Here is a 110,749-nt window from a genome sequence, read left to right as displayed (position 1 = left end):
CGTGACGCGGCGCGTTTGGGCGGTGGGCAAAAGCGAATTGATGCCCAACACGGTCGCGGCAAGTTGACTGCGCGCGAGCGGATCGAACTGTTGCTGGACGAAGGCAGTTTCGAAGAGTTTGACATGTTTGTCAGCCACCGCTGCACCGATTTCGGCATGGAAAAACAACAGCCTGCAGGGGATGGTGTGGTAACCGGATGGGGCACGATCAATGGACGGATGGTCTATGTGTTCAGCCAGGATTTCACGGTCTTTGGCGGCTCGCTTTCGGAAACGCATGCTCAAAAGATCTGCAAGGTCATGGATATGGCGGTTCAGAACGGAGCGCCCATCATTGGCATCAACGACTCGGGTGGTGCGCGTATTCAGGAAGGTGTGGCGTCACTTGCGGGCTATGCCGAGGTGTTTCAGCGCAACATCACGGCCTCGGGCGTGGTGCCGCAGATCAGTGTGATCATGGGTCCCTGTGCGGGTGGCGCGGTGTACAGCCCGGCGATGACGGACTTTATCTTCATGGTCAAGGACTCGTCCTATATGTTCGTGACCGGTCCCGACGTGGTCAAGACCGTCACAAACGAAGTAGTCACGGCCGAAGAACTTGGCGGTGCGTCGACCCACACCAAAAAATCATCCGTTGCGGATGGCGCGTTCGAAAACGATGTCGAAGCACTGGCCGAGGTGCGCCGCCTTGTCGACTTCCTGCCGCTGAATAACCGCGAGAAACCTCCGGTCCGTCCGTTCTTTGATGATCCGGATCGCGTGGAGAAATCCCTGGATACGCTGGTGCCGGACAATCCGAACACGCCGTATGACATGAAGGAACTGATCACGAAGATCGCAGACGAAGGCGATTTCTACGAGATCCAGGAAGACTTTGCCAAGAACATCATCACCGGTTTCATCCGGCTTGAAGGGCAGACAGTTGGCGTTGTGGCGAACCAGCCGATGGTTCTGGCAGGGTGTTTGGACATCGATAGTTCGCGCAAAGCGGCGCGGTTCGTTCGCTTCTGTGACTGTTTCGAGATCCCGATCCTGACGCTGGTTGACGTGCCGGGCTTCCTGCCGGGAACGCAGCAGGAATATAGCGGTGTGATCAAGCATGGTGCCAAGTTGCTGTATGCCTATGGCGAAGCGACCGTGCCCAAGGTCACTGTTATCACGCGCAAGGCCTATGGCGGTGCTTATGTTGTTATGGCATCCAAGCATCTGCGCGGCGATTTCAACTATGCCTGGCCCACGGCCGAGATCGCGGTGATGGGTGCGAAAGGCGCGACCGAGATCATCCACCGTGCCGATCTGAAAGATGCCGAGAAAACTGCGCAACACGTGGCCGATTATGAAGATCGTTTTGCGAATCCATTTGTGGCGGCTGAACGTGGCTTTGTGGATGAGGTGATCATGCCCCATTCGACCCGCCGCCGTGTTTCACGTGCTTTTGCCAGCTTGCGGGGCAAGCAGCTGAAGAACCCCTGGAAAAAACACGACAATATCCCGTTGTAAGGTACTCAGGGCGGAGAACCCGCCCTGCGCCTTGGACCACGCTGAACATAAGGATGGTTTAGAATCTGCCGCCAAATAAGGCAGGTTTGACAAAATCTGCTAAATAGTTGAATGATCCTCCCCAGCAATCATAGAACTGCGCAGGCCACAAGCACTGCGCGCGCGACCCCGGAAGGAGGAGCTTGCCGTTGGCGGGTCCGGGGCCGCGCCAAAGTTTTGCTGGCCAGCCTGTTTGCGACCCCGGCTTTCCCACAATCGGACATTCCGCTGCCTGTTCCATCTGGCCAGCCCGTGCATCTGAACAATGTTCTATTAGACAATAATCCGGGTGAGCTTTGGGTTCGGTTTCGGTTCATTGCTCCAAAGATCGGGGCAACCGTGGGTCGGATCGGCTATGACGTCGCCACAAAGGATATGGCGCATTTGTGCCAGACTTTGGCGATTGCCTATGTCGCTCAGCACGAATTGGAACCGGCACTTGTGATTATATCGCTGGCGGACCGGCCTATCGAATTCGGCGACAGCGCGCCGGATGCCACACAGTTCTTTGAAGCCTACCGGTTGGAGCCGTCAGGGTGTATCTGGGAGGGGCTTTGACCATGATCATCGAACTTCATGCGCTCAAAGTGTCTCAGATCAATGATGCGGCTTTGGAGGTGCGCACTATGACCTCATCCCGAAACGGATGTGAAATTCCCGGTATCAAACACGACATCATGCCAGAGGTGTCGACATGCTGAAACATCGCGGATTTCCCGGACGTCTGGCTGGCACCGATTTTCAATTCACCATTCGCCGCGCCAACCCTAAGGGCGTAACCCCGATCACCCGTCGCGAACGGTTTCGGGATCGCAAACCCGCCGACCGCAGGGCCGATGCGGGGTTTATGGAAGCGCTATGGCAGGCTTTTGGCGATCAGCCGTTTGAGCGCGGTAACCTTGATGCTGGCCGGCTGAGTTGGCTGTTCGGGCGCGAAGTCATCCCAGCTGAAGATCCGTTCGATCCGGAAAGCTATGATGCGTTGCTGGTAATTGATCTGGACGCCGCGCGCGCGTCGTTTCCCGATTTGTTCGGCGCGGGTTGATCATGTTGAACTTCATGCCGCCTTTAGCAAGAGAGACCCCGCCCAGTGTCGGGCAGGGTCCGATAGACGCATCAGAAGTTCAACTGGGCGGCAAGCTGAATCCGATTGCCGTCGAAGTTCTGACCGGAATTCACGTCGTTCCGCTCGCCATAGATGTATTCGGCGCTCAGCGTCAGATTGTCGGTCGCCTTGTAGAAGGCGTTGACATGGATGGTCTCCAACTCGGTGAACGCCAGCGTTCCGGTCGACGTGGCCAGATCATAATCCTCGCGTCCGTAGGCGATGCCGACGTTCCACTTGTCACTCAGGTCCTGGCGGAATTCGACCGTGTAGCCATCGACATCGTTGGCTTCACCCTCGACAATCGCATCGCCCAGGCCAATCAGGTATGGGCCAAGGGCCTGACCGTGGACATAGTTGACCTGAAACAGGCCACCCGCCCAGGGCCGGATCGAGCCAGACAGAGTAACGCCCCACTGATCGACCTCGGTCGCACCGTCGCTTGTTTGGGCGTTGCCATAGAGCGCCGAAGCACGCGCAATATATGTACCGTTGTTATACTCGGCCGCAGCGGTAAGAACCGGGTCGTCCGAGTTCGACCCACTGACATTTTCTTCGATCGAGGTGCTGAACACGGTATTCGAACCCAGATTGGCCGTGTAGCGGACCTGCGGGACCCGGGCGAATGCGATACCGACCGGACCATTGAATTCAACCGAGGTCGGATAAGTGTCCAACGGCTGGAAATTGGTCCAGTACTGACCGATCAGCCATCTGTCACCAATGGTGATATTGGCATGACGCAACCGCAGCTCTGCCGTGTCGTTCGAGGCGAACAGATCCAGCTCCAACTGTCCGCCGATCTCACCGATGCCGCTTGGGGTGCTTGTGCGCAATCCGATCCGCGATTGGCGGATCGTCGCGCCAAAGGTTCCATCAGTTGCTGCCGATGGCTCGCCGATGACGTTCACAAAAGCGGTATCCCCCTGATCAAATTCGAAATCGTAGAAGAAATCGGCTTTGACGTAGCCGTAGACGTCGAGGGTGGTATTCCCGATTCTGAAATCACCATTCGCAGGGCCCGCGCGGCCGGCCTCAAGCGCTTCGACTCTGGCGCGCAGCGCATCCAGTTCGGCCTGTGTCTGGGCGTCCTCAGCCACAGCATTCGTACCGGTCAAACAGAGTGCAGAGGCCGCAAGCAGGGTCGCCTTTTTACCTATCGTAGTCATGTGGGTGTTTCCTTGTGTGCGAGTAAGCACTTGCACCGTTCCACGCGCTTTGTGGCTTCGGAAATCACGAGATCGGGACAGAAAAGCCTAGATTTCTCAAGGGAATGTGCGTTTTCGGACGCGTCGGGTCACGATCGAGTGAGACGTTCTGCCAAGCGTATGAATGTGAACATGTTTCCATCCAGACCGATTTCTTCAATATGTGATGCTGCGCCTGCGAAACGGCTGGCACGGAAGCTGAAATGTAACAAAACTGTGACGCCGGGCCTCGGGCGCAGGCCTGAATCGCCGCAAAAGGCGATCGGCGCAATTTTGCGCGGAAACTTGCCGCATGGGCAGATTCCAGCCGGAATCTTCTCGGGAAACAATACTTTGTTTGCCGCTTGGATTGTGGCGTGCAACCTGAGCGGGCCGTGCGGCTCTACTTTGCCTGCGCCGCACATGCACCTACTATTCCGTACCCCTTCCTTCCGCGGGCAGGCTTGTGTTCCCCACAATGTCCTGTCCGCGTTTTTCTTTGAGCATCCTGCAGCTATCAAGCGGCATAAATCTGCGCAAAATGTGGATTTGCTGTGTTTGATATTGAATAACAGAGCGCAAACCCCGCATCTGACCTCAAAGATATCAAATCGAGCAAGAGGGCAGACTAAATGCAAATCTCACGTATTATTCTGGTTGCAGCAACTTGCGCGGGCCTGTCGGCCTGCGGTGACACGACCGGCGAACAGGCTTTGCTGGGTGGCGGCGCCGGCGCGGTCGGGGCTGCGGTCCTCAGCGCGGACCCGCTGTTTGGGGCAGCCGTTGGTGCCGCGGGTAACGTCCTTTACTGCAAAACCCAGAACAACTGTAACTAACGCAAATTCCTTGGGGCGTGTGTCGCCCCATCCGTCATCGCGTATCACGCCGTTGCGGGGATCTCTCCCTGCGGCGGCGTTTTGCGTTTCCAGAACACCAAACCAAAGGACATCGCATGTTCAATAAGATCCTGATCGCCAACCGAGGCGAAATTGCCTGCCGGGTCATCAAGACCGCCCGCAAGATGGGTATCGGCACCGTTGCCATTTATTCGGACGCGGACAGGAATGCGCTGCATGTCTCGATGGCGGATGAGGCGGTGCATATCGGTCCGCCGCCAGCGAACCAGTCCTACATCGTGATCGACAAGGTCATGGACGCCATCCGTCAAAGCGGCGCACAAGCGGTTCATCCCGGCTATGGCTTCCTGTCTGAAAACGCGAAGTTTGCCGAGGCGCTTGAAGCCGAGGGCGTCGCCTTTGTCGGCCCGCCGAAAGGCGCGATTGAGGCGATGGGGGACAAGATCACCTCGAAAAAGATCGCGCAGGAGGCGGGCGTTTCGACTGTGCCCGGCTACATGGGCCTGATCGAAGACGCGGAAGAGGCGGTCAAGATTTCGAACGAGATCGGCTATCCGGTAATGATCAAAGCCAGCGCCGGGGGCGGCGGCAAGGGTATGCGGATCGCGTGGAATGACGAGGAGGCGCGCGAAGGCTTCCAATCATCCAAGAATGAGGCTGCGAACTCGTTTGGTGATGACCGGATTTTCATCGAGAAATTCGTGACCCAGCCGCGCCACATCGAAATTCAGGTTCTGTGCGATAGCCACGGCAACGGCATTTATCTGGGCGAGCGTGAATGTTCGATCCAGCGCCGGAACCAGAAAGTGGTGGAGGAAGCGCCGTCGCCCTTCCTGGATGAAGCGACCCGTAAGGCAATGGGCGAACAGGCCGTCGCCTTGGCCAAGGCCGTAGGGTATTCCAGTGCGGGTACGGTAGAGTTTATCGTTGACGGTCAGAAGAACTTCTACTTCCTCGAAATGAACACCCGCCTGCAAGTGGAACACCCGGTGACCGAGTTGATCACCGGCGTCGATCTGGTTGAACAGATGATCCGCGTGGCCAATGGTGAGCCCCTGTCGATTACGCAGGACGACGTGACGCTGACCGGATGGGCCATTGAAAACCGTCTGTATGCGGAAGACCCATATCGCAACTTCCTGCCCTCAATCGGGCGTCTGACCCGCTATCGCCCGCCGCAGGAAATTGCCGCCGGCCCGATGCTGGTCAACGGTAAATGGCAGGGCGATGCGCCGGAAGGTGAGGCCGCTGTGCGCAACGACACCGGCGTCTATGAAGGCGGCGAGATCAGTATGTATTACGATCCGATGATCGCCAAGCTGTGTACCTGGGCCCCGACCCGCGAGGCGGCGATTGAGGCGATGCGCGTTGCGCTGGACAGTTTCGAGGTTGAGGGCATTGGGCACAATCTGCCATTCCTGTCGGCAGTGATGGATCACCCCAAATTCGTCAGCGGTGAAATGACGACCGCCTTCATCGCCGAAGAATATCCGGATGGATTCGAAGGTGTCAGCTTGCCCGAAGGTGATCTGCGCCGGATTGCAGCCTCTTGCGCTGCGATGCACCGCGTCGCTGAGATCAGGCGCACGCGCGTGTCGGGCCGGATGGACAATCACGAACGCAAGGTTGGTAAGCGCTGGGTTGTGGCTGTGGAGGGGCATGAGCTTCCGGTTCAGGTCAATGCCGACAAAGAAGGCGCGACGGTGAAATTCGAGGATGGATCAAGTCTCCGCGTTTCCTCGGATTGGACACCGGGTGATCAACTGGCCGTACTGGATGTTGATGGCAGTCCGCTTGTTCTGAAGGTGGGCAAGGTTTCAGGTGGGTTCAGGGTGCGCAACCGTGGCGCGGACCTGAGAGTTCTGGTGCGTCGTCCGCGTCAGGCCGAGCTGGCCAAGCTGATGCCCGAGAAACTGCCTCCCGACACCTCTAAAATGCTGCTCTGCCCGATGCCGGGGCTGGTCGTGAAAGTCGATGTGGAAGTCGGGCAGGAGGTTCAAGAAGGTCAGGCATTGTGCACGATTGAGGCGATGAAGATGGAAAACATCCTGCGCGCCGAGAAGAAAGGCACCGTTTCCAAGATCAACGCGGGTGCCGGTGACAGTTTGGCTGTGGATGATGTGATCATGGAATTCGAGTGATGTTCAGCGAGCATCGCGAAATAGACTTTTGCGTGCTCGCTTTTCTGACCTCTGCAATGCTTGGCGGTGTGGTTTTGGCCTATCTGAGACATGAAATCGGAGATTTGACCCTGATCCTGATCGGGTCTGCTCTGGTGCTCGGGTTTTATAGCTGGGCCATTCCGCCGCTTCTGCGCCGCAGTTTCCTTCGGATTCTTGTGGTTTTGCCCCCGTTTCTCCTGCTGGGTGTGATTGGGGGAATAGTCGTCTGGGAATACGTACCGGACGCCGCAAGGGACAAGGTTTACCCGGCTTTGGTGACGGGTTCGGTTATCGTTCTGGGGTGGTTCGTCACATTTCTATTCTCATCCTATGCCGAAGCGCAGAAATTCCATCTTCAGCGTAGGGATACGCTGATTGCTTTGCGAAATGAGATTTTTGCGTTGGTGGATAAACTTGACAACCAGCCCATCGCGGCACATGCGGAAAAGGTCCAGAAACGCATTCTGAGTGGTGACGGCACGGATGCGAACGGTAATCCGATCGAGTATTTTCCGTTTTCAACCATGGAAAGCGAACCCATCGTGTTCGAGGCGATTTCGTCGTCTATCCCAGCGCTTGGCGAAGATACTGTTGCAAGTGTTGTCCGCTTTTACGCCGAATACACCGATTTGCGTCGCATGGTAGAGGATTCCCGGAATGAACAGACGCAGAAACTGTCTCGTGAACGCCGGGTAGCGTTTCATCAACAACTGACGAACCGCAGAACAAGCACGCTACGCTGGGGGCTGAGCGCGTTGGTTGCAATAAATATTGAGATGGGGCACGAAAATCCCGAGGGAATCAATCGCTCTGGCGAGAATGAGGATGTAAACCCTTGACCCTATTGTGTAAAATAGGGGCTAGCAGCCGATCAGATATCGCCGCTGATCGGCTTTTCCGGAGATTTTTCTGGTTGGTCACTGCTATAAAGCATGATCTTTTCCTCACCTTCTATGCCATCAACATAATATCTATTGGTGAATATTTCAATTACGGTTTCGCCGCATCACGTCGCTCGCGGATTTCGCGTTCACGTAGCGGGGTTTTGTCGATGGATCGGCCAATCTCGCGAACGCTCCACGGGCTGGGTTTACGCAGTTTCACCACGCCGTCCTTATCAACGAATACCATCTGGAACCCGCGCGGGCGTAGCTTTGACCGGATCGGAGATCGCGCCGACGGATCAGTATCTGTCAGCACAATTACATCCCGATCCCGCATCGCGTCCTCACCATCCAGCAACATGTCGATCTGTTGCTGGAACCGGGGGTCGGCGGGTGTGTCCGCGAAGACGATGACGGGCCGGTTGACCCACAGAAATTCGCTGAGATCGCTGTCGCCGACCGGGCGAACGAACTCCTCATCGGCGGGTGCCGATCCGTCGGCCGCCAAAGCCGCCAGCGGGAATAGCGCCGAAAAAACAAAGGCAAGCGTTCGTGTCATGGGGCCTCCTGCTGGAATGAATATAGCCCCTGTCCGCGTGAATGCGACCGGTGATTTGTACAAGGGGTTCAAATTCTTTTGTTTTACAGCTCGCAAATCGACCCCTTCAGAGGCAACAGCGCGCAGGCCAAGGCCGGGCGCGTCCCGAATCGAGAAAAGGATATTGCCATGACCGATAAGAAAGACTGGCAGGCGCTGGCCGAAAAAGAACTGCGTGGTCGCCCGCTGGATGACCTGACCAAAGAGACGCTGGAAGGCATCGACGTCAAACCGCTCTATACGCAAGAAGACACCGCCAACCTGCCGCATATGGGCTCGCTACCCGGTTTTGGCCCGTTCACGCGCGGCGTGAAGGCGACCATGTATGCGGGGCGGCCGTGGACGATCCGCCAGTATGCCGGGTTTTCCACGGCTGAGGAATCGAACGCTTTCTATCGCCGCAATCTGGCCGCCGGTCAGCAGGGGGTTTCTGTGGCTTTCGATCTGGCGACGCACCGGGGTTATGACAGTGACCATCCGCGTGTCGTGGGCGATGTGGGCAAGGCTGGTGTCGCCATCGACTCGGTCGAGGATATGAAGATCCTGTTTGACGGCATTCCGCTCGACAAGGTCTCGGTCTCGATGACGATGAACGGGGCGGTGATCCCGATCCTGGCCAGCTTTATTGTTGCTGGCGAAGAGCAGGGGCATGACAAATCCGTCTTGTCCGGCACCATTCAGAATGACATTCTGAAGGAATTCATGGTGCGGAACACCTATATCTACCCGCCTGAGCCGTCGATGAAGATCATCTCGGACATCATCGAATATACCTCAAACGAGATGCCCAAGTTCAACTCTATCTCGATCTCGGGCTATCACATGCAAGAGGCGGGGGCGAACCTGGTACAGGAACTGGCCTATACGCTGGCGGATGGGCGTGAATATGTCCGGGCCGCGACCGAGGCCGGAATGGATGTGGATAAGTTCGCGGGGCGTTTGTCCTTCTTCTTTGCCATCGGCATGAACTTCTTCATGGAGATCGCCAAGTTGCGTGCGGCCCGTACATTGTGGCACCGGGTGATGACCGATTTCGGCGCGAAGTCTGAGCGCTCCAAGATGCTGCGGACCCATTGCCAGACTTCGGGCGTGTCGCTGCAGGAACAGGACCCCTATAACAACGTGATCCGCACCGCCTATGAGGCGATGAGCGCGGTTCTGGGCGGCACCCAGTCCCTGCATACCAATGCCTTGGATGAGGCGATTGCCCTGCCCACCGATTTCTCGGCCCGCATTGCCCGGAACACCCAGCTGGTGCTGCAGGAGGAAACTGGTGTGACCGATGTGGTCGATCCGCTGGCCGGCTCCTACTATGTTGAAAGCCTGACCAACGAGCTGGTCGAAAAGGCCTGGGCTCTGATGGAAGAGGTCGAAGAGATGGGCGGCATGACCAAGGCCGTCGCCAGCGGCATGCCCAAGCTGCGGATCGAGGAAAGCGCAGCGCGCCGTCAGGCCATGATCGACCGGGGTGAAGAAGTCATCGTCGGTGTCAACAAATACCGCAAGGAACAGGAAGACCCGATCGACATTCTGGACGTCGACAACGTGGCGGTGCGCGAAGCACAGGTCGCCCGTCTGGAACGCATCCGCGCCACTCGAGACGAGGCCGCCTGCCAAGCGGCGCTGGGCGCCCTGACCAACACCGCCAAAGAAGGCGGCAACCTGCTGGCCGCCGCCGTCGAGGCCGCCCGCGCCCGCGCATCCGTAGGAGAGATCAGCATGGCAATGGAAAAGGAATTCGGCCGTCACCGCGCCGAGGTTAAGACATTGGCCGGGGTCTATGGCGCAGCCTATGAAGGCGACGAAGGCTTTGCTGCGATCCAGAAATCCATCGAGGAATTCGCCGAGGCCGAAGGCCGTCGCCCTCGGTTGCTGGTGGTCAAGATGGGGCAGGATGGTCACGACCGGGGGGCCAAGGTCATCGCGACGGCTTTTGCCGATATAGGGTTTGACGTGGATGTCGGTCCATTGTTCCAGACACCGGCCGAAGCCGCGCAAGATGCGGTGGACAATGATGTTCATGTGGTTGGTATCTCGTCCCAGGCGGCAGGGCATAAAACGCTTGCACCGCAACTGGTTGAAGAACTGAAGAAAGCCGGGGCCGAGGACATCATCGTGATTTGCGGCGGGGTGATTCCGCAACAGGACTATCAGTTCCTCTATGATCACGGCGTCAAGGCGATCTTTGGGCCCGGAACAAATATACCTGAGGCTGCGCAGGATATCCTGCGACTGATCAAAGAAGCGCGCAGCTAGTTTCAAGCACAGGATTTTCGACGAAAAATCTTGTGCACGGTAACGCTTGGGTGAAACATGCGACCAGATCTATGGATCTGGTCGTTTTCTTAGGGAGGTGCGGATGTTACTCGATCACTTGGCGGTTGCGGGCGAAACGCTGGAGGCGGCATCGGCCCATATCGAACAGGCGTTGGGTATCTCGCTTCAACCCGGTGGAAAGCACGAAAAATTTGGCACTTATAATCGTCTTCTGGGCCTAAGGGATGGTCTGTATCTGGAAGCGATTGCTATTGATCCTGACGCAGCTGTACCTCAGCGGACCCGTTGGTTTGATTTGGATCGGTTTTCAGGAGAACCGCGTCTGACCAATTGGATCTGTAGCGTTCCAGATATCGAAGCCGCACTTGCAACGTTTCCTGATGGCACTGGCACCCCAATTGATCTGACCCGGGGGGCTTTGACTTGGCGGATGGCGGTGCCGCCCAACGGACGCTTGCCCTTCGACAATCTGTTTCCCGCGTTGATCCAATGGCAGGGCGATTTGCACCCTGCGCAGATGTTGCAAGACAGCGGGTGCAGTTTGCGGCGGCTGATCGTGTATCACCCGGAGGCATTGGAACTGGCCCAGCATTTGGGAGAACTTGATCTGGTTGTGTTCGACACCGGTCCGGCCTCGATGCGGGCAGAGTTCGAAACGCCAAATGGGGTGCGCGTGTTGGAATGACGATTCGGCAAGCCCGCCCGGATGATGCTATTCAGATCGCAGCGATCACGAACGCCATTATCCGCGATACGTTGGTGACGTTCACCACGGAAGAACGCAGCACCGAAGCGATTGCCAAAGATATTCGCGCGCGTGGCTCGACTTATCTGGTTGCGGAAGATCAGGGTCAGGTGCTGGGTTTTGCAACATACGTGATGTTTCGCAACGGACCGGGATACGCCAACACGCGGGAACACTCGATCCAGTTGGCGGAAGGGGCGCGTGGCAAGGGGGTCGGTCGGGCCTTAATGACCGAACTGGAGGCTGTGGCACGCGCAGACGGGGTTCATGTTCTTGTGGCTGGCATATCTTCTGCCAACCCTTCAGCCATTGCGTTTCATGAGGCGATCGGGTTCCAAAGGGTCGGCCTTATGCCGGAAGTCGGGTTCAAATGGGGCCAATGGCTCGATCTTGTGCTGATGCAGAAAATTCTTCGTGCAGAGTGACCTGTTCCACCTGACAGTCTCGAATTGGGACGCTAGGGTACGCCCATGTCGATCTGGACCCGCATATCCGATGCGCTAAGCGCCCTTGCCCAAGGCGAAAGCCTGACGGCAGTTTTTGAGAAGCTGCGTTCGCCACCCGAACGTTCGGTGGCCTTCACCATTGCCGTAATCGCGTTGGGGGCCAAAATGGCCAAGGCTGACGGACAGGTGACGCGCGATGAAGTCACGGCCTTTCGGGATGTGTTCCAGATCGCGCGTGCGGATGAAGAAGGCGCGGCGCGGGTCTTCAACATGGCGCGGACGGATGTTGCAGGCTATCAGGACTATGCGCGCAAGATCGCGCGCATGTTTTCCGAAGACAGCACCACGCTTTGTGACCTGATGGAGGGTTTGTTCCACATCGCCATGGCCGATGGGTTCTATCACCCCAACGAGAATGAATTCCTTGAGGACGTCAGTCGCATCTTCGGACAGACAGATGCGCAATTCCTGGCCTTGCGCGCGCGCTTCGTGCCGGATGCGCCCAATGATCCTTATGTGGTTCTGGGCGTTTCGCGCAACATGCCGGTGTCTGAGATTCGCAAAGTGTGGCGTCAACTGGTGCGCGATACCCATCCCGACGCAATGATGGCACGCGGTGTCCCGGAAGAGGCAATCCGCCTTGCCGAAAAGAAGATGATCGACATCAACCAAGCCTGGGATGACATCAACGGCGCGCGGGCCTGAGTGGATGCGTTTGGCGACCTACAACATCGAATGGTTCGCCAACTTGTTTGATAAAAACGATGCGCTGATCATGGATGACAGCTGGTCGGGCCGTCATGAGGTGACAAAGGCCCAGCAGGTTGAGGCGATTGCCAAGGTTCTGACCGCGCTGGATGCGGACGCCATCCTGATCGTCGAAGCGCCCAATACCGGTAAGCGCCAGAACACAGTGCGGGCATTGCAAGGCTTTGCCGAGGCATTTGATCTGCGAACGCAGCGCGCGGTTATGGGTTTTGCCAACGACACGCATCAGGAACTCGCCCTGCTCTATGATCCCGAAGTGTTAACGGCCCAACATGCGCCGCGCGACGATGCGAATGCGCCGCGGTTCGATCGTTCCTTTCAGATCGATTTGGATGTGGATGCGACTGAAGATGTGGTGCGCTTCTCGAAACCCCCGCTGGAGTTGCTGGTTCAGTCAAACTCCGGTTTTGAGTTCCGCATGATCGGCGCTCATCTCAAATCCAAAGCCCCGCATGGTGCAGAATCCCGCGATGAGGCGATCCGGATTTCAATCGCCAACCGGCGCAAGCAACTTGCGCAGGCAATCTGGCTGTCACGGCGGGTGGCCGACCATGTCGAGGCACAAGAACCTGTTGTGCTTCTGGGCGATCTCAATGATGGTCCGGGTTTGGATGAGTTCGAGCATCTGTTCGGGCATTCATCGGTTGAAATCTTGCTGCAGGCCGGATTGTTTGACCCCCATGCCGTTACGGCGCATGGACCCCGACCGGGGTCTGTCCCTTCCACGGCCCGGTTCGCCCGCCCAAAAGAGGGCAAGTTTCTTGAGGCTTTGCTGGACTATGTCATGATCAGCGAAGACCTGCGTGATCGCCAACCCGCCTGGCGCATCTGGCACCCGTTTCGAGATGCGACCTGCTGGACATCTGTTGAACTACGCGAGGCGCTGCTGACAGCCTCGGATCACTTCCCGGTCACGCTGGATATCGAGTTGTGATCTTCCCTGAGACCCTTTGAGGGCCTATATTCCCAATATGAAACGCCTTCTGATCATCGCGGCCTTGTCTGCCAACCTCAGCACTCCTGCCTTTGCGCAGGAAGATGACAGCAAATCCCTGATGGAGCAGGGGGCCGAACTGTTCTTTGAAGGACTGCGTCGAGAGATGGAGCCCGCGCTGGATGAGCTTTTGGGTATGGCAGACGCGCTTGGCCCGGCAATGCAATCTTTCCTTCAGGAAATGGGCCCTGCATTGGCCGAACTTGCAGCCGAGATTAAGGATTGGAGTGCTTATGAAGCACCCGAAATCCTTCCAAATGGCGATATCATCATTCGCAAAAAACCTGTGCCTGATGATGAGGCCGCCCCCAAGCCTGAAGATCAGGCACCAGACAAAGGCACCGATATCTGATCGGCGGCCTAACCTTTGATGATCACGCGCACTTCGGATTTCAGGGCGTTTGACAGCGAGTTTAGGCGCGCCTCGGCCACCTCGTTGAACAAGGGCTCAGCCGCTTTGGGCAGGAACAGTTCAAGCTGGCGCTTCTTAGGATAGAATCTAAGTCTGCCGATGTTGGCTTCGTTGTGCATCCAAAGCATCGCACCGAACCGCATTGCCTTGCCCAGGATCTCGGCCTGTTTCTGCCCAGTCTCATCCAGCAACTCGTACAATGGTGCAAATCGATTGCCCTCACGTTTGTTGCGATAGCGGTGTTGCAGTGCCAGCCCGATAAAGACGCGTTCGGAGTGCTTCAGGCCACCCAGATTAGCGCGGGTGACGTAGTCGAAACAGGCCTCGGCCCGATAATCGGGATGCGCGCGCCAACTCACGTCATGCAGCAGGCAGGCGGCCTTGACTAACCTAACCCGCGCGGGCGGCGCTGATTTGAACAATGGCATCACAAAACTGTAAAGGTTCCGCCCAAAACCAGGCAGGCGGGCATCTTTGGATTCGGAAAACCGGCTGGCCTCGATCAAAGGGTCTCGATCCCGGATCTCTTGCGACATTTGCTCGTACAACAAACCTTCGCGGATGCCGTAGCTTGAGATCGCGATGTCCTTGGGTTTGAAGGTGCGAATCAATCGCCCCAGAACATCCATCGCATAGGGGATCAACGCCATTCGAGAGTTGGACACACCTGCTTGGCTGCGCAGTTTGTCGTGATCATTGGCTTCGATGAACTTGATCGTGTCACGCACCTGCGTGGTGGTCATGCGGTACTCATGCAGAACATTCAGAGGGTAGCCACGGCGCAACATATCGATCCGAGCGAATGCGCGCCAGCTGCCGCCGACAAGAAACAAACGGTCCCGCTGCTGACCAAGCTGAGCGCGCAACTCCTCCATCGTGTCCTTGATATGCGCTTTTCGCGCGCGCCGCCCACCTTTGATGTCACGCAGTTTCAGCGGCCCAAGGGCTGAGGTCACCCGTCGCCCAACCTGACCATCCCCGATTTCGGCCAGTTCCATTGACGATCCGCCGATATCGCAGATCAGGCCATAAGCACCGGGCCAGCCCAGTAGTACGCCCTGTGCGGACAGGCGCGCCTCTTCCTGACCGTCGATCACAGCGACATGCAGCCCGGTTTGGGCCTGAACCTCGGCACAGAAATCCGGCCCGTCTTTGGCTTCGCGCACGGCGGCGGTTGCAACCACATGCAGGCCCGGCAGGTCCAAGTCTTGCGCCAGTTGCTGGAACCGCCTCAACGCGGCCAGAGCCCTTTCGCGCCCGCGCGGGTTCAGCTTTCCGGTTTCAGACAACCCGGCGCCAAGCTCGCACATGACTTTTTCATTGTAGAAATAGGCCGGCGATCGTGCCGCGCCGTCAAAAATCACCATCCGGACCGAATTCGAGCCCACATCGACAACGCCCACCCGCGACAGCGCCCGCGCGCCAGGGTCATCGAACAGAGGTTTGCCGAATGGGCCCCAGTCCGGGATGTCGGTTTCGACGGTCTGATCCATGTGTCTTCCAGATATTCCGGGGTTAGAATGCGAAATCACCGATAGTGGGTCAATCACTTGCATTCATCTGATCCGTTTTTTCGTTTATAATCCGCACGGCCAAGGCCCGCGTGATCTCGCGTTTTTCAGCAAGGGCCATTTGATCCAATTGTTGGACAACGTCTGCGGCTGTCTCAAAGCGGCGATCCATATGTTTCACCAGATAGGCAATAACTTCGGGGCCGGGGTTAAGCTGACGGTCAAGGAACAGCTTGGCCAGAACAGCCCCCAGCAACGCGTCATCGGGTGGATCAAGGGCAACGTGATGTGCGCCCTCAACCCGGCTTTGCAGGTCGGCGAGTGGTAGCTGCCAAAGCTTGGGCGCAAGCCGTCCGGTCATCAGCAGGGCATGCCCTTCGGCCAGAACCAGATTGTGCAGATGAAACAGCACCTTTTGCTGTTCGATATCATCGGCGATAGCTGGAACATCCTCGACCGCGATGGGCGTGCGGGCCAGTTCCGGCACTGCGTCATAATCCAGCTCGTTTGCCTGAATGATGCGTCCGCCAGTTTCGGCTGCCCAGACATGCGCAAGATGGGTTTTGCCAGACCCAGCTGGGCCGCTCAGCACCAGTTTGTTTCCGGGCCATGAGGTCGCAGATATCATGGCCACGGCCAGTGCATTGGCCGGAGAGACAAAGAAATCATCACGCTCCAGCGCGGTTTTGGCCGGCAGATCAAAGCTCAGTTGTCGGGCCATTTAGTCGTCTTCCCGACCCTGTTGCCCTTCGAGGCCGGTATACAGCCTGCTGTCGAGGTAGAGCGATGTGCCAAACCGGGCCACTACACCCAGGGCGGCGGCGACCGGAACGGCAATCAACATCCCGACAAAGCCAAAGAGCGCGCCAAAGACAGACAGCGCCAACAGCAGCCAGACCGGGTGCAACCCAACCGAACTGCCAACTAGTTTCGGGGTCAAAAAGTTGCCTTCGGTTACCTGACCCAGGGCAAAGATGCCCGCGATCAGGCCGATATGCGCCCAGTCGCCCCAGAACTGGAACAGGGCCAGCCCGATGGCCAGTGTGCCACCGATCAGTGCGCCTAGATAAGGAATAAAGGTCACCAGCCCGGCGATGAAGCCCACGACCAGACCAAATTGCAGACCCGCAATCATTAAGGCGACCGCGTAATAGGTACCTAGGATCAGGCAGACCGTACCCATACCGCGTACGAACGAGGCCAGTACAGCGTCAATCTCACCCGCCAGGCGCTTGATCGTCGGGGCATGGTCGCGGGGCAGCAGCTCTCCGATCCGGGCGATCATACGGTCCCAGTCCAGCAGCAGGTAAACGGCAACCACCGGGACAATGACCAACAGGACCACGATGTTGATCGCCGATCCAAGAGAGGACAGTAACGTTTCCAGCACATCACCCGTCTTGGACTTCAGGGTCTCCCCGAATGAGACCAGCATCTGATGAGTACTGGATTCCTGGTCGAGCAGGGACGGGAACTGTTTCTCAACAAAGCCGCGCAGCTCTTTGAAGAGGCTTGGCAGAATATCGATCAAATCAAGCAGCTGCGCAATAAGAGCAGGAACAACCATCAAGATCGCCAGGATGAACCCAAGCACACCTACGACTGTGATAATGCCTGTGGCTGCCACCCGCGAAAGGCCCAGCTTCTCTAGCCGGTCGGCGATTGGATCAAGGAAATAGGCAATCGCGCCGCCTATCACAAAAGGCAGAAGAACATCGCCCAATGCCCAAAGAACCAATACGAAAACCGCTGCGGCGACGCCCCAGTATCTGAGTTGATCCTTAACCGGCAAAGCCATGATTGTCCTCGTGTTCTGGCCAACGAGGACGTTCTTGGCCTAAGGGGCTGATCGATGCAAGGACTTCATGGGTCAGAGCTAGCTGAGGAGCTGGTCAGAAGACCCGAACTCCTTGTCTATCAAGCTCTTTATGAACCGGTGACAAGTCCAGCGCATCCAGCTCTCGATTGCTTTTGAGCGCATGTGCGGCGGCTATTCCGGCCCCTTGGCCCATAACGGCGCAGCATGCCATATTGCGGGTGGCTGCGTGAGCGACCCTGTCGGCCCCATGAGATCGACCGGCGACCAGCAGGCCCTTGAACCCTTTGGGCAGCATTGAGCGATAGGGGATTTGCATGTACCGCCCCGTCGTGGGCAGGATCAGAATACCGTAGCCGTCGATGAATTCGGGGTAGATACCGATGGAATCTTCGAATCTGCCTTGGTGGCGCGCATCATCTTCGGTCATGTTGTAGACCGCGTCGATCTTGCGGGTGTCCCGAATGCCAATGGTCATCCCAAAGTTTCGCAACCTTGCATTTTCACAACCCGGCATGAAGCGGCGTAGCGCTTCGATGGCCAGCATCGACTGACGGCGGCCCTCGATCTCGCCCCGCGTCAGGCTGTCTGGGTCGGTGCCGTCGACCTCGGCCAGATGGATCAGGTTCATATAGGTTAGCTCACCCGTGTCATGCATTGCGCCCCAGGTGCCCGCAATGGTATTCAGGTGCGGCGGGATCAGCCCCTGATCGATGGCCTGCTGAAAGGGTTTGTGCACGAAGGGCGAGAACATGTCGTCCTCTTTCCCGCTGGTCTCGATATTCCATTCGCCACCGCCGCCCCAATCCTTGTAGGTCTGCGGATCGGCCTTCACGCCTTCCATAAAGGCGCGTTTATCGACGCCCGCCAGATGGAACATGACCGAGGCGGCCATCATATCCTCGCGCGGGGTCTTGTGCGTCGGCGCACCCGCGCGATGAGCAACATCCGCGTCGCCCGTGGCATCAATCACCACGTTGGCCAGGATCGCTTCGCGTCCGGCTTTCGATTCAGTGATAATCCCGGTGATCCGGTCGCCATCCATGATCGGAGCGACGAATTGACGGTGCAGCATCGGATGCACGCCCGCTTCTTCGACCAACTTGTCGGCCACCAGCTTGAACCCTTCGCTGTCCAGCTCATAGCTGAGGGACTGGCTTTCAGGCACTGCCGCGCCCATCTCTTTGGCGCGGGTTTCGAATTCCATACCGATACCGCCGGCTTCGACCGTTTGTTCGTGTCGATACCAGGCAAACCCTTCGACTCCCACGGCGGTGATGTTGCCACCCATACAGCCGAACCGGTCAACCAGCGACACCTCGGCCCCTGCGCGTGCTGCCGCCAGCGCCGCAGCCAGCCCGGCAGGGCCGGAGCCCACGACCAACACATCGGTTTGGTGAACCACTGGAATCTGACGGGCGGGTTCCTGAATCGTCTGCATCGGCGCCTCTTGGTGTTTACGATTCCGTTACATTTGGAAAAACTTAATTGGCCGGTCAATCAGAAAACAAACTGAGGCTAAGCTTTAATTTCACCAATGTACGATTGCCCCCGGCGGGGCTTTGGCATAATCACCTTTTTGTTGAAATATCACCCAAAAGGTTACGTCATGCGCCTCAGCCGTTACTTTCTGCCCGTTCTCAAGGAAAACCCTGCTGAGGCTCAGATCGTCAGTCACCGGCTGATGCTGCGCGCCGGAATGATCAAACAGGCTGCCGCCGGGATTTATTCGTGGTTGCCGTTGGGCTTCAAAGTGTTGCGCAAGCTGGAAAATATTGTGCATGAGGAGCAGGCGCGGGCAGGGCATATCGCCATTCAGATGCCCATCCTGCAATCGGCGGACCTGTGGCGCGAATCCGGGCGGTATGACGATTACGGTCAGGAAATGCTGCGCATGCAGGACCGCCATGGCCGCGATATGCTCTATACCCCGACGGCTGAAGAGTTGGTGACAGACATCTTCCGCGGCCATGTCAGCAGCTACAAGGACCTGCCGCTGACTTTGTATCAAATCCAGTGGAAGTTCCGCGACGAAATTCGCCCACGCTTTGGCGTGATGCGAGGGCGCGAGTTCTATATGAAGGATGGTTACAATTTCGACCTGACCAAAGAAGACGCGCTGCACGCTTACAACCGGCATCTGGTTAGCTATCTGCGCACATACGAACGCATGGGTTTGCAGGCCATCCCAATGCGCGCCGATTCCGGCCCCATTGGTGGCGACGATACACATGAGTTTCTGGTCCTGGCTGACACAGGCGAATCCGAGGTCTTTTATGACAGCGCCGTCACTGACCTGACCTTTGGCGACCGAGACATTGATTATGATGACCGTGCGCAATGTCAGGCGATTTTGGAAGAGTTCACCTCGAAATATGCGCGCACTGATGAAACGCATGATGAGGCGCTGTTCAATCAGATCCCTGAAGAGCGCCGCCGCGTGGCACGCGGGATCGAAGTGGGTCAGATCTTCTACTTCGGGACCAAGTATTCGGAAGCCATGGGCGCGACCGTTCAAGGCCCGGATGGCAAGCCGGTTCCGGTTCATATGGGCAGCCACGGTATCGGTGTCAGCCGTCTGATTGGTGCAATCATCGAAGCCAGCCATGATGACAAGGGCATTATCTGGCCCGAGGGCGTGACCCCGTTCCATTGCGGTATCGTAAACCTGAAGCAGGGTGACGACGAAGCGGATGCGGCCTGTGACAAGCTCTATGGTGCTCTGACCGCTTTGGGGCTTGAGCCGCTCTATGATGACCGTAACGAGCGGGCAGGTGGCAAGTTCGCCACTATGGACCTGATAGGCTTGCCATGGCGCATCACGGTCGGACCGCGTGGTCTGAAAAACGGCGTGGTTGAATTGACCTGCCGTCGCACAGGTGAAAGCGAAGAACTAGGCCCCGAAGCAGCCGTGACCAAGGTCGCGGAAATCTATCAGGGTATCGCCTGACCAAGGCGATACACGCAGGCCAAGGTCAGCGCGGCGTTCCTACTGCGCCGATACTGGGCGGGCGACCAACAGCTCTCCGTCGGCCTGATTGCCACGTGCGACGACGATCGGGCGACCCAGCCGGTTGACCAGTTCCTTCAGCTCAAAGCCCAGGAACCGTATCCCGCAAACGCGCTGACCGGTTGCGCGGTCAGTGATGCAAAGGCGACCCTTGAGGAAGGCGAGGCGATAGCCCTTATCCCTCAACCGATCTGCCAAACTGTTCCAACTGACAGCTTTTGCAAAAATGGGACGGATCGCAGCCCGCAGTAATGCGGCTGTTTCACAATCCAGTTCTGTTGCTGTTGCACGAACCAAAATACGGTCCGCCCCTTCTGGTGTATTTTGAATATTCATTGAGCGACCCCCGCTCTGAAATGTGTTCCCCCAAATCAGGGTGACAAAGTTTCTAAAAATAAGCAAAAAGCGAAATAATATTGCTTAGTATATGTGGCATTTTGAGTTCAGTCACTCACGCAATGCCCATATTGACTTCATAGCTGAAACAATATGGCGATGTCTGTGAACGGCGTCACAACCGACAGGGTAGTTGTTGAATCCAACAACACTTTTTATCTGAGCGCCCAAGGCAGATGCCGGTGTTGATTCGCTCATTTGAGGCGATCACTTTGGATGCGGTCGGTGAAGCGTTCACAAGGCGCTTGACCATTGTGGCAAATGCCGAGAGGGTCGCCGCCAAACAACAAGACCGGAGCAGGCATGGCCAAGACACCCCCGCCTTTTGCCCCTTTTGAATGGAAGATCGCCTGGCGATACCTGCGGGCCCGCCGGGCCGAGGGGGGTGTCAGCGTTATGACTTGGATCTCGCTGATCGGGATCACTCTGGCCGTGTTCGCCTTGATCGCGACACTCGCGGTGCGATCTGGGTTCCGGGCCGAATTCGTCGGCACGATCCTTGGGGCGAATGCACACGTCACTGTATATTCCTCGGGCGAGATTGATGCGCAGGGGCGCGTGACGCGCACGATGGAGGATTACGAAGAACGCGCGGCGCGGATCGCGCAGGTTCCGGGTGTGGAACGGGCGGCACCTTTGGTCAAAGGTCAGGTTCTGATCACAAATCGCGACCGCAGCAGCGGGGTTGAGGTGTTTGGCATCCGGCCCGACGACCTGATGGACCTGCCGGGCATCGCACAGGCCGAACAATCGGCAGGGGATTTGTCTCTGTTTCAGACGGGTGAGGATGTGATCGCCATCGGCTCGGGCGTGGCGCGTACCATTGGGGCCACCGTGGGGGATACGGTTAAGCTGACCTCGCCCAACGGTGTCAGAACCGCCTTTGGAACCTCGCCACGCGTGAATGCCTATCGCGTGGTTTATGTGTTTTCCGCGGGGCGCTATGACATCGACCGCACGCGCGTTTACATGCCGTTTTCGCAAGCCCAGAGCTTTTTCAACCGCGAGGGCGTGGCTGATGAGATCGAGGTGATGGTTACGCAACCCGAAACGATGAACCCGGTCCTGATCCCAATCCTCGAAGCCTCAGGTGAGCGTAGCCAGATCTGGACATGGCAGGATGCATCGGGTGGGTTTCTGCGTGCGCTCGAGGTTGAGGACAACGTAATGTTCATCATCCTGTCGATCCTCGTACTGATTGCCGCGATGAACATTGTCTCGGGCCTTATCATGTTGGTGAAGAACAAGGGGCGCGACATTGGTATTCTGCGCACAATTGGCCTGAGCGAAGGATCGGTCCTACGGGTGTTTTTCATCTGCGGTGCGTTCACAGGCATCATCGGAACCGTGATGGGCGTGATCTTGGGCTGCCTGTTCGCCATCTATATTGATCCCATCTTTTCCTTCGTGAACTATGTGATGGGCGGTGGAGTCTGGGATCCGTCCATTCGTGGCATCTATGCCCTACCAGCCGAGTTGCATCTAAGCGATGTACTCAAGGCCGTGGCCCTTTCACTGGGTTTGTCTTTTGTTGTCACATACTTCCCCGCCCGCCGCGCGGCGCGGCTGAACCCGGTTGAGGCGCTGCGTTATGAGTGATGTGACATTGCGATTGAAGGGCCTGACCAAGACCTATCTGAAAGGTACTCCGGGCGAAGTGCAGGTGTTGCGCGGCGTTGATCTATCTCTGACTGCGGGTGAGGCGGTGGCGATGGTTGCGCCCTCCGGTGCAGGCAAATCCACCTTGCTGCACATCGCGGGCCTTCTGGATATGCCGGATGAGGGGCAGGTTGAAATTGGCAGGCAGGATGTCAGTGGAAAGGGCGACCGAACCAGAACCGCCTTGCGTCGGCAGGACATCGGATTTGTCTACCAATTCCACCATTTGCTGCCGGAATTTACCGCCTTGGAAAACATTACCCTGCCGCAACTGGCCAATGGGATCGCTGAGAAAGCAGCGAAAGACCGAGCGATGTCATTACTGGACCGTGTCGGCGTGGCCGCCCGAGCCAGCCATCGCCCGGCGGCTTTGTCGGGTGGCGAACAACAGCGTGTGGCGTTTTGCCGGGCGCTGGCGAACTTACCCAAAGTATTGCTGGCTGATGAGCCAACCGGGAACCTTGATCCGGAAACATCTGATCAGGTGTTTGATGCGTTGATGACGCTTGTCCGGGATGAGGGCCTCTCGGCTCTGATTGCAACCCACAACATGGACCTTGCGGCGCGGATGGATCGGATGGTGCGGCTGGAAGGCGGTATTCTCAAGCCAGTTGAGTGATCGCAACGCCCAGAGCCATCACCGCGATCCCGCCCGCACGTATCCACGTCAGCGGCGTAACCTGGGCCCCAAACAACCCAAAATGGTCAATCGCTGCGGTGCTGACCAATTGACCCAGAAGCACGAAGAACACTGCATTTCCAACACCGAAATGCGGGGCGACATGTGTGATCGTCAAGACGTAGAACGCGATCAGAACGCCCGCGAGCAGCAGGTGTTTGGGGGCCTGTGCAACCTTTGTGATTGCCTCGAACCCCGGAAACACAACCATCACAAGGGCCGATGATCCAAAGGCGATGGCGAACAGGATCACTGCGGCAGTCGTGGGTGAATCGATTAGTTTGCCTAAGGCTGCATTAAGCGCTGCGAGGATAGGAACTCCGATTCCAGCGGCCAGCATGATGGCTGCATATTGCGTCATGAACCTTACCCTCTTGCTTCGTTGATCTGGATCATTGCGCCAAGCGGCGCATCGGACAAGCCTGTAAATGCCATTGCGGATAGGAGGATTCGATGAAGTGGTCAAAGCTGGGAACTGTATCTGCCGCGCTTGTCATGTCGGTGCAATGCGCGGCGGCACAAGATGTGCAAACGGGTGCTGAGCTGTATCAGCACTATTGTGCGACCTGCCACGGAATTGACGCCATGGGGCAAGGCCCAATGGCGGGCGTTCTTATTATTCAGCCGACCGATTTGACGGAACTGACAAAAGACGGGCGTTTCCCAACAGCGCGGGTTGTTGCCCGGATCGATGGGCGTGACCCTTTGGTGAGCCATGGAAGCCCGATGCCGGTGTACGGCCCATATTTTGAAGGGCAAGACACATCCATGAAAACGGAAGAGGGGCAGCCTATTCTGACCAGTCAGCCTATTGTTGATCTGGTGGCCTATCTCAAAACCCTGCAAGGCAACTGAAATCTAGCTGCAAATTCCTTCGATCTTGGCATCGCTCCACGGGATCGCGATGTCACGCTCTCGGCCTTCCTGGGGCAGGGGGGACAGGTCGAAATGCGCACCCAGCATCTTGTGTAGGCGCTTGGTGCGCTGTGCCTGTGGGTCCAACGACCGGCAACAGACATATTCCTCGACAATCGCGCCCTGCTGTTCATAGCCGTAAGATAGAAAGTCAGGCGAGGTATCCAGATCAAACAAATACGGGTCCTCGCGCCCGCCATGCTCTGCCGCCGCACGCAGCGGGTGATAGCCGGTGGTCTTGCGGTTCTGCCACTGCCAGACATGGGTCAGTTCATGCGCCAGCAGCATGGCCGCGATCAGATTCATCTGCTCGGGATAGTCTGACATGTAGTCTTCGAGGTACCAGTCACGCGCGAAATAAACCTTGTCGAATAAAGCAATTGCCGCAGGTTTCCCCGTTACCGGTCCGGGTTCGATCGGTGGAAGGATACGTTCGCGACAAGCCAAACGTGGGCGTGCTTCTCGGACATATGTGATTGGCAAAACGGGCGCACCTTCAACCAAGCGCACGCGATCCAGATTGAGTGTGTCGCCTTGTATCTCGTCAGCAAAATCGCGCTCTTGCTGTGTCAGCGGGCGTCCGCAGGTCGCAAGAGCCAGAAACACTAAAATCAATACACGCACACTCATGGGCAAAGCCTAGCCTGCCGCTTCGGTTGCGCAAGCCGTTTTCAAAGGCTCATCGCAAGAACGCGGCTGATTTCTGTTAGGGACCGGCCCGATTGATCCATCCAGGTGTTAAAGGCCTGTTGCACGGCGGCCATGGCTTTCTTGGATGTGGGGGCTTTTTCCACCACACTTTCGGCGATCAACCGTGCTGTCACGTCCTGTGACAGGATAAAGCTGTCGCGGCCTGCAAACCGCATTGCATATTGGGCGGACGCGCCGCCCAACCGGGATCCGCGTTGGCCCAACATGGCCAGAAGGCCGATATAGTCGGTCGAGGGCCATCCACCCAGAACCTCACCTGCGCCGCCCTGGTCGCGCAGTTCGAGCAAGAATGCCGCGTTGTCCCGGACAGTGGCGATCTTGGTTCCGTTGCGCACGATCCGAGTGTCCTGCAGCAGCGCGTCGAATTTCTCATCGTCCATAAAGGCGCAGCGACCCACATCGAACCCGTCAAAAGCGGTTTCGAATCCGTCCCATTTCGCCTCGATGACCTTCCAGTTGAACCCGGCCTGAAAGATGCATTTGGTCAGGATCGAGAGCCAGCGATCCTCGGGCATTGCCGCAAGTTCTTGCGGCGTTTTGGGCTTGCTGAGTTTGGCATTCAACGCCGCAGCCCCGCCATGGCGACCTGCCGATATCTCAAATATCTCATCAAATGAACGCATTGCTTTACCCTCCGCAGCGCCTGCTCGTGCCTTGATGCCAGATCGCTCGCTCAGTTGCCAAGCGCGATAGATGCGTGGCTTCTACTTTGGAAGGAGTGGTCGGAGCCCACAGAGCGTGCTATTTGAAGCGTTCTACCAGATTTGCGAGGGTCCCACTATGTTTCTGGCCTATGTAACCACCACAGATCGCGGCGCAACCGACCGGTTGCTCAGCGCGGTCGCGGAACACTTGTTGTCCTCGCGTGCGAAACTGGCAGGCGTTGTGCAAACCAACACCGAATGTACCGATAGCAGCCGGTGCGATATGGATGTCCGCGTTCTTCCCGCAGGCGACACGATCCGCATCTCGCAGTCTTTGGGTACGCAATCGCGCGGCTGCCGGCTGGACCCGGCGGCGCTTGAGCAGGCGGTTGGCTATGTCACTGCGTCGTTGGCGGACGCACCGCAGCTGTTGATTATCAACAAGTTCGGCAAACATGAGGCCGATGGCCGTGGCTTCCGCCCGGTGATTGCCGAAGCTCTGGCACAGGACATTCCTGTTCTGGTCGGCGTAAACGGATTGAATCGCGAAAAGTTTCTGGAATTCACAGGCGGTGAAGCCAAGCAACTCGCGCCCGATTTGACGGCTATTTCGGCATGGTTTGACCGCGTTGTGGCCGCGAGGGCGGATGCGGCTTAGCGGCAGCACATGCTAATCCTGTTGGTTGGGCAGCAAAACACGTTGTCTTCATGGTCTTGTCGCCGTAATGGTGGCTCCGGGCCCCGACCGGGCCTGACGCATCTTGCCCGCGTGGTGGAATGGTAGACACAAGAGACTTAAAATCTCTGGGCCGGAAGGCCGTGCCGGTTCGAGTCCGGCCGCGGGTACCAAGATACGTTTTGCAATCCGGAAAGCCGGTTGCAGATGGCTACACCTTCCAAAGTTCGCATGTTAGCTTTGCCCTGAAAAGTCAGGCAAAGGGGTGAATATGTCAGTCACTGTGAAAGAGATGATGGAGGCAGCCAATGCCGTCGTGCCGCGTGTGGATGCGGCGCAGGCCCAAGCATTGATCGAGCAGGGAGCGCTGCTGCTGGATATTCGCGGCGCGGAAGAGGTACAGAAAACAGGCCGCGCAGCCGGGGCACATCATATTCCACGCGGTATGCTGGAATTCCGCGCCGATGAAGCGCTGCAATCCCTTGATCCGCAGATGCGCAAGGACCGCGCAATTGTGATCTACTGTGCGTCCGGTGGTCGTGCAGCATTGGCAGGAAAACTGCTGCTCGATATGGGGTATGAACAGGTGTTCAATCTGGGTGGGCTGAGCGATTGGGTCAATGGCGGCGGAGAGGTCGTGGACGGCTGACAACCTGATCCAGATCAACGCCAAAGTTTGCGCGTTGATCTAACTTGGCATGACGTTCAACCAAATGGATCACATGTCATGTTTCGTCTTGCTGCGCTGCTTTATTCCATGATTGCCACCGCTCTCGCAGGGTCTGCGGTGATTGCTGTTTTGTCGTTGGGCATGGTCTCCGTCATGGCGATTCTGTCAGCCGCGGCTGCGGGTGCGCTTGTCGCGCTTCCGGCGGCTTTGCTGGTCGCCCGACGCTTGTACCAGAAGGCAGGTTAATCAGGCGTTCAGGAATGTTCTGACCGCAGCCTCGAATTCTCGTGGTTTTTCAGCGTGCAGCCAGTGGCCTGCACCTGGGATTTTCGCAAAGCGAGCACCGGGAAACAGGCCGCGAATGTGGTCGCGGTGTTCAGGCAAGACATAGTCGGATGCAGCGCCAGACAGAAATAGGGCGGACCCGTCCCAGGCGCCGTCCAATTCGGGAAAGCCCATGATGTTTGTCATCTGATCGGCCAACACGTCCAAATTCAGCAACCAGCGTTTTCCCGAAACATCCAATGACTGCGTGAAAAAGCTCTGCAACGCGCGCTCAACACCCAACTCCGCCAGTTGCTGTTCGGCATCCGACCTACGGTGGACTTGCGACATGTCAACGGTGCGCATGGCTTCGATGAACTGAATCTGGCTGTGCCCATATGCGACCGGTGCGATATCGGCCACCACGAGTTTGCGCACCAGATCCCCATGTTGCAGGGCCAGGGCCATGGCGGCCTTACCCCCCATAGAATGCCCCAGAACATCCACGGGTCCGCCGATCTGTTCGATGACCTGCGCGATATCGCCGGCCAAAGCCGGATAGTCATGGTGTGGATCCCAAAAACTATGCGCATGGTTTCGCATATCCACCGCGACCACTTGCCGTTCGTCCGACAACCGGCGTGCGATCACGCCCCAATTCCGGGCTGACCCATAAAGGCCATGAGCAATAACAAGGGGCGGCAGGGCGGTCGGATCGCCATGTACAATCGTGTTCAGCATATCCGCGTGATACAGGCGACCATTTGAAACAACCAGCCCCATTGTGGCGCGCCGCCGCAGGGGCTAGTGTCGCGCGTCAGGAGAACGCGATGTCACAAGACGCCAAAATTCAGGATCGAGTTGCTGAAACCGTTGCGTTGCTGCGGGCCAAGCTGGGCGTGCGTGACAAAACGCTTCAGGCGTCGATTCGCCGGGCCAAACGTCGCCTCCCACGGCGGGTGTTCAAACAGGCAATGGTTCTGGCGCGTGCCGAACAAATGGCCGCCCATCCAAAGCTGAGATTGGTTCTGGATACGCCCGCGCTGACCAAAGCCGCTGATGAGGTTCAGACCCATCTTAACGCCATCAATCTGGCCGACCGGCGATGGGGCTGGTTTCTGGGTATGCTGGGCGGACTGGCCTTCAATATGCTGGCTTTTGGGGCACTGGTTCTGGCGTTCCTGATATGGCGCGGCTTGATCTGATCCACTCTTCTGTCTTATGCGCTGTGAACGAGGTTCAAACCCCGAGGGCGGCATGACCACAAAATCTCAGCTCAGGCGCGAACAATTGCGCGAGAAACTGATCGAAGCGGCCGAGTTTCGCATTGACCGGGATGGGCTCAAGGACCTCAGGGCGCGAGACTTGTCCAAAGATGCAGGCTGCGCGTTAGGTGCCATCTACAATGTGTTCGAGGATTTGAACGCCATCATCATGGCCGTCAACGGGCGCACATTTAGACGGTTGGGGCAGGCGGTCGGATCGTCATTTGACGGCAGCGAACCGCCCGTGCAGCGCCTTGTTGTCATGAGCGTCGCGTATCTGAACTTTGCCGATCAGAACACGAACCTATGGCGTGCGTTGTTCGATCTACAAATGGCGGATGATGGCCCGGTTCCCGACTGGTATCGGGATGCGCTTCGCGGGCTTTTTGCCTATATCGCCGAACCTGTTGGCCAGCTTTTTCCTGATCTGGATAGGGTTGAGGCCGATCTGATGACACGCGCCCTATTTTCATCGGTGCATGGCATTGTGACCCTGGGGTTGGAAAATCGCATCTCGGGCGTACCGCCTGATCAGATCGAACGGATGATCACGCAGGTTCTTTCTCGAATTGGAAACAAATAGTTTCCTGAACGTCGTTCATAAAAATACTTGAACGATGTTCACGAAATTGCTATATCCGATTTGTGAACGATGTTCATATATCGGAGGAACACATGTTCAGTACGTTGAAGACATTGATTAATGGGGCAAACGCCCGGGCCGAAGACCGCCTGCGCGACACCTATTCAATCGAATTGATCGACCAGAAAATCCGCGAGGCCGAGCAGAACCTGAAAGCCGCCAAGCTTACTCTGGCCAGTATGATTCAGAAGCAGCGCAATGAGACGCGGCAGATCGACGGGCTAAGGACGCGGATTGACGATCTTATGAACCGGGCGCGTCAGGCATTGGCAGATGACCGCGTGGATCTGGCGGAAAGTGCCGCCCAAGCGGTGGCTGATCTGGAAAATGAGCTAACAGTGCGGTCGAAAACCGTGGACCGGTTGGAAGCCCGCATTCTTCAGCTGCGCCATTCCGTACAGGCAGCCAGCCGTCGGATTTTGGATTTGAAACAAGGCGCAATATCCGCCCGGGCAGTAAAGCGAGAGCAGGGGCTGCAGAGGCGATTGAACCGGCATCTGGGTGGGGATAGCCCGATTGACGAAGCCGAAACCCTTATCGCACGCGTGATGCAGCAAGAAGATCCGTTTGAGCAATCCGAAATTCTAAGGGATATCGATGCGAGCCTGGATCACAGCACCATATCTGCGCGGATGGAAGAGGCCGGCTATGGTCCGAAAACCCGTGCCACCGCCGACGATGTGCTGAACCGGCTTCGCACGCAGCAAGACAGCTAAACCCAATCTCAACTGAACAAGAATTTCTCACGGAGACTTACAATGAATACACGTAACGAAAACGGTTTGATCCTGATGCTGAACGGTGCAGGCGTTGTGGTGGCTTATGCTTTGCTTGCGATCTCGCTGTATCTGTCCACCGATGTGCCACTGGCCACAAAAGGGTATTGGGGCATGGGGATCGTTCTTCTGACGCTTAGCCTGATTAATGTGGTCAAATACCGCTTTGATGCTCGCACGGCCGAGGATCGGATTAATCGCATCGAGGAGGCGCGGAATGACAAGCTGCTGGAAGATGCGCTCAAGGATACCGACTCGGATATCTGACGCTAACCGCGCCTGGCCCACTACTTTCAGCGCATACGATGCGCAAAAAAGGGGCAGGAAAGCCCCGTGTCCGACAAAAAGCGGCGCCCGGATCATCGGGCGCCGTTTTCTGAGATCGGAACCTGACTACAGATTTGGATAGATCGGGAATTTGGCGCAGAGGTCTGCGACCTCGGCTTTGACTTTGGCCTCGACAGCTGCGTTGCCGTCTTCCCCATTGGCGGCCAAACCATCGACAACCTCGATGATCCAGTCGGCGATCTGGCGGAATTCGACCTCGCCGAAGCCGCGCGTGGTGCCGGCGGGGGACCCCAGACGGATACCGCTGGTGATGGTCGGCTTCTCAGGATCAAACGGCACGCCGTTCTTGTTGCAGGTGATATGCGCGCGGCCCAGGGCCTTTTCGGTCGCGTTGCCTTTGACGCCTTTCGGGCGCAGGTCGACCAGCACCACATGGGTGTCGGTGCCGTGTGTCACCGTGTCGAGGCCACCCTTGATCAGCTGATCCGACAAAGCCTGCGCGTTGGTGATGACCTGTTGGATGTAGCTTTTGAACTCGGGGCGCAGAGCTTCTCCGAACGCAACAGCCTTGCCCGCGATCACATGCATCAGCGGGCCGCCCTGAATGCCGGGGAAGATCGCCGAATTCACTTTCTTAGCGATGACTTCATCATTGGTCAGGATCATACCCCCACGCGGCCCACGCAGGGTCTTGTGGGTTGTCGTGGTCGCCACATGGGCGTGCGGGAACGGGCTGGGATGTTCGCCTGCGGCCACCAGACCGGCGAAATGCGCCATGTCCACGTGCAGGTAAGCCCCGACCATGTCGGCGATCTCGCGCATGCGGGCAAAGTCGATCTGACGCGGGATGGCCGAACCGCCTGCGATGATCAGCTTGGGGTTATGCTCCTTGGCCAGCGCCTCGACCTGATCATAGTCCAGCATATTGTCCTGCTGGCGCACGCCGTATTGCACGGCGTTGAACCACTTGCCCGATTGGTTCGGACGCGCACCGTGGGTCAGGTGACCACCTGCGTCCAGCGACATACCCAGAATGGTGTCGCCGGGTTGGATCAGGGCCTGAAACACGCCCTGGTTGGCCTGAGAGCCCGAGTTCGGCTGGACGTTAGCAAAACTGCAACCAAACAGCTCTTTCGCGCGGTCGATGGCCAGGTTCTCGGCGATATCGACAAACTGGCAGCCGCCATAGTAGCGACGGCCCGGATAGCCTTCGGCGTATTTGTTGGTCATTACCGAGCCCTGCGCTTCCATCACGGCGGCAGACACGATGTTCTCGGATGCGATCAGCTCGATCTCGTCGCGCTGACGGCTCAACTCGGATGTGATCGAGCCGTACAGTTCGGGGTCACGGTCGGACAAGGACTGGGTGAAAAAACCCGTATCACGAATGTTGGCGTTCATTTGCGCTCCATAGAACTGGGGTGAATAGTTGCGGATTTCCTATAGGAAACCATTCTAATGCAAAAGCTATAAAGCGACGATTTGGCCCGCTGTGGCGTCAAGTCTGGCCTATTGAGGAAAGGTATGTTTGTTTCGGAACCAAATGTGCAGCACTGGAAACCGGACGTTATGAAAAAGAGAATCGCTTTTCTTGCCAGCGATGCCCAGATGGCGCAGGACGCCCGTGACCGCCTGATCAAGACTTATGGAAACGCCGCACCGCGCGATGCAGATGTCGTCGTCGCTCTGGGCGGGGATGGCTTTATGCTACGGACGGTGAAGAACCTGCAACATCTCGATACACCCGTTTACGGGATGAATCGCGGCACCATCGGCTTCTTGATGAATACCTATCACGAAGACGATCTGCTGGCCCGTCTTGCCGACGCGCAGGAAGAGGTCATCAATCCGTTGGCCATGCGCGCGATGGACCAATCGGGAAAGCTGCATCAGGCGCTGGCGATCAACGAGGTTTCATTGCTGCGGGCAGGGCCTCAGGCCGCGCGATTGAAGATCAGCGTCGATGGGCGTGAACGCATGGCAGAGCTTATGTGCGACGGGGCGCTTTTATCCACGCCTGCCGGATCAACGGCCTACAACTACTCGGCCCATGGGCCGATCCTGCCGATCGGGGCGGACGTTCTGGCTCTGACGCCCATCGCCGCCTTTCGCCCCCGCCGCTGGCGCGGGGCGCTGTTGCCCAAGATTGCGAAGGTGCGCTTTGACGTGCTGGATGCAGATAAACGCCCTGTGATGGCAGATGCGGATTCCGTCTCGTTTCCTGATATCGATTGGGTCGAGATCAGTTCCGAGCCCGCCATCAGACATCGTATTCTGTTTGATCCCGGCCATGGTCTTGAAGAGCGCCTGATCTCGGAGCAATTCACATAAATCGCGAATTTTTGAGATTTTTTTGACTTTGTGTGAAGCAGTTCACACGGGATTTCTTAACGGTTGGCTAATCTAAACGGGCTCGGAGATCACGCTATGGTGGGAGTGAGTGGCCACCAAACGGCGTTTTCGAATGATTGCGCAAATTTCGCGCTGGCGAGGGTGGGTGGTGCTACGCTCGTCATCAGATATCCGGGCACATTTAAGCAGCTGGGCCCCGGGCAAAATACCCCGGGGTCTATTTCTTTTCAAAGGCTTAAGTGCCGCCTGCCATCTTGTCCCAAAGTGGCAAACACATCTGCCCAACCCGCGCCTCAATCGCTGCGGCGGCATCTACGGCCAGGTCTTCGCGCCAACGACGTGCTGCGATTTGCACGTTGACGGGTTGTGGACCATTGGGCAGATCGGCGAGACGGGCAGGGACGCAGGCGGCGGGCAGGCCCAAAAAGTTCATCGCATAGGAATACACGGCGCAGCCTAGAACCTCATGCACACCTTCGGCCCCTTCGGTGTCACGATCAGGCTTGAAAAATGGTTGCGGCAGGAAGGGTGACAGGACCAAAGGATATTCCTGCAAGAACAGGGACCATTCGCGCGCATAGTGACTGCGTTTGGCCAACATCTTCAGCAACTCGGTTTCGACGATGGGCGGGAATTCCTGAAAATAGACATTAAAGATGTCCCGGATGGTCTGCGATCCGGCTGCCTCAACGTCGGATTTCATCAGAGTCAGCACCTCTCCCATCAGGGCGCGATACCCGATGCGCCCGCATTCAAACACATCGGGCGGATCGATCTCAACCACCTGGTAGCCTGCATCTAGCAAAGCATCTTTGGCCGTATCCAGCGCCTTTTCGACCTCTGCGTGCAGGGCATAGCCAAAGGTGTTTTTGGTAAACGCCACTTTGATTGGACCTTCCAAGGCTTCGCCGCGCCAGGGCATCGGCACGTGGAAGGGGTCCCGTGGGTCCGCGGCAATCAGACTTGGCATCGATAGATGCAGATCCGCCGCAGACCGGCTGAGCAGCCCCTGCACCGACATAGATTGCGCCAGCAATCCGCGCTCGGCCGTTTGGCTGGGGTTCCAAGCCGGCACACGGCCCAGGCCGGGTTTGACTGTGACAGCCCCGTTTGCAGCGGCCGGAAACCGCAGGCTGCCGCCGATATCGTTGCCATGGGCCAGCGCCCCGATGCCTGCCATCACCGCAGCGCCCGCACCACCCGAGGACCCCCCGGCTGAGATATGGCGACCCCAAGGGTTATGCGTGCGTCCGTAAAGCGGGTTGTCGGTGTCGGCGCGAAAAGAGAATTCAGGCGTGTTCGTGCGACCGATCACAATGGCCCCGGCCTTTTGTAGGTTCGACACAACCGGCGCATCATCTGGCGCGATCACGTCTTTCAAGGCAACGACGCCGTTTGTTGTGGCATGGCCCTTTTGATCGACATTCACTTTGATCGTGACCGGGACGCCGAACAGCGGGCCGGTATCTTCGCCCTTTGCGCGGACCCGATCCAGATCTCGGGCACGGCTAAGCGCTTCGACGCTCAGGTCCTCGACCACCGCATTGAGGCTTGGATTGACCGCGCGCATCCGATCAATCGCGGCTTGAGTTGCGGACTCGGCACTCAAGTCGCCGCTGCGGGTCAGCTGTGTCAACTCGGTGGCGCTAAGACGCCAGATATCGGTATGTGTCATGAACCCTCACTGTCTGATCGTGACAGTAAGGGGCCTGTATCCGGTTGCAAGGGGGGCGGTGCAGGCCGCCCCGATCCTATTGAGCGTAACCGATGGTTTGTAGCGCCGTCTTGATCTCGCCCAGAATCGCCGGGTCGTCGATGGTTGCAGGCATCTTGTAGTCCTGCCCATCGGCAATCGACACCATCGTGCCGCGCAAGATCTTGCCCGAGCGTGTCTTGGGCAAACGATCCACCACAACCGCCAACTTGAAGGCCGCGACTGGCCCAATCTTGTCGCGGACCATCTTAACGACCTCCTGAACCACATCGCCGTGATCACGCGTTGCACCAGCATTTAAGCACAGGAAACCCACCGGCATCTGGCCTTTCAACTGATCCGAAACACCGATCACCGCGCATTCAGCAACATCGGGGTGAGCGGCCAGAACTTCCTCCATGCCGCCCGTCGACAGGCGATGACCGGCCACGTTGATCACATCATCGGTGCGCGCCATGATGTAAAGGTACCCATCCTCGTCGATCATGCCCGCGTCGCCGGTTTCATAGTATCCGGGGAAATGCTCAAGATAGGATTTCTTGAATCGCGCTTCGGCATTCCACAATGTCGGCAGCGTACCGGGGGGCAGGGGGAGCTTGACCGCAATCGCCCCCAATTCGCCCGGTTTCATCGGATGGCCGCCTTCATCAAGGATTTGCACATCATAACCGGGCATCGGCTTGGCCGGAGAGCCTAGCTTAATTGGAAGTTCCTCAATTCCCAGCGGGTTGCCGGCGATGGTCCAGCCGGTTTCCGTCTGCCACCAGTGATCGATCACTGGAACCTTAAGCGCGTCTTGCGCCCAAATGATTGTATCGGGATCGGCCCGCTCACCCGCCAGATAGAGCGCCCGCAGACAGGATAGATCGTATGTCGAAAGCAGCTCGCCCTTCGGGTCTTCGCGTTTGACGGCGCGGATCGCAGTCGGCGCGGTAAAGAAGCTGCGCACATTATGTTCCGAAATCACGCGCCAGAAGGTGCCCGCATCTGGTGTGCCCACAGGTTTGCCCTCGAACACAATGGTGGTGTTCCCGTGGATCAGCGGGGCGTAGCAGATATAGGAATGCCCAACGACCCAGCCCACATCAGAAGCCGCCCAGAACACATCGCCCGGATCGACATTATAGATGTTCTTCATCGACCAGTTGAGCGCCACCAGATGCCCGGCGGTTGGGCGCACAACGCCTTTCGGCGCGCCAGTGGTGCCCGAAGTGTAAAGGATATAGGCCGGATCATTGCCCGCCACGGGAACACATTCGGCGGGTTCAACGCCGTACTGGAAGCCATGCCAGTTGAAATCGCGCCCTTCGATCAGCTGTGCAACCTCTTGTTCACGCTGAAAAATCACACAGAATTCGGGCTTGTGTTCGGACAGTTCGATGGCCCCGTCCAACAACGGTTTGTAGTGTACAACACGGCCCGGTTCCAACCCGCAAGAGGCGGCAATAATCGCCTTGGGTTTCGCGTCATCGATCCGAACCGCCAGTTCGTTGCTGGCAAACCCACCAAAAACAACCGAGTGAACAGCACCTAGGCGCGCGCAGGCCAGCATCGCCTCAAGCGCTTCTGGGATCATGGGCATGTAGATGATGACCCGGTCGCCCTTCTCGACGCCTTTGGCGCGCAGAGCTCCGGCCAGTGTGGCAACACGGTTGCGCAGTTCGACATACGAGATCTCGCGCTTGGTATGCGTGATCGGGCTGTCATAGATAATCGCGGCCTGTTCGCCGCGCCCGTTTTCGACATGGCGGTCAACAGCGTTCCAGCAAGTGTTGACCTGCGCATCGCTGAACCATTCGTAAAGAGGGGCGTCGTCGTCAAACAAAGCCTTTGTCGGAGGTTGAACCCAGTCGATCCCTTTTGCAGCGTCCATCCAGAACGCCTCGGGGTTGTTTTTCCAGCTGTCGTAAACATCCTGATATGCCAATTCATCGTCCTCCCAAAGCAATGCGCTTGTTGTTAGGGACCGTCTGCATTTCAGACAAGCTGCGCAAGTGACGGCGCGTCAGTTTATCGCAAAACATTTGCAGGAATGTTCAGAATTGGCTGCAAATTTTTGCAAACTCATTGAAAACTTATGGTCTGAGTTTAGGAAAGTCTGAAATTGCAAATTTGCTAACTTGCTGCTGCAAAGAGCCGACTCGGTCTTTAATCGTGCCGGCCCAGTTTGCGCCCAGTTCAACCATATTGCGCGACCGGAGTACCGGCGATGGCGGCCATGTTCAGCAATCCGCGGGCAGTGATGGCCGGGGTGACGATATGAGCTTTGTTGCCCATGCCCATAAGTATTGGTCCGACCTCGATGCCGTTTGCCTTCATTTTCAGAACATTCCGAACCCCACTTGCAGCATCCGCATGTGCAAAAATCAGCACATTGGCGACACCATCCAGGCGCGAGTCGGGGAATATGCGGGACCGCAAATCCGGGTCAAGCGCGGTATCTAGGTTCATTTCACCCTCATAGATGAAATCCCTTGGCTTCTGGTCCAGTATCTCGATGGCTGCGCGCAGGCGCTTGCCAGACCCTTCCGTCTGATTGCCGAACTGCGATTGTGAGCAAAAAGCGATCTTGGGTTCAATACCAAAGCGGCGCACATGCCGGGCTGCACCAATGGTGGCTTCGGCCAGCTCCTCGGGCGAGGGCAACTGTCGCACATGAGTATCCGCTATGAATAGGGGACCATCTTCAAGGATCATCAGCGAGAGCGCACCGTGAGGGTGTAGAGCAGCTGTGTTCAAAACCTGCTCGACGTAGTTCAGGTGCCAACGGTATTCACCAAACGTGCCGCAAATCATGCTGTCAGCTTCGCCCCTGTGCACCATGATCGCACCAATGGCGGTGGTGTTGGTGCGCATGATGGCCTTGGCCAGATCGGGCGTTACACCCTGGCGCTGCATGATTTTATGGTAGGAATTCCAATAGTCGTAATAACGCGGGTCATTTTCAGGGTTTACGATCTGGCAGTCTTTGCCGGGCCGGATCGTGAGGCCCAGCCGCTCACAGCGCGCCTCGATCACTTCGGGGCGACCGATCAGGATCGGCGTTTCAGTTGTTTCTTCCAGAATAGCTTGAGCGGCACGCAGGACACGCTCGTCCTCGCCTTCGGCAAACACGATCCGACGTGAGGCAGCAGCGGCGGCCTCGAACACCGGTCGCATCAGCAAGGCGGATTTGAAGACGGTCTGGTTCAGCTTTTCCTTATAGGCATCCAGATCCTCGATCGGGCGCTTTGCCACCCCGCTGTCCATCGCAGCCTTGGCAACGGCGGACGACACAACGCCCACCAAGCGCGGGTCAAAGGGTTTGGGGATCAGGTAGTCGGGACCAAATGTTAGCTGTTCGCCCTTATAGGCTGCTGCGGCTTCGGCGCTTGTGGTGGCGCGGGCCATTTCGGCGATCCCGTCCACACAGGCGATCTGCATCTCATCATTGATTTCGGTCGCACCGACGTCCAACGCGCCGCGGAAGATAAATGGGAAACACAGGACATTATTGACCTGATTGGGAAAATCACTGCGACCCGTTGCGATGATCGCGTCAGGGGCCACCTCGCGCGCCGCTTGCGGCAGGATTTCAGGCGTCGGGTTGGCCAGAGCAAAGATGATCGGTTGTTTGGCCATTCTGTTGACCATCTCGGGCTTCAAAACATTGGGACCGCTGAGGCCAAGGAACAGGTCGGCACCGTCGATCACGTCATCCAGCGTGCGCAGTTCGGTCTTTTGTGCGAACTGGTCCTTGTGCGGATTCATATCCTCTTCGCGGCCCTCATAGACCAGACCGTGAATGTCGCAGAGCCAAATATTTTCCCGCTTAACACCGAGTTTGACCAGCATGCTGAGGCAGGCGATCCCGGCCGCCCCGCCACCTGTCGAGACGATCTTGATATCCTCAAAAGATTTGCCCGCCACATGCAGCGCGTTTTTGGCCGCTGCGCCAACAACAATGGCTGTTCCGTGCTGGTCGTCGTGAAACACGGGGATATTCATACGCTCGCGGCACAGTTTTTCGACAACAAAACAATCCGGGGCTTTGATGTCTTCCAGGTTGATGGCCCCAAAGGTGGGTTCCAGTGCGCAGACAATATCGGCCAGCTTTTCCGGGTCGGGTTGGTCCAGTTCGATATCGAAACAGTCAATGCCGGCGAACTTCTTAAACAGAACCGCTTTGCCCTCCATCACCGGCTTGGAGGCCAATGCGCCGATATTGCCAAGCCCCAGAACAGCCGTGCCATTTGACACAACGGCAACCAGATTGCCGCGCGCCGTATAGCGCTCGGCATTTGAGGCATCGGCTTTGATCTCAAGGCTGGCCTCTGCCACCCCCGGAGAATAGGCGCGCGCCAGATCGCGGCCATTGGCCATGGGTTTCGTTGCCCTGATCTCAAGCTTTCCGGGTTTCGGATAGGCATGATAGTCGAGTGCGGCTTGTCTTTGGCTGCTTGAGTCGGACATCAGCGATACGGCTCCGTTCTAGGATTTGGTTTAGTGTTAAACTATTCTCTTTGAATTGGCTATGCTGTGCCTACTGGGGCGCACAATTCGATATTCTTCATCGCGCGGTTGAAAGCTGTCATAATTTTTTTACATTACCCTTCACTCACACACCCAAGTCTACCGAACGAGCAGAACAAACGGGCATGACTTTTAAATCCGAGACACCGACCGGGGACTATGTCCCGGTAGCTTCGGTTGGCGTTGTACCAACCACGGTTCTGCTTGCTGCAGTTGGCCTATGCTGTGTAGCGCTACTTGCCGCCATTACGATATGGCCGATTGAGGCGTCAGTATTCAATCAAGAAGGTGGTGTGATCGAGACCGTCTCTGCTGCGGGCCTGTTTGTTGCAGGTATTGCGGCCTTCTATCGCTTTCCCGGTGTTCGGCGTCTCTATATCGGGCTTGTCTGTTTGTTGCTGGCTGAGCGCGAACTGGAGGCAAGTATCTATACCACAGGTAGCCTGCCGTTCGTGATCCTTGATGGTTTGGATATCATCTTGGATGTCACGTTGGTTCGGATTTTGCTCGCGGTTCTGGTGCTCGGCGGGATTGTGACGCACGGGATACCTTGCGGTTGGCGGGCACTGAAGCTACGGGCACCATTCCTGCTTGTCTTTGTTCTGGCAGGTACAGCCGCCGTTGTTGCACAGCTTCTGGAAGAAATTGCCGGGTTCTATGGTGCGAGCCTGTCGCTTACCATGGCCACACGCCTGTTCGTGTTGGAAGAAACGCTCGAGATGTTCTTTTCGATTGGCCTTTTGGCTTCGGTTCTGATCGGATGGCCGAAACTGCTGACCGAAGAGACCAAAGATGAGCCAAACCGCAACCCCATCGCCGATCCGCGCTGAAATCCGCCTGCCCACGCAGGAGTTGCGAGAGGATATCCCGTTCTACACCAAAGTGTTGGGGATGAAGATGGATATGATCTATCCAGCCGATGATCCTCGGGTCGGGGTGTTTTCCGGGCATGGGTTGCGGCTGCGGATTGAAAAGGATGCGCCGGAACCAGCGGGAACCCTGCGTATTCTGACGGACGACCCCGATGGCTTTGCCGAAGGCAAGCGCGCGCTGGTCGCGCCAAACGGCACACGCATTGAAATCGAAGAACTTGATCCGCCACTTGTGATGCCAGAAACGGTGCATTCCTTTGTGGTTCGAAGACTTAAGGATCAGGCTCCGTGGATCATTGGTCGGGCTGGCATGCACTACCGCGATCTGGTACCGGATCGCTTGGGCGGGTCCATCATCGCCAGTCATATCCGCATTCCCGACGGTGGTCCGGTGCCGGATATGGTGCATTTCCACAAGGTTGGGTTTCAGTTGATCTTCTGTATCCATGGCTGGGTCGATGTTGTTTATGAGGATCAGGGCGACAAGATGCGCCTGACTGCCGGGGATTGCTTCATCCAGCCGCCGGAAATCCGTCACCGCGTGCTGGAAGCCTCGGACAACGTGCAGGTGATCGAAATTGGCGTCCCAGCCGAGCACGTGACCGAGATTGATCATGAAATGACACTGCCGACCCCGCATTTGCGCCCGGACCGGGAATGGCAGGGTCAACGCTTTGTGTATAACAAGGCGCAGGACGCTGAATGGGTACCTTTCCGCCTGCCGGGTTATATCTGCCGCGACACGACGATTGTCGAGAACACCAAAGGTGTGGCCGGGGTGCAGGTCGTGCGCCGTGGGCAGGGTCAGCCCCTCTGGGCGAGCCACGACACCGATATCCACTTTACCTTCGTGATGGATGGAGAGGTCACATTGGAAGGGGAAGGGCGCGAGCCTTACCGGCTGGAGCAAGGTGATGCTTTCGTAATACCGCCGGGAATGCGGACCCGATTGTCTGCCCCCTCAGACAACATCGAACTGCTTGAGGTCACTTTGCCCGGAACGTTCAACACGACCTTGGACTAGTCAAAAAACAGGCGCCCGGGGGTTCTACTTCCCTGGCGTTTTCCAGTAGGGTACATTTTCTGACCAGATGATCAAAAATGGGGAATCGCCATGTCGCTTAAAGATGCTGCCCTGAAAGTCCGTGAAAACGCCCATGCGCCCTACTCGAATTTCAAGGTGGGGGCGGCGGTCCTGTCGGGTTCGGGCACGCTTTATGTCGGCTGCAATGTTGAGAATGTGGCCTACCCTGAAGGAACCTGTGCTGAGGCCGGCGCAATCGCCGCGATGGTGGCTGCTGGCGAAACCGAATTGGCCGAGGTCTATGTGGTGGCCCAAAGCCCACAACCAGTGCCGCCTTGCGGCGGATGCCGCCAAAAGCTGGCCGAGTTTGGAGCCCGTGATGTCAAAGTGACCCTGGCAACCACGGATGGTGTCGAGCTAGAGACAACTATCGGCGATCTTCTGCCAGGCGCGTTCGACGCCTCGCATATGCAGGACGTCTGACCAGATGGATGCCCGCTCGATCATCGCCAAATTGCGTCGGACCGAGGTGCCATCGGCTGAGGAGCTGAACTGGTTCGCACAAGGCCTCGCCGATCGTGCTGTCAGTGACGCGCAGGCGGGTGCCTTTGCGATGGCCGTCTGCATGGGCGGTCTAGGTGCCCGGGGTCGCGCTGATCTGACTGTTGCAATGCGCGATAGCGGCGATGTGCTCAGCTGGGATGTCGATGGTCCGGTGATCGACAAACACTCAACCGGTGGCGTGGGCGATTGCGTCAGTCTGGTGCTTGCCCCGGCATTGGCAGAGTGCGGGGCCTATGTCCCGATGATTTCGGGGCGCGGTTTGGGCCATACGGGGGGCACGCTGGACAAGTTGGAAGCGATACCTGGCGTCACCACACAGATCGGGCAGGACCGACTGACTCAGATTTTGCAAGACACAGGTGCCGCAATTGTCGGTGCGACGGGGCACATCGCGCCCGCAGATAAACGACTTTATGCCGTCCGTGATGTGACTGCGACGGTAGAAAGCCTTGATCTGATCACCGCTTCGATTCTGTCCAAGAAATTGGCGGCCAGCCCGGTTGCCTTGGTGTTGGACGTCAAGGTTGGCAGCGGCGCGTTTATGAAAACGATTGAAGAGGCGCGCAAGCTGGCCACCGCCCTGACCGAAACTGCCAATGCCGCAGGGTGCCGGACCTCCGCCGTGATTACGGACATGAACCAGCCTTTGGCCCCGTCATTGGGCAATGCGCTTGAAGTGGCTGAAGTGATGAAAGTTCTGACCGGCGATGCCGCTTCGCCTTTGGCCGAGATTTCTGCGGAACTGGGCGGTGTATTGTTGGCGGATGCAGGGATGTGCGAAACCGCCGAGCAAGGTCGCGAAAAGATCGCCGATATCATCCGCGATGGCCGCGCGGCTGAGCGGTTTGGTCGTATGATGGCAGCAGTAGGAGGCCCGGTGCGGTTCGTCGACACATGGTCGCGTTTCCTACCCGAGGCCAGCGTCATCCGCGAAGTTCCGGCACCGAAGGACGGATACATCTCGGCTATTGATGGAGAGGCTTTGGGCCTTGCAGTTGTCGCTCTGGGCGGTGGCCGTCAGGTCGAAAGCGATGTGATCGACCCTGCCGTTGGCCTGTCAAACATCGTGCGTTTGGGCGACAAAGTGACGAAAGGCACCCCGCTTGTCGCCATTCATGCAGCCCGAGAGGATGCAGCCCGGCAAGCTACCGAGCGCGTTCTGACTGCTATTCAGATCGAAGACGCACCGATCGCCCCACCGGATCTTGTGCACGAAAGGATCACTGCATGAGCCGGGCGTTTCTGGTCGTTATGGACTCGGTTGGTATCGGTGGCGCACCCGATGCCGGGCGGTTCTTCAATGGCGACATACCGGATACCGGTGCAAATACGGTGGCGCATATCGCCCAAGCTTGCGCGCAAGGTCTGGTTGAAGACGGGCGAAGCGGGCCGTTGAACGTGCCAAATCTGGATGCGCTGGGATTGGGTGCTGCGGTGCATCTGGCTTCGGGCGATGCAACACCGGGTTTGGACGCGCACCCGATCGGCCTGTGGGGTTGCGCGCGAGAGCTTTCACCGGGCAAGGACACACCCTCAGGCCATTGGGAACTCGCCGGCCTGCCGGTCCCTTGGGATTGGCATTTCTTCCCGGATACGCAACCGGCCTTTCCGTCTGATCTCAGCCGCGCCGCCGCCGAGGCCGCAGGGACCGAGGGTATTCTGGGCAATTGCCATGCCTCAGGCACCGCGATCATTGCGGATCTGGGGGCCGAGCATATGCGGACCGGTTGGCCGATCTGCTACACCTCGGCCGACAGCGTGTTCCAGATCGCCGCGCATGAAGAAAGCTTTGGCATAGACCGTTTGTTGGACATGTGCAAAGCGCTTGCGCCGCGCCTGCATGAAATGAAAGTGGGGCGGGTTATCGCGCGGCCCTTTGTTGGCTCACCTGAAAACGGGTTCAGCCGTACCCCCAATCGCAAGGATTTTGCCATCCTGCCGCCTGCGCCGGTGCTGACCAATTGGGTGCAGGATGCGGGTCGCCGTGTGCACGCGGTTGGCAAAATCGGTGACATCTTTTCGATGCAGGGGATCGATACGCTGTGCAAAGGGTCGGATGCGGACCTGATGGGGCATTTGTCGGATCTGGTGGACGAAGCCGAAGAGGGTAGTCTGACCTTCGCCAATTTTGTCGAGTTCGACAGCCTGTATGGTCACCGCCGAGACATCAGCGGCTATGCACGGGCGCTGGAATGGTTCGACCGCGAGATTGGCACAATCCTGCAAAAGCTGCGCCCGGGTGATCTACTGCTGCTGACTGCGGATCACGGCAATGATCCAAGTTGGATCGGCACAGACCACACTCGGGAACAGGTTCCGGTGCTTGTTGCCGGGGCAGGTGCGGGTCAGATCGGCCAAATCAGTTTCGCTGATGTCGCCGCCAGCATCGCCCATCATCTGAACGTACCGCCGCAAGGGCCGGGAAAGAGCTTTCTATGACTGTCGCTGACCTGCCAAAGATCGAGTTACACCTGCATCACGAAGGTGCCGCCCCGCCGGCCTTTATCCGTCAGTTGGCGCATGAAAAACGCATCGACCTGAGCGGAATTTTCAAACCCGATGGCAGTTATGATTTCCGGGACTTCGCCCATTTCCTAAGCGTTTATGAAGCGGCCTGTGAGGTCCTGAAAACGCCCGAGGATTTTCGCCGCCTGACGCTGGCGATCCTTGAAGAAAGCGCGGCAAATGGGGTGGTGTATTCAGAAACCTTTCTTAGCCCCGATTTCTGCGGCGGTGGAGACGTGCACGCCTGGCGCGACTATCTGACGGCCGTTCAGGACGCAGCAGAAGAGGCCGAGCGCGGCTTTGGCATCACCCTGCGTGGGGTCGTCACATGCGTGCGCCATTTCGGGCCCGAGCAGGCCAAGCGCAGCGCCCATTGCGCAGCGGAAACCGCTGGAGATTGGATCACCGGTTTTGGAATGGGTGGAAACGAATCCGTAGGCACTCAGGGCGATTTCAAATGGGCCTTTGATTGTGCGCGTGAGGCGGGTCTGCGCTTGACCACCCATGCGGGTGAGTTTGGCGGCCCCGAGAGCGTCCGCGATGCGGTGCGGGAACTTGGTGTTGAGCGTATAGGCCATGGTGTGCGCGCCATCGAAGACCCTGATCTGGTTCACGAATTGGTGGATCGGGGTATCACGCTTGAGGTCTGCCCCGGATCGAATGTGGTGCTGGGTCTGTTCCCGGACTTCGCTGCACACCCGATTGCGCGCTTGCGCAATGCAGGTGTGAACGTCACCGTGTCTACAGACGACCCGCCGTTTTTTCACACGACCATGCGGCGCGAATATGAGATGCTGAACGCAGCGTTTGGTTGGGGCGCCGATGATTTCGCCGCCTTGAACGAAACCGCCCTGAACGCCGCGTTTTGCGATGAAGACACCCGCGCGCGGGTCAAGAAAAGACTGGAGACCACATGAGCGATCACCTGACCATCGTCGACCACCCACTGGTGCAACACAAACTGACGCTCATGCGGGACAAGGGCACTTCGACCGCTGAGTTCCGGCAGTTGCTGCGCGAAATCACCCTCTTGCTGGCCTATGAGGTCACGCGCGAGCTAAAGCTGACCACCCGCCATATTGAAACCCCGATGGAGGAGATGGACGCCCCCATTCTCGCCGGAAAGAAGCTGGCGCTGGTCTCGATCCTGCGTGCGGGCAACGGGATGTTGGATGGGGTTCTAGAACTGATCCCATCAGCGCGCGTGGGGTTTGTGGGCCTTTACCGAGATGAAGAGACGTTGAAGCCGGTACAATATTACTTCAAAGCACCTGAAGGCCTGAAGGACCGTCTGGTCATCGCGGTGGACCCGATGCTGGCCACGGGCAACAGCTCAGCTGCTGCAATCGATCTGCTGAAAGAGGCGGGCGCGACCGACATTCTGTTCCTTTGCTTGCTGGCTGCCCCCGAAGGCGTTGCACGCATGAAAGAAGCACATCCCGACGTGCATATCGTGACCGCGGCGCTGGATCGTGAGCTGAATTCCAAGGGCTATATCATGCCTGGACTTGGGGACGCCGGGGACCGGATGTTTGGGACGAAATAGCCCTGCTTATCCGCCGCAGATGTTTTGAAGCTGGACCCAATCACGGTCCGGCAACACCTGTTCCAATGTCCGCCCTGCCATCGGGTCCGCCTCGATCAGCCCCAGCACCGTTTCGCCGGTAATGTCGCGCGCATAAGCGTAGGGGGTCGAGGGCAGGGCGGCCTGTGCGAACATCGCCAACAAATCCTGGTCCGTCACCGAAGGACGCGGTTCGGACAGAACCTGTTCGGTATATGTATCGATAATCTGAGATGTCAGACCTCCGGTCGTCAGAAGACGAAAGGCCGAGGTTGCACCGGTGCGGTCCAACAGATCATCCAGAGGGTCCTGCTGCGCTGAACGGGTACGTTCAGCGATGATATATCCAGCGGCCACGGCAGGATCCTCATGATCTTCGACCAGGGACCGGTTCAGCAGAACGGTGCCGCCCGGCAGGCTCAGGCTGTCCTGAACACCGGCAGGCAGAATGATGATCTGGCGCACTCCGGTTCGTTGGGCCAGACGGTCCAGCGAATCCTGTGCATCGCGTGAGGCACAAGCACGGCCCGAAACGCGTTCGATCCGTTTCAGGATCGTCTCGCCGATCTCCTGCCGTTTGACCTCGGGCACGACCGAGACAACATGGCTTTGCAACGCGCCTGGCAACCAAAGCATCATTACCGCAAGAACGGCCGCAACAACCCCACCAACGCTCAGCCAACGCAACCGCCCAGGATGCGGGCGGGCCCGGTCGATGGCGCGTTGCAGCCGGTCGATGGCTTCAAGCATCGTTTTTTCGCTCTCGGCCAGTTCCAGCGTTTCATCCGGGTCGCCATCAGGGTTGAATATCGCCGGATATGTCCCAGGGTTCTGCCGCTCCAATGCCGCCAATGACCAATGGGTCAAGGCGCGATCATTGAAATCCGAGATCGTCAGCGTCGCCTCTCCGATCGACACGACAACCTCGCGCCGCTGCTCATCGGGCGAAGGGCGCCACAGACCGGTGGCTTCGATCCGCTGGTACTGTTTCAGGGCCGTCATCTTGGTTGGGTCTGCTCGAAATTTGTTTTGCCGCAGCATAACACGCCGCGAAGGCACGGCGCAAACGTGTTGCGCCTGCACGTTCAATTGTGCTGGATGGCGGGGCATGGAACGGGATCGTCAGAAATATGCAGGCAGGGAAAAGAAACGCACCGGTACTGGCCGCTGCCCTCATGCTGGGGGCGATGGCGATCATCGGGGTCATCGACAATGTGGTGATCCTGTTGGCCGACACAATCGGCCTGTGGCAGTTTCACCTAAGCCGCGCTCTTTTGATGCTGCCGCTGATTGCGGGCTTGTCCCTGATCGGGTTTGGCACGCTTAGGCCCAAGCGCTGGGGGCCTGTCATATTGCGCAGCGTCCTGATCACATTTGCCATGTTGTTTTATTTTGGTTCTCTGGCATTGATGCCAATCGCCCAAGCCCTGGCCGGGCTTTTCAGCGCCCCGATATTTGTGCTGCTGATAACGGCGCTGGGATTGAAGCAACCCATCGGACCTTGGCGCATCGGGGCTGTGTCGATCGGTTTTGTCGGTATCCTGTGTGTGCTCCAGCCCAGCCCGACGGATTTTGACGTAAGGACCCTGCTGCCCATTCTGGGTGGGTTGCTTTATGCGCTCAGCTCGATCACCACGCGGCAATTGTGCTCCGAAGAAAGCACCTTGGCATTGCTGGCCAATATGGTGATCACGCTGGGGCTGGCGGGCGCCATCGGCATGGCGTTCTTGACGGCCTTTCCGGTTGCCACACCTGAAGGTGCCGAAGGGTTCGTCACCCGCGGCGCTGTCAGAGAGTTCCAGCCTGCCATCCCATGGTTGTTGGTGCAGGCTATAGGGTCGACTGTTGCCGTGTTCATGCTGATCAAAGCCTATCAGGTGGGCGAGCCGTCCTTTGTAGCGGTGTTTGAATACTCGGTGATGGTGTTCGGTCCGCTGTTTGCCTGGGTCGCATTGGGCCAATCCATCAGCGCGATGCAGGCCGTCGGGATCGGGTTGATTGCCTCGGCAGGGGTTCTGTTAGGCTGGCGATCCAGCCGCATGCAGGCCGAGCAGGGGATCGCATGATCATCTCGACCGGGCGCCGATATGTATTTGTGCATATGCCCAAGACCGGGGGAACCTCTCTTGCGCTGGCATTGGAGCAGCGGGCGATGAAGGACGATATCCAGCTTGGGGATACGCCCAAAGCGATCAAACGCAGACGTCGGGCAAAGTCACTGAACGCTAAGGGGCGATTGTGGAAGCATTCCACCTTGGCCGATATCGACGGGGTTTCGTCGACGCAGGCTATCGAGGGTATGTTTGTCTTCACCTTGGTCCGCAATCCGTGGGATCGGATTGTCAGTTACTATCACTGGCTGCGGACACAGCACTTTGAGCATGCGGATGTGGCTCGCGCGCAAGAGCTGGATTTTGAGGGGTTCGTGTTGCACCCTGCCACACTAAGAACCTTTCAACACAACCCGGCCCGCACGTATGTGACCATGTCCAACGGGATCGAGAAATGTGACGCCTTCATCCGCCTTGAGCATTTCAGGGAGGATTCGAAACACTTGGTCGATCACCTTGGGTTCGAACTGGCTTTGCCGCATCTCAACAGGTCTGAGCGGGACCGCGATTACCGCCAGTATTATGCGGCGAAGACACGAGAAGCGGTGGCACGGGCCTGCGCAGAAGATATTCAGAGATTCGGATATCTGTTCGACGGCCCTGCATAGCTCGAGTTTCCAAATTTGAACCAAAGACAATGGTCAGGATGTTTTTGTGTAAGGAATCCGCGCGGAATTCGCCTTAAATGGCCCAAATTGGGCGCAAATATGTCAGGAATAAGTCACTCCGACATTTTCCGTGCTACCCATGATGCAGTGTTGGTTTGTGCCAAAGGGGGTAGGGCACGTGTTAGAAGTAGTGAGTTTTTCTGAGTTTTCGGATCAGCCTGTTGACGCTGATCACAACAACCTTGATCAGGCCGTAAACGCCCGCCGTGGGGGGCTGTTGCATGGCACCAAGGTTGCGACCACAAGCGGTTGGAAACTGATCGAACGCATCGCTGTAGGCGATTTGGTCCGAACGCTGGACAACGGATTTCGCGAAGTACGCCGGGTTTCGACCTGTTGCGTCGTCATTCCGGCCGATGAAACCCGCGCCGATTATGTGCCGATCTTTGTTCCCGCGCGTGCAGCCTATAACGGTCGGCCTGTCTGGTTGATGCCTGAACAGGGTATGGCCATTGATCTTGCCAAGCTTGATCCGGAGGCGGATGGCGTATCAGTTATTCCCGCACGACTGTTGAATGGCTCCTGCCGGATGTCGTCACAGGTACCGGGGTCATCGTTTCAGGTGACCACGCTGTTCTTTGACACGGATGAGGTGATCTTTATCGAAGGCGGCTTGCAGGCCTATTGCCCAGCAGGGCGTTTCGGCATGGGCGGGGCACGAGAGCAAGCGCCCTATCAGGTCGCTGAAGATGCAGCGGCTGCGGCGCTGATCGCTTCGATTGCCGTCAAAGGAGACGTTTCGGTTCTGGCGAACCCGTTGGGTGCTTTGCCTGCGCCTATCCCGCAGGACCCGATTTTCCCAATCCGCCCGCCTGCAGGGCTGCGGCGCCCGGGGCGCCCGGGTAGACCGAATTCACCGGTTCTGTTCTTGCGGTCCGAATGGCGGATTTAATCCAGCACTAAGCCAGATACAGGCGCGGATGCCCGCGCCTGTATCTTTACTGATTAAGCTGCTTTTGCTTCGGGGTTGAAGCGGGCGTAGAAGGTCTGACCCTTTTCGGCCATTTCACGTAGCAAAGGCGGGCAGGCAAAGCGTTCGCCATAGGCTTTGGTCAGCTGATCGCAACGCTCGGCCGCGTAAGGCGTGCCGATGATGTCCAACCAGCTGAGCGGGCCGCCCGACCATGGCGCAAAGCCCCAGCCTAGGATCGCGCCCACGTCGCCTTCGCGGATGTCTTCCAGAACACCTTCTTCCAGCGCGCGAACCGCTTCCAGAACCTGTGCGAACATCAGACGTTCCTGAACCTCGATCAGATCAGGCTGGTCTTCGGCGTGGGGGTACTTCTCCTGCAGGCCCTTCCAGTATTCGACCCGTTTGCCTTTTTCGTCATAGTCGAAGAAGCCCGCGTTTGCCTTGCGACCCAGACGGCCCTGTTCTTCCATCCAAAAGATCAGATCGTCCGAGGGGCTTTCCGGGTAGGCGTCGCCCATTGCTGCCTTGGTCGCACGTGCGATCTTGGCACCCAGATCAATCGAGGTTTCATCTGTCAATTGGATCGGTCCCACAGGGAAGCCCAACTGACGCGCCGCGTTGTCGATCAGCACGGGGTTCACACCCTCGGCAATCATCCGCACACCTTCGTTGATGTAAGGAATGATGCATCGGTTGGCGTAGAAGAAGCGCGCATCGTTGACCACGATTGGCGTCTTGCGAATCTGACGGACATAGTCCAGCGCCTTGGCCACTGCGCGATCACCGGTTTCCTTGCCCTTGATGATTTCGACCAGGAACATCTTCTCGACCGGCGAGAAGAAGTGAATGCCGATGAACTGCTCGGGCCGGACGGAGGCTTTCGCCAGATCGGTGATCGGTAGGGTCGAGGTGTTCGACGCAAAGATGCAATCCTCGGGGATGATCGCCTCGACCTTCTTGGTCATCTCGGCCTTGACGCCCACGTCTTCGAACACGGCTTCGATGATCAGGTCGCAACCTTTGAGGTTTTCCAGATCCGGGGTCGCGGTGATGCGCGCCAGCATGGCTTCTTTTTTCTCAGCCGTGACCTTGCCGCGCTTCATGCCCTTGTCGAGATAGCTCTCAGTGTAAGCCTTGCCCTTGTCCGCAGCTTCCTGGTCGCGGTCGACCAGCACCACTTCCATACCGGCCTGAGCCGACACCAGCGCGATGCCTGCACCCATCATGCCTGCACCCAGAACGCCGATTTTCTTGACGCGCTGATCTGGCACATCCTTCGGACGTACTGCACCTTTCTCCAGCGCTTCCTTGTTCAGGAACAGCGACCGGATCATGGCCGAGGACGAGGGGTTCATCAGCACATTGGTGAACCAGCGCGCTTCGATCTTCAGGGCGGTATCGAAGTCAACCAACGCACCTTCGTAGATCGAGCTCAGCAGCGCCTTGGCCGCCGGAAATGCGCCTTGAGTTTTGCCATGCACCATGGCGTTTGCGCCGACAAAGGTCATGAAGCCAGCCGGGTGATAAGGCGCGCCTCCAGGCATTTTGTAGCCCTTCGCGTCCCAAGGTTTCACCAGGTCGGCATCCTTGGCGTTCAGAACCCATTCTTTCGCTGCCGCGACTGGGTCGTCCGATACGGCATCGACCAGCTGCGCACCTTTGGCTTTGGCCGGATCCATCATCTTGCCTTCCAGCAGGACAGGGGCCGCCGCCATCGCACCAACCATACGGCTGTAGCGCATGGTGCCGCCGCCGCCGGGGAAGATGCCCAGCAGAATTTCTGGCAGGCCGATCTTGGATTTGGGGTTGGTGGTCATGACGCGGTGGTGACAGGCCAGCGCGATCTCAGTCCCGATCCCGGCACAGGTGCCATTGATGGCACAGGCCACGGGCTTACCGCCTTTTTTGGTTTTGAAGTCCATGCCTGCCAGTTCCAGCTTGCGCAGGATGTGGTGGCCGCCCATGACGAAATCAAACAGGGCCTGTGCCGGTTCGTCCCCGGCTTCCTGACGGATAGTCGCCAGTGTGCTTAGGTCCATGCCACCGGCAAAGGATCCTTCCTTACCGCTGGTGATCACGATGCCTTTGACTTCGTCATCTTCCAGAGCTTGATCAACCAGAGCGCTGACCAGCTGGAACGCCTCACGTGTCATGACGTTCATGGATTTGCCCTGAGCGTCCCAGGTGATGAATGCGACGCCGTCTGCGTCTTTGGTCAGAGTGAAATCAGTCATTGTCATCTCCAATCTGGTCAGCCGTCAGCGGGCTGCCATCTTTGCGGGTAAAGCGAAAGCCGTCGGCATCAAACTTCACCATCATGTCTATGTCGCTGTAATAGCCGGTCTCGGTCGGGGTCCGTGTGCCCACCACCAGAAAGGTCGCGGGCGCATCGGTTTTGTTCACAAGGTGATGGCCGTTGGCCTCACCTGCAGGCCAGGCGGCGCAGTCACCGGGCAGCATCTGGTGTTCGCCATCATCATCGATCAGCACGCATTCGCCGCTGAGCATGATGGCAAACTCATCCTGCTCCATATGGTAATGGCGCAGTGACGAGAGGCCCTGCGGCTCAAGCCGCACGATGTTGACGCCATATTGGGACAGTCCTCCGGCATCCCCGACAGGCTGGACAAAGCGTCCATCGCCTGCCTTTGCCAGCTTGCCGGGATAACCCGAACCACCCCGAAACGGGATTTGAGAAAGGTCCAGCTTGGGCATCAGACCCGCTCGATAATGGTTGCCGCACCCATGCCGGACGCGATGCAGAGCGTAGCCAGACCGGTTTCCTTGTCCTGACGCTCCAGCTCGTCCAGCAGCGTGCCGATGATCATCGCACCGGTTGCGCCCAGCGGGTGACCCATTGCGATCGAGCCGCCGTTGACGTTGACCAGCGCCGGGTCGACATCGAACGCCTGCTGGAAGCGCAGCACGACCGAGGCGAAGGCTTCGTTCACTTCGAACAGGTCCAGATCGCCGATCTTCATGCCGTTGTCGGCAAGGATCTTCTCGGTCACCGGAACTGGGCCCGTCAGCATGATGGTCGGGTCGGTGCCGATCTTCGCGGTCGCCTTGATACGGGCGCGCGGCTTGAGACCGTATTTCTCACCGAATTCCTTGTTGCCGATCAGAACAGCAGCCGAACCGTCCACGATGCCCGAGCTGTTGCCCGCGTGGTGGATGTGGTTGATCCGCTCCAGATGCGGGTATTTCAACATCGCGACTTTGTCGAAGCCGGGCATCTGCTCGCCCATCATCTGGAAGGACGGGTTTAACGCGCCGAGGCTTTGCATGTCGGTACCGGGGCGCATGTATTCGTCACGATCCAGAATGGTCAGGCCGTTCTGGTCTTTGATGGTGATGACCGACTTCTCGAACCGGTTGTCTTCCCAAGCCTCAGCCGCGCGTTTCTGAGACTCAACGGCCAGCGCATCGGCATCGTCGCGGGTGAACCCATACTCGGTTGCGATGATGTCGGCCGAGATGCCCTGCGGTACGAAATAGGTGTCCATTGCCAGCGTCGGGTCTACGGCAATCGCAGCACCGTCACTGCCCATGGCCACGCGGCCCATCATCTCAACACCACCAGCGATATAGGCTTCGCCCGCGCCGCCTTTGACCTGGTTCGCGGCCAGGTTCACGGCTTCCATGCCCGAGGCGCAGAAGCGGTTGATCGCCAGACCGGGGATCGACTGATCGAGGTCAGAGGCCAGAACTGCTGAGCGCGCCAGACAGCCGCCTTGCTCCATCACTTGCGTAACGTTGCCCCAGATCACATCCTCAACGGCGTGGCCTTCGAGGTTGTTGCGTTCCTTGATCGCGTTCAGGGTCAGGGCGGACAGGCGCACCGAGGTTACCTCGTGCAGGCTGCCATCCTTGCGACCCTTGCCGCGCGGTGTGCGCAGGGCGTCATAAATGTAAGCTTCGGTCATGGGTCTTCTCCTTAAGCTCGATCCGACGGGTTGCCGGGCATCAGGTCATAGGGGTGTTTCCAGCCGGGCTGCTCGGACAGGCGAGTTAGCCAGGCATCGATATTGGGCCAGTCGGCACGGTCAAAGCCGAATGGTTCGGGATAGTAGAGGTAGCCGCAGCAGCTGAGATCGGCGTTGGTCACGCCGTCCCCAACAATCCAGTCGCGGCCCTCGAGGTGGGTGTTCAGAACATCGTAGGCCGCCTTCAGACGACCTTGGTTGAAGGCAATCACATCGGCATTGCGGTGTTCTTCGGGGAGGAAGTTGATCAGAAAGCGGGTCATCCCCGCCATTGAGCTGAGCTTGTGATTGTCCCACAGCACCCAACGCAGAATGTCGTAGTTCTCTTCCCGCGTCTTCCCGCCGAACTTGCCGGATTTCTCGGTGACATAAGCCTGAATTGCGCCAGACTGTGAGGTTTTGAAATCACCGTCGATCAGGAAGGGCGCTTCGCCCATTACATTGACGTCCGAGCGGAACTCGGGGCTGCGGGTGACGCCTTTGAAGAAATCGACAAAGACCGGCTCCCACTCAAGGCCAGACATTTCCAGCGCCAAAGCAGCTTTGTACGAATTGCCGCTTTCACCGAAGCAGTGCAGTTTTATGGTCATGCGAGCGCCCCTCCCAAGGCATGTTGCACGTTATTCTGATCCGTTCCCCGAGCAATCCGACGGAGCTTGGGGTCATCTGGTCCTCGGGTCAGAGCCCAAGGACCAGATTGAGATCAGAAGTTCACCGCGTCCAGTGCCATTACAGTGTCGGCGCCGGTCTGGATGCGGGCCAGATGCATGGCGGTCGCGGGCAGGCGGCGGGCCATGTAGAAACGACCGGTGTTGATCTTGGTCTCGTAGAACTCTTTGTCCGAGGCCCCACCGTCCAGCGCATCTTGAGCAGCCTTCGCCATCTGCGCCCACATCAGGCCCAGGCAAACATGACCGAACATGTGCATGAAGTCATAAGACCCAGACAGCGCGTTGTTCGGATTTTTCATGCCCTCCTGCATGAAGTACATGCCAGCGGCCTGCAGATCCTTGGACGCGGCTTTCAGCGGTTCGATGAAGGCTTTGTCATAGGCTTCGTTCTGGCCTGCGTTTTCCTTGCAGAAGGATTTGACCATATCGAAGAACGCCATGACGTGTTTACCGCCATCCTGCGCCAGTTTCCGGCCCACAAGATCCAGCGCTTGAACGCCGTTTGCGCCTTCGTAGATCATCGCGATACGGGCATCGCGGGTATATTGCGACATGCCCCATTCTTCGATGTAGCCATGGCCGCCATAGACCTGCTGCGCCTGAACGGTCATGTCGTAACCTTCGTCCGTCAGGAAGCCCTTGATGACCGGGGTCAGCAGCGAGATCAGCCCGTCCGCATCTTTGTCACCTGAACGGTGCGCCTTGTCGATCATGGTCGCGCCCCACAAGATGAACGCACGCGCGCCCTCAGTGAAGCTTTTCTGATCCATTAGGTTGCGGCGGATGTCGGGGTGAACGATCAGCGGATCGGCGGGGCCGTCCGGGTTCTTCACACCGGTTACGTCGCGGCCCTGAAGGCGGTCTTTGGCGTATTCCACAGCGTTCTGATACGCAGCTTCGGCCTGCGACAAGCCTTGCATGCCCACACCCAGACGCGCTTCGTTCATCATGGTGAACATGGCGCGCATGCCTTTGTGCTCCTCGCCCAGCAGCCAGCCGGTGGCTTCGTCATAGTTCATGACGCAGGTCGAGTTGCCGTGGATGCCCATCTTTTCTTCGATCTTGCCGACCGAAACACCGTTGCGCTCACCCGGAGTGCCGTCTTCGTTCACTATGAATTTCGGCACGATGAACAGCGATACGCCCTTGATCCCCTCGGGGCCACCGGGGATTTTGGCCAAGACCAGATGGATGACGTTATCGGCCATGTCGTGATCGCCCGCCGAGATAAAGATCTTCTGGCCGGAAATCTTGTAGCTGCCGTCGCCCTTAGCTTCCGCCTTGGTGCGCATCAGGCCCAGATCGGTGCCGCAATGCGGTTCGGTCAGGTTCATGGTGCCGGTCCATTCGCAGCTTACCATGTTGGGCAGATAGGTGTTTTTCTGCTCTTCCGACCCATGGGCCAAAATAGCCGAGGCCGCGCCATGGGTCAGGCCTTGATACATCACAAACGCCTGGTTTGCGCCCGAGAACATCTCACCTACTGCGGTGCCGATGACATAAGGCATGTTCTGGCCGCCATACTCTTCCGGCATGTCGAGGCCAGTCCAGCCACCTTCCTTTACTTGCTCGAAGGCGTCTTTGAACCCGGTGGGCGTGTACACAATCCCGTTTTCCAACCGGCATCCTTCGGTGTCACCCACCACGTTCAACGGATGCAAAACATTGGTGGCAACCTTGCCGGCTTCTTCCAGAACGGCGCCGGTAAACTCGGCTTCCAGTTCGTCATAGCCGGGGATATCCGACTGCGAGACTTTCAGAACGTCGTGCAGGATGAACTGCGTGTCTTTGGTTGGCGCGTTGTAAACGGGCATGTGAAGCTCCCTTAATTCAGATGTCCGGGTGATAGGCGGTCGATGTTACTCGGCCGCCTTCTTGTCTTGTTTCATTGAAGAGATGACTTTCTCTCCCCAACGCAATTGTTCTTTCAGATCGTCAATCGCCTGCGTTAGCTCTTCGCGGCGTGATTCCATGTCGGCGAGACGTTCACACGCAATCTCGTAGGTGCGCGACATCTGGGTCAGCTGTTGATCACCCACATGGTACAAATCCAGAAGTTGCCGAATTTCTTCCAGGCTAAAGCCGAACCGCTTCCCACGCAGGATCAGTTTCAGCCGTGCGCGGTCGCGTTTGGTGAACAAGCGTTTCTGACCCTCGCGGATCGGGAACAGCAGTTCTTTGGCTTCGTAGAACCGCAAAGTACGCGGTGTGACATCATAGGTCCCGCACATCTCGCGGATGGTCATAAGATCTTCGGTCATTCGTCATACTCTCGTCACTGGTGTCATGAGACACGAGTTGCGTAGTCGTCGCCTGCTTTACAACATGAGAATGACGTTTACGTAATCCCGACGCTGCGTCACTTCAAAGTTGACGTAACATCCAAACACGTAAAGGCGCTGGATCGCAATTTTATTTCCGTTACGTCAGGCTGGAATCGGATCAATCGGGCCGAAAAAACCGAATGTGATCCTGACATGCGGACCACGTCTTGAGGCGCAACAGATCGATTCAAGGGTGGCGAAATTCAGGAAATGGAATTCGCAGTTTGATCCCGCAACTGCTTAAGCGCATCCATCGCTTCGTCCAGCTGTTTGCGTTGTTGACGCAGTTCATCCATCTGTCGGTCAGCCATTTCAACAAAGGCGGCCATCTGCGCCTGATTGCCTTGATCTTCATAGATCAGCAGCCATTGGCGAATTTCTTCCAGAGGGAAACCAAACTTGCGACCGCGCATGATCAGCGTCATCCGGGCGCATTCGCGAGGGCCGTAAAATCGGGACCGCCCTTCGCGGTCTGGCTGCAGCAGCTCGATATACTCGTAGTAACGCAGGGTGCGCGGCGTCACGTCGAATTCCGCGCACATCTCTTTGAATGACAAACGGTTGTCGGACATTCCTGGTCTCCTCCACGGCAACCTACGTCCTTGCCACGTCAAGCGCAACAGGTGGGCTTGCCCTTTGCAATTTCTACGGATCATAAAGGGGCGTCACGATAGGAAGTTAGCAAATGGTCGACAAGACAGTTCTAGCCCGCCAGTTTATCGAAGCGATCCCCCATGCGCGGGCCATCGGTTTGGAGTTGACCCAGATTGGCGCGGGTGAGGCCGAAATTACCATGCCTTACAATACCGACCTGATTGGAGACCCCAGAACAGGAGTGATTCACGGGGGGGCAATTTCGACCATTTTGGATACTTGTTGCGGTGCTGCGGTCATGAGCCATCCGTCCTCGCCCGGTGGGACAGCAACGATCAATCTGAGGATCGACTACATGCGCGCAGCGACTCCGGGCCAGACGATCACCGCGCGGGCCAGCTGCTATCACATCACTCGCAATGTGGCGTTTGTGCGTGCAACGGCCATGGATGATGATCACGACCGACCTGTAGCAACCGCTTCGGGCTCGTTCACGGTTGAGGGCAAATAACATGGCCAGAACCCGCCCTGAGCCGATGCAGGTGGTCAAGCAACGCCGCGACGGCGCCTTGCGCGCGTTGATCGACGGCGTGCCTTACATCCGCTTCTTGAACATAAGTTTTGATCGCAGGGGCGATGAGCTGACCGGCGTTCTGAACTTCGATGAGAAACTGATTGGAAACCCGTTCCTTCCTGCTATTCACGGCGGTGTAACGGCCGCGTTTCTCGAGGTCACAGCCGTGATCACGCTGAGTTGGGAGTACATGTTTTCCGAAATCGAAAGCGGTGAAATCGATGCTGAGGCCATCGTGACCGACGAAAACATCCGCTTTCCGAAGACTATCGATTTCACCGTCGACTATCTGCGGTCAGGCCTGCCACGGGATGCCTATGCGCGCGCCTTCGTCAATCGGGCCGGTCGACGCTATGCCTCGGTCCGGGTCGAGGCCTGGCAAGACAACCACGCCAAACTGTTTGCGCAAGCGACCGGGCATTTCTTGATGCCGCAGCCAGCCCAGGATAAGGGCTGATCATGACAGATGCCTCGGCGCCCATAACGCATGGGCGGGTGCTGAAAATTGCCATTCCCATTGTGCTGTCCAATGCAACTGTGCCTATTCTGGGTGCGGTAGATACCGGCGTGGTGGGTCAGATGGGCGCTGCCGCTCCGATCGGAGCCGTCGGTATCGGTGCGGTGATCCTGTCTGCGATTTACTGGATTTTCGGGTTCCTGCGGATGGGCACGACCGGCCTTGCCGCACAGGCGCGCGGGGCAGGGGACAGTGAGGAGATGCGCGCGCTGCTGATCCGCGGGCTGATGCTGGGCGGGGCTGCGGGGTTTGTTTTCATATTGGGGCAGGTCGCAATTTTCAGCGGTGCGTTTCTGCTGTCACCAGCCAGTCCCGAGGTCGAAACCCTTGCTCGCACCTATCTTGAGATCCGAATCTGGGGCGCTCCCGCGACGATAGCTCTTTATGCAGTCACAGGCTGGCTGATCGCGGTTGAGCGTACGCGGGGCGTGTTTATTCTGCAAATCTGGATGAACGGGCTCAATATCGTTCTGGATCTGTGGTTCGTCCTGGGGCTGGGCTGGGGTGTCGAAGGTGTGGCGATTGCCACTCTGATCGCGGAATGGACAGGGTTGGCGCTGGGCCTGTGGCTCTGCCGCGATGGATTTCGAGACCGCATCTGGCGGGATTGGCCCCGCATCTTTGATGCCGTGCGTTTGCGCCGGATGTTGCAAGTGAACAGCGATATCATGATCCGATCCATCCTGTTGACCGGGTCTTTTACCACCTTTCTGTTTGTTGGCTCGGATTTGGGGGACGTCAATCTAGCAGCCAATCAAGTGCTTTTGCAATTTCTGGAGATCACCGCCTTTGCATTGGATGGCTTTGCCTTTTCGGCCGAGGCGCTGGTCGGCAGTGCCGTGGGCGCGCGGGATCGGTATCAGGTGCGGCGAGCCTCGGTCATGGCGTCGCAATGGGGCGTTGGGGGCGCTGTTCTGCTGGGTGCGGTATTCTTTCTGGCTGGCCCTGCCCTGATCGACCTGATGTCCACATCACCCGAGGTGCGGCAAGCGGGGCGCGAGTTCCTGTTCTGGGCTGCCGTTGCGCCGGTGATCGGTGTCGCCAGTTGGATGTTCGATGGCATCTATATTGGTGCGACTTGGACACGGGCGATGCGTAACGCGATGCTGCAATCTGTGGCGATCTATGTTGTTGCCCTGTTCATTCTGGTTCCGGCGTTCGGCAATCATGGGCTTTGGGCCGCGCTGATGGTGTTGAACCTTGCACGCGGCGCGACCATGGGCTGGCGCTACCCCCGGCTTGAGGCGCAGGTTGCCTAGAGCAAATCCAGCAGGTTCTCGGGCGGACGACCAAGTGCGGCTTTGCCTTCGGCAATAGCCAGCGGGCGTTCGATCAGGATCGGATGATCTGCCATGGCCTGAATCAAATCCGCATCTGGTGCATCTTTCGACAGGCCCAGTTCCCTGAACAGCCGCTCTCCCGTGCGCATCATCTGAATAGCGGGCACGCCCAGCAATGCCTGCGCCTTGAGCAGCGTGTCTACTGAGGGCGCATCCTCCAGGTATTTCCGAACCTGAACCTCTGCGCCGCGCTCTTCCAACAAGGCCAGACCCATGCGGGATTTCGAACAGCGCGGGTTATGCCAATATTCAATCACAACCAATCCCCTCGTTTGCTGCCCACAGCTTGCGCCACGGTGTCAAACCCGTCTTGAGCCAATAACGTATCCAGACCCTGTGCGATCTCGGCCGCCAAAGACAGGCCGCCATAGACCATGGCTGTGTAAAGCTGCACGGCGGATGCCCCGGCGCAAATCTTGGCATAGGCCTGTTCTGCCGTGCTGACCCCGCCTACGCCAATCAGGGGCAGATTGCCCTCGGTCAGTTGGCTTAGCTTTGCTAGTACACGCGTTGATTTCTCGAATAACGGCGCGCCTGACAGGCCGCCTTGTTCAGACTTATGCGCGCTACGTAACCCTTCACGGGACAGCGTGGTATTGGTGGCGATAACCGCATCCACGCCCGTCTCGACAGCCACGTCTGCAATGTCTTGCAACTCGGATTCCGTCAGATCTGGTGCGATCTTCAGGAAGATAGGCAGCGGCTGGGGCAGCGCGTCGCGCGTTTCGATCACGCCGCCCAGCAACGCGCCAAGCGCTGCTTTCCCTTGCAGGTCCCGCAGCTTTTCAGTGTTGGGGGAGGATACATTTACGGTGGCAAAATCCAGATGTGCGGCACAATGGGCGAGTACTTTGGCAAAGTCACCGGGCCGGTCGTCGCTGTCTTTGTTTGCCCCCAGATTCAGGCCAATCACCGCATCCGCGGGGCGGGCGGCGAGCCGCTGGGCCATAACCTCCATGCCTTCATTGTTGAAGCCAAAGCGATTGATGGCGGCACTATCCTCGGTTAGCCGAAAGAGACGTGGCTTAGGGTTCCCAGGTTGCGGGCGTGGGGTCACTGCGCCCACTTCGATAAATCCAAACCCGGCGCGCGACAGCGGGGTCAGGACCTCTCCGTTCTTGTCAAACCCAGCGGCCAGACCAACGGGGTTGGGCAGGCGCAAGCCGGCGATTTCCGTCTCCAGCCGCGCAGACGTCACCGGCCCCGGCATCGGGGCCAGCCCGGCCTTTAGCGCTTTGATCGACAGGCTATGCGCCGTTTCGGGATCAAATCGATGCAGCGCGGCAAGGCCCAGTTTTTCGGTCAGTTTCATCCGAACGCAGCCCCACCTTTGGCCGCACCACATCGGATCAGGCGCGAGGTTTCAAAGGCGGCCTGGCGATGCACCACGGCCTTTTGATAGATCGGGTCGGTCACCATTTCCAGAAACGCATGGGCCGAGGGGTAGCGGGCGATGAACACTTCATCCCATGCCTCGTCCTGAGGTCCGATCAAGGTGGCCTGAAACGCCCCACGCCACAGGATTGACGCACCCAGTCTGGCGATAATCGGGGCCGTCTCAGCCCCGTAGTTGCGATAGGCTTGCGCCCCGGTCAGACCAGCAGCGGCCAGTTCATGATCCGCTGGGTAAGCAGCGGTGGGGCGAAACTTGACAAGGTTCAACATCTCAATCGGCTCATTCCGATCCAGCGCTTTGAAAGCGTCGAACTGTTCGCGCTGGGGATCGATGTAGGCGGTCATGCCATCTCCTCAGGGAATAGATGGGTTTGGCCATCAAAGGGCAGGGGCCGCGACCAGAGCACATCACTCATCCTGATCTGGCGGTAGAGGTGCGGAAACAGCGCCCCACCGCGCGAGACCTCCCACTTCAGGTCATCCCCCATCGCATCCCCGTCGCACGCCAGCAAGGTAAGACCGTCGATAGCGGCAAAATGCTTGGCCGCTGTTTCGGCAGCCTGCTCTGCCGTCGAGAAATGCACAAATCCATCCGCCACATCGATTGGTGCACCGTCCGAGGCGCCCTCGGCCTGTAACTGAGCCCATTCATCGGCCCGAAATATTTTGTAAATCAGCATGCCTCGGGTGATGCCCCGCTCGGAACGGGGAATCAAGTCAGATTTGCCCCTTTGACTCTTCGTCGCCATCAGCGCACGATCTGGTCAAACAACGATAGGGAGTATTCGTATGTTGACCCGTTTCATGGCCTCCGTTGCCGTACTGGGGCTGACCGCTGGGATTGCGGCTGCCGACTATAAACTGACGATTTTACACACAAACGATATCCACAGCCGTATTGAGTCGATCAACAAATACGATTCGACCTGTGACGCGGAAGGTGAAGCCGAAGGCAAGTGTTTTGGCGGCGTTGCACGACTGAAGACTATTCTGGATGCAAAGCGCGCAGACATGGCGGATGAGAATGTTTTGGTTCTGGACGCAGGCGATCCGTTCCAAGGCTCGCTGTTCTACACCACCTATAAAGGTGCGGCAGAGGCCGAGTTCATGGAGGCGATCGGTTATGACGTGATGGCCGTCGGCAACCACGAGTTTGACGACGGTCCCGAAGGCCTTGCTGCGTTCATTGATGCGGTCAGCTTCCCTGTGATTTCGGGTAACCTGGATTTGTCGACATCGGCTGAACTCAAGGACAAGGTGGAAAACCATGTGGTTCTTGAGGTTGGCGGCCAGAAGATCGGTATCATTTCCGCGCTGGCAACCGACACGGTCGACACCTCGAGCCCCGGCAAGGATGTGGTATTCCAGGATGAGATCGAAAGCCTAAAGGCCGATGTTGCCGCGCTGCAGGATGAGGGTGTCAACATCATCATCGCGCTGAACCACGTGGGTCTGGCCAAAGACCTAGAGATTGCCGCGCAGGTGCCGGGCCTGGATCTGGTGGTTGGCGGTCACTCGCACACATTGTTGTCCAACACGAACGAAGACGCGGCTGGCCCCTACCCGATGATGGTGGGCGATGTCCCGGTCGTACAAGCCTATGCCTATTCGAAATATCTGGGTGAGGTCACGCTGACTTTTGACGATGACGGCAACCTAATCTCGGCAGAGGGTGAACCCATCCTGCTGGACGCATCTGTTACGCCGGATGCAGACATTGCCGCGCGCGTCGCCGAAATGGGTGCCCCGATCGAAGAGATGAAGCAACGCGTGGTTGCTGAAACCGGCGCAGCCGTTGAAGGTTCGCGCGATATCTGCCGCATACAGGAATGTGAGATGGGCAATCTGGTTGCCGACGCAATGCTGGCCCGTGTCGCTGATCAAGGCGCTCAGATCGCCATCGCAAACTCGGGCGGCCTGCGCGCTTCGATTGACGAAGGTGAGGTCACCATGGGTGAGGTTCTGACGGTTCTACCGTTCCAGAACACCCTTTCGACCTTTGAAATCAGCGGTCAGGGCGTGATTGATGCATTGGAAAACGGCGTCAGCCAGGTGGAAGAGGTCAAAGGCCGCTTCCCTCAGGTTGCCGGGCTGAGTTTCACCTGGGACCCATCGGTTGCCCCGAACGAAGGCCGCATCACCGAAGTGATGGTGGCAGAGGGTGACGGGTTCGTGCCGATTGATCCCGCAGCGACTTATCTGGTCGTGACCAACAACTACGTGCGTAACGGTGGTGACGGGTACAAGATGTTCGAAGGTGACGACAAGAACGCCTATGATTTTGGCCCTGATCTGGCGGATGTGACGGCCGAATACCTGGCTGAAAACGCGCCCTACCAACCGTATGTAGACGGGCGTATCAAGCAGAAATAACGCCCTGCAAAAGATTAAGAAGCCGCATCATAGTGATGCGGCTTTTATTGTTTCTGTTCAAGCTTGCAGGGTGTAGTTTGGGATTACTGCGGCAATTGTCTCGACAGGCTTTCCTTCCGAAGCTTGGGCAAGTAAACCGCTGGGATGGTGTTGAAATACTCAGACTTACCGCAGCTATACGCCCATGGTTTCGACACCGTGATCGATGTCCGTAGCCCGGCTGAATTTGCAGAGGATCACCTGCCCGGCGCGATCAACCTGCCGGTTCTGGACAATGCCGAACGCGCCCGAGTCGGAACGATCTACAAACAGCAAAGCCCGTTTCTGGCCCGCAAGCTTGGGGCGGCTTTGGTGTTTCGAAATGCGGCCAATCACATTGAACACAGCCTCAGCCATCATGAAGGGAATTGGCGACCGCTGGTCTATTGCTGGCGTGGGGGACAGCGATCCGGGTCGTTTGCGTGGACACTGCAGCAGATCGGCTGGCGGGCCGAGGTCATTGAGGGCGGGTATCGAACCTATCGGCGTTTGGTGAACGCCTATTTATATGAGCAACCATTGCCCTTTCGACTGTTTGCGCTGGATGGCTATACCGGAACGGCCAAAACCGAGTTGCTGCACCATTTGCAACGGCGTGGCGTACAGGTCGTTGATCTGGAGAGATTGGCCAATCACCGGGGTTCGCTGCTGGGTGAGATGCCTGGGGGACAGCCCAGCCAGAAAGCGTTCGAGTCAGCGCTTTCCGCAGCTTTCTGCGCGTTTGATCCGGCACGTCCGGTTATGGTTGAGGCGGAATCCTCGAAAATCGGTGAGCGGATCCTGCCACCCAGCCTGTGGACGGCGATGTGTGCGGCCCCGCGCATTCAGATCGTTGCTCCGGTCGCGGCACGGGCGGCGTATTTGATGCAGGCTTATGATGATATTCTTTCCGACAGCGCGCGTTTGCGCGATCGCTTGGCCCCGTTGCGGGTTCACCGTGGGCATGAGGTCGTGGATGCGTGGCTGGCATTGATCGATGCGGGCGACAAGCGCGCGTTGACCCGAGCGTTGATCGAACAGCACTATGACCCGGCCTATGCCAAGTCGCGCCGTGCTCACCCTGTAGACCCCGTTTCCAGGGTCGAGGTGCAAAAGCTGGACAGCAGCGGCCTGAGTCACGCGGCGGCAGAGATAGAAACCACGCTGGATCAGCTTTGAAGGCGCAGCCCCGGTGTGTCGGTCAGATGGCCGATCCTAGCCGCCGGATAGCCCGCTGTACTCAGTGCGTTCAACATGGCGTCTGCGTCGTCCGCAGCGACCGCAGCCAATAATCCGCCTGCAGTTTGAGGATCAAACAGCAGGGCGGCTTTGCCATCCGAGGGAAGCTCGGGTGCGATAGATCGGTTGTCAGAAAACAGTGTGGAGTGAACGCCGAAATTGCTCAGTTCAAGGGCTCCAAGCATAACCGGAACCGTGTCCAAATCCAAAATCGCGCCACAGTTTGAGGCGTCGCATATGCCTTTCAAATGCCCGGCAAGCCCGAACCCTGTGACATCCGTCATCGCCTGTGCCCGCGACAAAATCTTAGCCGCCTGACCTTGTGGCTGGGTCATCAGCTTGTAAGCTTTTGCGACATCCGCTCCATTCGCCTGCCCCGCCATTTCAGCCGCCATTAAAACGCCGCTGCCGATGGGTTTGGTCAGGATCAACACATCGCCGGGCCGCCCGTCGGCCAATGTGATCGGCAGTTCGGGGCACAAACCGGTGATGGTAAAGCCAAGGGTCATCTCATCACCCATCGAGCTATGTCCGCCCACGATCTCGGCTCCGGCGTCCTGCATGATCTCATTGGCTGTGGTCATAATCTCGGACAGGGTGCGTTCCTGCAACATGGCGGACATGCGCGGCAAAATGATGGTCGCGGTCGCGGCCTGGGGTTGGGCCCCCATGGCCCAGATATCACCAAGCGCATGTATGGCGGTGATGCGCGTCATCATAACGGAATCAGAAGTCAGGCTGCGCAGATGATCTGTGGTCATGACCTGTTGCGCGTTGCCCGTCATCAAAAGGGCGGCATCGTCGCCCGGCAAGGATGTCACATCGGGCCGGATGGGTTTTGGCAGCGCGTGCAATGCACGTTGCAAAGCGCCCCTGCCAACCTTGGCCCCACAGCCACCGCACATGGGTTTATCGCCTAATACCTCGGATAGTCCCGCCGCATGATCGCGCGGCAGGGCCGGAGTTTGCATCGTGGGAAGGTCGCGGAACTTATTCATAAATATCTGGTCGATGTGGTTTTTCCATCGCCACATCAATGTACCGCTGAACGAAGTGCCCAGCCGTTCCCCCAGCGCGGATTTTCCGCCCAGCGAGATCAGTTTCAAGTAATCCTTCTGCGGCACATAGCGCCTAACTTTCCCGGCCCCCAGCGCTGCCCTCAGGTTGTTGAACAGAACCGGAGCTTCACGCACCGCGTAAACGCCCGCCTTGGGTCGCGGGTTATCGCTCAGGTGGGCGCAGTCACCAGCGGCAAAAACAGCTGGATCGCTGGATTGAAGATGGGCATTCACCCGGATGAACCCGTCCTGCAAATCTAGCCCGGTTCGGGTGATCCAGTCATAGGGGCGGGCCCCCGCGGCGCCGGTGACAAAGTCAGCCTCGATCTGGCGGCCATCCTGCAATGTCACATGATCCGCAGCGATTTCCTTGATCGCGATCTCTTCGAGTACCTCGACACCAAGATCATCCATCGCCTTGCGGATCGTAGCGGCGGCTTTAGGTCCGATCGCAGACAGGGCTATCGCATTGTCGATCAGCGTAACCCGTGCAGGTCGTTGCCGGGCTTTCAATGCGTGAGCCATGGCCATTGCCAGTTCAACCCCCGCGACGCCACCACCGATCACAGCCACGGCTGCGGGGCCTGACTTGTCCAGATACGCGGCCCATCGGCTGGCGAAAGGACCAAGGGGTTTGGCGGGTACGGCGTGTTCGGCAAAGCCGGGTATGCCGGGCATATCTGACGTGATCCCGACATTGACCGAGGCGACATCGAACGCAACGGGTAACCGACCGGGCATATGGATCAGTCGCTGATCGGTGTCGATTGCGTCGACCGAACCCAGAACAATCCGCGCATCCGCAAAACGCGCCAGTTTCACCAGATCAATGTCCAGTTCAGACCGCTCGTAGTGCCCGGCAACATAGCCCGGTAACATTCCGGAATAGGGCGCTGTCGGGCCGGGGTTGATCACCGTCACGCGCGCACCGGGCAGTGGGTTCATCCCCCATTTGCGCAGCAGCAGCGCATGTGTGTGCCCACCGCCAATGAGAACCAGATCACGGGTCAGGGGCAGCGGAGGATTTTGCATAAGGCTCAGTTCGTGCTGTGGTCCGGGACGTCTTCGACCTGCTCGACCGCGTGGGTGGCCCAAAGCTCATCCTCGCCCGCATCCGGCAGATCGCTCGGCTTTTCATGGCGGTGAACATGCCATTTTGCAATGAACAGAGCCGTGATCGGGGCCGTGAGGAATAAAAACAACGTGATCAACAACTCGTGCAGCGACAGCTTGCCTTCCAGCAGAACCGAATGGCAGATCGAAGCCAGAAGCACGCCGCCAACCCCCAAGGTTGTCGCTTTGGTGGGGGCATGCAGACGCGACATCGGGTCTTTCAGCTTGATCATTCCGAAGGATCCGACAAAGCCAAAGATGCCCGATACGATCAGAAAGACGGTGATCAAAAGTTCGAAGAAAAACGTCATCCCGCCCTCACTCGATAATATTGCCGCGCAGCATGAATCGCGCGTAGGCCACGGTTGAGACAAAGCCCAGCATGGCGATGATCATGGCGGCCTCGAAGAAGATTTCGGTGCCCTGATCAAGCCCATAGAGGATCATCAGCGCGATGGTGTTAATGACCATCGTGTCCAGTGCCAGAACACGGGTGCCGACCCCGTCTGCAGTGATGATCCGCCACAGGCACATCAGGATTGCCGCTCCGAAACAGGTGAATGCGAAGTAGATGGCGTATTCGATCATTCGAAAATCTCCTTCAGGCGGCGTTCATAGCGTTGTTTGATCTGGTCCCGAACAGCCTCGGGGTCAGGAGCGTCCAAGCAGTGGACCAGCAGATTGTGCCCTTGTGCCGACAGATCGCAACTGACCGTGCCAGGGGTCATAGTGATGGTGCCCGCTAGGACAGTGATCGCTTCGGGTGTGCGCAATTCTAACGGGACGCAGATCCAGTTCGGTTGGCGATCTGCATCGCGTTTGAACAGGATGATCCGGGCGACGGTGATATTGGCCATCACGATGTCCCACAGAACGATCAGCAGATACTCCACGATCATCGGCCAATTGCGCAGTCTCGGCTGATCTGGCCAATAAGGCTGTGTAATAAAGGGGATGATGATCCCGAGGATGAGACCGAACACCAGCGAGTTCAAAGACCCGTTGTTGGCCAGCAGAACCCATACAACTGTCAGCAAAAAGGTCAGATGCGGGTGCGGGAATACGCGGCGCAGCAGCTTGATCATTCTTCCCCTCCCAACACGGCCGAGATGTAGTGCTCGGGCGTAAACAACTGTTCAGCGGTTTGGCTTGTGTAGTCCAGTGCCGGTCCGGCAAAGATGGTCAGCAGGATCAGCCCGGCAACCAATCCAAAGACCGACGTAAAGGCCAGACCCGGTTGCGGTTCGGGTGCGGGCAGGGGGACGGCCTCCTCATCCACAGTGTCCTCGGAGCCGAGATGCTCGGCATCGTGGCTTTTCCAGAAGATCAAAGACCCGGCTCGCGCCAGTCCGACAATTGTCACGAACGACCCGATCAGAACAACCGCCCATACCGAGCTGGAACCCGGCGCATCGCGTGCGGCATCCAGAACCAGCAGTTTGCCGATAAAACCCGAGAGAGGCGGCATACCGGCCATGGCGATGGCCCCCACGAAAAACAGCCCCGAGATCAGCCCGGTCTGCGCCATGGGTGTCATCGGGGTGATGGCCCCGCCACGCCGCTCCATGACCAGATCAGCAACCAGGAACATGAGTGCCGTCGCCAGCGTGGAATGGAACACATAATACAGCGCGGCTGCGCTGGCCTGAGGCGTAAACAGCGAGATCGCAATCAGCAGCGTCCCCATTGAGGCGATCGCGCAGAACGCAACCATCCGCGCAATGTGTTGTGAGCCCAGAATACCTATGGCTCCGACTGCAAGGGTGACCAGAGCCGCCGGTTGCAACCAGTCGCCCGCCAGCCCTTGGGTCGCTTCGACTTCGGGCCCAAAGGCAAGCGTGTACATCCGAATGATCGAATAAGCACCGACCTTGGTCATGATCGCAAACAGCGCGGCCACCGGCAGTGGCGCATTGGCATAGCTGGCCGGTAGCCAGAAATGTAGTGGCAGAACGGCGGCCTTGATACAGAAGACCAGCAGCAGCAGCACCGCGCCCACCCGCAACAGGGCGGTATCTTCAACTGGCATCTCAGCCACGCGAAGGGCAATGTCGGCCATGTTCAGCGTGCCTGTCACACCATAAAGCGTGCCCAAGGCAAACAGGAACAGGGTCGAGCCCAGAAGGTTATAGGCGACATACTGCACGCCTGCTTTCAGGCGAACAGAGCCGCCCCCGTGGGTCATCAGACCGTAGGAGGCGATCAGAAGGACCTCGAAGAACACAAATAGGTTGAAGGCGTCACCGGTCAGGAAGGCCCCGCACACACCCATAAGCTGGAAATGGAACAGCGCGTGGAAGTGTTTCCCCCGGTCATCCCAGCCCGAGGCGATGGCATAGAGCACAATGGGCAGGGCCAGCAATGCGGTCAGCAGCACCATCATGGCCGATAGCCTGTCCAACACCATGACAATGCCAAAAGGTGCCGGCCAATCGCCCAGCTCGTAGACCTGAATATCCCCGCCCGACGCCTGCGCGGTGATGGTCAGTGCGATGCCTAGCAAGGCGACAACGCCGGCGACCGAGAAAATACGCTGAAGGTCCAGATGATAGCGCAGGACCATGATGATAAACGGAGCCAGGATCGCAGGAAGGACGATCGGCGCAACGATCCAGTGGTTCATGCGTCTTCTCCCGGCGCGTCTACGCTGTCCTGTGGGCTCATGTCGATATGGTCATCCTTCGAGGACAGATAAGCCGACAGCGCGATCATCACGATCACGGCTGTCATCCCGAATGAGATCACGATGGCTGTCAGAACCAGCGCCTGCGGCAGCGGATCGGTATAGGGGACGTCTTTGTATTTGTTCAGAACGGCAGGCGCGTTCAACGCCAGACGTCCGGTGGCAAACAGGAACACGTTCACCGCATAGGTGATCAGCGACAGGCCAAGAATGACCGGGAATGTCCGGCGACGCAGGATCAGGAAGATCCCGGCGGCGGTCAGAATGCCTACGGCAGAGGCAACCAGCGCTTCCATCAGGCCTGCTCCTTCTCTTCGTCTTGTTCTGGGGGATCATCCCGCAGCGGGTTGATATCCATCGGGAATTCCTGCGCCATACCCGGCCGCCATGCAAAGCGCGACAGGCTATCGAGCGCCAGCATCACCGCGCCAAGAACCGCCAGGAACACACCCGTGTCAAACAACATGGCAGTGGCCCATTCGAACTCTTCCAGTGGCGGCCAGTTGATGTATCCGAAATCGCTGGTCAGGAAGGGGCGTTCATTGAACCACGCGCCCAGACCGGTGGCCGCAGCGATCAAAACGCCCCAACCGATGGTGCCGTGATAATAGAACCTTTGTCGTTCGATGGCCCATGTGTAGCCGCTGGCCATGTATTGCATGAGGAACGCAATCGCGACGATCAGACCCGCGATGAAACCACCCCCGGGCTGGTTGTGGCCGCGGAAGAAAATGTAGGCGCCCACCATCAAGGCAATCGGCATCATCACGCGAGTTGCGACCACCATCATCAGCGGATGCGAGTCTCCCGATTGTGGCCAATGCGGTTTGCGGTTTAGCAGGTAACCGCGCACATTTGTACCCAGAACCGCCTCGGTCAGGGCAAAGATGATCAGCGCAGCAATGCCCAGCACGATGATCTCACCAAAGGTATCAAAGCCCCGGAAGTCGACCAGAATGACGTTCACCACATTGGTGCCACCGCCGCCTTTGTACGAGTTCGCCAGATGGAAATCTGAAATTGTCGGGAAGGCAAAGTCGCGCAGCATGATTGCGTAGATGAGGGCTCCACTCCCGATACCAGCGACTACGGAAATTGCAGCGTCGCGCCAACGCCGCGCTGCACTGCTGTCCCAAGGTGTCTCGGTGGGCAAAAAGTTCAGTGACAACAGCAGCAGGATCATCGTTACTACTTCGACCGAAATCTGGGTCAGCGCCAGATCCGGTGCCGACAGATAGTTGAAGGCAACCGAAACGATCAGGCCAACGACGCCGATCAGCACCAGCGAGAGCAGGCGGTTGCGGTGAAACCACATGATTCCCAGCGTCGCGCCGACCAGGCAAATCCAGCCGATGATTGGGATGAATTGCGCAGGCAGCGGTATGCGGGTCTCAACACCAATCGTGCCGGTCGTGTAGGCGTAGTAGCCCAGCCCAACCGTGAAAGCGACAAAGATGATGGCATAGCGGCTGAGCACACCGTTATGAAGCTCATCCGTGATCCAGCGACTTAGCTGTGTGAAGCGGTCGATCAGCGCTTCGAAGATCACCTTGGCCTCGGGGCGGGGCAGAGTGTTCCAGAACCGTTCGCAATGCTTGTGCAGCCCCAGCAGGAACAGGCCCCCTAGCGTCGCGACGACAGACATGAAGAGGGCAGGTGTGAACCCATGCCAGAGTTTGAGTGAGTAATAGGGCAGTTTCTCGCCACCGATAACTGCGCTTGAAACTACGGCCACCAAAGGGCCGACAATAGCTGCTGAGTTCAATCCGATCAGGATCACAAGAACCACAAGGAAAGCTGGCGCAATCCACAATCCAACCGGCGGGTCATGGGGATGGGCTGGGTAGTCGTTGCGCTCAGGTCCGAGAAACACGTGACCGACAAATCGGAAGGAATAGGCCGCCGAAAACAGCGCTGCCACAAGGGCCAGACCCGGCACAAGGTAATGCAAGTGCAACCATGTGGTGTGCACGGTTTCTTCCAACATCATCTCTTTCGATAGGAAGCCGTTCAGCGGTGGTAGGCCAGCCATTGAAAGCGCTGCAATCGTGCCGATTGTAAAGGTGACTGGCATCAGGTGGCGCAGCCCGCCCAGCCGTTTGATATCACGTGTACCGGTCTCATGATCGACGATCCCGGCGGTCATGAACAGGGCGGCTTTGAACGTCGCGTGGTTGATGATGTGGAAAACGGCTGCGACTGCGGCGAACTTGGTGCCAAACCCCAGCAGCATTGTAATCAGTCCCAGATGTGAGACTGTCGAAAACGCAAGCAGGGCCTTCAGATCATCCTTGAACAACGCAATCACCGCACCCAGCAGCATGGTCACCAGTCCTGTCGTGGCCACGATGTAGAACCAGGCATCGGTGCCTGACAGAACGGGCCACATCCGCGCCATCAAAAACAGACCGGCCTTCACCATCGTGGCCGAGTGCAGGTAGGCCGAGACCGGCGTTGGCGCGGCCATTGCGTGCGGCAGCCAGAAATGGAACGGGAACTGCGCCGATTTAGTGAAGCAGCCCAGCAGGATCAGGATCAGGGCGGGCAGATAGTAGGGTGAGGCCTGTATCAGCTCTTTGTTCTGCAGAATGATGCTTAGGTCGTAGGACCCCACGATATTGCCCAAGATCAGCATCCCGGCGATCATCGCCAGCCCGCCGCCACCCGTGACCGCCAGCGCCATCCGCGCACCCTGTCGACCTTCAGGCAGGTGTTTCCAATACCCGATCAGCAGGAAAGAGCTGAGCGACGTAAGTTCCCAAAAAATCAGCAAAAGCAGGATATTATCGGACAGAACAATTCCGACCATCGCACCCTGAAACAGCAAAAGATAGGTGTAGAACTGCCCCATCGGATCCTCTCGCGACAGGTAGAAGCGCGCGTAAAGGATGATCAGCAGGCCGATACCCAAAATCAGCAGGGCAAACAGAAAGCCCAGCCCATCCAGCATGAAGTTCGCGTTCAGGCCCAGACCCGGGATCCAGTCGAACCGCGCCTTCACGACCTCGCCACGCATCACGGCCGGGATGTGGATCAGCAACCCCATAAGGGCAAGAAACGTGGTCAACCCAGCGGCAGATGCGGCTGCGTTTCGTCCTGCCCGGATCAAAAGGGCTGGAAAAACAGCTCCGAGAAAGGGAAGGGCCGCGATAAGGAATAGGGACAAGTGCGATACTCCGGTGTGGGCGGTCGATATGACTGAATTTGTAAGGATAATTTATTGGCTGCAGAGAAATTGCAAGGTTTCGACAAGGACTAAAGGGTGTATTTCGGGCAGAACCCTGCTGCGTGATAATGACGCGAACTTGATCGCGGTGGCCATTCTTGACCAAAGCGTCTTTATCTTTGATGTGCTACAACAAGGCGGTCAATGCAAAAGGGTGCCGCATGGCAGAGAAGACAAACCTCGCCCGAAGATGGGTTTTGCTGGGGGGCGGGGCGGCCCTTGTCGCTGGCTTTGCAATCCGCGAATACCGTTTGATTCCACAGGATTATTCGGGCGATCAGCTTGATGTCGCGCAGGCGCATCAAAGTGCGGTTTCCGGTGACATCCTGCTGGTGGATATTCGCACCCCGCGCGAATGGAGGGCGACCGGCATTGGGCAGGGCGCGCAGCCGCTGGATATGCGCCGGGATGATTTTGTGGCGGCTTTGTTGCAGTTGACCGACGGAGATCAATCTGGCCCGATTGCCCTGATCTGCGCACGGGGCGTGCGGTCTGCGCGGTTGAGCAATCAACTGACCGAGGCGGGATTTACCAATATTATCGACGTGCCAGAAGGTATGCTGGGGTCAGCGGCCGGGCCGGGTTGGGTTCGGTCCGGATTGCCCGTCGAGACGTATTCTGAGGGGACCTGAGCAAGATGAAATACTGGTTATCTGCCTGTTTGGCCGTTGCGGCCCAGTCCGCATATGCTGGTTGCGGCCCGGATGAGGGCACATGCAAGACGGCCTTGGGCGAATATCACATCGAACTGCCCAATGCCGAAAACCCGCCTTTGCTGGTATTCTTGCATGGCTATGGCGGCAGTGGGTCCGGCACCATGAACAACCGCAGCATGGTCGAGCCCTTATTGGCCCGTGGATACGCCGTTATGGCCCCCGAGGGTCTGGAAAGACCTGATCGCGGCGGCACCAAAAGCTGGAATTTCTACCCGGGCTTCGGTGAACGGGATGAGACAGCCTTTCTGAGCGAAGTGGTGAACGATGCGGCAGAGCGGTTCGGCATCGACAGCGATCGCGCGGTTCTGGGTGGGTTTTCAGCCGGAGGGTTCATGGTGAACTATCTGGCCTGCGACGCGCCCGAGACATTCTCGGCTTATGTGCCGGTTTCCGGCGGGTTCTGGCGACCACATCCAGAAGCCTGCAATGGGCCGGTGCGCCTGTTCCATACGCACGGCTGGATAGACAATGTCGTGCCGCTCGAAGGGCGGCTGCTTGGAGGTGGTCGTTTTCATCAGGGTGATATCTTTGCCGGGCTTGAAATCTGGCGTGTTGCCAACGGATGCGTTGACACCAAACCCAGCGGGTTTTCCACGACCGGTCCATTCATGCGCCGGTATTGGAGCGGCTGCGCTGATGGCAGCGCGCTGGAGTTCGCTCTGTTTCCCGGTGGCCATACAGTGCCAAATGGTTGGGCGGACATGATGGTGGATTGGTACGAAGGTCTGCCCGGCGGATAATCACTCTGCCGGGGTCATGCTTCCCTTACCTTCGATCAGACGTTTCAGCTCATCCCGATGACGACGGGCTGATCGGGTGATATCTGGCTCAGCAAAATCCTCGCGCATTCCGACCATCTGGCGCGCCGCCCCGGCGGATACGCCGCTGAGTGCTGACAGTGGGATTGCAAAGGCCAGGCTGATGGCAATCGGGGCCAGCCAGATTGAAACCAAACCGGCCAGAATACCAACACTGAGCGCGATGCCGCTAACGGTTTCCAGCGCATGGCAAAAGATCAGTGTGCGCAGACCATAGCTGCCTCCGTCGCGCGCCTGCGGTGACCAACCTTTTTGCAGGCCCAAGGCGGTGCGGAACACGGCAATCATCTGTTGCACCATCAGGATCGGCGCGTAGAGGATCGACAGGATGACTTCGAACAGGAACGAGGTGAAGAACCGCCGCCAACCGCCGAAATCTGAATAGCGGACACCGCTCAGCGGTAGGGCGGCCACGCCCAGAACCTTGGGGGCCAGCAGCATCGCGTACATGACCAGAATGATCAGCACGTGACGGGTTTCGCTCATCTCGGGCCATTGCGGAAACAGTGGGTTGTCCGGGCTGAAATAGTGCAGAACTGACGCCTCTTCACCCTGACCGATCAGTGCCCACATCAGTAGCAGTGCAAACCACAGCGGCGACATCAGATAACCAACCGCACCATGGAACATGTGAAACCGCGAGACCGAGCGGAACCCGCGCGAGCCCAGCAGTTTCAGGTGTTGCAGGTTCCCCTGGCACCAGCGACGATCCCGCATGGCGTGATCGATGAGGGTGGGTGGTGTTTCTTCGTATGATCCACGGATACGCGGCAGGAAACGCACGCCCCATCCGGCACGGCGCAGCAGACCAGCCTCGACGAAGTCGTGGCTCATGATCAGCTTATCTTGCCCGTTGAACGACCGCAGCTTTGGCAGGCCTGCACAGGTGGCGAAAGCCTTGGTTCGGATGATGGCGTTGTGGCCCCAGTAATTGCCTTCTTGTCCGCACCAGCGGGCCAGACCTTCGGCAAAGGCGATGCCGTATACACCATTGGCGAATTGTTGCATCCGGGCAAAGACCGACTGTGCGCCAATCAGTTGCGGGTAGCTTTGGATCAGCCCCGCACCGGGGTCACGGGCCAGCGAATCCGTCAAGCGGGCGATGGCGCGGCCGGTCATCAGGCTGTCCGCGTCCAGCACCAACATCGCATCCCAGTCGCCACCCCAGTGGCTGACCCAGTTGGCGATGTTGCCCACTTTGCGATCCGTGTTCTGTTCGCGGCGGCGATAGTAGAGTTTCAGATCGGGGGCTAACGTGGTGCGTAGCGCCTCGATACTGGCTTGTTCCTGTGCCGCGATTTCGGGGTCGCGGGTATCTGACAGAATGAACATGGCGTATTCGTGCCGACCGCCGCGTGCACGCAACTGTTCCAGCATGGTGCGGGCATTGCCCAGAACAAACCAAGGAACCTCATTGTAGATCGGCATCAATAGGGCGACGCGTAGCGGCTGTGCGCGGCCCTGAGCGACGGGTCGTTCTTGCCGTGATAGCGAGATCATGCCCAGCAGGACGGTGCAAACCGTGAACGAGATCCAGAAGAAGTTGAACGAGATCAACGCCAGCAGAATGCCTTCGACCAGGTTGATCCCCTCGGCCCCGAACCAATCGGTCATAACCCATAGCAGGCCAAGTGTTGCCACCATGGCCGGGGAAAAGGCCAGCGCGCGCCAGAACCCGGCTGAGCGATGTTTGCCTGATGGCACCTCGGCATCGCGGAACCCGGCGCTGAAGTCCTGAGCGGGCATCGCCAGTGGCGCCTCGGGTGGCATGATATGCAAATCGCGGTTCATGCGGTCCAACGATACAGCCACACTTCGGAGGCCGGGCGTTTGTTGACCAGCAGCTGCGCGCGCAGTTCGACATGGTCACGCTCATCAGGTTGGAAGGAAAACGCCAGCCGCACACCGCCGGTATCGGGGTTGCGTTGCAACACACCATCTGAGGTTTCCGCATGAGGCGAATTGGCAAAGATGGTAACTGCGTCCAGATCATCGAACAGCTCACTGGGTTCGAAGTCGATCACGGCCAGACGGCCCTCACCAAAGGTATTTTCGCCCATGGCCGTGTTGATCACGCGTGGCATCGGGGTGCGCTGCGGTTCCTCACCCCAAATCAGACGATAGGTCAGATCAACTTGACCACCAGCAGCATAGGGTTCTGCCGGACGCCAATAGGCAACGATATTGTCGTAGATCTCTTGATCGGCAGGAATCTCAACGAGCGTCACCGTGCCCTTGCCCCAATCAGAGCCGGGCTCGACCCATAGGCTGGGTCGCTTGTGATAATTCGCCTCAAGATCCGCATAGTCCGAGAATTCGCGCTTGCGCTGCATCAGGCCAAAGCCCTGAGGGTTCGTATCTACGAAGGACGAGATTTGCAGACGGGTCGGGTTGGCCAGCGGCCGCCAAATCACCTCTCCTGCACCGTTGCGGATGAGGAGCCCGTCGCTGTCATGCACTGCAGGGCGGAAATCGTCGAACCGGCTGTGGTTGGTCTGGTCGAACAGGAACATCGAGGTTCCGGGCGCGATGCCGACATGATCCAATTCGGTACGTGGGAACAAGGTGGCATCGACATCCATGATGCAATCAGCGCCTGCGGTCACATTGAACCGATAAGCCCCCGTTACGCTGGGGCTGTCCATCAGGGCGTGGACCACCATATTGCGTTGGCCGGGTTCCGGTCGTTCCAGCCAGAAGCGGATGAATTCGGGGAATTCCTCGCCATCCGGATCGCCTGTTTTCAGCGCCAGGCCACGTGCAGACAGGCCGTAAACCTCGTGCAGACCGATGGCGCGGAAATAGCTGGCCCCTTGCCAGACGCAGAACTCATCGGTTTCGCCGGGGCGGTGCATTTCAGTGCGCAGGCGCAGGCCAGAGAAACCCAGGGTTTCGTCGATCGGTAGGGCCGGAACATCTTTGGACTTGTCGAACATGTCCAGGTCGAAGGTGACCGGTCTGGTCATGCCTTTCTCAACTGTTGACACTTTGACCGTGCGCGGGAAATACAGGCCGGGCGTGAAGAAATCGACGTTGAACGGCGTCTCGGTTTCATACCACAGCGCGCGATCCAGCCGGAACCGGATCGAGCGGTATTGCTGGTACGTCAGGTCCTGCCATTCCTGCGGCACCATCTCGCGCTCAGCAAAGGGGCGGCTGGCCAGTTCGCGGGCAAGCTCGATCACATGGCTGCGGTCAAACGGCACATCCCCGCCCGAGGCAAAGGTGGCCGGCGCCAGAAATAGCGCTGAAGTAGAAGCCAGAAATGCGCGGCGCGTCAGGGTCATCTCTTTGATTTCCAAGGCTGTGATTTGAACCAAGCCGCCAGATAGGCCACCGCGATGATCATGGCAAAGCCAATCGTGTTGGCGGCGAAGACGGTGGCAAAATCCCGCCCAGCCTGATCCAAAGCAACGCCGATCAGGCGCGCTGCAGCCATCGAAAAGACGAAGACGGCAAGTGACTGCTGGCCCACTTTGGTGATCAGTTTCAACACTACTTGCCAGATGCGCGCACCAAGGCTGTGCCCCGAAGCGATCAGGCGGTGTCCATGTTCACCGGCGACGACCCAACCCAGATAGGCCAGTGACAGGAAGTGGATATAGCGGAACAGGCCGAACTCGGTCTTGCCGCGCAGTTCCTTGGTCAGGGGCCAGATGTCGCGGATTTGCTCGGCCAGGCCCGGGGCCGCGGATTGTACCCACAGAAATACCTTCCACGACCCAATCGGCGCGGACAGAAACAGAAAGGCAATCGCTGCCCAGATCAGCGTTTTTGAGACCGGAGGGGCCGGGATCCAGCCACGCATGAAGGCAAAGCCGGTGAAGAACAGCAATTGCCAGCCAAACGGGTTGAAGAACCATTGCCGGTCCGACCAAGGCTCGGCCGGAAGGGCAAGCGCGCCGGTCTGAGCCACCAGCCAGATCGACACCGAAGCCAGCGCGACGGCCCAGAACCCGATGCGCGACAACGCCATGAACAGCGGCATCATCGCCAGCACAACCAGATACATCGGCAGGATGTCAAAGTAGTTGGGCACATAGGTCAGGGTGAAAATCCCGACCATCTGCGGCAACGGATCGTTGAAGAAATGCTGCAGGTTCAGGGACGAGACGTAATTCTTTGTAAACAGGCCGGAATTATCCAGCGCCGCCATGGTCATGGCGACAAAGAAGAACAGACAGATATGCGCCCAATAGACCTGCCAGATGCGGAACGCCACGCGGGCGGTGCCCATCCACCAGCCTTTGCGCAGGAACGCGCCGCCAAAGGCGATGGCCGAGGCCATGCCGGAACAGAACACAAAGATCTCGGTAGCGTCGGAAAACCCGAAGCGCGCCGGAATCCAGCTTGTCCAGGGGTTGCCGGGGATATGGGCAACCAGAATGATGAACATCGCAATGCCGCGATAGAAATCCAACCGCGGATCGCGCATCGTTGCCGGGGCCGCCGCATGGGCCGCCGCAGGCGCAAAATCAGAAGCGGGCGAAACAGTCGCCATACGTTTTCTGTCCTTCTTGGTCTTTTGGTTATTCAGCCGGGACGCTTTGCGCGTCGCCGCTGTCGCGGGTCGCTTCGATCAATGCGCGGCGCACTAGTGCGTAATTGTCCTCGCCTCCGGCGCGTTTTGCGCGGCGATCATCCAGAATGCGCTCGACTGCATCCAGACGACCTGCGCGCAGGCCGGAATCAATTGTGATGCGCTCGAATACATCACGCTGGGCGTGGCTGCCACCGGCCAATTGCATACCGGCCCGAGCGGTTGACAGGAAGTCAAAGGCCGCGCCGTAAAGCCCGTCGCCAAACGCCTCAAGCCCCTTGGCGGCTGCAATGCCCGGATCAGACATGCGGATCGGGGTGTCACCCTGATTGCGCTGCGCATCCTTTTGGATACGCTGCAGCATTTTCCCGGTTGCTTCGCCACGATTGTCACCGGTCAGGGCCAGCAGGTAGTGCAGGTCAGCAAAGATCAGGCAGCCATCCTCGGTCCGAGCGGCGCTGAGATCGGCCAGTTCCTCCCAACGGTTGCCGACATCGATCCCCTCAAGTTCGAGCCGCGAGAGCAGAGATGTGGCATTTGAGATATCGCGGTAGTCGTCGGTCTTATCCTTGCGGATATGCTGATCGTATAGGGCCATCACCTGATCGACCTGACCCAGATCCAAATGCATCAATGCCTTGTGCCACCAGACGTGATAGCGGAAGTTGTTGCAATGGGCCCAAGCGTCCTCACGTCCGGCCAACCAATCAAGGCCCAGTTGGGCATTGCCCGTCATTTCGTGCACATGGGCCACCGCATGCAGGCCCCAGGCATCGTCCGACACCATCCACAGCGCCTGACGCCCGGCAATCTCAGCCTTCTGGTAAGCACCGGTTTCTTCTAGCGCGAACGAATGGCACCCCAACAGGTAGCCGCGCCCGGCATGATCGGGCTCATAGGCAGGCAAGATGCGTTCGATCGACCGACGCATCCCTTCGGCATCCCCAAGAACAAACCGGGTGGCATGGCTGAGTTTCATCGCCAGCGTATCGGTTGGATGGGTGCGCAGAATCTCTTCGAACTTCTGAATCGCTTGCGAAGGCAGGTCGGACAGATAGAGTGACAGTGCCTCAACATACAGCCGTTCGCGGGCTGATACAGGGTGGCGCTCCATCGCAGTGGAGGCCGCGGTCAGCGCTTCGGCTGCAACAGGCAGCATTTCGCGCCGCCCCAGCAGAACCATGAACAAGCCCTTGATCGCATGGCCCAGAGCAAAATCCGGTTCCAGCTCAAGCACCTTGCCCAAATGCTGAGGGGTGATTGCCGCATGCGCCATGAACCCAAGCAGAACACCATCCCACGCTTCGGCACTGGCCGAGTGGGTCAAAGTGTTCATCTGTCCAAAAACGTCTTGTTTCATACTTGGGTCCAATCCGACTGAGATATTCGACACTGTTTGATTTATCAGAGTGTGCGGGCGGGTCGTAACAGTATCGACCCTGCTCTCGAATTGGTGAAAACCCGTGTGTGCGAAAATTGAAAAAAACCGCCGATTCAAGGGCATGTTTCAGCAACTTGCCGCCGAAATGGGCAAGTGTTTCAGTCTTCAAAGGGGTTTTCAGCGCCTAAAATGTCATCAGTGTCTGCACCGAACACCGGCGGGGCGTGCCGGTATGTTACAGGCGTGCGGGACAGTTTCAGCGGATTCCCGATCAGATTCACCTCACCCGGTTCGGCTTGCATGGTGATCTGCATCTCGCGCGCATCCACCTGATCGGTGTCGAACACCTGATCCAATGTCTGTACCGGGCCAACAGGGACTTTGCGAAGTTCGAGTTCGGCGATCACGGTTTGCGTACTGTTTGACTGAAGCGCAGGCCGCAGGATCGCATTCAGTGCTTCGCGGTACTCCAGCCGGGCTGGGTTTGTGGCGAAACGCGGGTCGTCGGCCAGGTCGGGATGACCGATGAAATCGCAAAAACGGCGAAACTGGCCGTCATTGCCAACAGCCAAAATCACGTGGCCATCGGCGGTCTGATAGACCTCATATGGCACGATATTGGGATGTCCATTGCCACGTCGCTGAGGAACATCGCCCGAGGTCAGATAGTTGACGCCTTCGTTGATCAGCCAGGCCACTTGCGAATCCACCAGTGCCAGATCGATCTGCTGCCCTTCGCCCGTCATGTCGCGATGGCGCAGGGCGGCCAGAATGCCGACAGCGGCGTACATCCCACACATCACGTCAGAGATACCGACACCCACTTTCATCGGCGCGCCGTCGGGGTCGCCGGTCAGTGACATGACGCCACCATAGCCTTGCGCCATCAGGTCATATCCGGGCTTGCTGGAATTGGGTCCGGTTTGCCCATAGCCGGAAATCGAACAATAGACGAGGCCCGGCAGATCCTGCGATAAGCCGTTGTAGTCCAAGCCGTATTTCGCCAGGCCGCCGGGCTTGAAATTCTCGATCAGGATATCGGCATGGGCGGCCAGGCGTTTGATCTCGGCCTGCCCTTCGGGCGTCGCGATATCGATGGCGACGGATTTCTTGTTTCGATTGGCCGACATGTAATAGGCGCTCAGGTCCGAGCGGTTGCCCTCGGCATCCGTCACATATGGAGGTCCCCATTGCCGCGTGTCATCCCCGCCCGAGGCCGGGTTTTCCACTTTGATGACGCTTGCGCCCAGATCGCCCAGCAATTGTGTGCAAGTCGGCCCGGCCAGAATACGAGACAGGTCCAGTACTTTGACGCCCTTCAGCGGCCCGTCAGATGCGGCCATCATATCCTCCACGCTCGATCTCGGCGGCGATCACGGTGAAACGGTCGGCTTTGACCGCCTCTTCCAGCGCCGTCCGCAGTTCTGCGCGGTTGCGAACAGTATGTCCATAGCCTCCGAAAGCGCGCCCCATGGCCGCAAAGTCGTGGCGGTCGAAATCAACGCCCCGATTGCCCATCTGGCGCTGGCGTTGTTTTAGTTCAATCAGCGCAAGGCTGGCATCAACAAAGACAAGAAAGATGGGATTGCCGCCCATCTCGGCGGCGGTCGACAGCTCTCCGGCTATCATCAGGAAACCGGCATCGCCCGAGAAACTGATCACTGGACGGTCGGGTTCGGCCAGTTTCAGGCCGATGGCCATGGGCAGGGCACACCCCATCGTGCAAAGCGCCGAAGACTGGATCAGCCCGCGCGGCTCATGACAGTCCCACATCTGGCTCAGAAGGATGCGATGCGCACCACTGTCTGCCGTTGCAAGAGCGTTCTGTGGCAGGGTCGTGCGTGTCTCGGCGATCACGGCGGCAGGGCCCCAATCGTCGCCTTGCGGGAAGGCTTGCGCCAGTGCAGCCTTGACCTGAGCGGGTTCTCCACCGGGCCATGTCGCGCGCGCCGGGGTGCCTTTGGCCATAGCTTCAAGCGTTTCGCCGGTGTGAGCGACAAGATTCAACCCGGCCTGATGCATGTAGTGATCATTGACCACGGCCGAGATATCGATGACGCGCTTTTGCTCCGGGTCCCAGATTTCACGCCAACCGGGGCGCATCTCGATCGGGTCATAGCCCAGGCACAGAACCAGATCGGATTGTTCGATCAGCGGGATCAGGTGCTTGTCGGCTAAGGGAGATAAACCCGCACCACCCAGACAAAGCGGGTGATCCTCGGGGATGACCCCCTTGGCCTTGTAGGTTGTCACGAACGGGATGTTGAAGTGTTCCAGAAAAGCCTGCACTACGCTGCACGAGTCATCATAGAGAACATCCAGACCAATAATCGCCACGGGACGTTCGGCCTCGGACACCCAGCGACGCGCTTTGGCGAGGCAATCGCCTTCTGGAGCAACGGCTGCGACCTTGGCTAGGCGCCGACGCTTGGTCGAGGACACGCGGGTATCCGCGACCGAGATTGGTACGTCGATATGAACCGGGCCGGGCCGGGGCTGGTTGGCCAGCGATACGGCCTTGTCGGCGATGATATCCGCGCCTTCTGCGGTCATCACAAAAGTGGCCTTGGTGATCGAGCGATAAACCTGGCTGTGATCCATCACCTGATGGGTATAGGTCAGCGCTTCATCGGGATCCACGCAGCCGGTCAGAACAATCATCGGAACTCGATCCTGAAACGCGTTGGCGACCACATTGATCCCGTTCATCGCACCTGGGCCAATGGTAGCGACCAGAATCGCTGGCGCGCCGTCGCGGTGATGCACGGCCTCGGCCATGAATCCGGCCGCGTTTTCATGTTTGGCCAGGTGAAAGGTGATCCCTGCCTGCTCCAGCGCGTCGACCAGTGTCAGCACCTCACCGCCGGGCATGCCAAAAGCATGGCGGCATCCGGCCTCATATAAGCGTTGGGCCAGCAAATCAGCCGCGCGGGGGGACATGTCCTGCATCAATGAGCTCCGAGATTTTCTTTGCCAAGCAGATGTCTGACCTTCGCACCAGAGGCAAGCCGGATCACGCCAGTGTGACTATTCGCGCGCCGATTCCGCAATGGATTGAAACTTCGCGTCCAATTCTACGGCGATGTCTGACAAGGCTGCGCCACCTTGGTTGGCATACGGGGCGAAGACAAAGCTGGGCGTCTTGTAGGACAGGGTTGCAGTTCCGTCTTCATTCTCGGTGACATAGAACCGGATTGGGGCTTCGATCATCGCCTGGGTTGAAGTTTCCAGAACCCGCACAGCATAGTCATTGTTGAATACGCCGATCACCCGATTGCCGGGGATGGTGATGCCACGTGCCGCTGCTGCCTTGGTCGGACCGGCCTGTGTGACAACGATTAGCCCGTTTTCTTTGACCGCCGCCTTGGTGTCCGCGACCAAGGCCTCATAGGTCTTGTCGGTCTCATACACGGCCCAGCCCGGCAACGCTTCGTCGGCCAAAGCGGGCAGGGCAAAAAGGCACATTGCTGCGTACAGGGCTTTCATATCTGAGATCTCCGTCAGGTATTCACATCTTGATGCCAGACTTTGACGGGATTTGCACTCACATCACTGTGTGGACTTTTGCAGCAGATAGATATCCATGATCCAGCCGTGATCGGCACGGGCCTTGGCGCGGGTGTCCAATATCTGTTGGGCAACGTCGAGCAGTGGCCCATGGATCAGGATTTCGTCTTTCATCCCGACATAAGCGCCCCACCAGATGCCATAACTCGCCATATCGAGGCTTTGGAATGAGCATTCCCCATCCAGCATCACCGCAACTTTCGAGGCATCCGCAGGCCACCCTTCGTCTCGCAAGCGCCGCCCGGTTGTGACCACATAAGGTGCACCAATATCGTTGATCGGGATCGCATGTGCTGCTGTCAGGGCTTGTAGCGCGGTGATCCCCGGAATGACGCGTTTGCAGGGTTGTGGATCCAGCCGGGCCGCGATGCGCAGAGAACTGTCATAGAGCGACGGATCGCCCCAGATCAACAACGCCACTTTAGTTGCATCCGGGTACTCGGCAATGGCTGCCTGCCAGCGTAGGGCGATGGCGTCATGCCAGTCGTCGACACCTCGCAGATATCCCTCATCCGAGCGGCGCTTGGGGATATCGAAATAGGTGATCTGAGGCGGCGTCTCGCAGGCCTTTGCGATGATCTCCTCCCGCACCCCGGCCAGATCAGCTTTGCTTTCGCCTTTGCGCGGAATCAGGATCAGATCGGCCTCTCGGATCGCTTGCACACCCTGCAGGGTAACATGATCGGGATTGCCGGTGCCGATACCGATTAGGGTCAGCTCATACATCTTCGAATTCCGCGAGTGGGCCATAGAGGATCAGCGCCGGGGCTGTTCCGATCTCAGCTTTCAGCTTGTCCGCCAATGCGCCGATGGTTGAACGATGAAGGACCTGATCCGGGGTCGAAACGGATTCCGCCAGCAAGGCAGGCGTCTCCAACGGCAGGCCATGGGCATGCAGCGCATCGACCAACAAGGGAAAGGTGCGCTTGCCCATGAATACAACCGTTGTCGCCAGCCCATCGGCCAGGGCAGGCAGGTTCAGGTCTTCGGGCAATTGCCCGCTTACATCATGGCCGGTCACAAACTGCACTCGGCGCGCGGTCAGGCGACGTGTCAAAGGAATGCCAGCTGAGGCAGCCGCCGCGACGGCAGAGGGGATGCCCGGTATGATCTCGTAATCGATCCCAGCCTCGCGCAACGCGACCAGTTCCTCTTCCAACCGTCCAAACAACCCGCCATCCCCGGATTTCAGTCTCACAATGCGTTGCCCTGTCTGGGCGTACTCTACGAGCAAGCGACTGACATGGTTCTGCTTCGGCGATGGGCGGCCAGCACGTTTGCCAACCCCAACCAAATCCGCATCCTCGCGCGCATGACTCAGAATCGGGCCGCTGCTTAAGTCATCGAACAGCACCGCATCGGCTTTTTGCAACCGATCCACGGCTTTGAGCGTCAGAAGTTCCGGATCACCTGGGCCAGAGCCGATGAACGAGACAAAACCCGTCATGCCGAAGCCTCAGCGATTAGGTGGAAGAATGTGCCGGTGACATTGCCGCGCATCGATCCGGTTTGAGGGCCTTCCGTGCCTTCGGCATCAAACACGCGCGCCAGCGGCGCGTCGGGTTGGTCGACAATCGATGAGTAATGGAACTCATGCCCACGCAGGGCGGCACCTGCTGCAAGCCCGGGCATCGGGGCCAGCAGCTCAGCCCTGCGATAACCCAGGTTGAATTTGCGTTTCTCGTAGGAAGTGACCAGCCCCAGCAACCCGGCCATTTGGTGCCGTGTGCCGTCTTTGTCGATTAGCCCTTCACCCAAAGCCATGTAGCCGCCGCATTCGCCATGCACCGGTTTGGTTTCGGCATGGCGGCGCAGCCCGTTTAGGAAGGTATTTGCAGCTGCCAGTTTGCCGGCATGTAGTTCCGGGTATCCCCCCGGCAACCAAACCAGATCGGCATCCGTCACCGGTGCTTCATCCGCCAAGGGTGAGAACGGTAGCACTTCGGCTCCGGCTGTGCGCCAGCCTTCCAGCAAATGGGGGTAGGTAAAGGAAAACGCGGCATCCTGCGCCAGTGCAATCCGTTGGGCCGGGGGCCGCGGCAGCGCGGCTGACGATGGCCCAACCGGGCCTGAGGAGGCCGCCCGCTTGATCGCCTCAAGGTCCACGTGTTCCCGCAGGAACGCCGCATAACCCACGATGGCGCTTTCCAGATCGGGATGCTCTACAGCTTGGATCAGGCCCAAATGGCGCTCGGGCAGGGTCAGGTCACCGCGCCGCGGCAGCACACCCAGTACGGGCAGACCCGCACGCTCCATGCCCAAGCGGGTCAGGCGCTCGTGCCGGGGACTGGCACAGCGGTTCAGGATCACGCCTGCAAAGGGCAGGTCGGGGTTGTACATCTTGAACCCCAGGGCAGTGGCAGCTGCCGATTGCGCCTGACCGCCGACATCCAGCACCAGAACCACCGGCCAGCCCATGCGTTGCGCCGTTTCCGCGCTGGAGCCATGCCCCAGCTCGCCGGGTTTGGCCACGCCATCGAACAGACCCATCGAGCCTTCAGCGACCACAATATCCGTCCCGTCTGCCTGATCCGAGATCGCGTTCAGCAGCGGATCACCCATCGCCCAACTGTCCAGGTTGAACGAGGCCCGCCCCGCCGCTGCCCGGTGAAAAGCCGGGTCGATATAGTCGGGGCCGCTTTTGAACGGTTGCACGGTCAACCCATCCTCGGCCAGTGCCCGCAACAGCCCCAGCATAACAGTGGTTTTGCCTGTGCCCGAAGATGGCGCGGAAATCAGTATGCCCGGAGGATTAGTCATCGCCATGTTCCCAGCTGGACCATGGGCTATCTGCGCTTTGCGGACGATACCGACGATCATAAGTCTTTGAATAGAGGCAGCTTTCGTCAAACCCTTCACTTGCCAGCGCGGGTCCGACCATGATCAGAGCGGTACGCGAAATGCATTCGTCCAGCGCATCTTTCAACGTTTCCAAGGTCGCACGGATGATCCGCTCATCCGGCCAACTGGCGCGATAGACAACGGCCACCGGGCAATCCGCGCCGTAGGCTGGTGTCAAATCCGCGATAACCTTGTCCAGATTGCCAATAGACAGGTGAATGGCCAGTGTAGCCCCGGTGCTGGCGAAGTTCTCCAACGTCTCACCTTCGGGCATCGAAGACGCGCGGCCCGGTGTGCGGGTCAGCACCACAGATTGCGCCAGACCGGGCAGTGTCAGTTCGGTGCCCAAAGCCGCAGCTGCTGCCGCAAAGGACGGCACGCCGGGGGTGACGCTGACCGGAATGCCCATCTCTTTCAATCGACGGATCTGTTCTCCCATTGCCGACCAGACCGACAGATCGCCTGAATGCAGGCGGGCCACGTCTTGCCCTGCCTTATGCGCCGCTTCGATTTCGGCCATGATCTGGTCCAGATCCATCGGCGCGGTGTTCACGATCTTCGCGCCTCTGGGGCAATGGCTAAGAATCTCTTCCGGAACCAGCGACCCGGCATAAAGGCACACCGGGCAGGATGCGATGATATCGCGCCCGCGCAGGGTCAGCAGGTCGGCGGCACCCGGTCCGGCTCCAATGAAATGAACGGTCATGTCTGTCCTCCGATAGCAATGGCGCAGGTGGCCAGCCGGTCGTTTGAAATCTGTCTGGGTGTAATCAGCCGCGCGCCGAATCCGGCGGTAGCCAAAGCGGATGCTTCGGCCACGCTGCCGGTGCCATAGCTCGCGCGGCTGCGGGGCGAGCATGTCAGGGTGCGCTGTCCGGCCAAGTCAGCGGGTGCAACAAGGTGCAATGGCAGGTCGACGATTGCCGCAAAGGCGTCCAACGCGGCGTGGCCGTCTTTGTTCGCGACCGTCGCCAACGCATCCACCGCATGGCCCGAGGACGCCTGATCGTAGGCCGCCTTCAGGCTGTCGACCGTGGCGGCGTTAGAAAACCCAAGACCGGCGACGATCATAGGGTCACGCTCCACTGCACCACCGGGTAAGCGGCTTTCCATCCACGCCGGGGACCCAGAGGGCCCGCCTGCGCCAATTCAATCCGCAGCAAGTCACCGCCAAGCGTTTCATGCCACTGAGCCAGCAGCGCCTCGCTCTCGAGCGTTACTGCATTCGCGACCAGCCGCGTGCCCTTTGGCAGACTGTCGCGCAACCAGACCAGCAAGGCCTCGGACAAGCCGCCGCCGATGAATACAACATCTGGATCAGCCAAGCCTGACAAAGCCTCAGGCGCGGTGCCGTGAATAACTTCCAATCGATCCTGCCCCAGCGTGTCCGCGTTGCGCCTAATGCGGTCTGCGCGCTCGGCCAGTGGCTCAATCGAGGTGGCGGTCAAGGTCGGGTCGCACATCAGCCATTCAATACTGATGGAACCAGTGCCACCGCCGATATCCCACAGATGCTCGCCTCGCTGAGGTGCCAATGCGGATAAGGTCAACGCGCGGATGGGGCGTTTGGTGATCTGACCGTCGGTTTCAAAGATGTCGTCCGGCTTGCCAGAAGCTTTGGGGAATGACATGCCGGGGCCGGTGACCTCGAGCCCAACGCAAACGGGGTGATCGAACGTGCCCAGCAGTGCTTCGGTCAGCGAAACCGTCTGCGTATTTTCGCGCGGTCCGCCTAGGGCTTGCATCACGTGCAGTGCGCTGTCGGCAAAACCGGTCTCTGTCAGATAGGTCGCCAGTTCGGCCACCGCCTTGCCGTCGCGCAACAGCAAGATCGCGCGCAGCCCTGCCGCCAGATGTGGGCGCAACCGGGTCAGTGGCGCGGCGTGCAGTCCAAAGGTCAGTGTGGTTTCCAACGGCCAACCCAACCGGGCAGCGGCCAGCGAAAAGGTGGATTGGCCCGGCAAGGCAATCCATTCGCCCGCATCAAAGGTCCGGGCAATGACCGAGCCCGCGCCAAACCAGAACGGATCACCCGATGCCAGCACAACGGTGGGTCGCCCGCGCAGGTCGGTTAGAATAGGTATCCCATCGGTAAATGGCGCGGGCCATTCGATACGCTCGGCCCGAGTTTCTGGAACCAGCGACAGATGCCGTGGCGGGCCCATGACGATTTCAGCCCGATCCAAGGCTTGACGACTTGCGGGCGGCAGGCCATCCAGTCCATCTTCACCCAGTCCCAAAATGGTCAGCCACGGAGCTTCATGCATGCCCAAACTCCTGCTTCTTGGAGGCACGACCGAGGCCAACGCCCTTGCTCGCAGCCTTGCCGAACGGGGGACGAACGCAGTCTACTCTTACGCCGGGCGCGTGGACAATCCTCGCCCGCAACCATTGCCGGTTCGCGTGGGTGGGTTCGGAGGAGTCGATGGGCTGGCCGGATACATCCGCGACAACGCGATTACGCATGTTGTGGACGCAACGCACCCCTTCGCAGCAAAGATAAGCGCCAATGCAATAGCTGCGTGCAAAGTGGTGGATGTTCCGCTTGCCGCTTTGACCCGATCTGCTTGGAGCCCGCAGGAGGGCGATCGCTGGCAACATGTGCCGGATATCCCGGCAGCTGTAGCGGCGCTTGACGGTCCCGCTCGGCGCGTGTTTCTGGCTGTAGGTCGAATGCATTTGCAGGATTTCGCGGCTCAGCCTCAACATCATTATTTGTTGCGTCTGGTCGATGAACCGGAAACTGTACTTCTGCCCAACGCGGGTATTGTGGTCTCGCGTGGGCCTTTTACGGTTGAAGACGATGTTGCGCTGATGAAAAACCACGGCACCGAACTGGTTGTTTCGAAGAACGCAGGCGGCACGGGTGCGCGCGCCAAGCTGGATGCCGCGCGGACGCTGAATGTGCCCGTCCTGATGATCGACCGCCCCAGTCTGCCGTCCCGGCACGAGCTGTCTTCGGTCGATCAGGTTTTGGACTGGCTTGATCATTCCTGACCCTCGGCCAAAGTGAACCTTGGTGTGTAGACAATTGGTGCGCCTTCGCGTTCGATCACGCGGGTTAGGGATGAGCCGACGATCACAACGGTCTGCATATCGGCCATTTCGGGCGTTGCTTCTGCCAATGTCGAAATCCGGATCGCCTCATCCGCGCGCGACACGGCGCGGGCGAACAGGATCAGGCGTTCAGGTTCACATTCCTCACGCAGTATTTCCAGCGTCTTTACAAATCCTTCGGGCCGGGACTTTGAGCGTGGGTTGTAGAATGCCATGGCAAAATCGCCTTGCGCAGCCAGACGTAGCCGCTTTTCGATCAGCGACCACGGCTTGAGATTGTCGCTCAAGTTGATGGCGCAGAAATCATGCCCCAGCGGAGCACCGGCGCGGGCCGAAGCGGCCAGCATGGCCGTAATGCCCGGCAGCACGTCGACAGGAATGTCGCGCCACTCAATGGGGCCGTTTTCCATCGCCTCGAACACCGCGGCGGCCATGGCAAATACCCCGGGGTCCCCGGACGAGACCACAACTACCCGTTTCCCCTCGGATGCCATCTGCAAAGCATGCTGGGACCGGTCGATTTCAACGCGATTGTCGCTGGCATGCAGGGTCAGCCCCGTGCGATCTGCCACCCGTGCGACATAGGGGATATAGCCAACCACATCCGTTGCCTCGGCCAAGGCAGCTGTGACTTCGGGAGTTACCAGCGCTTCATCCCCGGGACCAAGCCCGGCAATCTTGACCCAACCCATCATGGCCGCCGTCCCTGACCGTGAACGATAATGATCGAGAAATAGGGCGTGATCTCTTCGCAATCATCCGATAATTTGCAGACCCGCTGATTGGGCATCTGGGCGTATTCCACGATCCAGGCGCGGTCATACAGACCTGCGGTTTTCAAGGCGCGTTTGACCTTTTCGATATTGCGCCCGATTTTCATAACGACCAAAGCGTCGGTGTCCGCCATGCGACGAGCCAGATCATCTTCGGGCAATGTTCCCATCAGAATAGTCAGGACGTCGTCACCCCAAGTGATCGGGTCGCCCGTTGCGGTCCAGGCCCCGGACATGCCTGTGATCGCGGGTACGATTTCAACTTGAGCTTCATCTCGCAAGCGGTTGTAAAGATGCATGAATGAGCCATAGAAAAACGGATCACCCTCGCACAGTACCACGACATCTTCTCCTGCGTTTGACAGGTTTCTCAGATGCGCTGCGCAATCTTCATAAAACGCAGCGAGCAAGGCATTGTAGCGCGGATCAGACAGTGGAATTTCCGTGGTGACGGGGTATTCCATCGGGAACTCCGTCGCACTGCCGGGTATCATGCCATCCACAATCTTGCGCGCCTGACCGTTGCGGCCCGGCTTGCGAAAGAACGCCACATGGCGCGCATTGCGCAGCAAACGGTCGGCCCGAACGCTCATCAGATCCGGGTCACCGGGGCCGAGGCCAACGCCGTATATGGTGCCGGCGTTCATTCGGCGCGACTCGCGATGGCGTTCACGGCGGCAACGGTGATGGCGCTGCCGCCCAGTCGGCCTTTGACGATGCAGGACGGCACCGGCTGGGCCGCCCACAGCGCGTCTTTTGATTCGACCGCGCCGACAAACCCCACCGGGCAGCCGATGATGGCTGCAGGGCGCGGGCAGTCGGAGTCTTCCAGCATGTTCAGCAGATGAAACAGCGCGGTGGGCGCGTTGCCGATGGCGACTACAGCGCCCTCAAGACGCGGGCGCCACAGCTCCAGCGCGGCGGCTGAACGCGTATTGCTCATCTCTGCAGCCAGAGGGCGCACGCGCTCGTCATGCAGGGTGCAGATCACCTCATTCTCGGCGGGCAGGCGGAACCGGGTCACGCCTTCGCTCACCATACGTGCGTCACACAGGATCGGCGCGCCACCTTCCAGCGCGGTCCGCGCGGAGGATACAAAACCGGGTGAGAAATGGACGAACTCTTCCAGCCCGACCATGCCAGCCGCGTGGATCATCCGAACGGCGACCTGCTCTTCATCGGCATCGAACCGCGCCAGATCGGCTTCGGACCGGATGGTGGCAAAGCTTTCCCTGTAGATCGCCGCGCCGTCGGTTTCGTAAGTGTAGGGCATCAGGTGAAGTCCATCGTCATCAGTGTTTTGGGGTTCAGCCCGCGCAGGATTGGCTCATCCCCTGCGCGGCCCTGTTTGACAAGATCAAATCGTCCGTTCTGGCCGACTAAAACCACATCCGCGGGGCCCATTCGAGCGCAGCCTTTGGAACACCCAGAGACATGCAGATGGCCAGGAACGCGCGCGGCCAAGGCACGGGCGATTTCGCGGGTTTCCACCTGCGCCTGCGGGCAGAGCGGCGCCCCGGGGCAGGCGTCGGTGGTCATCAGCGGGTCGGAGCCATTTGTGACGAAGGCCGGTGCGGGTATCGCCGCCCCGCCTTCCAGCAGGATCAGTCGCCAAGGGGTGACACGTAGGGCAGAGGCGCCGCTGTCGCGGATCAGCGCGTGTAGCTCGTTGGCGGGCAATTGCCCAAAGGCCGCGCCATAGAGGCTGCCCAGATTGCAAGCACCCGGTTGCAACGGTGCGCCGATGGGTCCGGGGTCGCGGCCCTGCCACTCCGCAGGCAGATCAAAAGCCGCCACGGCCCGGGCCATGCGGCGGGTGTCTGGTGTGAAGACCTCGGCAAACCATGTGGCTAGAGCAATCAGGTGATCAATGGCCTCGGCCTCGGAGACGACACGTCCGGTCTGAGCCCCATCTGCGCGCAGGATCAGGTCATCAGCGGAACGCTCCAACCGGATATCGGCCGAGTCCGCCGCCAGCAGGCGCTCTGGTCCCGTGTCGATGGCAAAGCCGAACTTGGCCGGTAGAGCAGGCAACTCGCTCAGGCGGTCGATCAATTCCTGCGTCAGCCGCGCGGTCAGATCGCCCGGCTGGTAGAGCGGTGAGACCAGAATGTTGCGCCGGACCTCAATACCCGGCTCCGCGTCCAACAGCCCAAGCGCGGACAGCTCGGACAGCAATGCCTGGTGATCACTTTCCTGCACGCCGCGCAACTGCAGGTTCGCGCGGTTGGTCAGATCGATTGTGCCGTTGCCGAATCGCTGGGCCAGTTTACATAGGCCAAGCGCTTGTGCGGCGGTCAGCCGAGCCAGCCGAGGGCGCACACGCACCACCAGCCCATCCCCAGACATCATCGGTCGGTGGGCGCCGGGGCACCAACCTTGGACGATTGGTTTTGGGGTGGGCGCGCTCATCCCAGCCCCTCCAGATCCGCCCGGATCGAGTTGCGCCTTGTGTTCCACAACCCCGCATCCAGCAGTGCGCGGAACCGGTCCTGCATGGCCTGATGGGCCTGCGGATTGGCCTGCTGCAGGAAGGTATCCACATCTTCATCGCCCAGCGTGGCATCGTGGTAGAGGTCGAACAGATGCGGCGCAACGGTGCCCGACAGATGCGCAAACGAGGCCATGTGATCCAAAGTCGCCGCGATCTCGGCCGCGCCACGGAAGCCATGCCGCTGCATCCCGGCGATCCAGTCCGGATTGGCAGCGCGGGCGTGGACGACGCGGCTGATCTCTTCCGGCAGGGTGCGGGCGCGCGGGTTTTCGGGATTGGTATTGTCCAGATGATACAGCTGCGCGGTGCCGCCCATGGCCTTCTTGGCGGCGGCAAAACCGGCCTCATGCGTGGCGTAGTCGTTGGCTAGCAACAAGTCTGTTTCGGTCAGGTCCTGCAGGTGAACAAAACTGTCGGCATGCGCCACGCGTTGGGTGATGCCCGCCTTGTCCTGAAAGATATTCTCGCCCTCCAGTGCGAAGGAGCTGGCCTCAAGCCATGCCTCACCCGCCTGCGTGCGAGCCTCGTCAGTATAGACCTCGGACAGTTGGGTCATGTTGACGCCATAGCTGCCAGGCGCGGGGCCGAAGACGCGAGCCGACGGTGCTTGACCGGCATAGGGGTTCCAGTCGGTCGCCTCATCCCGCGCCGCCAACGCGCGGATCGCCTGACCGTAAAGCGCCGAGAGGGTCGGGAAGACGTCCCGGAACAGGCCCGACACACGCAGCGTCACGTCCAGACGTGGGCGGCTGAGGTCAGTGATCGGCAGCACCTCGATCCCCGAGACCCGCTCGGAGCCTTTGTCCCAAACCGGTTTCACGCCCAGCAGGTGCAGCGCCATGGCGAATTCCTCGCCCGCCGTGCGCATGGTGGCTGAGCCCCACAGATCGATGATCAGCCCCTTGGGATAATCGCCTTCTTCCTGCAGGTGGCGGCGGACCAGTTCCTCAGCCAGTTTGACGCCTTGAGTGTAGGCCGCCCGCGTCGGAACCGAGCGGGGGTCGGTGGTATATAGGTTCCGCCCGGTCGGCAGAACATCCGAGCGGCCGCGGTAGGGGGAACCGGACGGCCCAGCCTCGATCCGCTTGCCGGCCAACGCGTCGATCAGAGCGTTGCGTTCTGCATGGGCCGAGGGTGCGGGGTCGAATGTGCCGGAAACCTCAGGCGCGCGGCCATAGATATGCAGCCCGTCGCCGAACTGGCTTTCTTTGATATCGCAGACAAAGCGGTCGATGCGGGTGATCGCCTCGGCAGTGCAGGTGGCCTGATCAAGGCCCAGATCGCTCTCCAACCCGATGGCCTGCGCCTCATCCCGGATATCTTCCTGCAGGCGATCGCGGCGTTTGGGGTCGAGGCCATCCGCATTCGAGAACTCATCCAACAGCGATTCCAGCCGAACCATGCGATCCGGGGTGCCACTTTCCTTCATCGGAGGCGGGATATGACCCAGCGTCACAGCCCCGATCCGGCGCTTGGCCTGCGCGGCCTCGCCCGGGTCGTTGACAATGAAGGGATAGATCACCGGCAGGTCACGGATCAGCGCCTCGGGCCAGCAATTCGCCGACAGCGCAACGGATTTGCCCGGAAGCCATTCCAGCGTGCCATGCGCGCCGATATGGATCAAAGCGTCTGCGCCCAACCCCTTGCGGAGCCACAGATAGAAGGCGACGTAGCTGTGACGCGGGGTGCGAGACAGATCGTGATAGTCGTCATCGCGCAGCTCGGGCGTACCGCGTTCGGGTTGCAGTGCAACCAGCGCGTTGCCTCGGCGCAGGGCGGTGAAGTGGAACGCGCCCTCGGTAAAAACCGGGTCGTCTTCTGGCTTGCCCCAAACAGTTTGGAGATCGACGCGCAGTTGCTCGGGCAGGTTAGCCAGGGCTGCCTGGTAATCTTCCAAAGACCATGAGATGCGCGCGTCCAGCAGGGTTTCAGCAATCGGCTCAGCCGGTGCGGTGCGGTAGCCCTCGGTTTGAAGATCGGCCAGGATCGCCTCGGCCGAGGCCAGCGCGTCGAGGCCCACCGCGTGCGCCATTTGCCAGTCCTTGCCGGGGTAGGTCGATAGCACCAGCGCGGGTACCTGATCTGCCTTGGGCTTGTTATGAAGGGTCAACCAGCCTGTGACACGGTTGATGATCGCTTCGATCCGCTCTTGCTCAGCCCGGTGGGCAAAGCGGGAATATTCCAGATGCGGATCACGCTTGCCCGGTTCCTTGAATGAGGCAATGCCCGCCGAAATGCGCCCGTCCACTTCGGGCAGCACAACATGCATGGCGAGATCGGCTGGGGAGAGGCCTCGTTCCGCCTCGGCCCATGCCTTGCGGCGTGACGTGGCGAGGGCCATCTGAAACACGGGCACGCCCGCTGCGTCCAGAGGGGACGTACCCGATGCGCCTTTGCCAGAGAAAGAGGTTGCGTTGATGATCGCCGAAGGTTTCAGCGCGACGATGCTGTCACGCAGCCATTCAGCGGCAGCAGGAGCCTTGAGCGAAGGGGCGAAAAGGCCCACCGCCTCGAACCCGCGATCCCGCAAGCTGCGGATCACGGCGGCGACGGGGGCCGTGTCCGCCGAGGTCAGATAGGCGCGATAGAAGGTGACAACGATGCGTTTTGCGTCGCCCGCAAAGGCCGTCTTAACCGGGATCACGCCCCGATCCGGGCACCACGTACCGCATTCGGAGATCGTCTTGGCTCCCATCACCGGCCCGGCATACAGCCCCGCCGCCAGCGCCATCTGCGCCAGTGCGGCCTGTGCGGCAACCTCGCCGCCCGTGTCACACAGATGCGCCAGCCGCCGCAGGGTCGAGACGGGCAGGGTGGAATATTCATCCAGCCTCGTATCCTCGCGCCCATCGGCGGGGAGGACGGCCAGCGCGATGCCCTTGGCCTGCGCCAGTGACAGAACCTGCTGCAACCCGTAGGCCCAGTAAGGCACGCCGCCAATGAGACGGATCAGAATGCCCTTGGCGCCCTCCAACGTCTGTTCCACATAGGTGTCGACGGACAGAGGATGTTTCAACGCCGTCAGGTTCGCCAACCGCATCGTGGGCATGCGCCCCTCGGGCCCGCCACCGCGATGCCAGCCTGCCGCGAAAGCGCCAAGGTCGCTGTCCGAGAAGGACAGCACCACCAAATCCGCCGGGCTCTGGCCCAGATCGGTTGGGGTTTCCGTTTCTTCTAACCCGTGGCTTTCGCGGAAGACGACGTGCATGGGCCTTACTCGGCAGCCTCGGTTACACCCGCGAGGATATCGCGGATTTCTGCTTCTTTGATGTCGTCATGCTCGGCGATCACTACCATGCGCGAGCGGCGTTCCTCGCCGGGCCCCCACGGGCGGTCGTACTGGTGACGCACACGAGCACCGACGGCTTGCACCAGCAGGCGCATCGGTTTGCCTTGAACGGCGGCATAGCCTTTGACGCGCAAAATGTTCAGCTCAGTGGCCAGACGTTCGATTTTGGCGACCAGATCGGCGGGATCAGACTGTTCCGGCAACTCGACGATGGTGCTTTCGAAATCGTCATGCTCGTGATCGTGGTGACCGTCATGATGCGACGGGCGAGCATCCATGTCATCCTCGGCTGCGGCCTCAAGACCCAGAACGACGCGCACATCCACCGCACCCTCGGCGACCTCGACCACGGGTAGCGGTCGTGGGGCCTCGGCGGCGATGATCTCTTTCGCTTTGGCCACGCCTTCGGGACCGGCCAGATCAGGCTTGGTAAGCAGGATGATATCGGCGCAGGAAATCTGATCCTCAAACACCTCGGATAGGGGCGTTTCATGGTCGATCGAGTCATCGGCGAGGCGCTGAGCATCCACCGCTGCCACATTCGGCGCAAAGCGACCGGCTGCGACGGCCTCGGCATCGGCCAGCGCGATCACGCCATCAACGGTGATTTTCGACCGGATATCGGGCCAGTCGAACGCCTTCAGCAGCGGCTTAGGCAAGGCGAGGCCGGAGGTTTCGATCAGGATGTGGTCAGGGCGCGGCTCCAGTGCCATCAAGGCTTCGATGGTCGGGATGAAGTCGTCGGCCACGGTGCAGCAGATACAGCCGTTCGCGAGCTCCATGATGTTTTCCGCCGGGCAATCCGGGATCGCGCAGGATTTCAGGATGTCGCCATCAACGCCAACATCGCCGAATTCATTGACCACCACCGCCAGACGCTTGCCCTGCGGGTTTTGCATCAGGTGCTTGACCAGCGTGGTTTTGCCCGAGCCCAGAAAGCCGGTGATGACAGTGACGGGAAGTTTTTCAAGAGTAGACATGGGTCAAGCTCCAATCGGGGGAATACGGGCCGCACAGTTTTTGCGGAAATGTTCAGGACGTTCGCGCCATTTGACCAAACCATCGTCAGTGGCCAAATACTTGGTCACACCTTCGATGATCGTTTCGACATGGTCGGTTTCGTTGAGGTTTTCGTAGACAAAAGTCCAACGCGTGGGTCCGCCGCGCAACACGATGGAACAGCCTTGATCGCAATTTGACAGGCACTCTACGGGTTTCAGATGGATCCCATCTGGCACGCCCGCCTGTTCCAGCGCCTTATGTAGCAAAGCGCCGGGGCGCTGGGTGTCATCTTCGATTGCCAGGCCACGGCGGCATGTTGTGCAGACCAGCAGTTCAACTGGTGCGGCTTTACTCATCTCTCTCATCCCCCTTAGTCAAATCTGGGGGACGGGGTTTCATGTGGGCCGATCCAAGCCCCACACCGGAACACCCCGTCCGGTTTCATCTTCGGGCGCTGGCAGGTCTCCCGGCTTGCGGATGTCAGGGTGTATACCCTGTCGGATGTCCCGCCTTCCCAGCCTTTGGCCAGTGGCTTTGGGCACCCTCTCCGGTCACGGTCGCGGGGGCGGCTGCGTTTGGCGGTAAACCCGTTGACGCATTCCCTTTTCATCCTCTTACGAGGACACCAACGGATCGGACATGCGGCACTGATACGGTGCTTGTCAAGCGTGTCGCCGACAACCGCAACGTCGGGTGCAGAAAAACGACCTGTGGCAGTCGCTGGGCGGCATGGCTGGGCTTAGCCTGCGGCTTTCGAAAAGGTTAACAGCGAGCACTTCACTGAACCAAATGTTTGACGAATAACTAGACTGCTCTTCATAACTGAAGACACCGACCAATGGCGGGGGCGTTATGCTTTGGTATCTGGAAGCTTTGTAAGAGTGGTGGGCGACCCTGGAATCGAACCAGGCGTGCGTCTCCGCGAGGGAGTTACAGTCCCCTGCCACACCTTGCGGCCTGTCGCCCACTGTCAGGCGTTGCACCTGACGTGGAGGCGTGATTACTAGCGCACCAAAGGAGCGTCAACAGGAAAATACGGCATTGACGCAGGAAAGCGAATTCATGGCCCGGAGGCCCTCAGAATGAAAAAACCCAAGTGGGTTGTTGAAAAGGAACAGGCACGAAAAGCAGCAGCGGCCGAAACGGTTTGGCTGTTTGGTTTACACGCCGTGCGCGACGCCTTGATGAACCCCAAGCGCCAGAAACTGCGCCTGATTGTGACACGAAACGCGCGGGACAAACTGCTCGAAGCCATTGAATTCGCAGGGATCGAGGCCGAGATGGTTGATCCGCGCAAGTTCAGTGCCCCGATCGATGCGGGTTCGGTGCATCAAGGGGCAGCGCTTGAGGTTAAGCCGCTGGAGTGGGGCGGTTTGGCCGAGAACTGCATCGGACGGGAACATCCCCGCGTGATCCTACTGGACCGTGTAACGGACCCACATAATGTGGGTGCGATTCTTCGGTCAGCCGAAGTACTGGGTGCAAGTGCTGTGATCGGAACCCGGCATCATTCGGCCCCTGAAACCGGGGCACTGGCCAAGACCGCCAGCGGCGCATTGGAACGTCAGCCTTATCTAAGGGTGCGCAATCTGGCCGATGCCATAACCGAGCTTCAGTCGATGGGGTTTCTGGTGCTCGGTCTGGATGGCGAGGCGAATGAAACTATTGAAACAGCCCTGGGGAACCAAAGGGATCGACCTGTGGCACTGGTATTGGGTGCTGAAGGGCCGGGATTGCGGCAAAAGACCAAAGAGACTGTGGATCAATTGGTGAAAATTGACGCATCCGGGGGATTTGGGTCACTGAACGTCTCAAATGCTGCCGCAATCGCCCTATATGCCTCTCGGCACCATTAGACAGGAGATCGCTATTTCCGGACCGTCCAAAATCGCAACCTGCTGCTATTGCGGTACTCGGGCTGCCCTGGTTCTGACCGGGAAGAAACGGCACGAGCTGAGTTGTTCAAGCTGTGGTGCGCCTCTGCACGACCTTAAGATGTTGCCAAAGCACAAAGTTCAAAAATCAAAGCCTGCTCGTACGGCGATCAGCCATGCAGCACCTCCGAAGTCTCGAAAAAAGAAGAAGAAAAAGAGCACGTTCTATCGTGTTCTGGATGAAGCCTGGGATGTTATAGAAGACATCTTTGATTAAGGGCTGCCATGCATTCGCAAGGATGTTCACATCCACGTCAACGGGGGTTTCACAGCGGTTCAAAAATTGCATCTTAGGTGCTCGATTCTTTGCTACAGGACCCAGATGCAAAACCGCCGTTTCATATTCGGTATACTGACAGCCATCGCTTTTGCACCTTTCGCTTGGGCGCAGGACAAACCTGTCTATTTTGCGACCGATGGCGCCGCGATGGCGGGGTATGATCCAGTGTCCTATTTCGACAGTACAGTACCGGTTCGGGGTGAACCAAGCATTGCCGTCATGTGGAAAGGGGCCCAGTGGCATTTTGCGTCGCAGGAAAATCGCGAACGGTTTGAAAGCAACCCGCGCGCCTTTGCGCCTCAGTTCGGGGGCTATTGTTCCTATGCGATGGCAAATGGTGTTCTGAAAAGCACTGACCCCATGGCATGGCAGGTCGTGGATGGGCGTTTGTACCTCACTCATTCCCCGGCGGTTGAGCGGATTTGGGAACAGGACAGGACGGCAAATATCCATCTGGCCGAAGAGAATTGGCCCGTCATTCTGTACGAAGACTAGGCAGATTTCCGTTTTTTGTAGAAAGTCATCACAAAAATGAGTGCTTGGTCTTTTTTTTAACCAGATCATGCCTAAATGTCACAGTGACCGCGGAACGGAACTGCCGCGGGTCATTTCACTGTCCCTCGTTCCAACAACTGGCGCCCAAGGCTTCTTGGGCGCTTTTTTCTTTTTTGCGGCTGTGATTAGGATGCGGCCATGGCTGACTATTCCGACGATCATCTGAAAACCATCCTGCACCGCACCAAAACCGTCGCTGTGGTTGGGGTGTCGATGAATCCGGTGCGGCCCAGCTATTATGTAGCGCGGTATCTTTCGTTGAAAGGATATATCGTGATCCCCGTCAATCCGGGCCATGCTGGCAAGGAATTATTTGGCCAAACGGTGCGTGGTGCGCTGTCCGAGATTTCTGAACCTGTCGATATGGTCGATATCTTTCGGCGCTCCGAGGCTGTTCCAGCCATCGTCGATGAGGCGCTAGAAGTGTTCCCCAAGATTCGGACCATCTGGATGCAGATCGGAGTCGAGCATCCTGAGGCTGCTGAAACGGCGCAGGCCCGCGGGGTGGATGTGGTAATGAACCGTTGCCCCAAAATCGAATATCAGCGCCTATTTGGCGAACTGCGCATGGGCGGGTTCAGTACCGGCATCATTTCATCAAAGCTTTGAGCCTAGTTGGCGACATAAGGTTTCAACCGCGCCACCTGTTCGAGGCGCCGTTTTTCGAGAACTACATCGCGCGGAACCCAGTCATACCGTCTGTCGTCTGACAGCGGAGACCAGAACAAAACCCCGCCATAACGCCAAGGGTCCAGTACAACACCTTCGTACATCGAGTCTCCGGCGCGGCTGATGATCGCCGTGCTGTGGTCGATGCGGAAAGGGTTGTCGGCATTTGCGATGGCGCGATGCAGCGTAAGTGTTTCGAATTGTTCCTGCTTCAATCGGCGCTCGATGTCTTCGGCCCAATGCCAGCACAGCCCGCGCGGGCGCAGCCCCTGGTTGACCTTCGTGTTGTGGATCAGCGGGGGATCAGTGATCTGATATTCCTGCGCCAACTGGGCGGTATAGGCATAGGCGACCCGGGCGGCGCGGTCGGCCTCTTCCGGGTCAATCCCGGGCCCTAGGGTACGAATCTCGGCCGCAAGACGCTGAACCTCATCCCCAGTCTGCGGGGGAGGGGTAGTGCAGGATGCCAAACCCACAAGAGCCAGAATAATTGCCAAAGCTTTGATCATTCCGATTTTCCCTACTGGGTATCTCGAAGGATCATAAGGCTGGGATTGACGGATCGGAAGCTTACTTAGCGCGCGGACTTCTCAGAAATGCCGCTGGTGCCTTGACGTCGTTCGAGTTCAACCAGCACATCATCCAGCGCAACATCGCGCGCGGCAAGCATCACCAACAGGTGGTAAAGCACATCTGCCACCTCGGAGGTCAGCTTGTCCTTATCGCCTTTGACGGCTTCGATGATCGCCTCAATCGCTTCTTCCCCGAATTTCTCGGCGCATTTTTCTGGGCCCTTGGCCAGCAGTTTGGCGGTCCAGCTGGAGTCAGGGTCAGCCCCTCTGCGGGCTTCGATCGTCGCGGCAAGTTCTTGGAGAATGCTCATGTTAACCTCATCGGAATACCCGCAGCAGCCATGTGTTCCTTGGCCTCGCGGATGCTGTATTCGCCGAAATGGAAGATCGAGGCGGCCAGAACTGCGCTCGCACCACCCTCAATAACACCTTCGACCAGATGGTCGAGGGTACCAACACCGCCACTGGCGATCACTGGCACGTCCACTGCATCACTGATCGCTCGGGTCAGGGGCAGGTTGAATCCGGCCTTGGTGCCATCACGGTCCATAGACGTCAGCAGGATTTCTCCTGCACCTTTGGCTACAACCGTCTTGACGAACTCGACCGCATCGATCCCGGTAGGTTTGCGTCCGCCATGGGTGAAAATCTCCCATTTCCCCGGGCTTACGGTTTTGGCGTCGATGGCACAGACGATGCACTGACTACCAAACTGGTTCGCGGCCTCTGCGATCACATCCGGGTTGGCGACGGCGGCCGAGTTGAAGCTGACTTTATCAGCTCCCGCCAGCAGCAGGGCGCGCACGTCGTCCTTGGTGCGCACGCCTCCACCTACGGTTAGGGGTACGAAGCATTGTTCGGCAGTGCGCCGGACCACATCGAACATCGTGCCGCGGTTTTCATGCGTCGCGTGGATGTCCAGAAAACAGATCTCGTCCGCGCCTGCGGCATCATAGGCTTTGGCCGATTCCACCGGATCGCCCGCATCGCGCAGGCCCACGAAATTCACGCCTTTGACCACACGGCCATCGGCAACATCCAGACAGGGTATGATGCGGGTCTTGAGCATGAACCTTCCTTTGTTTGGCGCACCTCTACCGGCAAAGCCCCGCCGATGCCAGACTTGTGATTGTGATCTGCGGCGAAGCCATGGAAGTTAGGTGTGAAATTCAGCAAAAGGACTTCTGCGATGAAACATCTTCTTCTGGCATCAGTTTTTACAATCGGAGGCGCTTTGACCGCCATGGCTGACGATATTATCAAGATACAAACCGAAAAATCCGTGACCGAGGCGCTGGATGCACTGGAAGCCGCCGTGGGCAATGCGGGCGCAACCGTTTTTGCGCGGATTGACCATGCGGCGGGGGCCGAAAATGTGGGCACGCCGATCCCACCCAACCAGGTGTTGATTTTCGGAAACCCCGCTCTGGGCACGCCTGCCATGCTGATTGACCCTCGTGCAGGGCTGTTCCTGCCGCTGAAGGTGCAGGCCTATCAAGATGCAGAGGGTCAGGTCTGGTTGGCCTATGATGACCCGAAAGAAACGATGGACGAGTTGGACGAAGTCGAAAACTCACCCGTGGTCGAGAAAATGCGCGGAGCGCTGGCCAAACTGACTGCGGCGGCGGCTGGTTAAGCCCTAGGCGCTTGCGCGACTGACGCGTGCAAGCGCATTTCTGGCGATCAGGATGTGGAAAGGCAGGATCACAGCCAGGTACAATCGTCCGCCCAGATTGTGCCGGTGAACCCAGGTCGCCAGCGATATACGGCCATCTTCAGACAAGACCGACACACGAAAATCCAGATGACGGTCGTTGAAGCCTGCGATCACCTCGGTCTCATCGTCATGTTCAACCGGAAATATCCCGACCTTGTCGCTCGCACTCGGTCCGCTGGTGCTGAGCCCGAACGGCGCCACGAATACTCCGCGTAGCCGAACAAGCGCCATGGCCCATGCCGGAAAGCTGGTGATAATCTCTGCTGCCTGACGTGGAGACAAATCCGACGCAACACTGAAACAGTCCAGGAAATCGCCCTGTTTGATTCGTTTGTGAAGCAAGCTTCGGGCCGATAGTGCCGTGCGTTTGACAGCGGAATGGAACATCGCGCTATTCTCTGAGAGTTGTCAGAGCCTCTTTCAAATCGATCGCCCCATCATAAAGGGCGCGGCCGGAAATGGCACCATTCAAGGCTGCGCCACAATCGCGCAGGGCAAGCAGGTCTTCAATCGAAGAGACGCCGCCCGAAGCGATCACAGGGATTGAAACAGCTTTCGCCAGCGCGGCGGTTGCGTCGATATTTGGGCCTTGCATCGCCCCGTCCCGGTTGATGTCGGTGTAAATGATCGCCGCAACGCCTGCGTCCTCAAAACTGCGCGCCAAATCGGTGACCTGAACGTCCGTTTCTTCAGCCCAACCTTTGGTTGCGACCAGGCCGTTGCGTGCATCAATCCCAACGGCGACCTTGCCGGGGAAGGCTTTGGCCGCTTCGCGCACCAGATCAGGGTTTTCGACAGCGACTGTTCCCAGAATGACGCGGGCCAGCCCTTTGTCGATCCAGGTCTCGATGGTTGCCATGTCCCGGATACCACCGCCCAGCTGCGCGGGCACATCACAGGCTTTCAGGATCGCTTCGACCGGGGCGGCATTCACCGGCTCACCCGCGAAAGCGCCGTTCAGATCGACAAGGTGCAACCACTCGCACCCGGCCTCGACAAACGCACGGGCCTGAGCGGTCGGGTCCTCATTGAAAACGGTGGCTTTATCCATCTCTCCGCGCAGCAGGCGCACGGCGTTGCCGTCTTTGAGGTCGATGGCGGGGTAGAGGATCATGTCGGGCGACCTTATCTGAATGTTACATGGGCGGCATATCGCACAAGCCGGGCCGGGGATGCAACGCGACGCAAAGTCAATCTTGTCCGCTACCCGATGGCAGGCCAAACTGTCACCAAATCAGGGAGGTTACTATGAAGAAACTTGCAACATCCTTTGTCTTTGCAACCTTGGCGACCGGCGCAATGGCGGCGGACCCGGTTGATGGGCTGTGGAAAACACAGCCGGGTGACACCGGGGGGTATCTGCACGTCACCATCGGTGAATGCGGCAGCGCGATCTGTGGCACTATAGACAGTGCGTTTGATGGCAATGGCGATCAGCAATTGGATTATGAGAATCTGGGCAAGCAGATTATCTGGGACATGGTGCCCGAAGGTGGCGGAAGCTATGACAGCGGCAAGATCTGGGCCCCGGATCGGGATAAGACCTACAATTCGAAGATGACCCTGGACAGCCAGAACCAGCTGACGGTCAAAGGATGTGTCGCTGGTGGCCTGGTCTGCCGCGGGCAGACCTGGACGCGCGTTCAATAAGCTTTTACGGGGTCCAGGTCAGGAAGTTCCCGATCATGCGCAGGCCCACATCCTGGCTCTTCTCAGGGTGAAACTGCATCCCCACCATCGTGTCGCGGCCGATCACGGCCGTGACCTCTTGCCCATAGTTCACATATGCCAAACGCTGCACCGGGTCTGTGACACGGAAGTGGTAGGAGTGGACGAAGTAGGTATGATCACCGGATGCGACCCCGTTGAACACTGGGTGATCGCTTTCCAGAACCAGATTGTTCCAACCCATATGTGGCACCTTCAGTGCAGCATCTGACGGTTCAATCCGCACCACATCGCCAGCCACCCAGCCCAAACCATCGGTTTCGCTGTATTCATGGCCCTTTGAGGCCATCAGTTGCATTCCGACGCAGATGCCCAGAAACGGGCGACCTTTCTGTTCGACCGCTTCGACCATGGCGTCGTAGATACCCTTATGCCCCCGCAGCTCTGCCGCGCAGGCGGGAAAGGCTCCGTCACCAGGCAACACCAGCCGATCGGCGCGTGCAACGACATCCGCGTCCGAGGTCACCACGACCTCGCCCGCGTTCTCTTCCTGTGCCATGCGTTGAAACGCCTTCTCGGCCGAGTGCAGATTACCGCTCTCGTAGTCGATAATGGCAGTCAGCATCTACAAGGCACCTTTGGTCGATGGAATCGCATCTGCCTTGCGCGGGTCGGTTTCGACCGCATCGCGTAGCGCCCGCGCAACCGCTTTGAATGTGGCTTCGGCAATGTGATGGCTGTTAAAGCCGTGCAACTGGTCGATATGAAGGGTGATGCCCCCATGGGTGCTGAGCGCCTGAAAGAACTCACGCACCAACTCGGTGTCGAACGTGCCGATCTTCTGGGTTGGCAGGTCCACGTTCCAAACTAGGAACGGACGGCCAGACAGGTCCAGTGCACAACGCACTTGCGCATCATCCATGGGCAGGTGGCATTCACCATAGCGGCGAATCCCCTTTTTATCGCCCAAAGCCTGAGTCAGCGCCTGACCCAGCGCAATGCCGGTATCCTCGACCGTATGGTGGTCGTCGATGTGGTAGTCGCCCTTGGCCCGGATCGTCATGTCGATCAGCGAATGACGCGCCAACTGATCCAGCATGTGGTCAAAGAAACCAACACCGGTCTGGTTGTCATACTGGCCGGTCCCATCCAGATTGACCTGGACCGAAATCTCGGTCTCGGCGGTCTGACGACTGATCTTAGCGCTGCGCATGGGCGAATTCCTTTTGCTACAGGGGCGCTTATAGACGCGGACGGGCTGCCTATCCAGACCGCTTGAGGCCTTCGCTGCAAACTGTTGCAGGGGATTGCACCCGGGCGCGGCCCGTGCCAGCCTGCGCGCAACACGAACCAACAAGGCCCGGCCCATGTCCACCTGCGTTTTCATCCAGATCCGCTGTAAACCCGGCACCACTTATAAAGTGGCGGAAGAGATCGCGCTGCGCGAAATCCACTCCGAGCTCTATTCTACCAGCGGTGAATATGACCTGATGCTCAAGCTCTATATTCCCGAATCCGAAGATGTGGGCCATTTCATCAATGAAAACCTGCTGGTGATTCCCGGTATCGAACGCTCATTGACGACAATGACGTTCAAGGCGTTCTAGCCCAGCTCAAACGTCGTCACGCCGAAAATCCGGTTCAGGTCGATATCGGGTTCATGGTCCGAATACATTCGTGCGGTCTCAAAGACCTTCTCAAGTCCCAACGCATCGGCCAGCGCGAAGGCGGCGGCGTTGGGTTGGGGCATGTCGATAAACACCTCATGCGTTGCGTGATCCTCGGGGATAGTGTTGAGGACCGAGACCAGCAGCGCCTGTGCGATGTCAGGGCTGTCCGCAAACAAAGGCCCGATCTTATATCCGATCTGGCAGGGGCGCAGGGTCACGTAGCCCCTGATCGTCCCGTTTTCGATAAAGGCACGTGAGGCATGGCTAGGCGCGCGCAGCCATTCACGCACGAAAACGCTACGCGGGGCAGGGAATAGGGCCCGGTCATAGGTCAGCAAATCCTCGGATATCTCAGTCAGGACGGATATATGCGCAGTCGCTTGCGACCCAAGAGCGGCCAATATCCCGGTCTTTGTTCCGGTAAAGCGGTAGTTGTTATAGGCAAAGGTAAAGCCGGATTTGCGATAGTTGTCCTGTTGCTCGACCACACCATCCAGACCCATATTGCGCCCCTTGCAATGGGCCAGCGCGTGCTGGGCGATCTCCAGCCCATGGCCCGATCCGCGAAATTCGGGACGGACGATGTAAAAGCCCAGAAAAGAAAACGCATCGTCATAGTTCACCGCGGATACTGACGCGATCATTTCACCATCAAGAAACCCGCCCAGAAAGCCATCCGGGTCAGTAGGGCGAAAACACGCGGCATCGTGCTGACCGGGGTTCCACCCTTCGCGCCCGGCCCAGTCAACGGCGTGTTGAAGTTCTGCTGCAGTCAAGGGGCGGATGACGAAGTCAGACATGACAAATGATCCTGCAATTCATATTGTCGCCAGAATGGCGCAACGCTTTGCAAAGGACCAGCATGTTCGAGAAAGGTTGGTATCTGGAGCGGGCGAGGCGATTCGAACGCCCGACCCTAACCTTGGCAAGGTTATGCTCTACCCCTGAGCTACGCCCGCATCAGATACTTGTATGGTCCAAAGACCTCTCAATGGAGCGGGCGAGGCGATTCGAACGCCCGACCCTAACCTTGGCAAGGTTATGCTCTACCCCTGAGCTACGCCCGCGCCGTTGAGTGAGGAGGGATGTATAAAGTCCCACGCGAGGCTGCAAGCGGAAAAACACAAAATTCTGTAAAAATCTTTCGACGGAAACCGGTGTTTGGTGCGTTGAAGAACCAGAGGAATTGAGAACGAAAATGGCGGAGGTGGACAGATGGTACAGATTGCAGACCTGAAAATGGCGGCGTTTGCGGTGATGATTGTGATAGGATTTTGGATCATCAAAGCCGAGCCGGATCGCGTAGGCAATGCACATCCAGTGGGTATGGCGTCGTCCGTGGTCGAGTTCAGCGTGCTGCCGGGGTAAGCCCGGCCGAGGGACCTATAGAGCCAGTACAAGATTTGCGATAGCGCTGACCAGAATGGCAGCGAAAGTCAAAACCATTCCGATCTGCCGCAGAACAACAACCTGAGGGTTGCGGCCAAAGCCATAGGCATGCATCAGCCGTCCAGCCAGGATCAACAAACCCAACAGATTCACTAACAGACCTGGTGCGCCCTGCAACTCGACCATTGCAATCAAGAGCAGCGCAAAAGGTGCATATTCCGCGCAATTTGAGTGTGTGCGCATCGCTTTGATAAGCGCTTTGTCATCTCCATCTCCGACCGAGACCTTCCCGCTGCGGCGCGCCGAGATGACCTTTGCACTGAGCCAGACGTAAAGAATTGCGATCAATGCGGCATAGATCGGGGTAATAGTCAGCATTCTTGGGGCCTCCGTCTGGGTCATGCAAAATGGCCGCGCAGTTACCCGCGCGGCCATTCAAAGCTTAGCTGATTTTACAGCTTATTCCAGTTCCACAAGCAGGTCCTTGGCGTCAATCTGGCCGCCAGGCTGAACATGAACCGCTTTGACCACCGCATCGCGTTCGGCGTGAATGCCGGTTTCCATCTTCATGGCTTCGATGGTTAGCAGCAGATCACCTTCTTTGACCTGTTGTCCGACACTGGCCGCAACCGTTGCCACAACACCCGGCATCGGGGCACCAATATGGTTCGGATTGCCCGCTTCGGCTTTGGGTCGCGCCTGCGTGGATGACGTGACCATGCGGTTCGGCACCCGGATCACCCGAGGCTGCCCGTTGAGTTCAAAGAAGACTTTCACCTCACCCTTTTCATCGGTCTCTCCGATGGCCTGACAGCGGATTTCCAGCGTCTTGCCCGGGTCGATCTCGGCGGTGATCTCGTCACCTGGTTCCATTCCATAAAAGAAGGTGCGGGTCGGCAGGGTGCGGACGGGGCCATAGGTGCGGTGACGGCCCATATAATCCAGGAAAACCTTGGGATACATCAGGTAACCATTGAGGTCCTCGTCATCAACCTCCTTGCCCTCCAATTGCTTGGACAGTTCGGCGCGGGTGGCTTCCAGATCGACCGGAGGCACGTCCTTTCCGGGGCGTTGCGTGTTCGGTGCTTCGTCCTTCAACACTTTCTGGATGATGGTGTTCGGGAATCCACCCGGAGGCTGACCCAGATTGCCACGCATCATGTCGATGACCGAGTCTGGAAAGGCCACATCTGTGTCCGGGCTTTCCACCTCGTCCCGTGTCAGGCCTTGGCTGACCATCATCAGCGCCATGTCGCCAACCACTTTCGATGACGGTGTCACCTTGACGATATCGCCGAACATCTGGTTCACATCGGCATACATCTGGGCAACTTCATGCCAACGCTCTTCCAATCCCAAGGACCGGGCCTGTGCTTTGAGGTTGGTGAATTGACCGCCAGGCATCTCATGCAGATAGACCTCGGACGCGGGCGCCTGAAGGCTGGATTCAAAAGCGGCATATTGGCCGCGCACGGCTTCGAAGTAGTCGCTGATTTCGCGGATCGCTTTGATGTCCAGACCGGTGTCGCGGTCAGTGTGGCGCAAGGCTTCGACCACGGTGCCCAAAGTCGCCTGGCTGGTGTTGCCCGAGAAGCTGTCCATCGCGCAATCCACAGCATCCACGCCCGCCTCAGAGGCAGCCAGAATGGTGGCGCTGGCAATCCCAGCGGTGTCGTGCGTGTGGAAGTGGATCGGCAGGCCAACCTCTTCCTTCAAGGCGCGGATCAGGATCTTGGCTGAGGCGGGTTTCAGCAGGCCGGCCATGTCCTTCAAACCCAGGATATGAGCCCCAGCATCGCGCAGCTCTTTCGCCATGCCGACGTAGTATTTCAGGTCATATTTGGCCCGGTCGGGGTCGAGGATATCACCGGTGTAACACACCGTGCCTTCACAGATCTTGCCATTCTCAACCACCGCATCCATGGCGACGCGCATATTCTCGACCCAATTGAGCGAGTCGAACACACGGAACACGTCGATATTCTGTGAGGCCTGCCGGACGAATTCCTGCACCACGTTGTCGGGGTAGTTGGTATAGCCAACACCGTTCGCGCCCCGCAGCAGCATCTGGGTCATCAGGTTCGGCATCGCCTCGCGCAGATCACGCAGACGCTGCCATGGGCATTCCTGCAAAAAGCGGTAAGCCACATCGAAGGTCGCGCCGCCCCAGCATTCGACCGAGAACAGTTGCGGCAGGTTGGCCGCATAGGTCGGCGCCACCCTGATCATGTCGATCGACCGCATCCGCGTGGCCAGCAGCGACTGATGCCCGTCGCGCATGGTGGTGTCAGTGATCAGCAACTGCCGCTGCGCCTTCATCCAGTCGGCAACCGCCTGTGGTCCTTTTTGTTCCAGCAGGTTACGGGTGCCCATCTGCGGCTCACCCCGAAGTGCCGGAGGTTTGGCCTCTTTCAGGTCAGCGCGCGGCTCGGGGCGGTCCTTGGTTTCGGGGTGCCCGTTCACGGTGATATCTGCTATATAGGTCAGCACTTTTGTGCCCCGGTCGCGGCGGCGTTTGAAGGCAAACAGGTCCGGCGTCGTGTCGATAAACTTGGTGGTGTATTCGTTTGACAGGAAGGTCGGGTGTTTCAGCAGGTTGATGACAAAGTCGATATTGGTGCTGACACCGCGAATCCGGAATTCACGTAGTGCGCGATCCATCCGCGCAATCGCAGCCTCAGGAGTCGGTGCCTTCGCGGTCACTTTGGTCAGCAGCGAGTCATAGTATCGCGTGATCACCCCGCCTGCGTAAGCCGTTCCGCCATCCAGACGAATGCCCATGCCCGTGGCCGAGCGATAGGCGGTGATGCGGCCATAATCGGGGATGAAGTTGTTCTGTGGGTCTTCGGTGGTGATCCGGGTCTGCAATGCGTGGCCTGTCAAATGCACGTCGGACTGGCTGGCTGCTCCGGTGGCTTCGGCCAGCGTTTTGCCCTCGGCGATCAGGATCTGGGCCTGAACGATGTCGATACCGGTGACCTCTTCAGTAACGGTGTGTTCGACCTGAACACGCGGGTTCACTTCGATGAAGTAGAACTTGCCGGTTTCCATATCCATCAGGAACTCGACTGTACCTGCACACTCATAGTTCACATGGGCGCAGATCTTGCGGCCAAGTTCACAAATCTCTGCACGCTGGTCTTCCGACAAATACGGGGCAGGGGCGCGTTCGACGACCTTCTGGTTCCGCCGCTGGACCGAGCAGTCGCGTTCGTAAAGGTGATAAATCTCACCATGCTTGTCGCCCAGTATCTGCACCTCGACATGGCGGGCGCGGGTGATCATCTTTTCCAGATAGCCCTCGCCATTGCCAAAGGCGGCTTCGGCCTCACGGCGACCCTCCAGAACCTTCTCTTCCAACTCGTCTTCGGATTCGATCGGGCGCATGCCGCGCCCCCCACCACCCCAGGAGGCCTTGAGCATCAGGGGATAGCCGATTTCTTTGGCTTCGGCCCGGATCGCATCCATGTCATCGCCCAGAACCTCGGTTGCCGGGATCACGGGCACGCCTGCTTCGATGGCGACCCGTCGCGCGCTGGCCTTGTCCCCCAAGGCGCGCATGGTTTCCGCTTTGGGCCCGATGAACGTGATCCCGTTGTTCACACAGGCATCCACAAAGCTGGGGTTTTCCGACAACAAGCCATATCCGGGGTGGATCGCATCTGCGCCGCATTCCTTGGCGACGCGAATGATCTCATCAATCGACAGATAAGCGGCAACCGGGCCCATCCCTTCGCCAATGCGATAGGCTTCATCCGCCTTAAAGCGATGCAGACCCAGCTTATCCTCTTCTGCATAGACTGCGACTGTACGTTTGCCCATCTCATTGGCGGCGCGCATCACGCGAATGGCAATCTCGCCGCGATTGGCGATGAGGATCTTTTTGAAGTCAGTCATAGCAGGTCCCGGTGTTGATGGTTTGGGCGTGTTCTTAGCCGGACACTACGCGCAGATACATCAGTCTTTCTGGGTAGAACCGGCATGTTAACGCTCGCAAACGCCTTTTGTTT

Annotated in this window: 115 protein-coding genes, 4 tRNA genes and 1 riboswitch (1 of these 120 cut by a window edge); of the genes, 52 read left to right on the top strand and 67 right to left on the bottom strand. The window is 58.4% G+C overall.

All coding sequences use genetic code 11. The features are described 5' to 3' along the window. The 4 genes from ACR0KG_RS15415 to ACR0KG_RS15400 all read left to right on the top strand — a co-directional run. Positions 1–1,500 carry the 3' portion of an acyl-CoA carboxylase subunit beta gene (locus ACR0KG_RS15415; protein WP_170531898.1) on the top strand. The gene continues 33 nt to the left of window position 1, outside the view, so 1,500 of the gene's 1,533 nt are visible here — the last part of the coding sequence; its start codon lies beyond the left edge, outside the window; the stop codon is at positions 1,498–1,500. Positions 1,501–1,611: 111 nt separating this feature from the next. After that, complete coding sequence (locus ACR0KG_RS15410; RefSeq protein WP_480827762.1) at positions 1,612–2,097, top strand: DUF6497 family protein; 486 nt, start codon at positions 1,612–1,614, stop codon at positions 2,095–2,097. 2 nt (positions 2,098–2,099) lie between these two features. After that, positions 2,100–2,240 (top strand): hypothetical protein, encoded by a 141-nt coding sequence (locus ACR0KG_RS15405; protein ID WP_480827761.1) that lies wholly within the window; start codon positions 2,100–2,102, stop codon positions 2,238–2,240. After that, positions 2,234–2,584 (top strand): hypothetical protein, encoded by a 351-nt coding sequence (locus tag ACR0KG_RS15400; RefSeq protein ID WP_480827760.1) that lies wholly within the window; start codon positions 2,234–2,236, stop codon positions 2,582–2,584. Before ACR0KG_RS15405 ends, ACR0KG_RS15400 begins: the two co-directional genes overlap by 7 nt. 71 nt (positions 2,585–2,655) lie before the next feature. Here ACR0KG_RS15400 and ACR0KG_RS15395 read toward each other — a convergent pair whose 3' ends face one another. After that, positions 2,656–3,813: a DcaP family trimeric outer membrane transporter gene (locus ACR0KG_RS15395; RefSeq protein ID WP_480827759.1), complete on the bottom strand. Its 1,158-nt coding sequence runs from the start codon at positions 3,811–3,813 to the stop codon at positions 2,656–2,658. A 650-nt stretch (positions 3,814–4,463) separates the two neighbouring features. Between ACR0KG_RS15395 and ACR0KG_RS15390 the strand changes: the two genes are divergently transcribed. The 3 genes from ACR0KG_RS15390 (at position 4,464) to ACR0KG_RS15380 (ending at position 7,689) form a co-directional block, all read left to right on the top strand. After that, positions 4,464–4,667, top strand: coding sequence for a hypothetical protein (locus ACR0KG_RS15390; RefSeq protein WP_170531909.1), 204 nt, complete (start codon positions 4,464–4,466; stop codon positions 4,665–4,667). A 116-nt stretch (positions 4,668–4,783) separates the two neighbouring features. Further along, positions 4,784–6,829 carry an acetyl-CoA carboxylase biotin carboxylase subunit gene (locus tag ACR0KG_RS15385; protein WP_480827758.1) on the top strand — a complete coding sequence of 682 codons (2,046 nt, stop codon included), beginning with the start codon at positions 4,784–4,786 and terminating at the stop codon, positions 6,827–6,829. Beyond that, on the top strand, positions 6,829–7,689 hold the full coding sequence (locus ACR0KG_RS15380; RefSeq protein ID WP_480827757.1) for a hypothetical protein: 861 nt from the start codon (positions 6,829–6,831) through the stop codon (positions 7,687–7,689). Before ACR0KG_RS15385 ends, ACR0KG_RS15380 begins: the two co-directional genes overlap by 1 nt. 151 nt (positions 7,690–7,840) lie before the next feature. Here the strand turns inward: ACR0KG_RS15380 and ACR0KG_RS15375 are convergent, their stop codons facing one another. After that, the gene (locus ACR0KG_RS15375) at positions 7,841–8,293 is read right to left on the bottom strand and encodes a DUF4174 domain-containing protein (protein ID WP_480547468.1); all 453 of its coding nucleotides are present in this window, start codon (positions 8,291–8,293) and stop codon (positions 7,841–7,843) included. Between the two features lie 168 nt (positions 8,294–8,461). Between ACR0KG_RS15375 and scpA the strand changes: the two genes are divergently transcribed. From scpA to ACR0KG_RS15345, 6 genes are all read left to right on the top strand, one after another. Beyond that, positions 8,462–10,588: a methylmalonyl-CoA mutase gene (gene scpA, locus ACR0KG_RS15370; protein ID WP_480547470.1), complete on the top strand. Its 2,127-nt coding sequence runs from the start codon at positions 8,462–8,464 to the stop codon at positions 10,586–10,588. Between the two features lie 103 nt (positions 10,589–10,691). After that, positions 10,692–11,294: a VOC family protein gene (locus ACR0KG_RS15365; protein ID WP_480540472.1), complete on the top strand. Its 603-nt coding sequence runs from the start codon at positions 10,692–10,694 to the stop codon at positions 11,292–11,294. Further along, positions 11,291–11,779, top strand: coding sequence for an N-acetyltransferase family protein (locus ACR0KG_RS15360; protein ID WP_480827756.1), 489 nt, complete (start codon positions 11,291–11,293; stop codon positions 11,777–11,779). Before ACR0KG_RS15365 ends, ACR0KG_RS15360 begins: the two co-directional genes overlap by 4 nt. Before the next feature lie 45 nt (positions 11,780–11,824). Further along, entirely contained in the window at positions 11,825–12,505 is a 681-nt protein-coding gene (locus ACR0KG_RS15355; protein ID WP_480827755.1) for a TerB family tellurite resistance protein, read from the top strand. A 4-nt stretch (positions 12,506–12,509) separates the two neighbouring features. Beyond that, positions 12,510–13,502, top strand: a complete 993-nt coding sequence (locus ACR0KG_RS15350) for an endonuclease/exonuclease/phosphatase family protein (protein WP_480547476.1) — start codon at positions 12,510–12,512, stop codon at positions 13,500–13,502. Between the two features lie 37 nt (positions 13,503–13,539). Beyond that, positions 13,540–13,914, top strand: coding sequence for a hypothetical protein (locus ACR0KG_RS15345; protein ID WP_480547478.1), 375 nt, complete (start codon positions 13,540–13,542; stop codon positions 13,912–13,914). Between the two features lie 8 nt (positions 13,915–13,922). On the opposite strand, the gene ACR0KG_RS15340 is transcribed toward ACR0KG_RS15345, so the two are convergent. The 4 genes from ACR0KG_RS15340 to ACR0KG_RS15325 form a co-directional block, all read right to left on the bottom strand. Beyond that, positions 13,923–15,467, bottom strand: a complete 1,545-nt coding sequence (locus tag ACR0KG_RS15340; RefSeq protein WP_480540482.1) for a Ppx/GppA family phosphatase — start codon at positions 15,465–15,467, stop codon at positions 13,923–13,925. Positions 15,468–15,516: 49 nt separating this feature from the next. After that, the gene (locus tag ACR0KG_RS15335; RefSeq protein ID WP_480547479.1) at positions 15,517–16,206 is read right to left on the bottom strand and encodes an HdaA/DnaA family protein; all 690 of its coding nucleotides are present in this window, start codon (positions 16,204–16,206) and stop codon (positions 15,517–15,519) included. Continuing rightward, positions 16,207–17,283, bottom strand: coding sequence for an AI-2E family transporter (locus tag ACR0KG_RS15330; protein ID WP_480547481.1), 1,077 nt, complete (start codon positions 17,281–17,283; stop codon positions 16,207–16,209). Positions 17,284–17,377: 94 nt separating this feature from the next. Continuing rightward, the gene (locus ACR0KG_RS15325) at positions 17,378–18,742 is read right to left on the bottom strand and encodes an FAD-dependent oxidoreductase (RefSeq protein WP_480540488.1); all 1,365 of its coding nucleotides are present in this window, start codon (positions 18,740–18,742) and stop codon (positions 17,378–17,380) included. A gap of 168 nt (positions 18,743–18,910) precedes the next feature. Here ACR0KG_RS15325 and proS point away from each other — a divergent pair, with 168 nt between their 5' ends. Continuing rightward, positions 18,911–20,251 (top strand): proline--tRNA ligase, encoded by a 1,341-nt coding sequence (gene proS, locus ACR0KG_RS15320; protein ID WP_480827754.1) that lies wholly within the window; start codon positions 18,911–18,913, stop codon positions 20,249–20,251. Between the two features lie 39 nt (positions 20,252–20,290). Here the strand turns inward: proS and ACR0KG_RS15315 are convergent, their stop codons facing one another. Next, positions 20,291–20,647 carry a hypothetical protein gene (locus tag ACR0KG_RS15315; RefSeq protein ID WP_170531935.1) on the bottom strand — a complete coding sequence of 119 codons (357 nt, stop codon included), beginning with the start codon at positions 20,645–20,647 and terminating at the stop codon, positions 20,291–20,293. A gap of 363 nt (positions 20,648–21,010) precedes the next feature. Here ACR0KG_RS15315 and ACR0KG_RS15310 point away from each other — a divergent pair, with 363 nt between their 5' ends. Both ACR0KG_RS15310 and ACR0KG_RS15305 read left to right on the top strand, forming a co-directional pair. After that, positions 21,011–22,306 (top strand): lipoprotein-releasing ABC transporter permease subunit, encoded by a 1,296-nt coding sequence (locus ACR0KG_RS15310; RefSeq protein WP_480827753.1) that lies wholly within the window; start codon positions 21,011–21,013, stop codon positions 22,304–22,306. Further along, complete coding sequence (locus tag ACR0KG_RS15305; RefSeq protein ID WP_480827752.1) at positions 22,299–22,985, top strand: ABC transporter ATP-binding protein; 687 nt, start codon at positions 22,299–22,301, stop codon at positions 22,983–22,985. The genes ACR0KG_RS15310 and ACR0KG_RS15305 overlap by 8 nt, the downstream gene beginning before the upstream one ends. Here ACR0KG_RS15305 and ACR0KG_RS15300 read toward each other — a convergent pair. Next, positions 22,969–23,406 carry a DMT family transporter gene (locus tag ACR0KG_RS15300; protein WP_170531941.1) on the bottom strand — a complete coding sequence of 146 codons (438 nt, stop codon included), beginning with the start codon at positions 23,404–23,406 and terminating at the stop codon, positions 22,969–22,971. The genes ACR0KG_RS15305 and ACR0KG_RS15300 overlap by 17 nt on opposite strands. Before the next feature lie 92 nt (positions 23,407–23,498). Between ACR0KG_RS15300 and ACR0KG_RS15295 the strand changes: the two genes are divergently transcribed. After that, positions 23,499–23,900 carry a c-type cytochrome gene (locus ACR0KG_RS15295; RefSeq protein ID WP_480540498.1) on the top strand — a complete coding sequence of 134 codons (402 nt, stop codon included), beginning with the start codon at positions 23,499–23,501 and terminating at the stop codon, positions 23,898–23,900. A 3-nt stretch (positions 23,901–23,903) separates the two neighbouring features. Here the strand turns inward: ACR0KG_RS15295 and ACR0KG_RS15290 are convergent, their stop codons facing one another. Together ACR0KG_RS15290 and ACR0KG_RS15285 are read right to left on the bottom strand one after the other, a co-directional pair. After that, complete coding sequence (locus ACR0KG_RS15290) at positions 23,904–24,590, bottom strand: hypothetical protein (protein ID WP_480547493.1); 687 nt, start codon at positions 24,588–24,590, stop codon at positions 23,904–23,906. A 41-nt stretch (positions 24,591–24,631) separates the two neighbouring features. After that, entirely contained in the window at positions 24,632–25,294 is a 663-nt protein-coding gene (locus ACR0KG_RS15285; protein WP_480540500.1) for a DNA-3-methyladenine glycosylase I, read from the bottom strand. 157 nt (positions 25,295–25,451) lie between these two features. Here ACR0KG_RS15285 and ACR0KG_RS15280 point away from each other — a divergent pair, with 157 nt between their 5' ends. The 4 genes from ACR0KG_RS15280 (at position 25,452) to ACR0KG_RS15265 (ending at position 26,907) form a co-directional block, all read left to right on the top strand. Further along, entirely contained in the window at positions 25,452–25,973 is a 522-nt protein-coding gene (locus tag ACR0KG_RS15280; RefSeq protein WP_480547495.1) for a DUF2478 domain-containing protein, read from the top strand. A 105-nt stretch (positions 25,974–26,078) separates the two neighbouring features. After that, positions 26,079–26,164: transfer RNA gene (locus tag ACR0KG_RS15275), tRNA-Leu, on the top strand. A gap of 98 nt (positions 26,165–26,262) precedes the next feature. After that, positions 26,263–26,640, top strand: a complete 378-nt coding sequence (locus tag ACR0KG_RS15270) for a rhodanese-like domain-containing protein (RefSeq protein WP_480540504.1) — start codon at positions 26,263–26,265, stop codon at positions 26,638–26,640. A gap of 78 nt (positions 26,641–26,718) precedes the next feature. After that, a complete protein-coding gene (locus ACR0KG_RS15265; protein WP_480827751.1) occupies positions 26,719–26,907 on the top strand; it encodes a hypothetical protein in 189 nt (62 codons plus the stop codon). Here the strand turns inward: ACR0KG_RS15265 and ACR0KG_RS15260 are convergent, their stop codons facing one another. Further along, positions 26,908–27,708 carry an alpha/beta fold hydrolase gene (locus ACR0KG_RS15260; protein WP_480827750.1) on the bottom strand — a complete coding sequence of 267 codons (801 nt, stop codon included), beginning with the start codon at positions 27,706–27,708 and terminating at the stop codon, positions 26,908–26,910. 47 nt (positions 27,709–27,755) lie between these two features. On the opposite strand from ACR0KG_RS15260, the gene ACR0KG_RS15255 reads away from it, so the two are divergent. The 4 genes from ACR0KG_RS15255 to ACR0KG_RS15240 all read left to right on the top strand — a co-directional run bounded on the left by ACR0KG_RS15255 (position 27,756) and on the right by ACR0KG_RS15240 (position 29,876). Next, a complete protein-coding gene (locus tag ACR0KG_RS15255; protein ID WP_480827749.1) occupies positions 27,756–28,130 on the top strand; it encodes a hypothetical protein in 375 nt (124 codons plus the stop codon). Positions 28,131–28,182: 52 nt separating this feature from the next. After that, positions 28,183–28,773, top strand: a complete 591-nt coding sequence (locus ACR0KG_RS15250) for a TetR/AcrR family transcriptional regulator (protein WP_480827748.1) — start codon at positions 28,183–28,185, stop codon at positions 28,771–28,773. A gap of 92 nt (positions 28,774–28,865) precedes the next feature. Beyond that, entirely contained in the window at positions 28,866–29,549 is a 684-nt protein-coding gene (locus ACR0KG_RS15245; RefSeq protein ID WP_480827747.1) for a PspA/IM30 family protein, read from the top strand. Between the two features lie 42 nt (positions 29,550–29,591). Next, positions 29,592–29,876: a hypothetical protein gene (locus ACR0KG_RS15240; protein WP_170531961.1), complete on the top strand. Its 285-nt coding sequence runs from the start codon at positions 29,592–29,594 to the stop codon at positions 29,874–29,876. Between the two features lie 126 nt (positions 29,877–30,002). Here the strand turns inward: ACR0KG_RS15240 and glyA are convergent, their stop codons facing one another. Further along, on the bottom strand, positions 30,003–31,298 hold the full coding sequence (gene glyA, locus ACR0KG_RS15235) for a serine hydroxymethyltransferase (RefSeq protein WP_480827746.1): 1,296 nt from the start codon (positions 31,296–31,298) through the stop codon (positions 30,003–30,005). A gap of 168 nt (positions 31,299–31,466) precedes the next feature. Here glyA and ACR0KG_RS15230 point away from each other — a divergent pair, with 168 nt between their 5' ends. Continuing rightward, entirely contained in the window at positions 31,467–32,228 is a 762-nt protein-coding gene (locus ACR0KG_RS15230) for an NAD kinase (RefSeq protein WP_480547509.1), read from the top strand. A gap of 256 nt (positions 32,229–32,484) precedes the next feature. Here the strand turns inward: ACR0KG_RS15230 and ACR0KG_RS15225 are convergent, their stop codons facing one another. From ACR0KG_RS15225 to ACR0KG_RS15215, 3 genes are all read right to left on the bottom strand, one after another. After that, on the bottom strand, positions 32,485–33,924 hold the full coding sequence (locus ACR0KG_RS15225) for an amidase family protein (RefSeq protein ID WP_480827745.1): 1,440 nt from the start codon (positions 33,922–33,924) through the stop codon (positions 32,485–32,487). A 76-nt stretch (positions 33,925–34,000) separates the two neighbouring features. Further along, on the bottom strand, positions 34,001–35,890 hold the full coding sequence (prpE, locus tag ACR0KG_RS15220; protein WP_480827744.1) for a propionate-CoA ligase PrpE: 1,890 nt from the start codon (positions 35,888–35,890) through the stop codon (positions 34,001–34,003). Positions 35,891–36,141: 251 nt separating this feature from the next. Then, positions 36,142–38,415: an NADP-dependent malic enzyme gene (locus ACR0KG_RS15215; RefSeq protein ID WP_480827743.1), complete on the bottom strand. Its 2,274-nt coding sequence runs from the start codon at positions 38,413–38,415 to the stop codon at positions 36,142–36,144. A gap of 185 nt (positions 38,416–38,600) precedes the next feature. On the opposite strand from ACR0KG_RS15215, the gene ACR0KG_RS15210 reads away from it, so the two are divergent. The 7 genes from ACR0KG_RS15210 to upp all read left to right on the top strand — a co-directional run bounded on the left by ACR0KG_RS15210 (position 38,601) and on the right by upp (position 44,986). Then, a complete protein-coding gene (locus ACR0KG_RS15210) occupies positions 38,601–39,305 on the top strand; it encodes a hypothetical protein (RefSeq protein WP_480827742.1) in 705 nt (234 codons plus the stop codon). Continuing rightward, positions 39,268–40,371: a cupin domain-containing protein gene (locus ACR0KG_RS15205; protein WP_480827741.1), complete on the top strand. Its 1,104-nt coding sequence runs from the start codon at positions 39,268–39,270 to the stop codon at positions 40,369–40,371. The genes ACR0KG_RS15210 and ACR0KG_RS15205 overlap by 38 nt, the downstream gene beginning before the upstream one ends. 90 nt (positions 40,372–40,461) lie before the next feature. Beyond that, entirely contained in the window at positions 40,462–40,854 is a 393-nt protein-coding gene (locus ACR0KG_RS15200) for a cytidine deaminase (protein WP_480827740.1), read from the top strand. A 4-nt stretch (positions 40,855–40,858) separates the two neighbouring features. Next, on the top strand, positions 40,859–42,166 hold the full coding sequence (locus tag ACR0KG_RS15195) for a thymidine phosphorylase (RefSeq protein ID WP_480827739.1): 1,308 nt from the start codon (positions 40,859–40,861) through the stop codon (positions 42,164–42,166). Continuing rightward, a complete protein-coding gene (locus tag ACR0KG_RS15190) occupies positions 42,163–43,374 on the top strand; it encodes a phosphopentomutase (RefSeq protein WP_480827738.1) in 1,212 nt (403 codons plus the stop codon). Before ACR0KG_RS15195 ends, ACR0KG_RS15190 begins: the two co-directional genes overlap by 4 nt. Further along, positions 43,371–44,357, top strand: coding sequence for an adenosine deaminase (locus ACR0KG_RS15185; protein WP_480827737.1), 987 nt, complete (start codon positions 43,371–43,373; stop codon positions 44,355–44,357). The genes ACR0KG_RS15190 and ACR0KG_RS15185 overlap by 4 nt, the downstream gene beginning before the upstream one ends. Next, complete coding sequence (gene upp, locus ACR0KG_RS15180; RefSeq protein ID WP_480827736.1) at positions 44,354–44,986, top strand: uracil phosphoribosyltransferase; 633 nt, start codon at positions 44,354–44,356, stop codon at positions 44,984–44,986. Before ACR0KG_RS15185 ends, upp begins: the two co-directional genes overlap by 4 nt. Before the next feature lie 6 nt (positions 44,987–44,992). Here upp and ACR0KG_RS15175 read toward each other — a convergent pair whose 3' ends face one another. Then, complete coding sequence (locus ACR0KG_RS15175; protein WP_480827735.1) at positions 44,993–46,006, bottom strand: hypothetical protein; 1,014 nt, start codon at positions 46,004–46,006, stop codon at positions 44,993–44,995. 128 nt (positions 46,007–46,134) lie between these two features. Between ACR0KG_RS15175 and ACR0KG_RS15170 the strand changes: the two genes are divergently transcribed. The 3 genes from ACR0KG_RS15170 (at position 46,135) to ACR0KG_RS15160 (ending at position 48,675) form a co-directional block, all read left to right on the top strand. Next, positions 46,135–47,070 (top strand): DMT family transporter, encoded by a 936-nt coding sequence (locus tag ACR0KG_RS15170; RefSeq protein ID WP_480827734.1) that lies wholly within the window; start codon positions 46,135–46,137, stop codon positions 47,068–47,070. Next, positions 47,067–47,723 (top strand): sulfotransferase family 2 domain-containing protein, encoded by a 657-nt coding sequence (locus ACR0KG_RS15165; protein ID WP_480827732.1) that lies wholly within the window; start codon positions 47,067–47,069, stop codon positions 47,721–47,723. Before ACR0KG_RS15170 ends, ACR0KG_RS15165 begins: the two co-directional genes overlap by 4 nt. A 178-nt stretch (positions 47,724–47,901) precedes the next feature. Then, positions 47,902–48,675, top strand: coding sequence for a Hint domain-containing protein (locus tag ACR0KG_RS15160; protein WP_480827731.1), 774 nt, complete (start codon positions 47,902–47,904; stop codon positions 48,673–48,675). A 53-nt stretch (positions 48,676–48,728) separates the two neighbouring features. On the opposite strand, the gene ACR0KG_RS15155 is transcribed toward ACR0KG_RS15160, so the two are convergent. The 7 genes from ACR0KG_RS15155 to ACR0KG_RS15125 form a co-directional block, all read right to left on the bottom strand. Beyond that, positions 48,729–50,930, bottom strand: a complete 2,202-nt coding sequence (locus tag ACR0KG_RS15155) for a 3-hydroxyacyl-CoA dehydrogenase NAD-binding domain-containing protein (protein ID WP_480827730.1) — start codon at positions 50,928–50,930, stop codon at positions 48,729–48,731. Continuing rightward, positions 50,923–51,411, bottom strand: a complete 489-nt coding sequence (locus ACR0KG_RS15150) for a cupin domain-containing protein (RefSeq protein WP_480827729.1) — start codon at positions 51,409–51,411, stop codon at positions 50,923–50,925. The genes ACR0KG_RS15155 and ACR0KG_RS15150 overlap by 8 nt, the downstream gene beginning before the upstream one ends. Continuing rightward, positions 51,411–52,622 carry an acetyl-CoA C-acetyltransferase gene (locus ACR0KG_RS15145; RefSeq protein WP_480827728.1) on the bottom strand — a complete coding sequence of 404 codons (1,212 nt, stop codon included), beginning with the start codon at positions 52,620–52,622 and terminating at the stop codon, positions 51,411–51,413. The genes ACR0KG_RS15150 and ACR0KG_RS15145 overlap by 1 nt, the downstream gene beginning before the upstream one ends. Positions 52,623–52,633: 11 nt before the next feature. Beyond that, positions 52,634–53,272 carry a glutathione S-transferase family protein gene (locus ACR0KG_RS15140; RefSeq protein ID WP_480547541.1) on the bottom strand — a complete coding sequence of 213 codons (639 nt, stop codon included), beginning with the start codon at positions 53,270–53,272 and terminating at the stop codon, positions 52,634–52,636. A 113-nt stretch (positions 53,273–53,385) separates the two neighbouring features. Then, the gene (locus tag ACR0KG_RS15135) at positions 53,386–55,167 is read right to left on the bottom strand and encodes an acyl-CoA dehydrogenase C-terminal domain-containing protein (protein ID WP_480547543.1); all 1,782 of its coding nucleotides are present in this window, start codon (positions 55,165–55,167) and stop codon (positions 53,386–53,388) included. A 45-nt stretch (positions 55,168–55,212) separates the two neighbouring features. Then, entirely contained in the window at positions 55,213–55,614 is a 402-nt protein-coding gene (locus ACR0KG_RS15130; protein WP_170532003.1) for a MerR family transcriptional regulator, read from the bottom strand. Positions 55,615–55,880: 266 nt separating this feature from the next. Continuing rightward, the gene (locus tag ACR0KG_RS15125; protein WP_170532005.1) at positions 55,881–56,249 is read right to left on the bottom strand and encodes a MerR family transcriptional regulator; all 369 of its coding nucleotides are present in this window, start codon (positions 56,247–56,249) and stop codon (positions 55,881–55,883) included. A 113-nt stretch (positions 56,250–56,362) separates the two neighbouring features. Here ACR0KG_RS15125 and ACR0KG_RS15120 point away from each other — a divergent pair, with 113 nt between their 5' ends. Genes ACR0KG_RS15120 through ACR0KG_RS15110 form a run of 3 tightly spaced genes read left to right on the top strand, consistent with a single transcriptional unit; the run spans position 56,363 to position 58,621 of the window. Beyond that, on the top strand, positions 56,363–56,782 hold the full coding sequence (locus ACR0KG_RS15120) for a PaaI family thioesterase (protein WP_480540552.1): 420 nt from the start codon (positions 56,363–56,365) through the stop codon (positions 56,780–56,782). A 1-nt stretch (position 56,783) separates the two neighbouring features. Then, positions 56,784–57,302 (top strand): PaaI family thioesterase, encoded by a 519-nt coding sequence (locus ACR0KG_RS15115; protein ID WP_480547547.1) that lies wholly within the window; start codon positions 56,784–56,786, stop codon positions 57,300–57,302. A gap of 2 nt (positions 57,303–57,304) precedes the next feature. Next, entirely contained in the window at positions 57,305–58,621 is a 1,317-nt protein-coding gene (locus ACR0KG_RS15110; RefSeq protein ID WP_480547549.1) for an MATE family efflux transporter, read from the top strand. Here ACR0KG_RS15110 and arsC read toward each other — a convergent pair. From arsC to ACR0KG_RS15090, 4 genes are read right to left on the bottom strand one after another with little or no spacing between them, the layout of a single operon-like run. Further along, positions 58,618–58,959 carry an arsenate reductase (glutaredoxin) gene (gene arsC, locus ACR0KG_RS15105; protein WP_480547551.1) on the bottom strand — a complete coding sequence of 114 codons (342 nt, stop codon included), beginning with the start codon at positions 58,957–58,959 and terminating at the stop codon, positions 58,618–58,620. The genes ACR0KG_RS15110 and arsC overlap by 4 nt on opposite strands. After that, a complete protein-coding gene (locus ACR0KG_RS15100) occupies positions 58,956–60,014 on the bottom strand; it encodes a quinone-dependent dihydroorotate dehydrogenase (RefSeq protein WP_480547553.1) in 1,059 nt (352 codons plus the stop codon). The genes arsC and ACR0KG_RS15100 overlap by 4 nt, the downstream gene beginning before the upstream one ends. Further along, on the bottom strand, positions 60,011–60,442 hold the full coding sequence (locus ACR0KG_RS15095) for a DUF1330 domain-containing protein (RefSeq protein WP_480827727.1): 432 nt from the start codon (positions 60,440–60,442) through the stop codon (positions 60,011–60,013). The genes ACR0KG_RS15100 and ACR0KG_RS15095 overlap by 4 nt, the downstream gene beginning before the upstream one ends. Further along, the gene (locus tag ACR0KG_RS15090; protein ID WP_480547557.1) at positions 60,439–60,777 is read right to left on the bottom strand and encodes a DUF952 domain-containing protein; all 339 of its coding nucleotides are present in this window, start codon (positions 60,775–60,777) and stop codon (positions 60,439–60,441) included. The genes ACR0KG_RS15095 and ACR0KG_RS15090 overlap by 4 nt, the downstream gene beginning before the upstream one ends. A 109-nt stretch (positions 60,778–60,886) precedes the next feature. Between ACR0KG_RS15090 and ACR0KG_RS15085 the strand changes: the two genes are divergently transcribed. Together ACR0KG_RS15085 and mnmH are read left to right on the top strand one after the other, a co-directional pair. Next, positions 60,887–62,470: a bifunctional metallophosphatase/5'-nucleotidase gene (locus ACR0KG_RS15085; RefSeq protein WP_480827726.1), complete on the top strand. Its 1,584-nt coding sequence runs from the start codon at positions 60,887–60,889 to the stop codon at positions 62,468–62,470. A gap of 144 nt (positions 62,471–62,614) precedes the next feature. Continuing rightward, on the top strand, positions 62,615–63,667 hold the full coding sequence (mnmH, locus tag ACR0KG_RS15080) for a tRNA 2-selenouridine(34) synthase MnmH (protein ID WP_480827725.1): 1,053 nt from the start codon (positions 62,615–62,617) through the stop codon (positions 63,665–63,667). Here the strand turns inward: mnmH and selD are convergent. From selD to ACR0KG_RS15045, 7 genes are read right to left on the bottom strand one after another with little or no spacing between them, the layout of a single operon-like run. Beyond that, complete coding sequence (selD, locus tag ACR0KG_RS15075; protein ID WP_480827724.1) at positions 63,658–65,817, bottom strand: selenide, water dikinase SelD; 2,160 nt, start codon at positions 65,815–65,817, stop codon at positions 63,658–63,660. The genes mnmH and selD overlap by 10 nt on opposite strands. A 5-nt stretch (positions 65,818–65,822) precedes the next feature. After that, the gene (locus ACR0KG_RS15070; RefSeq protein WP_480498967.1) at positions 65,823–66,209 is read right to left on the bottom strand and encodes a Na+/H+ antiporter subunit G; all 387 of its coding nucleotides are present in this window, start codon (positions 66,207–66,209) and stop codon (positions 65,823–65,825) included. A gap of 7 nt (positions 66,210–66,216) precedes the next feature. Beyond that, positions 66,217–66,486 (bottom strand): K+/H+ antiporter subunit F, encoded by a 270-nt coding sequence (locus ACR0KG_RS15065; RefSeq protein ID WP_170532030.1) that lies wholly within the window; start codon positions 66,484–66,486, stop codon positions 66,217–66,219. Continuing rightward, complete coding sequence (locus ACR0KG_RS15060; protein ID WP_480547915.1) at positions 66,483–66,980, bottom strand: Na+/H+ antiporter subunit E; 498 nt, start codon at positions 66,978–66,980, stop codon at positions 66,483–66,485. Before ACR0KG_RS15060 ends, ACR0KG_RS15065 begins: the two co-directional genes overlap by 4 nt. Beyond that, the gene (locus ACR0KG_RS15055; RefSeq protein WP_480827723.1) at positions 66,980–68,521 is read right to left on the bottom strand and encodes a monovalent cation/H+ antiporter subunit D; all 1,542 of its coding nucleotides are present in this window, start codon (positions 68,519–68,521) and stop codon (positions 66,980–66,982) included. The genes ACR0KG_RS15060 and ACR0KG_RS15055 overlap by 1 nt, the downstream gene beginning before the upstream one ends. After that, a complete protein-coding gene (locus ACR0KG_RS15050) occupies positions 68,518–68,877 on the bottom strand; it encodes a Na+/H+ antiporter subunit C (RefSeq protein WP_480547565.1) in 360 nt (119 codons plus the stop codon). The genes ACR0KG_RS15055 and ACR0KG_RS15050 overlap by 4 nt, the downstream gene beginning before the upstream one ends. Next, positions 68,877–71,747, bottom strand: a complete 2,871-nt coding sequence (locus ACR0KG_RS15045) for a monovalent cation/H+ antiporter subunit A (protein ID WP_480827722.1) — start codon at positions 71,745–71,747, stop codon at positions 68,877–68,879. Before ACR0KG_RS15045 ends, ACR0KG_RS15050 begins: the two co-directional genes overlap by 1 nt. Before the next feature lie 221 nt (positions 71,748–71,968). On the opposite strand from ACR0KG_RS15045, the gene ACR0KG_RS15040 reads away from it, so the two are divergent. Both ACR0KG_RS15040 and ACR0KG_RS15035 read left to right on the top strand, forming a co-directional pair. Then, positions 71,969–72,439, top strand: a complete 471-nt coding sequence (locus ACR0KG_RS15040) for a rhodanese-like domain-containing protein (protein ID WP_480827721.1) — start codon at positions 71,969–71,971, stop codon at positions 72,437–72,439. A 5-nt stretch (positions 72,440–72,444) separates the two neighbouring features. Then, the gene (locus ACR0KG_RS15035; protein WP_480827720.1) at positions 72,445–73,263 is read left to right on the top strand and encodes a CE1 family esterase; all 819 of its coding nucleotides are present in this window, start codon (positions 72,445–72,447) and stop codon (positions 73,261–73,263) included. Here ACR0KG_RS15035 and mdoH read toward each other — a convergent pair whose 3' ends face one another. The 13 genes from mdoH to cbiE all read right to left on the bottom strand — a co-directional run bounded on the left by mdoH (position 73,264) and on the right by cbiE (position 87,937). Then, the gene (gene mdoH / locus ACR0KG_RS15030; RefSeq protein ID WP_480827719.1) at positions 73,264–75,132 is read right to left on the bottom strand and encodes a glucans biosynthesis glucosyltransferase MdoH; all 1,869 of its coding nucleotides are present in this window, start codon (positions 75,130–75,132) and stop codon (positions 73,264–73,266) included. It lies immediately after the preceding gene. Continuing rightward, positions 75,129–76,628, bottom strand: coding sequence for an OpgD/OpgG family glucan biosynthesis protein (locus ACR0KG_RS15025; RefSeq protein ID WP_480827718.1), 1,500 nt, complete (start codon positions 76,626–76,628; stop codon positions 75,129–75,131). Before ACR0KG_RS15025 ends, mdoH begins: the two co-directional genes overlap by 4 nt. After that, positions 76,625–77,842 carry an OpgC family protein gene (locus ACR0KG_RS15020; RefSeq protein ID WP_480827717.1) on the bottom strand — a complete coding sequence of 406 codons (1,218 nt, stop codon included), beginning with the start codon at positions 77,840–77,842 and terminating at the stop codon, positions 76,625–76,627. The genes ACR0KG_RS15025 and ACR0KG_RS15020 overlap by 4 nt, the downstream gene beginning before the upstream one ends. A 28-nt stretch (positions 77,843–77,870) precedes the next feature. Then, positions 77,871–79,241, bottom strand: coding sequence for a tetratricopeptide repeat protein (locus tag ACR0KG_RS15015; protein ID WP_480827716.1), 1,371 nt, complete (start codon positions 79,239–79,241; stop codon positions 77,871–77,873). 179 nt (positions 79,242–79,420) lie between these two features. Further along, positions 79,421–80,605, bottom strand: a complete 1,185-nt coding sequence (locus tag ACR0KG_RS15010; protein WP_480540589.1) for a CaiB/BaiF CoA transferase family protein — start codon at positions 80,603–80,605, stop codon at positions 79,421–79,423. Beyond that, positions 80,592–82,211, bottom strand: coding sequence for a thiamine pyrophosphate-binding protein (locus ACR0KG_RS15005; RefSeq protein ID WP_480827715.1), 1,620 nt, complete (start codon positions 82,209–82,211; stop codon positions 80,592–80,594). Before ACR0KG_RS15005 ends, ACR0KG_RS15010 begins: the two co-directional genes overlap by 14 nt. Positions 82,212–82,289: 78 nt before the next feature. After that, positions 82,290–82,748, bottom strand: coding sequence for a DUF302 domain-containing protein (locus ACR0KG_RS15000; protein WP_480540593.1), 459 nt, complete (start codon positions 82,746–82,748; stop codon positions 82,290–82,292). Between the two features lie 63 nt (positions 82,749–82,811). Continuing rightward, complete coding sequence (gene cobF, locus ACR0KG_RS14995; protein WP_480540595.1) at positions 82,812–83,555, bottom strand: precorrin-6A synthase (deacetylating); 744 nt, start codon at positions 83,553–83,555, stop codon at positions 82,812–82,814. Next, positions 83,548–84,276 carry a uroporphyrinogen-III C-methyltransferase gene (cobA, locus tag ACR0KG_RS14990; protein WP_170532057.1) on the bottom strand — a complete coding sequence of 243 codons (729 nt, stop codon included), beginning with the start codon at positions 84,274–84,276 and terminating at the stop codon, positions 83,548–83,550. Before cobA ends, cobF begins: the two co-directional genes overlap by 8 nt. After that, on the bottom strand, positions 84,273–85,589 hold the full coding sequence (locus ACR0KG_RS14985) for a cobyrinic acid a,c-diamide synthase CobB (RefSeq protein ID WP_480547589.1): 1,317 nt from the start codon (positions 85,587–85,589) through the stop codon (positions 84,273–84,275). The genes cobA and ACR0KG_RS14985 overlap by 4 nt, the downstream gene beginning before the upstream one ends. Beyond that, on the bottom strand, positions 85,582–86,376 hold the full coding sequence (cobM, locus tag ACR0KG_RS14980) for a precorrin-4 C(11)-methyltransferase (protein WP_480827714.1): 795 nt from the start codon (positions 86,374–86,376) through the stop codon (positions 85,582–85,584). The genes ACR0KG_RS14985 and cobM overlap by 8 nt, the downstream gene beginning before the upstream one ends. Further along, complete coding sequence (locus tag ACR0KG_RS14975) at positions 86,373–86,741, bottom strand: cobalamin biosynthesis protein (protein ID WP_480547593.1); 369 nt, start codon at positions 86,739–86,741, stop codon at positions 86,373–86,375. The genes cobM and ACR0KG_RS14975 overlap by 4 nt, the downstream gene beginning before the upstream one ends. Beyond that, complete coding sequence (gene cbiE, locus ACR0KG_RS14970) at positions 86,738–87,937, bottom strand: precorrin-6y C5,15-methyltransferase (decarboxylating) subunit CbiE (RefSeq protein ID WP_480827713.1); 1,200 nt, start codon at positions 87,935–87,937, stop codon at positions 86,738–86,740. Before cbiE ends, ACR0KG_RS14975 begins: the two co-directional genes overlap by 4 nt. Here cbiE and ACR0KG_RS14965 point away from each other — a divergent pair. After that, positions 87,936–88,667, top strand: a complete 732-nt coding sequence (locus ACR0KG_RS14965) for a cobalt-precorrin-6A reductase (RefSeq protein WP_480827712.1) — start codon at positions 87,936–87,938, stop codon at positions 88,665–88,667. The two genes, cbiE and ACR0KG_RS14965, sit on opposite strands and share 2 nt — an antisense overlap. Here ACR0KG_RS14965 and cobJ read toward each other — a convergent pair. From cobJ to ACR0KG_RS14925, 8 genes are all read right to left on the bottom strand, one after another. Next, complete coding sequence (cobJ, locus tag ACR0KG_RS14960) at positions 88,658–89,422, bottom strand: precorrin-3B C(17)-methyltransferase (protein ID WP_480827711.1); 765 nt, start codon at positions 89,420–89,422, stop codon at positions 88,658–88,660. The two genes, ACR0KG_RS14965 and cobJ, sit on opposite strands and share 10 nt — an antisense overlap. After that, positions 89,419–90,147 carry a precorrin-2 C(20)-methyltransferase gene (locus ACR0KG_RS14955; RefSeq protein ID WP_480540609.1) on the bottom strand — a complete coding sequence of 243 codons (729 nt, stop codon included), beginning with the start codon at positions 90,145–90,147 and terminating at the stop codon, positions 89,419–89,421. The genes cobJ and ACR0KG_RS14955 overlap by 4 nt, the downstream gene beginning before the upstream one ends. Next, positions 90,144–90,773 carry a precorrin-8X methylmutase gene (locus ACR0KG_RS14950; protein WP_480547601.1) on the bottom strand — a complete coding sequence of 210 codons (630 nt, stop codon included), beginning with the start codon at positions 90,771–90,773 and terminating at the stop codon, positions 90,144–90,146. Before ACR0KG_RS14950 ends, ACR0KG_RS14955 begins: the two co-directional genes overlap by 4 nt. Beyond that, the gene (gene cobG / locus ACR0KG_RS14945) at positions 90,773–91,912 is read right to left on the bottom strand and encodes a precorrin-3B synthase (protein ID WP_480827710.1); all 1,140 of its coding nucleotides are present in this window, start codon (positions 91,910–91,912) and stop codon (positions 90,773–90,775) included. The genes ACR0KG_RS14950 and cobG overlap by 1 nt, the downstream gene beginning before the upstream one ends. After that, positions 91,909–95,202: a cobaltochelatase subunit CobN gene (gene cobN, locus ACR0KG_RS14940; RefSeq protein WP_480827709.1), complete on the bottom strand. Its 3,294-nt coding sequence runs from the start codon at positions 95,200–95,202 to the stop codon at positions 91,909–91,911. Before cobN ends, cobG begins: the two co-directional genes overlap by 4 nt. Before the next feature lie 5 nt (positions 95,203–95,207). Then, positions 95,208–96,263 carry a cobalamin biosynthesis protein CobW gene (gene cobW, locus ACR0KG_RS14935; RefSeq protein ID WP_480827708.1) on the bottom strand — a complete coding sequence of 352 codons (1,056 nt, stop codon included), beginning with the start codon at positions 96,261–96,263 and terminating at the stop codon, positions 95,208–95,210. Between the two features lie 3 nt (positions 96,264–96,266). Beyond that, positions 96,267–96,641, bottom strand: a complete 375-nt coding sequence (locus ACR0KG_RS14930; protein WP_480827707.1) for a DUF1636 family protein — start codon at positions 96,639–96,641, stop codon at positions 96,267–96,269. An 83-nt stretch (positions 96,642–96,724) separates the two neighbouring features. Beyond that, a riboswitch (cobalamin riboswitch) is annotated at positions 96,725–96,930 on the bottom strand. 237 nt (positions 96,931–97,167) lie between these two features. Then, positions 97,168–97,251, bottom strand: a tRNA-Tyr gene (locus ACR0KG_RS14925). A gap of 116 nt (positions 97,252–97,367) precedes the next feature. Between ACR0KG_RS14925 and rlmB the strand changes: the two genes are divergently transcribed. The 4 genes from rlmB (at position 97,368) to ACR0KG_RS14905 (ending at position 99,663) form a co-directional block, all read left to right on the top strand. Continuing rightward, positions 97,368–98,141, top strand: coding sequence for a 23S rRNA (guanosine(2251)-2'-O)-methyltransferase RlmB (gene rlmB / locus ACR0KG_RS14920; RefSeq protein WP_480540621.1), 774 nt, complete (start codon positions 97,368–97,370; stop codon positions 98,139–98,141). After that, on the top strand, positions 98,122–98,436 hold the full coding sequence (locus tag ACR0KG_RS14915) for a hypothetical protein (RefSeq protein WP_480541732.1): 315 nt from the start codon (positions 98,122–98,124) through the stop codon (positions 98,434–98,436). The genes rlmB and ACR0KG_RS14915 overlap by 20 nt, the downstream gene beginning before the upstream one ends. A gap of 105 nt (positions 98,437–98,541) precedes the next feature. Continuing rightward, positions 98,542–98,994 carry a YHS domain-containing (seleno)protein gene (locus ACR0KG_RS14910; RefSeq protein WP_480540623.1) on the top strand — a complete coding sequence of 151 codons (453 nt, stop codon included), beginning with the start codon at positions 98,542–98,544 and terminating at the stop codon, positions 98,992–98,994. 198 nt (positions 98,995–99,192) lie between these two features. Continuing rightward, positions 99,193–99,663, top strand: a complete 471-nt coding sequence (locus ACR0KG_RS14905) for a CoA-binding protein (RefSeq protein WP_480827706.1) — start codon at positions 99,193–99,195, stop codon at positions 99,661–99,663. A gap of 2 nt (positions 99,664–99,665) precedes the next feature. Here ACR0KG_RS14905 and ACR0KG_RS14900 read toward each other — a convergent pair whose 3' ends face one another. From ACR0KG_RS14900 to hisF, 3 genes are all read right to left on the bottom strand, one after another. Beyond that, complete coding sequence (locus ACR0KG_RS14900; protein WP_480827705.1) at positions 99,666–100,232, bottom strand: hypothetical protein; 567 nt, start codon at positions 100,230–100,232, stop codon at positions 99,666–99,668. A 65-nt stretch (positions 100,233–100,297) separates the two neighbouring features. Continuing rightward, entirely contained in the window at positions 100,298–100,606 is a 309-nt protein-coding gene (locus ACR0KG_RS14895) for a phosphoribosyl-ATP diphosphatase (protein ID WP_480827704.1), read from the bottom strand. Further along, a complete protein-coding gene (hisF, locus tag ACR0KG_RS14890) occupies positions 100,603–101,364 on the bottom strand; it encodes an imidazole glycerol phosphate synthase subunit HisF (RefSeq protein ID WP_480827703.1) in 762 nt (253 codons plus the stop codon). Before hisF ends, ACR0KG_RS14895 begins: the two co-directional genes overlap by 4 nt. 120 nt (positions 101,365–101,484) lie before the next feature. Between hisF and ACR0KG_RS14885 the strand changes: the two genes are divergently transcribed. Continuing rightward, positions 101,485–101,931, top strand: a complete 447-nt coding sequence (locus ACR0KG_RS14885; RefSeq protein ID WP_480827702.1) for a DUF302 domain-containing protein — start codon at positions 101,485–101,487, stop codon at positions 101,929–101,931. Positions 101,932–101,934: 3 nt separating this feature from the next. Here the strand turns inward: ACR0KG_RS14885 and ACR0KG_RS14880 are convergent, their stop codons facing one another. After that, positions 101,935–102,399 carry a DUF2867 domain-containing protein gene (locus ACR0KG_RS14880; protein ID WP_480827701.1) on the bottom strand — a complete coding sequence of 155 codons (465 nt, stop codon included), beginning with the start codon at positions 102,397–102,399 and terminating at the stop codon, positions 101,935–101,937. A 4-nt stretch (positions 102,400–102,403) separates the two neighbouring features. Continuing rightward, on the bottom strand, positions 102,404–103,126 hold the full coding sequence (gene hisA, locus ACR0KG_RS14875; RefSeq protein WP_480498937.1) for a 1-(5-phosphoribosyl)-5-[(5-phosphoribosylamino)methylideneamino]imidazole-4-carboxamide isomerase: 723 nt from the start codon (positions 103,124–103,126) through the stop codon (positions 102,404–102,406). Between the two features lie 134 nt (positions 103,127–103,260). Here hisA and ACR0KG_RS14870 point away from each other — a divergent pair, with 134 nt between their 5' ends. Beyond that, complete coding sequence (locus ACR0KG_RS14870) at positions 103,261–103,662, top strand: DUF2147 domain-containing protein (RefSeq protein ID WP_480827700.1); 402 nt, start codon at positions 103,261–103,263, stop codon at positions 103,660–103,662. Between the two features lie 4 nt (positions 103,663–103,666). On the opposite strand, the gene hisH is transcribed toward ACR0KG_RS14870, so the two are convergent. Further along, positions 103,667–104,305, bottom strand: coding sequence for an imidazole glycerol phosphate synthase subunit HisH (hisH, locus tag ACR0KG_RS14865; RefSeq protein WP_480540643.1), 639 nt, complete (start codon positions 104,303–104,305; stop codon positions 103,667–103,669). Beyond that, positions 104,306–104,893 (bottom strand): imidazoleglycerol-phosphate dehydratase HisB, encoded by a 588-nt coding sequence (hisB, locus tag ACR0KG_RS14860; RefSeq protein ID WP_480547631.1) that lies wholly within the window; start codon positions 104,891–104,893, stop codon positions 104,306–104,308. Positions 104,894–105,047: 154 nt separating this feature from the next. Between hisB and ACR0KG_RS14855 the strand changes: the two genes are divergently transcribed. Further along, positions 105,048–105,287: an Lrp/AsnC family transcriptional regulator gene (locus ACR0KG_RS14855; protein ID WP_170532103.1), complete on the top strand. Its 240-nt coding sequence runs from the start codon at positions 105,048–105,050 to the stop codon at positions 105,285–105,287. Here ACR0KG_RS14855 and ACR0KG_RS14850 read toward each other — a convergent pair. The 3 genes from ACR0KG_RS14850 to ACR0KG_RS14840 all read right to left on the bottom strand — a co-directional run bounded on the left by ACR0KG_RS14850 (position 105,284) and on the right by ACR0KG_RS14840 (position 106,417). Next, positions 105,284–106,150 (bottom strand): GNAT family N-acetyltransferase, encoded by an 867-nt coding sequence (locus ACR0KG_RS14850; RefSeq protein ID WP_480547633.1) that lies wholly within the window; start codon positions 106,148–106,150, stop codon positions 105,284–105,286. The two genes, ACR0KG_RS14855 and ACR0KG_RS14850, sit on opposite strands and share 4 nt — an antisense overlap. An 84-nt stretch (positions 106,151–106,234) precedes the next feature. Beyond that, positions 106,235–106,309 (bottom strand) — tRNA-Gly (locus tag ACR0KG_RS14845). A gap of 33 nt (positions 106,310–106,342) precedes the next feature. Next, positions 106,343–106,417, bottom strand: a tRNA-Gly gene (locus ACR0KG_RS14840). Between the two features lie 148 nt (positions 106,418–106,565). Here ACR0KG_RS14840 and ACR0KG_RS14835 point away from each other — a divergent pair. Then, on the top strand, positions 106,566–106,718 hold the full coding sequence (locus tag ACR0KG_RS14835; RefSeq protein WP_480547635.1) for a hypothetical protein: 153 nt from the start codon (positions 106,566–106,568) through the stop codon (positions 106,716–106,718). A gap of 15 nt (positions 106,719–106,733) precedes the next feature. On the opposite strand, the gene ACR0KG_RS14830 is transcribed toward ACR0KG_RS14835, so the two are convergent. Both ACR0KG_RS14830 and ACR0KG_RS14825 read right to left on the bottom strand, forming a co-directional pair. Further along, positions 106,734–107,117 (bottom strand): MAPEG family protein, encoded by a 384-nt coding sequence (locus ACR0KG_RS14830; protein ID WP_480547637.1) that lies wholly within the window; start codon positions 107,115–107,117, stop codon positions 106,734–106,736. An 81-nt stretch (positions 107,118–107,198) separates the two neighbouring features. Beyond that, complete coding sequence (locus ACR0KG_RS14825; RefSeq protein WP_480827699.1) at positions 107,199–110,636, bottom strand: pyruvate carboxylase; 3,438 nt, start codon at positions 110,634–110,636, stop codon at positions 107,199–107,201. Positions 110,637–110,749 lie beyond the last annotated feature (113 nt).

This window comes from Ruegeria sp. H4 (assembly GCF_056533065.1).
This window is presented reverse-complemented; position numbering and strand designations above follow the sequence as displayed.

Coding starts and splice junctions, on each gene's coding strand:
- hisH (WP_480540643.1), bottom strand. CDS start 104,305: ATGCTGACTGCCATTATCGACTACGAGAGCGGTAATCTGCACTCGGCC.
- ACR0KG_RS15380 (WP_480827757.1), top strand. CDS start 6,829: ATGTTCAGCGAGCATCGCGAAATAGACTTTTGCGTGCTCGCTTTTCTG.
- ACR0KG_RS14975 (WP_480547593.1), bottom strand. CDS start 86,741: ATGATCGTCGCCGGTCTTGGGTTTTCTAACGCCGCCACGGTCGACAGC.
- cobG (WP_480827710.1), bottom strand. CDS start 91,912: ATGAGCGCGCCCACCCCAAAACCAATCGTCCAAGGTTGGTGCCCCGGC.
- hisB (WP_480547631.1), bottom strand. CDS start 104,893: ATGCGCAGCGCTAAGATCAGTCGTCAGACCGCCGAGACCGAGATTTCG.
- cbiE (WP_480827713.1), bottom strand. CDS start 87,937: ATGCATGAAGCTCCGTGGCTGACCATTTTGGGACTGGGTGAAGATGGA.
- ACR0KG_RS15090 (WP_480547557.1), bottom strand. CDS start 60,777: ATGCTGATTTACAAAATATTTCGGGCCGATGAATGGGCTCAGTTACAG.
- ACR0KG_RS15095 (WP_480827727.1), bottom strand. CDS start 60,442: ATGACCGCCTACATCGATCCCCAGCGCGAACAGTTCGACGCTTTCAAA.
- ACR0KG_RS15255 (WP_480827749.1), top strand. CDS start 27,756: ATGTCACAAGACGCCAAAATTCAGGATCGAGTTGCTGAAACCGTTGCG.
- cobF (WP_480540595.1), bottom strand. CDS start 83,555: ATGTATGAGCTGACCCTAATCGGTATCGGCACCGGCAATCCCGATCAT.
- ACR0KG_RS14885 (WP_480827702.1), top strand. CDS start 101,485: ATGAAACATCTTCTTCTGGCATCAGTTTTTACAATCGGAGGCGCTTTG.
- ACR0KG_RS15110 (WP_480547549.1), top strand. CDS start 57,305: ATGACAGATGCCTCGGCGCCCATAACGCATGGGCGGGTGCTGAAAATT.
- ACR0KG_RS15340 (WP_480540482.1), bottom strand. CDS start 15,467: ATGGATCAGACCGTCGAAACCGACATCCCGGACTGGGGCCCATTCGGC.
- ACR0KG_RS14950 (WP_480547601.1), bottom strand. CDS start 90,773: ATGCCCTACACTTACGAAACCGACGGCGCGGCGATCTACAGGGAAAGC.
- ACR0KG_RS15375 (WP_480547468.1), bottom strand. CDS start 8,293: ATGACACGAACGCTTGCCTTTGTTTTTTCGGCGCTATTCCCGCTGGCG.
- ACR0KG_RS14855 (WP_170532103.1), top strand. CDS start 105,048: ATGTCCACCTGCGTTTTCATCCAGATCCGCTGTAAACCCGGCACCACT.
- proS (WP_480827754.1), top strand. CDS start 18,911: ATGCGCCTCAGCCGTTACTTTCTGCCCGTTCTCAAGGAAAACCCTGCT.
- selD (WP_480827724.1), bottom strand. CDS start 65,817: ATGCAAAATCCTCCGCTGCCCCTGACCCGTGATCTGGTTCTCATTGGC.
- ACR0KG_RS15240 (WP_170531961.1), top strand. CDS start 29,592: ATGAATACACGTAACGAAAACGGTTTGATCCTGATGCTGAACGGTGCA.
- ACR0KG_RS15165 (WP_480827732.1), top strand. CDS start 47,067: ATGATCATCTCGACCGGGCGCCGATATGTATTTGTGCATATGCCCAAG.
- ACR0KG_RS15025 (WP_480827718.1), bottom strand. CDS start 76,628: ATGACCCTGACGCGCCGCGCATTTCTGGCTTCTACTTCAGCGCTATTT.
- ACR0KG_RS15330 (WP_480547481.1), bottom strand. CDS start 17,283: ATGGCTTTGCCGGTTAAGGATCAACTCAGATACTGGGGCGTCGCCGCA.
- ACR0KG_RS15265 (WP_480827751.1), top strand. CDS start 26,719: ATGTTTCGTCTTGCTGCGCTGCTTTATTCCATGATTGCCACCGCTCTC.
- ACR0KG_RS15250 (WP_480827748.1), top strand. CDS start 28,183: ATGACCACAAAATCTCAGCTCAGGCGCGAACAATTGCGCGAGAAACTG.
- ACR0KG_RS14965 (WP_480827712.1), top strand. CDS start 87,936: ATGCCCAAACTCCTGCTTCTTGGAGGCACGACCGAGGCCAACGCCCTT.
- ACR0KG_RS15055 (WP_480827723.1), bottom strand. CDS start 68,521: ATGAACCACTGGATCGTTGCGCCGATCGTCCTTCCTGCGATCCTGGCT.
- ACR0KG_RS15190 (WP_480827738.1), top strand. CDS start 42,163: ATGAGCCGGGCGTTTCTGGTCGTTATGGACTCGGTTGGTATCGGTGGC.
- ACR0KG_RS15390 (WP_170531909.1), top strand. CDS start 4,464: ATGCAAATCTCACGTATTATTCTGGTTGCAGCAACTTGCGCGGGCCTG.
- ACR0KG_RS15070 (WP_480498967.1), bottom strand. CDS start 66,209: ATGACGTTTTTCTTCGAACTTTTGATCACCGTCTTTCTGATCGTATCG.
- ACR0KG_RS15245 (WP_480827747.1), top strand. CDS start 28,866: ATGTTCAGTACGTTGAAGACATTGATTAATGGGGCAAACGCCCGGGCC.
- ACR0KG_RS15170 (WP_480827734.1), top strand. CDS start 46,135: ATGCAGGCAGGGAAAAGAAACGCACCGGTACTGGCCGCTGCCCTCATG.
- ACR0KG_RS15200 (WP_480827740.1), top strand. CDS start 40,462: ATGTCGCTTAAAGATGCTGCCCTGAAAGTCCGTGAAAACGCCCATGCG.
- ACR0KG_RS15395 (WP_480827759.1), bottom strand. CDS start 3,813: ATGACTACGATAGGTAAAAAGGCGACCCTGCTTGCGGCCTCTGCACTC.
- ACR0KG_RS14930 (WP_480827707.1), bottom strand. CDS start 96,641: ATGAGTAAAGCCGCACCAGTTGAACTGCTGGTCTGCACAACATGCCGC.
- ACR0KG_RS14825 (WP_480827699.1), bottom strand. CDS start 110,636: ATGACTGACTTCAAAAAGATCCTCATCGCCAATCGCGGCGAGATTGCC.
- ACR0KG_RS15065 (WP_170532030.1), bottom strand. CDS start 66,486: ATGATCGAATACGCCATCTACTTCGCATTCACCTGTTTCGGAGCGGCA.
- ACR0KG_RS14880 (WP_480827701.1), bottom strand. CDS start 102,399: ATGTTCCATTCCGCTGTCAAACGCACGGCACTATCGGCCCGAAGCTTG.
- ACR0KG_RS14900 (WP_480827705.1), bottom strand. CDS start 100,232: ATGATCAAAGCTTTGGCAATTATTCTGGCTCTTGTGGGTTTGGCATCC.
- ACR0KG_RS15295 (WP_480540498.1), top strand. CDS start 23,499: ATGAAGTGGTCAAAGCTGGGAACTGTATCTGCCGCGCTTGTCATGTCG.
- ACR0KG_RS14830 (WP_480547637.1), bottom strand. CDS start 107,117: ATGCTGACTATTACCCCGATCTATGCCGCATTGATCGCAATTCTTTAC.
- ACR0KG_RS15410 (WP_480827762.1), top strand. CDS start 1,612: ATGATCCTCCCCAGCAATCATAGAACTGCGCAGGCCACAAGCACTGCG.
- ACR0KG_RS15300 (WP_170531941.1), bottom strand. CDS start 23,406: ATGACGCAATATGCAGCCATCATGCTGGCCGCTGGAATCGGAGTTCCT.
- ACR0KG_RS14850 (WP_480547633.1), bottom strand. CDS start 106,150: ATGTCTGACTTCGTCATCCGCCCCTTGACTGCAGCAGAACTTCAACAC.
- mnmH (WP_480827725.1), top strand. CDS start 62,615: ATGGTGTTGAAATACTCAGACTTACCGCAGCTATACGCCCATGGTTTC.
- ACR0KG_RS15085 (WP_480827726.1), top strand. CDS start 60,887: ATGTTGACCCGTTTCATGGCCTCCGTTGCCGTACTGGGGCTGACCGCT.
- ACR0KG_RS15215 (WP_480827743.1), bottom strand. CDS start 38,415: ATGTCCGACTCAAGCAGCCAAAGACAAGCCGCACTCGACTATCATGCC.
- ACR0KG_RS15145 (WP_480827728.1), bottom strand. CDS start 52,622: ATGACCGAAGCTTACATTTATGACGCCCTGCGCACACCGCGCGGCAAG.
- cobN (WP_480827709.1), bottom strand. CDS start 95,202: ATGCACGTCGTCTTCCGCGAAAGCCACGGGTTAGAAGAAACGGAAACC.
- scpA (WP_480547470.1), top strand. CDS start 8,462: ATGACCGATAAGAAAGACTGGCAGGCGCTGGCCGAAAAAGAACTGCGT.
- ACR0KG_RS15175 (WP_480827735.1), bottom strand. CDS start 46,006: ATGACGGCCCTGAAACAGTACCAGCGGATCGAAGCCACCGGTCTGTGG.
- ACR0KG_RS14915 (WP_480541732.1), top strand. CDS start 98,122: ATGCCTCTCGGCACCATTAGACAGGAGATCGCTATTTCCGGACCGTCC.
- glyA (WP_480827746.1), bottom strand. CDS start 31,298: ATGAACGCCAACATTCGTGATACGGGTTTTTTCACCCAGTCCTTGTCC.
- ACR0KG_RS15285 (WP_480540500.1), bottom strand. CDS start 25,294: ATGCGTTCATTTGATGAGATATTTGAGATATCGGCAGGTCGCCATGGC.
- ACR0KG_RS15270 (WP_480540504.1), top strand. CDS start 26,263: ATGTCAGTCACTGTGAAAGAGATGATGGAGGCAGCCAATGCCGTCGTG.
- ACR0KG_RS15335 (WP_480547479.1), bottom strand. CDS start 16,206: ATGGCCCGACAACTGAGCTTTGATCTGCCGGCCAAAACCGCGCTGGAG.
- cobM (WP_480827714.1), bottom strand. CDS start 86,376: ATGACCGTTCATTTCATTGGAGCCGGACCGGGTGCCGCCGACCTGCTG.
- ACR0KG_RS15260 (WP_480827750.1), bottom strand. CDS start 27,708: ATGGGGCTGGTTGTTTCAAATGGTCGCCTGTATCACGCGGATATGCTG.
- ACR0KG_RS15305 (WP_480827752.1), top strand. CDS start 22,299: ATGAGTGATGTGACATTGCGATTGAAGGGCCTGACCAAGACCTATCTG.
- ACR0KG_RS14870 (WP_480827700.1), top strand. CDS start 103,261: ATGAAGAAACTTGCAACATCCTTTGTCTTTGCAACCTTGGCGACCGGC.
- ACR0KG_RS15310 (WP_480827753.1), top strand. CDS start 21,011: ATGGCCAAGACACCCCCGCCTTTTGCCCCTTTTGAATGGAAGATCGCC.
- ACR0KG_RS15400 (WP_480827760.1), top strand. CDS start 2,234: ATGCTGAAACATCGCGGATTTCCCGGACGTCTGGCTGGCACCGATTTT.
- ACR0KG_RS15140 (WP_480547541.1), bottom strand. CDS start 53,272: ATGACCATAAAACTGCACTGCTTCGGTGAAAGCGGCAATTCGTACAAA.
- ACR0KG_RS15125 (WP_170532005.1), bottom strand. CDS start 56,249: ATGTCCGACAACCGTTTGTCATTCAAAGAGATGTGCGCGGAATTCGAC.
- ACR0KG_RS15225 (WP_480827745.1), bottom strand. CDS start 33,924: ATGACACATACCGATATCTGGCGTCTTAGCGCCACCGAGTTGACACAG.
- ACR0KG_RS15210 (WP_480827742.1), top strand. CDS start 38,601: ATGACTTTTAAATCCGAGACACCGACCGGGGACTATGTCCCGGTAGCT.
- upp (WP_480827736.1), top strand. CDS start 44,354: ATGAGCGATCACCTGACCATCGTCGACCACCCACTGGTGCAACACAAA.
- ACR0KG_RS15205 (WP_480827741.1), top strand. CDS start 39,268: ATGAGCCAAACCGCAACCCCATCGCCGATCCGCGCTGAAATCCGCCTG.
- ACR0KG_RS15230 (WP_480547509.1), top strand. CDS start 31,467: ATGAAAAAGAGAATCGCTTTTCTTGCCAGCGATGCCCAGATGGCGCAG.
- ACR0KG_RS15015 (WP_480827716.1), bottom strand. CDS start 79,241: ATGAAACAAGACGTTTTTGGACAGATGAACACTTTGACCCACTCGGCC.
- ACR0KG_RS14835 (WP_480547635.1), top strand. CDS start 106,566: ATGGTACAGATTGCAGACCTGAAAATGGCGGCGTTTGCGGTGATGATT.
- ACR0KG_RS15150 (WP_480827729.1), bottom strand. CDS start 51,411: ATGCCCAAGCTGGACCTTTCTCAAATCCCGTTTCGGGGTGGTTCGGGT.
- ACR0KG_RS15185 (WP_480827737.1), top strand. CDS start 43,371: ATGACTGTCGCTGACCTGCCAAAGATCGAGTTACACCTGCATCACGAA.
- ACR0KG_RS15405 (WP_480827761.1), top strand. CDS start 2,100: ATGATCATCGAACTTCATGCGCTCAAAGTGTCTCAGATCAATGATGCG.
- ACR0KG_RS15020 (WP_480827717.1), bottom strand. CDS start 77,842: ATGGCGACTGTTTCGCCCGCTTCTGATTTTGCGCCTGCGGCGGCCCAT.
- ACR0KG_RS14895 (WP_480827704.1), bottom strand. CDS start 100,606: ATGAGCATTCTCCAAGAACTTGCCGCGACGATCGAAGCCCGCAGAGGG.
- ACR0KG_RS15360 (WP_480827756.1), top strand. CDS start 11,291: ATGACGATTCGGCAAGCCCGCCCGGATGATGCTATTCAGATCGCAGCG.
- cobJ (WP_480827711.1), bottom strand. CDS start 89,422: ATGATGGGTTGGGTCAAGATTGCCGGGCTTGGTCCCGGGGATGAAGCG.
- ACR0KG_RS15035 (WP_480827720.1), top strand. CDS start 72,445: ATGAAATACTGGTTATCTGCCTGTTTGGCCGTTGCGGCCCAGTCCGCA.
- hisA (WP_480498937.1), bottom strand. CDS start 103,126: ATGATCCTCTACCCCGCCATCGACCTCAAAGACGGCAACGCCGTGCGC.
- ACR0KG_RS15155 (WP_480827730.1), bottom strand. CDS start 50,930: ATGACTGATTTCACTCTGACCAAAGACGCAGACGGCGTCGCATTCATC.
- ACR0KG_RS15050 (WP_480547565.1), bottom strand. CDS start 68,877: ATGGAAGCGCTGGTTGCCTCTGCCGTAGGCATTCTGACCGCCGCCGGG.
- ACR0KG_RS15325 (WP_480540488.1), bottom strand. CDS start 18,742: ATGCAGACGATTCAGGAACCCGCCCGTCAGATTCCAGTGGTTCACCAA.
- mdoH (WP_480827719.1), bottom strand. CDS start 75,132: ATGAACCGCGATTTGCATATCATGCCACCCGAGGCGCCACTGGCGATG.
- ACR0KG_RS15100 (WP_480547553.1), bottom strand. CDS start 60,014: ATGAAACTGACCGAAAAACTGGGCCTTGCCGCGCTGCATCGATTTGAT.
- ACR0KG_RS14910 (WP_480540623.1), top strand. CDS start 98,542: ATGCAAAACCGCCGTTTCATATTCGGTATACTGACAGCCATCGCTTTT.
- ACR0KG_RS15365 (WP_480540472.1), top strand. CDS start 10,692: ATGTTACTCGATCACTTGGCGGTTGCGGGCGAAACGCTGGAGGCGGCA.
- ACR0KG_RS14985 (WP_480547589.1), bottom strand. CDS start 85,589: ATGACTAATCCTCCGGGCATACTGATTTCCGCGCCATCTTCGGGCACA.
- ACR0KG_RS15355 (WP_480827755.1), top strand. CDS start 11,825: ATGTCGATCTGGACCCGCATATCCGATGCGCTAAGCGCCCTTGCCCAA.
- ACR0KG_RS15350 (WP_480547476.1), top strand. CDS start 12,510: ATGCGTTTGGCGACCTACAACATCGAATGGTTCGCCAACTTGTTTGAT.
- ACR0KG_RS14905 (WP_480827706.1), top strand. CDS start 99,193: ATGGCTGACTATTCCGACGATCATCTGAAAACCATCCTGCACCGCACC.
- ACR0KG_RS15130 (WP_170532003.1), bottom strand. CDS start 55,614: ATGACCGAAGATCTTATGACCATCCGCGAGATGTGCGGGACCTATGAT.
- rlmB (WP_480540621.1), top strand. CDS start 97,368: ATGAAAAAACCCAAGTGGGTTGTTGAAAAGGAACAGGCACGAAAAGCA.
- ACR0KG_RS15040 (WP_480827721.1), top strand. CDS start 71,969: ATGGCAGAGAAGACAAACCTCGCCCGAAGATGGGTTTTGCTGGGGGGC.
- ACR0KG_RS15120 (WP_480540552.1), top strand. CDS start 56,363: ATGGTCGACAAGACAGTTCTAGCCCGCCAGTTTATCGAAGCGATCCCC.
- hisF (WP_480827703.1), bottom strand. CDS start 101,364: ATGCTCAAGACCCGCATCATACCCTGTCTGGATGTTGCCGATGGCCGT.
- ACR0KG_RS15000 (WP_480540593.1), bottom strand. CDS start 82,748: ATGAAAGCCCTGTACGCAGCAATGTGCCTTTTTGCCCTGCCCGCTTTG.
- cobW (WP_480827708.1), bottom strand. CDS start 96,263: ATGTCTACTCTTGAAAAACTTCCCGTCACTGTCATCACCGGCTTTCTG.
- ACR0KG_RS15195 (WP_480827739.1), top strand. CDS start 40,859: ATGGATGCCCGCTCGATCATCGCCAAATTGCGTCGGACCGAGGTGCCA.
- ACR0KG_RS15290 (WP_480547493.1), bottom strand. CDS start 24,590: ATGAGTGTGCGTGTATTGATTTTAGTGTTTCTGGCTCTTGCGACCTGC.
- ACR0KG_RS15280 (WP_480547495.1), top strand. CDS start 25,452: ATGTTTCTGGCCTATGTAACCACCACAGATCGCGGCGCAACCGACCGG.
- ACR0KG_RS15010 (WP_480540589.1), bottom strand. CDS start 80,605: ATGGCCGCATCTGACGGGCCGCTGAAGGGCGTCAAAGTACTGGACCTG.
- ACR0KG_RS14955 (WP_480540609.1), bottom strand. CDS start 90,147: ATGAACGCCGGCACCATATACGGCGTTGGCCTCGGCCCCGGTGACCCG.
- ACR0KG_RS15385 (WP_480827758.1), top strand. CDS start 4,784: ATGTTCAATAAGATCCTGATCGCCAACCGAGGCGAAATTGCCTGCCGG.
- cobA (WP_170532057.1), bottom strand. CDS start 84,276: ATGACGGGTTTTGTCTCGTTCATCGGCTCTGGCCCAGGTGATCCGGAA.
- ACR0KG_RS15345 (WP_480547478.1), top strand. CDS start 13,540: ATGAAACGCCTTCTGATCATCGCGGCCTTGTCTGCCAACCTCAGCACT.
- ACR0KG_RS15315 (WP_170531935.1), bottom strand. CDS start 20,647: ATGAATATTCAAAATACACCAGAAGGGGCGGACCGTATTTTGGTTCGT.
- ACR0KG_RS15135 (WP_480547543.1), bottom strand. CDS start 55,167: ATGCCCGTTTACAACGCGCCAACCAAAGACACGCAGTTCATCCTGCAC.
- ACR0KG_RS15005 (WP_480827715.1), bottom strand. CDS start 82,211: ATGCAGGACATGTCCCCCCGCGCGGCTGATTTGCTGGCCCAACGCTTA.
- ACR0KG_RS15115 (WP_480547547.1), top strand. CDS start 56,784: ATGGCCAGAACCCGCCCTGAGCCGATGCAGGTGGTCAAGCAACGCCGC.